General features: G+C 62.7%; 109 protein-coding genes and 3 pseudogenes (2 of these 112 running past the window's edge). 58 read left to right on the plus strand and 54 right to left on the minus strand.

Annotation, left to right across the window (positions count from 1 at the left end; translation table 11 throughout):
• The 22 genes from tsf to ispD all read left to right on the plus strand — a co-directional run.
• On the plus strand, positions 1 to 185 hold the final stretch of the coding sequence (tsf, locus tag VF716_RS14465) for a translation elongation factor Ts (protein ID WP_011912701.1). 679 nt of this gene lie to the left of the window's left edge; only the last 185 of its 864 coding nucleotides appear in the window; its start codon lies off the left edge, out of view; the stop codon is at positions 183 to 185.
• A 199-nt stretch (positions 186 to 384) separates the two neighbouring features.
• Positions 385 to 1,128 (plus strand): UMP kinase, encoded by a 744-nt coding sequence (pyrH, locus tag VF716_RS14470; RefSeq protein ID WP_011912702.1) that lies wholly within the window; start codon positions 385 to 387, stop codon positions 1,126 to 1,128.
• Complete coding sequence (gene frr / locus VF716_RS14475; protein ID WP_013982327.1) at positions 1,125 to 1,682, plus strand: ribosome recycling factor; 558 nt, start codon at positions 1,125 to 1,127, stop codon at positions 1,680 to 1,682. The genes pyrH and frr overlap by 4 nt, the downstream gene beginning before the upstream one ends.
• A gap of 123 nt (positions 1,683 to 1,805) precedes the next feature.
• Entirely contained in the window at positions 1,806 to 2,567 is a 762-nt protein-coding gene (gene uppS / locus VF716_RS14480; protein ID WP_017244593.1) for a polyprenyl diphosphate synthase, read from the plus strand.
• Positions 2,561 to 3,376, plus strand: a complete 816-nt coding sequence (locus VF716_RS14485; RefSeq protein ID WP_013982329.1) for a phosphatidate cytidylyltransferase — start codon at positions 2,561 to 2,563, stop codon at positions 3,374 to 3,376. Before uppS ends, VF716_RS14485 begins: the two co-directional genes overlap by 7 nt.
• A complete protein-coding gene (gene ispC, locus VF716_RS14490; RefSeq protein WP_167767857.1) occupies positions 3,373 to 4,563 on the plus strand; it encodes a 1-deoxy-D-xylulose-5-phosphate reductoisomerase in 1,191 nt (396 codons plus the stop codon). The genes VF716_RS14485 and ispC overlap by 4 nt, the downstream gene beginning before the upstream one ends.
• A gap of 60 nt (positions 4,564 to 4,623) precedes the next feature.
• Positions 4,624 to 5,976: an RIP metalloprotease RseP gene (gene rseP / locus VF716_RS14495; protein ID WP_440552760.1), complete on the plus strand. Its 1,353-nt coding sequence runs from the start codon at positions 4,624 to 4,626 to the stop codon at positions 5,974 to 5,976.
• Between the two features lie 69 nt (positions 5,977 to 6,045).
• Positions 6,046 to 8,397 (plus strand): outer membrane protein assembly factor BamA, encoded by a 2,352-nt coding sequence (gene bamA, locus VF716_RS14500; protein ID WP_049339718.1) that lies wholly within the window; start codon positions 6,046 to 6,048, stop codon positions 8,395 to 8,397.
• Positions 8,398 to 8,445: 48 nt separating this feature from the next.
• A complete protein-coding gene (locus tag VF716_RS14505; RefSeq protein ID WP_003295019.1) occupies positions 8,446 to 8,949 on the plus strand; it encodes an OmpH family outer membrane protein in 504 nt (167 codons plus the stop codon).
• Between the two features lies 1 nt (position 8,950).
• Positions 8,951 to 10,009, plus strand: coding sequence for a UDP-3-O-(3-hydroxymyristoyl)glucosamine N-acyltransferase (lpxD, locus tag VF716_RS14510; protein ID WP_013982333.1), 1,059 nt, complete (start codon positions 8,951 to 8,953; stop codon positions 10,007 to 10,009).
• 101 nt (positions 10,010 to 10,110) lie between these two features.
• Positions 10,111 to 10,551 (plus strand): 3-hydroxyacyl-ACP dehydratase FabZ, encoded by a 441-nt coding sequence (gene fabZ, locus VF716_RS14515; protein WP_013982334.1) that lies wholly within the window; start codon positions 10,111 to 10,113, stop codon positions 10,549 to 10,551.
• On the plus strand, positions 10,548 to 11,324 hold the full coding sequence (gene lpxA, locus VF716_RS14520) for an acyl-ACP--UDP-N-acetylglucosamine O-acyltransferase (protein WP_011912712.1): 777 nt from the start codon (positions 10,548 to 10,550) through the stop codon (positions 11,322 to 11,324). The genes fabZ and lpxA overlap by 4 nt, the downstream gene beginning before the upstream one ends.
• Position 11,325: 1 nt before the next feature.
• Complete coding sequence (gene lpxB / locus VF716_RS14525; protein ID WP_125865528.1) at positions 11,326 to 12,459, plus strand: lipid-A-disaccharide synthase; 1,134 nt, start codon at positions 11,326 to 11,328, stop codon at positions 12,457 to 12,459.
• Entirely contained in the window at positions 12,459 to 13,097 is a 639-nt protein-coding gene (rnhB, locus tag VF716_RS14530) for a ribonuclease HII (RefSeq protein ID WP_011912714.1), read from the plus strand. The genes lpxB and rnhB overlap by 1 nt, the downstream gene beginning before the upstream one ends.
• Before the next feature lie 156 nt (positions 13,098 to 13,253).
• Positions 13,254 to 16,775, plus strand: a complete 3,522-nt coding sequence (dnaE, locus tag VF716_RS14535; protein ID WP_013982337.1) for a DNA polymerase III subunit alpha — start codon at positions 13,254 to 13,256, stop codon at positions 16,773 to 16,775.
• Positions 16,776 to 16,959: 184 nt separating this feature from the next.
• On the plus strand, positions 16,960 to 17,910 hold the full coding sequence (locus VF716_RS14540; protein WP_014596298.1) for an acetyl-CoA carboxylase carboxyltransferase subunit alpha: 951 nt from the start codon (positions 16,960 to 16,962) through the stop codon (positions 17,908 to 17,910).
• A 125-nt stretch (positions 17,911 to 18,035) separates the two neighbouring features.
• Complete coding sequence (tilS, locus tag VF716_RS14545) at positions 18,036 to 19,325, plus strand: tRNA lysidine(34) synthetase TilS (RefSeq protein ID WP_168355695.1); 1,290 nt, start codon at positions 18,036 to 18,038, stop codon at positions 19,323 to 19,325.
• 167 nt (positions 19,326 to 19,492) lie between these two features.
• The gene (locus VF716_RS14550) at positions 19,493 to 21,124 is read left to right on the plus strand and encodes a CTP synthase (protein WP_011912718.1); all 1,632 of its coding nucleotides are present in this window, start codon (positions 19,493 to 19,495) and stop codon (positions 21,122 to 21,124) included.
• Positions 21,121 to 21,966, plus strand: coding sequence for a 3-deoxy-8-phosphooctulonate synthase (gene kdsA, locus VF716_RS14555; protein ID WP_013982341.1), 846 nt, complete (start codon positions 21,121 to 21,123; stop codon positions 21,964 to 21,966). Before VF716_RS14550 ends, kdsA begins: the two co-directional genes overlap by 4 nt.
• A gap of 34 nt (positions 21,967 to 22,000) precedes the next feature.
• Positions 22,001 to 23,290: a phosphopyruvate hydratase gene (eno, locus tag VF716_RS14560; RefSeq protein ID WP_014596300.1), complete on the plus strand. Its 1,290-nt coding sequence runs from the start codon at positions 22,001 to 22,003 to the stop codon at positions 23,288 to 23,290.
• A 140-nt stretch (positions 23,291 to 23,430) separates the two neighbouring features.
• Positions 23,431 to 23,709 (plus strand): cell division protein FtsB, encoded by a 279-nt coding sequence (gene ftsB, locus VF716_RS14565; RefSeq protein WP_013982343.1) that lies wholly within the window; start codon positions 23,431 to 23,433, stop codon positions 23,707 to 23,709.
• Positions 23,706 to 24,410 (plus strand): 2-C-methyl-D-erythritol 4-phosphate cytidylyltransferase, encoded by a 705-nt coding sequence (gene ispD / locus VF716_RS14570; protein WP_013982344.1) that lies wholly within the window; start codon positions 23,706 to 23,708, stop codon positions 24,408 to 24,410. Before ftsB ends, ispD begins: the two co-directional genes overlap by 4 nt.
• A 28-nt stretch (positions 24,411 to 24,438) precedes the next feature.
• On the opposite strand, the gene VF716_RS14575 is transcribed toward ispD, so the two are convergent.
• The 3 genes from VF716_RS14575 to VF716_RS14585 form a co-directional block, all read right to left on the minus strand.
• Positions 24,439 to 25,605: a baeRF3 domain-containing protein gene (locus VF716_RS14575; RefSeq protein WP_014596303.1), complete on the minus strand. Its 1,167-nt coding sequence runs from the start codon at positions 25,603 to 25,605 to the stop codon at positions 24,439 to 24,441.
• Positions 25,606 to 25,681: 76 nt separating this feature from the next.
• Positions 25,682 to 25,996: an HPF/RaiA family ribosome-associated protein gene (locus tag VF716_RS14580; protein WP_011912724.1), complete on the minus strand. Its 315-nt coding sequence runs from the start codon at positions 25,994 to 25,996 to the stop codon at positions 25,682 to 25,684.
• Between the two features lie 117 nt (positions 25,997 to 26,113).
• Complete coding sequence (locus tag VF716_RS14585; protein ID WP_014596304.1) at positions 26,114 to 27,013, minus strand: LysR substrate-binding domain-containing protein; 900 nt, start codon at positions 27,011 to 27,013, stop codon at positions 26,114 to 26,116.
• Between the two features lie 151 nt (positions 27,014 to 27,164).
• On the opposite strand from VF716_RS14585, the gene VF716_RS14590 reads away from it, so the two are divergent.
• On the plus strand, positions 27,165 to 28,280 hold the full coding sequence (locus VF716_RS14590; RefSeq protein ID WP_020308662.1) for an S-(hydroxymethyl)glutathione dehydrogenase/class III alcohol dehydrogenase: 1,116 nt from the start codon (positions 27,165 to 27,167) through the stop codon (positions 28,278 to 28,280).
• Between the two features lie 88 nt (positions 28,281 to 28,368).
• Positions 28,369 to 29,214 (plus strand): S-formylglutathione hydrolase, encoded by an 846-nt coding sequence (gene fghA, locus VF716_RS14595; protein ID WP_011912727.1) that lies wholly within the window; start codon positions 28,369 to 28,371, stop codon positions 29,212 to 29,214.
• Positions 29,215 to 29,308: 94 nt separating this feature from the next.
• Here the strand turns inward: fghA and VF716_RS14600 are convergent, their stop codons facing one another.
• From VF716_RS14600 to VF716_RS14610, 3 genes are all read right to left on the minus strand, one after another.
• Positions 29,309 to 30,358, minus strand: coding sequence for an alkene reductase (locus tag VF716_RS14600; protein WP_017245784.1), 1,050 nt, complete (start codon positions 30,356 to 30,358; stop codon positions 29,309 to 29,311).
• 37 nt (positions 30,359 to 30,395) lie between these two features.
• Positions 30,396 to 30,698 (minus strand): ArsR/SmtB family transcription factor, encoded by a 303-nt coding sequence (locus VF716_RS14605; RefSeq protein WP_014596308.1) that lies wholly within the window; start codon positions 30,696 to 30,698, stop codon positions 30,396 to 30,398.
• A 128-nt stretch (positions 30,699 to 30,826) separates the two neighbouring features.
• Positions 30,827 to 30,877: a hypothetical protein gene (locus tag VF716_RS14610; RefSeq protein WP_372587615.1), complete on the minus strand. Its 51-nt coding sequence runs from the start codon at positions 30,875 to 30,877 to the stop codon at positions 30,827 to 30,829.
• 2 nt (positions 30,878 to 30,879) lie between these two features.
• On the opposite strand from VF716_RS14610, the gene ispF reads away from it, so the two are divergent.
• The 8 genes from ispF (at position 30,880) to VF716_RS14650 (ending at position 37,436) form a co-directional block, all read left to right on the plus strand.
• A complete protein-coding gene (ispF, locus tag VF716_RS14615; RefSeq protein WP_011912729.1) occupies positions 30,880 to 31,353 on the plus strand; it encodes a 2-C-methyl-D-erythritol 2,4-cyclodiphosphate synthase in 474 nt (157 codons plus the stop codon).
• Complete coding sequence (truD, locus tag VF716_RS14620) at positions 31,350 to 32,390, plus strand: tRNA pseudouridine(13) synthase TruD (protein ID WP_049338995.1); 1,041 nt, start codon at positions 31,350 to 31,352, stop codon at positions 32,388 to 32,390. The genes ispF and truD overlap by 4 nt, the downstream gene beginning before the upstream one ends.
• On the plus strand, positions 32,390 to 33,139 hold the full coding sequence (gene surE / locus VF716_RS14625; protein ID WP_011912731.1) for a 5'/3'-nucleotidase SurE: 750 nt from the start codon (positions 32,390 to 32,392) through the stop codon (positions 33,137 to 33,139). The genes truD and surE overlap by 1 nt, the downstream gene beginning before the upstream one ends.
• Before the next feature lie 38 nt (positions 33,140 to 33,177).
• Complete coding sequence (locus VF716_RS14630; protein WP_014596311.1) at positions 33,178 to 33,813, plus strand: protein-L-isoaspartate(D-aspartate) O-methyltransferase; 636 nt, start codon at positions 33,178 to 33,180, stop codon at positions 33,811 to 33,813.
• 19 nt (positions 33,814 to 33,832) lie between these two features.
• Positions 33,833 to 34,768: a DUF368 domain-containing protein gene (locus VF716_RS14635; RefSeq protein ID WP_011912733.1), complete on the plus strand. Its 936-nt coding sequence runs from the start codon at positions 33,833 to 33,835 to the stop codon at positions 34,766 to 34,768.
• A gap of 67 nt (positions 34,769 to 34,835) precedes the next feature.
• A complete protein-coding gene (locus VF716_RS14640; RefSeq protein ID WP_013982356.1) occupies positions 34,836 to 35,651 on the plus strand; it encodes a peptidoglycan DD-metalloendopeptidase family protein in 816 nt (271 codons plus the stop codon).
• A gap of 98 nt (positions 35,652 to 35,749) precedes the next feature.
• A complete protein-coding gene (gene rpoS, locus VF716_RS14645; protein ID WP_013982357.1) occupies positions 35,750 to 36,748 on the plus strand; it encodes an RNA polymerase sigma factor RpoS in 999 nt (332 codons plus the stop codon).
• 550 nt (positions 36,749 to 37,298) lie between these two features.
• Positions 37,299 to 37,436: a hypothetical protein gene (locus VF716_RS14650; protein ID WP_013982358.1), complete on the plus strand. Its 138-nt coding sequence runs from the start codon at positions 37,299 to 37,301 to the stop codon at positions 37,434 to 37,436.
• 4 nt (positions 37,437 to 37,440) lie between these two features.
• Here the strand turns inward: VF716_RS14650 and VF716_RS14655 are convergent, their stop codons facing one another.
• Positions 37,441 to 38,301, minus strand: coding sequence for a GNAT family N-acetyltransferase (locus VF716_RS14655; RefSeq protein WP_011912737.1), 861 nt, complete (start codon positions 38,299 to 38,301; stop codon positions 37,441 to 37,443).
• A gap of 155 nt (positions 38,302 to 38,456) precedes the next feature.
• Between VF716_RS14655 and VF716_RS14660 the strand changes: the two genes are divergently transcribed.
• Together VF716_RS14660 and VF716_RS14665 are read left to right on the plus strand one after the other, a co-directional pair.
• Positions 38,457 to 40,394 carry a sodium:solute symporter family protein gene (locus VF716_RS14660; RefSeq protein WP_017245780.1) on the plus strand — a complete coding sequence of 646 codons (1,938 nt, stop codon included), beginning with the start codon at positions 38,457 to 38,459 and terminating at the stop codon, positions 40,392 to 40,394.
• 306 nt (positions 40,395 to 40,700) lie between these two features.
• Positions 40,701 to 41,177: a hypothetical protein gene (locus VF716_RS14665; protein WP_011912739.1), complete on the plus strand. Its 477-nt coding sequence runs from the start codon at positions 40,701 to 40,703 to the stop codon at positions 41,175 to 41,177.
• A 66-nt stretch (positions 41,178 to 41,243) separates the two neighbouring features.
• Here the strand turns inward: VF716_RS14665 and VF716_RS14670 are convergent, their stop codons facing one another.
• From VF716_RS14670 to VF716_RS14680, 3 genes are all read right to left on the minus strand, one after another.
• Entirely contained in the window at positions 41,244 to 42,035 is a 792-nt protein-coding gene (locus tag VF716_RS14670) for an SIR2 family protein (protein ID WP_011912740.1), read from the minus strand.
• 6 nt (positions 42,036 to 42,041) lie between these two features.
• The gene (locus tag VF716_RS14675; RefSeq protein WP_017245779.1) at positions 42,042 to 42,590 is read right to left on the minus strand and encodes a non-canonical purine NTP pyrophosphatase; all 549 of its coding nucleotides are present in this window, start codon (positions 42,588 to 42,590) and stop codon (positions 42,042 to 42,044) included.
• 243 nt (positions 42,591 to 42,833) lie between these two features.
• Entirely contained in the window at positions 42,834 to 43,274 is a 441-nt protein-coding gene (locus VF716_RS14680) for a group II truncated hemoglobin (protein ID WP_013982363.1), read from the minus strand.
• A 133-nt stretch (positions 43,275 to 43,407) separates the two neighbouring features.
• Between VF716_RS14680 and VF716_RS14685 the strand changes: the two genes are divergently transcribed.
• Complete coding sequence (locus VF716_RS14685) at positions 43,408 to 43,839, plus strand: universal stress protein (protein ID WP_014596319.1); 432 nt, start codon at positions 43,408 to 43,410, stop codon at positions 43,837 to 43,839.
• A gap of 23 nt (positions 43,840 to 43,862) precedes the next feature.
• On the opposite strand, the gene VF716_RS14690 is transcribed toward VF716_RS14685, so the two are convergent.
• Positions 43,863 to 44,207, minus strand: a complete 345-nt coding sequence (locus VF716_RS14690; protein ID WP_011912744.1) for a YajD family HNH nuclease — start codon at positions 44,205 to 44,207, stop codon at positions 43,863 to 43,865.
• Positions 44,208 to 44,304: 97 nt separating this feature from the next.
• The gene (locus tag VF716_RS14695; RefSeq protein WP_011912745.1) at positions 44,305 to 45,003 is read right to left on the minus strand and encodes a YebC/PmpR family DNA-binding transcriptional regulator; all 699 of its coding nucleotides are present in this window, start codon (positions 45,001 to 45,003) and stop codon (positions 44,305 to 44,307) included.
• A 201-nt stretch (positions 45,004 to 45,204) separates the two neighbouring features.
• Between VF716_RS14695 and VF716_RS14700 the strand changes: the two genes are divergently transcribed.
• Positions 45,205 to 46,089, plus strand: coding sequence for an O-acetylserine/cysteine exporter (locus VF716_RS14700; protein ID WP_017245777.1), 885 nt, complete (start codon positions 45,205 to 45,207; stop codon positions 46,087 to 46,089).
• Between the two features lie 38 nt (positions 46,090 to 46,127).
• Here VF716_RS14700 and VF716_RS14705 read toward each other — a convergent pair whose 3' ends face one another.
• From VF716_RS14705 to VF716_RS14715, 3 genes are all read right to left on the minus strand, one after another.
• On the minus strand, positions 46,128 to 46,262 hold the full coding sequence (locus tag VF716_RS14705; protein WP_013982366.1) for a hypothetical protein: 135 nt from the start codon (positions 46,260 to 46,262) through the stop codon (positions 46,128 to 46,130).
• A gap of 237 nt (positions 46,263 to 46,499) precedes the next feature.
• On the minus strand, positions 46,500 to 47,189 hold the full coding sequence (locus VF716_RS14710; protein ID WP_017245776.1) for an MOSC domain-containing protein: 690 nt from the start codon (positions 47,187 to 47,189) through the stop codon (positions 46,500 to 46,502).
• Between the two features lie 8 nt (positions 47,190 to 47,197).
• Positions 47,198 to 47,386: a hypothetical protein gene (locus tag VF716_RS14715; protein ID WP_017245775.1), complete on the minus strand. Its 189-nt coding sequence runs from the start codon at positions 47,384 to 47,386 to the stop codon at positions 47,198 to 47,200.
• A gap of 106 nt (positions 47,387 to 47,492) precedes the next feature.
• On the opposite strand from VF716_RS14715, the gene dgt reads away from it, so the two are divergent.
• A complete protein-coding gene (dgt, locus tag VF716_RS14720; RefSeq protein WP_440552761.1) occupies positions 47,493 to 48,989 on the plus strand; it encodes a dGTPase in 1,497 nt (498 codons plus the stop codon).
• Positions 48,990 to 49,314: 325 nt separating this feature from the next.
• On the plus strand, positions 49,315 to 50,523 hold the full coding sequence (locus VF716_RS14725) for an ammonium transporter (RefSeq protein ID WP_041755434.1): 1,209 nt from the start codon (positions 49,315 to 49,317) through the stop codon (positions 50,521 to 50,523).
• 26 nt (positions 50,524 to 50,549) lie between these two features.
• Here VF716_RS14725 and VF716_RS14730 read toward each other — a convergent pair whose 3' ends face one another.
• Positions 50,550 to 51,482 carry a 2-hydroxyacid dehydrogenase gene (locus VF716_RS14730; RefSeq protein ID WP_017245772.1) on the minus strand — a complete coding sequence of 311 codons (933 nt, stop codon included), beginning with the start codon at positions 51,480 to 51,482 and terminating at the stop codon, positions 50,550 to 50,552.
• Between the two features lie 116 nt (positions 51,483 to 51,598).
• Between VF716_RS14730 and VF716_RS14735 the strand changes: the two genes are divergently transcribed.
• Positions 51,599 to 51,835 (plus strand): DUF2789 domain-containing protein, encoded by a 237-nt coding sequence (locus tag VF716_RS14735; protein WP_011912753.1) that lies wholly within the window; start codon positions 51,599 to 51,601, stop codon positions 51,833 to 51,835.
• 47 nt (positions 51,836 to 51,882) lie between these two features.
• Here the strand turns inward: VF716_RS14735 and VF716_RS14740 are convergent, their stop codons facing one another.
• Positions 51,883 to 52,278: a DUF3597 domain-containing protein gene (locus tag VF716_RS14740; RefSeq protein WP_017245771.1), complete on the minus strand. Its 396-nt coding sequence runs from the start codon at positions 52,276 to 52,278 to the stop codon at positions 51,883 to 51,885.
• A gap of 182 nt (positions 52,279 to 52,460) precedes the next feature.
• On the opposite strand from VF716_RS14740, the gene VF716_RS14745 reads away from it, so the two are divergent.
• The 3 genes from VF716_RS14745 (at position 52,461) to VF716_RS14755 (ending at position 54,420) form a co-directional block, all read left to right on the plus strand.
• Entirely contained in the window at positions 52,461 to 53,264 is an 804-nt protein-coding gene (locus VF716_RS14745) for an inositol monophosphatase family protein (RefSeq protein WP_013982373.1), read from the plus strand.
• Positions 53,265 to 53,441: 177 nt separating this feature from the next.
• A complete protein-coding gene (locus VF716_RS14750; RefSeq protein ID WP_017245770.1) occupies positions 53,442 to 53,702 on the plus strand; it encodes a hypothetical protein in 261 nt (86 codons plus the stop codon).
• A gap of 304 nt (positions 53,703 to 54,006) precedes the next feature.
• The gene (locus VF716_RS14755; protein WP_011912757.1) at positions 54,007 to 54,420 is read left to right on the plus strand and encodes an HPF/RaiA family ribosome-associated protein; all 414 of its coding nucleotides are present in this window, start codon (positions 54,007 to 54,009) and stop codon (positions 54,418 to 54,420) included.
• A 42-nt stretch (positions 54,421 to 54,462) separates the two neighbouring features.
• On the opposite strand, the gene VF716_RS14760 is transcribed toward VF716_RS14755, so the two are convergent.
• A complete protein-coding gene (locus tag VF716_RS14760; protein WP_285533536.1) occupies positions 54,463 to 54,924 on the minus strand; it encodes a DUF3597 domain-containing protein in 462 nt (153 codons plus the stop codon).
• A gap of 80 nt (positions 54,925 to 55,004) precedes the next feature.
• Complete coding sequence (locus tag VF716_RS14765; protein ID WP_285533537.1) at positions 55,005 to 55,373, minus strand: STAS/SEC14 domain-containing protein; 369 nt, start codon at positions 55,371 to 55,373, stop codon at positions 55,005 to 55,007.
• Positions 55,374 to 55,670: 297 nt separating this feature from the next.
• On the opposite strand from VF716_RS14765, the gene VF716_RS14770 reads away from it, so the two are divergent.
• The gene (locus VF716_RS14770; RefSeq protein WP_440552762.1) at positions 55,671 to 57,266 is read left to right on the plus strand and encodes a methyl-accepting chemotaxis protein; all 1,596 of its coding nucleotides are present in this window, start codon (positions 55,671 to 55,673) and stop codon (positions 57,264 to 57,266) included.
• An 86-nt stretch (positions 57,267 to 57,352) separates the two neighbouring features.
• Here the strand turns inward: VF716_RS14770 and VF716_RS14775 are convergent, their stop codons facing one another.
• From VF716_RS14775 to VF716_RS14820, 10 genes and pseudogenes are all read right to left on the minus strand, one after another.
• A complete protein-coding gene (locus VF716_RS14775; RefSeq protein ID WP_011912760.1) occupies positions 57,353 to 57,634 on the minus strand; it encodes a peptidylprolyl isomerase in 282 nt (93 codons plus the stop codon).
• Positions 57,635 to 57,733: 99 nt separating this feature from the next.
• Positions 57,734 to 58,704: pseudogene (locus VF716_RS14780) on the minus strand (PstS family phosphate ABC transporter substrate-binding protein).
• A gap of 21 nt (positions 58,705 to 58,725) precedes the next feature.
• Complete coding sequence (locus VF716_RS14785) at positions 58,726 to 58,953, minus strand: hypothetical protein (RefSeq protein ID WP_014596333.1); 228 nt, start codon at positions 58,951 to 58,953, stop codon at positions 58,726 to 58,728.
• A gap of 21 nt (positions 58,954 to 58,974) precedes the next feature.
• Positions 58,975 to 60,135: a Na/Pi symporter gene (locus tag VF716_RS14790; protein WP_440552763.1), complete on the minus strand. Its 1,161-nt coding sequence runs from the start codon at positions 60,133 to 60,135 to the stop codon at positions 58,975 to 58,977.
• A 189-nt stretch (positions 60,136 to 60,324) separates the two neighbouring features.
• Entirely contained in the window at positions 60,325 to 61,860 is a 1,536-nt protein-coding gene (glpD, locus tag VF716_RS14795; protein WP_440552764.1) for a glycerol-3-phosphate dehydrogenase, read from the minus strand.
• Between the two features lie 429 nt (positions 61,861 to 62,289).
• Positions 62,290 to 63,048 (minus strand): DeoR family transcriptional regulator, encoded by a 759-nt coding sequence (locus tag VF716_RS14800; protein WP_011912764.1) that lies wholly within the window; start codon positions 63,046 to 63,048, stop codon positions 62,290 to 62,292.
• A gap of 132 nt (positions 63,049 to 63,180) precedes the next feature.
• Complete coding sequence (gene glpK / locus VF716_RS14805) at positions 63,181 to 64,689, minus strand: glycerol kinase GlpK (protein ID WP_440552765.1); 1,509 nt, start codon at positions 64,687 to 64,689, stop codon at positions 63,181 to 63,183.
• A 12-nt stretch (positions 64,690 to 64,701) separates the two neighbouring features.
• Positions 64,702 to 65,583 (minus strand): MIP/aquaporin family protein, encoded by an 882-nt coding sequence (locus tag VF716_RS14810; protein ID WP_011912766.1) that lies wholly within the window; start codon positions 65,581 to 65,583, stop codon positions 64,702 to 64,704.
• A 184-nt stretch (positions 65,584 to 65,767) separates the two neighbouring features.
• On the minus strand, positions 65,768 to 66,532 hold the full coding sequence (locus VF716_RS14815; protein WP_011912767.1) for a YoaK family protein: 765 nt from the start codon (positions 66,530 to 66,532) through the stop codon (positions 65,768 to 65,770).
• 73 nt (positions 66,533 to 66,605) lie between these two features.
• The gene (locus VF716_RS14820; protein WP_440552766.1) at positions 66,606 to 68,966 is read right to left on the minus strand and encodes an SUV3 family DEAD/DEAH box RNA helicase; all 2,361 of its coding nucleotides are present in this window, start codon (positions 68,964 to 68,966) and stop codon (positions 66,606 to 66,608) included.
• Positions 68,967 to 69,236: 270 nt separating this feature from the next.
• On the opposite strand from VF716_RS14820, the gene VF716_RS14825 reads away from it, so the two are divergent.
• Complete coding sequence (locus tag VF716_RS14825) at positions 69,237 to 69,674, plus strand: hypothetical protein (protein ID WP_049326190.1); 438 nt, start codon at positions 69,237 to 69,239, stop codon at positions 69,672 to 69,674.
• A gap of 44 nt (positions 69,675 to 69,718) precedes the next feature.
• Here VF716_RS14825 and VF716_RS14830 read toward each other — a convergent pair whose 3' ends face one another.
• Positions 69,719 to 70,507 carry an ion transporter gene (locus VF716_RS14830; protein ID WP_049326191.1) on the minus strand — a complete coding sequence of 263 codons (789 nt, stop codon included), beginning with the start codon at positions 70,505 to 70,507 and terminating at the stop codon, positions 69,719 to 69,721.
• Positions 70,508 to 70,595: 88 nt separating this feature from the next.
• On the opposite strand from VF716_RS14830, the gene VF716_RS14835 reads away from it, so the two are divergent.
• Complete coding sequence (locus VF716_RS14835; protein WP_049326192.1) at positions 70,596 to 71,345, plus strand: DUF72 domain-containing protein; 750 nt, start codon at positions 70,596 to 70,598, stop codon at positions 71,343 to 71,345.
• Here the strand turns inward: VF716_RS14835 and VF716_RS14840 are convergent.
• The 6 genes from VF716_RS14840 to VF716_RS14865 all read right to left on the minus strand — a co-directional run bounded on the left by VF716_RS14840 (position 71,342) and on the right by VF716_RS14865 (position 77,683).
• Entirely contained in the window at positions 71,342 to 71,935 is a 594-nt protein-coding gene (locus VF716_RS14840; protein ID WP_036998835.1) for a hypothetical protein, read from the minus strand. The two genes, VF716_RS14835 and VF716_RS14840, sit on opposite strands and share 4 nt — an antisense overlap.
• A gap of 173 nt (positions 71,936 to 72,108) precedes the next feature.
• On the minus strand, positions 72,109 to 72,972 hold the full coding sequence (locus tag VF716_RS14845) for an SDR family oxidoreductase (RefSeq protein WP_049326193.1): 864 nt from the start codon (positions 72,970 to 72,972) through the stop codon (positions 72,109 to 72,111).
• Between the two features lie 212 nt (positions 72,973 to 73,184).
• Positions 73,185 to 73,919: a hypothetical protein gene (locus VF716_RS14850; RefSeq protein ID WP_049326194.1), complete on the minus strand. Its 735-nt coding sequence runs from the start codon at positions 73,917 to 73,919 to the stop codon at positions 73,185 to 73,187.
• A 26-nt stretch (positions 73,920 to 73,945) separates the two neighbouring features.
• The gene (locus VF716_RS14855; protein ID WP_440552767.1) at positions 73,946 to 75,943 is read right to left on the minus strand and encodes a peptidase U32 family protein; all 1,998 of its coding nucleotides are present in this window, start codon (positions 75,941 to 75,943) and stop codon (positions 73,946 to 73,948) included.
• Positions 75,944 to 76,090: 147 nt separating this feature from the next.
• Complete coding sequence (locus VF716_RS14860; RefSeq protein WP_440552768.1) at positions 76,091 to 77,125, minus strand: MerR family transcriptional regulator; 1,035 nt, start codon at positions 77,123 to 77,125, stop codon at positions 76,091 to 76,093.
• 156 nt (positions 77,126 to 77,281) lie between these two features.
• Entirely contained in the window at positions 77,282 to 77,683 is a 402-nt protein-coding gene (locus VF716_RS14865; protein WP_011912778.1) for a hypothetical protein, read from the minus strand.
• Between the two features lie 151 nt (positions 77,684 to 77,834).
• Here VF716_RS14865 and VF716_RS14870 point away from each other — a divergent pair, with 151 nt between their 5' ends.
• Together VF716_RS14870 and VF716_RS14875 are read left to right on the plus strand one after the other, a co-directional pair.
• A complete protein-coding gene (locus tag VF716_RS14870; protein WP_011912779.1) occupies positions 77,835 to 78,671 on the plus strand; it encodes a CAP domain-containing protein in 837 nt (278 codons plus the stop codon).
• A gap of 124 nt (positions 78,672 to 78,795) precedes the next feature.
• The gene (locus VF716_RS14875; protein ID WP_049760976.1) at positions 78,796 to 80,706 is read left to right on the plus strand and encodes an isoleucyl-tRNA synthetase; all 1,911 of its coding nucleotides are present in this window, start codon (positions 78,796 to 78,798) and stop codon (positions 80,704 to 80,706) included.
• 17 nt (positions 80,707 to 80,723) lie between these two features.
• Here VF716_RS14875 and VF716_RS14880 read toward each other — a convergent pair whose 3' ends face one another.
• A complete protein-coding gene (locus tag VF716_RS14880; protein WP_011912781.1) occupies positions 80,724 to 81,371 on the minus strand; it encodes a cation transporter in 648 nt (215 codons plus the stop codon).
• A 63-nt stretch (positions 81,372 to 81,434) separates the two neighbouring features.
• On the opposite strand from VF716_RS14880, the gene VF716_RS14885 reads away from it, so the two are divergent.
• From VF716_RS14885 to VF716_RS14895, 3 genes are all read left to right on the plus strand, one after another.
• The gene (locus VF716_RS14885; RefSeq protein ID WP_019407087.1) at positions 81,435 to 81,872 is read left to right on the plus strand and encodes a MerR family transcriptional regulator; all 438 of its coding nucleotides are present in this window, start codon (positions 81,435 to 81,437) and stop codon (positions 81,870 to 81,872) included.
• 43 nt (positions 81,873 to 81,915) lie between these two features.
• Entirely contained in the window at positions 81,916 to 82,059 is a 144-nt protein-coding gene (locus VF716_RS14890) for a hypothetical protein (protein WP_013982396.1), read from the plus strand.
• Between the two features lie 121 nt (positions 82,060 to 82,180).
• Positions 82,181 to 82,309, plus strand: a complete 129-nt coding sequence (locus VF716_RS14895; protein ID WP_013982397.1) for a hypothetical protein — start codon at positions 82,181 to 82,183, stop codon at positions 82,307 to 82,309.
• A gap of 32 nt (positions 82,310 to 82,341) precedes the next feature.
• On the opposite strand, the gene VF716_RS14900 is transcribed toward VF716_RS14895, so the two are convergent.
• Positions 82,342 to 83,436: an SMP-30/gluconolactonase/LRE family protein gene (locus VF716_RS14900; RefSeq protein WP_037005066.1), complete on the minus strand. Its 1,095-nt coding sequence runs from the start codon at positions 83,434 to 83,436 to the stop codon at positions 82,342 to 82,344.
• 331 nt (positions 83,437 to 83,767) lie between these two features.
• Here VF716_RS14900 and VF716_RS14905 point away from each other — a divergent pair, with 331 nt between their 5' ends.
• Entirely contained in the window at positions 83,768 to 84,772 is a 1,005-nt protein-coding gene (locus tag VF716_RS14905) for a sterol desaturase family protein (RefSeq protein WP_014596351.1), read from the plus strand.
• 94 nt (positions 84,773 to 84,866) lie between these two features.
• Entirely contained in the window at positions 84,867 to 85,115 is a 249-nt protein-coding gene (locus tag VF716_RS14910; RefSeq protein WP_003299249.1) for a zinc ribbon domain-containing protein, read from the plus strand.
• A gap of 81 nt (positions 85,116 to 85,196) precedes the next feature.
• Here VF716_RS14910 and VF716_RS14915 read toward each other — a convergent pair whose 3' ends face one another.
• Complete coding sequence (locus VF716_RS14915; protein WP_440552769.1) at positions 85,197 to 85,619, minus strand: DUF2141 domain-containing protein; 423 nt, start codon at positions 85,617 to 85,619, stop codon at positions 85,197 to 85,199.
• A gap of 343 nt (positions 85,620 to 85,962) precedes the next feature.
• On the opposite strand from VF716_RS14915, the gene VF716_RS14920 reads away from it, so the two are divergent.
• Positions 85,963 to 86,706 carry a class I SAM-dependent DNA methyltransferase gene (locus VF716_RS14920; protein ID WP_440552787.1) on the plus strand — a complete coding sequence of 248 codons (744 nt, stop codon included), beginning with the start codon at positions 85,963 to 85,965 and terminating at the stop codon, positions 86,704 to 86,706.
• Between the two features lie 80 nt (positions 86,707 to 86,786).
• On the opposite strand, the gene VF716_RS14925 is transcribed toward VF716_RS14920, so the two are convergent.
• From VF716_RS14925 to VF716_RS14955, 7 genes are all read right to left on the minus strand, one after another.
• A complete protein-coding gene (locus VF716_RS14925; protein ID WP_440552770.1) occupies positions 86,787 to 87,230 on the minus strand; it encodes a DUF2846 domain-containing protein in 444 nt (147 codons plus the stop codon).
• Positions 87,231 to 87,432: 202 nt separating this feature from the next.
• On the minus strand, positions 87,433 to 88,125 hold the full coding sequence (locus tag VF716_RS14930) for a GNAT family N-acetyltransferase (RefSeq protein ID WP_440552771.1): 693 nt from the start codon (positions 88,123 to 88,125) through the stop codon (positions 87,433 to 87,435).
• Positions 88,126 to 88,390: 265 nt separating this feature from the next.
• Positions 88,391 to 88,780, minus strand: coding sequence for a hypothetical protein (locus VF716_RS14935; RefSeq protein ID WP_440552772.1), 390 nt, complete (start codon positions 88,778 to 88,780; stop codon positions 88,391 to 88,393).
• Positions 88,777 to 90,039, minus strand: coding sequence for a hypothetical protein (locus tag VF716_RS14940; protein ID WP_440552773.1), 1,263 nt, complete (start codon positions 90,037 to 90,039; stop codon positions 88,777 to 88,779). Before VF716_RS14940 ends, VF716_RS14935 begins: the two co-directional genes overlap by 4 nt.
• A 136-nt stretch (positions 90,040 to 90,175) precedes the next feature.
• Complete coding sequence (locus VF716_RS14945; RefSeq protein ID WP_440552774.1) at positions 90,176 to 90,595, minus strand: BRO family protein; 420 nt, start codon at positions 90,593 to 90,595, stop codon at positions 90,176 to 90,178.
• 400 nt (positions 90,596 to 90,995) lie between these two features.
• Positions 90,996 to 91,472, minus strand: coding sequence for a serine protease inhibitor ecotin (gene eco / locus VF716_RS14950; protein WP_440552775.1), 477 nt, complete (start codon positions 91,470 to 91,472; stop codon positions 90,996 to 90,998).
• Positions 91,473 to 91,642: 170 nt separating this feature from the next.
• Positions 91,643 to 92,362: an FMN-dependent NADH-azoreductase gene (locus VF716_RS14955; RefSeq protein WP_440552776.1), complete on the minus strand. Its 720-nt coding sequence runs from the start codon at positions 92,360 to 92,362 to the stop codon at positions 91,643 to 91,645.
• Between the two features lie 117 nt (positions 92,363 to 92,479).
• Here VF716_RS14955 and gcvA point away from each other — a divergent pair, with 117 nt between their 5' ends.
• Together gcvA and VF716_RS14965 are read left to right on the plus strand one after the other, a co-directional pair.
• Positions 92,480 to 93,385, plus strand: a complete 906-nt coding sequence (gene gcvA / locus VF716_RS14960; protein WP_440552777.1) for a transcriptional regulator GcvA — start codon at positions 92,480 to 92,482, stop codon at positions 93,383 to 93,385.
• 125 nt (positions 93,386 to 93,510) lie between these two features.
• Positions 93,511 to 94,679 (plus strand): IS3 family transposase gene (locus VF716_RS14965; RefSeq protein ID WP_440552778.1). Its coding sequence is split into 2 segments (ribosomal slippage): positions 93,511 to 93,772 and positions 93,772 to 94,679, totalling 1,170 coding nucleotides; the frame shifts between segments, so codons are not numbered across the junction.
• 57 nt (positions 94,680 to 94,736) lie between these two features.
• Here the strand turns inward: VF716_RS14965 and VF716_RS14970 are convergent.
• Positions 94,737 to 95,696 (minus strand): helix-turn-helix domain-containing protein, encoded by a 960-nt coding sequence (locus VF716_RS14970; RefSeq protein WP_440552779.1) that lies wholly within the window; start codon positions 95,694 to 95,696, stop codon positions 94,737 to 94,739.
• Between the two features lie 149 nt (positions 95,697 to 95,845).
• Here VF716_RS14970 and VF716_RS14975 point away from each other — a divergent pair.
• Positions 95,846 to 96,163: pseudogene (locus VF716_RS14975) on the plus strand (LysR substrate-binding domain-containing protein); the annotation flags it as partial.
• A 421-nt stretch (positions 96,164 to 96,584) separates the two neighbouring features.
• On the opposite strand, the gene VF716_RS14980 reads toward VF716_RS14975, so the two are convergent.
• The 4 genes from VF716_RS14980 to VF716_RS14995 form a co-directional block, all read right to left on the minus strand.
• On the minus strand, positions 96,585 to 97,115 hold the full coding sequence (locus VF716_RS14980; protein ID WP_440552780.1) for an REP-associated tyrosine transposase: 531 nt from the start codon (positions 97,113 to 97,115) through the stop codon (positions 96,585 to 96,587).
• A gap of 168 nt (positions 97,116 to 97,283) precedes the next feature.
• Positions 97,284 to 98,399, minus strand: a complete 1,116-nt coding sequence (locus VF716_RS14985; RefSeq protein WP_440552781.1) for a RelA/SpoT domain-containing protein — start codon at positions 98,397 to 98,399, stop codon at positions 97,284 to 97,286.
• Between the two features lie 46 nt (positions 98,400 to 98,445).
• A complete protein-coding gene (locus VF716_RS14990) occupies positions 98,446 to 99,693 on the minus strand; it encodes a ribonucleotide-diphosphate reductase subunit beta (protein ID WP_440552782.1) in 1,248 nt (415 codons plus the stop codon).
• Between the two features lie 494 nt (positions 99,694 to 100,187).
• Positions 100,188 to 103,070, minus strand: coding sequence for a ribonucleoside-diphosphate reductase subunit alpha (locus VF716_RS14995; RefSeq protein ID WP_019405833.1), 2,883 nt, complete (start codon positions 103,068 to 103,070; stop codon positions 100,188 to 100,190).
• Positions 103,071 to 103,770: 700 nt separating this feature from the next.
• On the opposite strand from VF716_RS14995, the gene VF716_RS15000 reads away from it, so the two are divergent.
• Together VF716_RS15000 and VF716_RS15005 are read left to right on the plus strand one after the other, a co-directional pair.
• On the plus strand, positions 103,771 to 104,487 hold the full coding sequence (locus VF716_RS15000) for a winged helix-turn-helix domain-containing protein (protein WP_011912800.1): 717 nt from the start codon (positions 103,771 to 103,773) through the stop codon (positions 104,485 to 104,487).
• Between the two features lie 11 nt (positions 104,488 to 104,498).
• Positions 104,499 to 106,100: an ATP-binding protein gene (locus tag VF716_RS15005; protein WP_048329497.1), complete on the plus strand. Its 1,602-nt coding sequence runs from the start codon at positions 104,499 to 104,501 to the stop codon at positions 106,098 to 106,100.
• Between the two features lie 124 nt (positions 106,101 to 106,224).
• On the opposite strand, the gene VF716_RS15010 is transcribed toward VF716_RS15005, so the two are convergent.
• From VF716_RS15010 to VF716_RS15020, 3 genes and pseudogenes are all read right to left on the minus strand, one after another.
• Positions 106,225 to 108,669 (minus strand): acyl-CoA dehydrogenase, encoded by a 2,445-nt coding sequence (locus tag VF716_RS15010; protein WP_053527945.1) that lies wholly within the window; start codon positions 108,667 to 108,669, stop codon positions 106,225 to 106,227.
• A 112-nt stretch (positions 108,670 to 108,781) separates the two neighbouring features.
• Positions 108,782 to 109,921, minus strand: coding sequence for a mechanosensitive ion channel family protein (locus VF716_RS15015; RefSeq protein ID WP_053527946.1), 1,140 nt, complete (start codon positions 109,919 to 109,921; stop codon positions 108,782 to 108,784).
• A gap of 147 nt (positions 109,922 to 110,068) precedes the next feature.
• Positions 110,069 to 110,197: pseudogene (locus VF716_RS15020) on the minus strand (rhodanese-like domain-containing protein); it runs 227 nt beyond the window's last position.

Consider the following 110,197-nt stretch of genomic DNA (forward strand, 5'->3'; position numbering starts at 1 on the left):
CCGAAGCCAGCCTGGTTGAGCAGCCTTTCGTCAAGGATCCGGAAGTCAAGGTCGGTGATCTGGCCAAGAAGGCTGGCGCTGAAATCGTATCCTTCGTTCGCTACGAAGTGGGCGAGGGCATCGAAAAGGCCGAAGTCGACTTCGCTGCCGAAGTGGCTGCTCAGGTCGCTGCGACCAAGAAATAAGACCGCTTCGGTGGTTCTGGCAAAGAGGCTGCCCGCTCACGCGCGCGGCCTCTTTGTCGAATTGGGCAGCGGATTTGTTTTTTTGTCACGGTATAGTCATCGCTTGGCACCAACCCCGAGTTGCGCTGTCAAAGCGCAGATATTTTTTGTCTGAGTCATTCAGACTTGGTCATAGCACGCCGCAGGAGATAACACGCCAATGGCTCAGCAGATGAGTGCACGCAATCCTCGCTATAAACGCATTCTGCTCAAATTAAGCGGCGAGGCCCTGATGGGGTCCGAGGACTTCGGCATCGATCCCAAGGTGCTCGACCGTATGGCCCTGGAAGTCGGCCAGCTGGTTGGCATCGGCGTCGAAGTCGGTCTGGTTATCGGTGGCGGCAACCTGTTTCGCGGCGCGGCGCTCTCGGCGGCCGGCATGGATCGTGTGACCGGCGACCATATGGGTATGCTGGCCACGGTTATGAATGCATTGGCCATGCGTGACGCCCTGGAGCGCTCGAATATTCCCGCGCTGGTGATGTCCGCCATTTCCATGGTCGGTGTCACCGACCACTACGATCGTCGCAAGGCCATGCGTCATCTCAAGAGTGGTGAAGTGGTGATCTTCTCTGCTGGAACCGGCAATCCATTCTTCACCACTGATTCGGCGGCCTGCCTGCGCGCGATCGAAATCCAGGCGGATGTCGTGCTCAAGGCCACCAAGGTCGACGGCGTCTATACGGCTGATCCCTTCAAGGATCCGAACGCCGAGAAGTTTGCCGAGCTCACGTACGATGAAGTGCTCGATCGCAAGCTCGGGGTGATGGATCTGACTGCCATCTGCCTGTGCCGCGATCACAGCATGCCGCTGCGAGTCTTCAACATGAACAAGCCCGGCGCCCTGCTCAACATCGTATTGGGCGGTGCCGAAGGAACCCTGATCGAGGAATCGAACGAATGATCAACGAGATCAAGCAAGACGCGCAGGAGCGCATGAAGAAAACCCTGGAAGCGCTGGACCATGCGTTCGCCAAGATCCGTACCGGTCGCGCCCACCCCAGCATCCTCGACAGCGTGATGGTCTCCTACTACGGCGCCGACACGCCGCTGCGCCAGGTTGCCAACGTGGTGGCAGAGGACTCCCGTACCCTGGCCCTGACCGTGTTCGACAAGAGCATGATCCAGGCCGTGGAGAAGGCCATCATGACTTCCGATCTGGGGCTCAATCCTGCTACTGCTGGCACCACCATCCGCGTACCAATGCCGGCGCTGACCGAGGAGACCCGCAAGGGCTATACCAAGCAAGCGCGCGCCGAAGCCGAGAATGCCCGCGTTGCGGTGCGCAACATCCGGCGTGACGCGATCGCTCAGCTCAAGGACCTGGTCAAGGAAAAGGAAATCAGCGAAGACGAGGAGCGTCGCGGTCAGGACGATGTCCAGAAGCTGACGGACAAGTACGTTGCCGAAATCGACAAGGCTCTCGAAGGAAAAGAAGCCGATCTGATGGCCGTATAAGGCCGGCATCGAGCTTTCGCGCCACACGGAAACTTTCCGATGTGGTCGCGAGATGCCATCGAGCTGTTGCTTGCAGCTTTTTCTTTTGGTTCGCAGCGTGTTTTAGCGCAAGTAGAGTTGTTCATGGAAAAGGTCAGGCGGATCCCTGGGCGGAACGTACCCCGCCACGTGGCGATCATCATGGATGGCAATAATCGTTGGGCGAAGCGACGTTTGCTGCCTGGCGTGGCTGGGCACAAGGCGGGAGTCGATGCGGTTCGCGCCGTGATCGAGGTCTGTGCCGATTCCGGTGTGGAGGTGCTGACACTCTTCGCCTTTTCCAGCGAGAACTGGCAGCGTCCGGCCGATGAGGTCGGTGCGCTGATGGAGCTGTTCCTTTCCGCGCTGCGGCGCGAGGCGCGCAAGCTCGACGAGAATGGCATCCGCCTGCGCATCATCGGCGATCGCTCGCGTTTCCATCCCGAGCTGCAGGCGGCGATGTCGGAAGTCGAAGAAATGACCGCGGCCAACCATCGCTTCGTGCTCCAGGTTGCCGCCAATTATGGTGGTCAGTGGGACATCCTTCAGGCGGCTCAGCATCTGGCCACTGAAGCTCAGGCCGGGCGGCTCAATCCAGCCGAGATCACGCCGGCATTGTTCCAAAGCTACCTTGCTACAGGCGACATGCCGCTGCCGGATCTGTGTATCCGTACCGGTGGCGAGCGACGCATCAGCAATTTTCTGCTCTGGCAGCTCGCTTATGCCGAGCTGTACTTCTCCGACCTGTACTGGCCGGATTTCAAGCACGTGGCCATGCGCAAGGCGCTTGCCGATTTCGCGACGCGGCAGCGGCGATTCGGCAAGACGGGTGAGCAGGTCGAAAGCGAGGTCAAGGCCGAATGCTGAAGCAGCGAATCATCACCGCAGCCATTCTGCTGCCCATTGCGATCATCGGTTTCTTCCTACTCGAGGGGCTTGCCTTCGCGGTCTTCATTGGCCTGGTTGTAGCGCTGGGAGCCTGGGAGTGGGCGCGGATGGCGGGTTTTACCAGCCAGCCGGTACGCGTCGGTTATGCCGCACTGGTGGTGATTCTGCTAGGCCTGCTCTACCAGCTGCCGGGATTGGCGCCGTGGCTGCTGGCGGTGGCCGTACTCTGGTGGATGGCGGCCACCTACCTGGTATTGACCTACCCGCAAAGCAGCCGCCTGTGGGGCGGGGCGGGCGGTAGTCTGCTGATCGGCCTGGCGATCCTGCTTCCGTCGTGGCAGGCGCTGATCCTGCTCAAGCAGTGGGAGCTGGGCAACTGGCTGATCCTGGCTGTGATGATCCTGGTATGGGCCGCCGACATCGGTGCCTATTTTTCCGGCAAGACCTTCGGCAAGCGAAAGCTCGCTCCGCAGGTCAGCCCTGGCAAGAGCTGGGAGGGGCTGATCGGCGGTCTGCTGACCAGTCTTGTGATCACCTTGGCTGTGGGTGTCTATCGTGGCTGGTCGGCGCGCGAGTTGATCCTCGCACTTCTCGGCGCCGCGCTGGTAGTGGCGATCTCGGTGATCGGTGACCTCACCGAAAGCATGTTCAAGCGCAGTTCAGGCATCAAGGACAGCAGCCAGCTGCTGCCCGGACATGGCGGTGTGATGGATCGCATCGATAGTCTCACCGCGGCCATTCCGGTCTTCGTTGTGTTGCTATGGCTTGCCGGTTGGGGCGCGTTGTGAGTCGACCTTTGCAGATCACCATACTGGGCGCGACCGGCTCGATCGGCCTGAGCACGCTCGATGTCGTCGCCCGCCATCCGGATCGCTACGATGTTTTCGCCCTGACCGGCTTCAGTCGGCTTGCCGAGCTGCGTGCGCTCTGCCTCAAGCACCGACCACGCTATGCGGTCGTTAGTGATCAGGCGCAGGCGCGGATACTGCAGGATCAGCTGCATGCCGATGGCGTCAGCACTCGCGTGCTGGATGGCGAAGGTGGGTTGAGCGAAGTGGCAGCGCACCCGGAGGTGGACGTGGTAATGGCCGCCATCGTCGGGGCGGCAGGGTTGAAGCCTACGCTCGCGGCGGTGCAGGCCGGCAAGCGGGTGCTGCTGGCCAACAAGGAGGCGCTGGTCATGTCCGGTGCCTTGTTCATGCAGGCGTTGCGTGACAGCGGTGCCGTTCTGCTGCCGATCGATAGCGAGCACAACGCGATTTTTCAGTGCCTGCCGACGGACTATTCGCAAGGCCTTGGGACCGTCGGTGTGCGCAGGATCCTGCTCACCGCTTCGGGCGGGCCGTTCCGAGAAATGGCGCCCGACCTTCTGAGCGATGTGACTCCCGAGCAGGCGTGCGCTCATCCCAACTGGTCCATGGGGCGAAAGATCTCGGTGGATTCAGCGAGCATGATGAACAAGGGGCTCGAATTGATCGAGGCCTGCTGGCTGTTCGATGCACGCCCGCATCAGGTCGAGGTAGTCATCCATCCGCAGAGCGTCATTCATTCCATGGTGGACTACGTGGATGGCTCCGTACTGGCGCAGCTGGGCAATCCGGACATGCGCACGCCGATCGCGCATGCGCTGGCCTGGCCGGAACGGATTGAATCGGGCGTATCGGCGCTTGATCTGCTGCGGGTCGGGCGTCTGGACTTCCAGGCTCCCGATGATCGGCGTTTCCCTTGTCTGCGACTCGCCCGGACTGCGGCGGAGGTCGGTGGGACCGCGCCGGCAATGCTCAATGCGGCGAACGAGGTGGCCGTCGACGCGTTTCTCAATCGTCGCATCCGTTTCACCGAGATCGCGAGTATCATCGACGACGTGTTGAATCATGAGGCGTCGGTTCCCACCGTTTGCCTCGAAGATGTGTTGGCGGCTGACAGGCGCGCCCGGGATGTCGCCGGGCAGTGGCTGTACCGCAACGGGCGATAGGGGTCTGCCGGCCGAGCGGCTTGCAGTCGAACGTCACCAGACCCACCCCGGAGGAAAGTTATGGGCGCGCTCTACATGATCATCGGCACCCTCGTTGCGCTCGGGGTGCTGGTTACCTTCCACGAATTCGGTCACTTCTGGGTCGCACGGCGTTGCGGCGTCAAGGTACTGCGCTTCTCGGTCGGCTTCGGCAGTCCGCTGGTGCGCTGGCATGATCGGCACGGCACCGAGTTCGTGATCGCCGCGATCCCGCTCGGCGGGTACGTCAAGATGCTCGACGAGCGCGAGGGTGACGTGCCACCAGCGCTGCTCGACAGTGCGTTCAATCGCAAGACGGTGCGGCAGCGCTTCGCCATCGTCTCTGCCGGTCCGCTGGCCAATTTCCTTCTCGCTCTGGTGTTCTTCTGGCTCCTGGCCATGCTCGGCAGTCAGCAGGTGCGTCCAGTGGTTGGGGCTGTGGAGTCCGGCAGCCTCGCCGCGCAGGCCGGGATGGCGGTCGATCAGGAGATCGTCGCGGTCAACGGCAAGCCCGTCAGTGGCTGGGGTGAGGTCAACCTGCAGTTGGTACGGCGCCTGGGCGAAAGCGGTCAGCTCGATGTGACGGTGCGTGAGGTCGGCAGCTCCGCCGAAAGGCAGCTGCAGATTCCGCTGCAGAACTGGCTTAAAGGTGTAGAGGAGCCGGACCCGATTACGGCGCTCGGCATTCGGCCATGGCGCCCACAGATCGCGCCGGTGATCGCCCAGCTCGATCCCGAAGGCCCTGCCCAGGCAGCCGGAATTCAACTCGGCGATCGGTTGATCAGCTTGAATCGGCAGCCGCTTGACGATTGGCAGCAGGTAATCGACGCGGTCAAGGTTCTGCCCTGCGCGACAGCGGTTCTCGAGGTTGAGCGTGACGGGCAACGTGTTGATGTGCCGTTGACACTTGCTGCTCGCGGAGAGGGTGAAGCGCGGCGCGGTTATCTTGGTGCGGGCGTCGAAGGCGGTGAATGGCCGGCCGAGATGTTGCGCGAGGTTCGTTTCGGCCCGCTCGATGCGGTGGTGGAAGGGGCGAAACGTACCTGGACCATGAGCCTGTTGACGCTCGATTCCCTGAAGAAAATGCTCTTCGGGGAGCTCTCGGTAAAAAACTTGAGCGGTCCGATAACGATTGCTAAAGTGGCGGGCGCTTCGGCCCAGTCCGGCCTTGGGGATTTCCTCAATTTCCTCGCCTATCTGAGCATAAGTCTGGGGGTTCTCAATTTATTGCCTATCCCGGTGCTCGATGGCGGCCATCTGCTCTTCTATCTCGTCGAGTGGGTCCGCGGGCGTCCGCTTTCGGAACGGGTGCAGGGATGGGGGGTACAGATCGGCATCAGCCTCGTGGTAGGGGTGATGCTGCTTGCATTGGTCAATGATCTTGGCCGTCTGTAACGCCGAATCCGTAGTGTCGCCGCGCCTAATTGCCGGTTCATTTATCAGGTTTGAATAAGAAAGGACTTCATGAAACGTCTGCTGCTACCTGCGGTTATTTCCGCATTGATGATTGCCGAAGTTCACGCTGAGTCCTTCACTATCTCCGATATCCGAGTCAACGGCTTGCAGCGGGTTTCCGCCGGCAGCGTTTTTGGTGCGCTTCCGTTGAATGTGGGCGAGGCGGCCGATGATGCGCGACTTGTCGATGCTACTCGCGCGCTCTTTCGAACCGGCTTTTTCCAGGACATCCAGCTTGGTCGTGAAGGCGATGTGCTGGTTATCAGCGTAGTCGAGCGTCCGTCGATTTCCGCCATCGAAATCGAGGGCAACAAGGCGATCAAGACCGAAGATCTCCTGTCAGGCTTGCAGCAGTCAGGGCTCGCCGAAGGCGAGATCTTCCAGCGTGCGACGCTCGAAGGCGTGCGCAACGAGCTGCAGCGTCAATATGTCGCCCAGGGTCGTTACTCGGCCGCCATCGAAACCGAAGTGGTTGCCCAGCCGCGCAATCGCGTCGCGCTGAAGATCAAGATCAACGAAGGCTCGGTCGCTGCCATCAAGCACATCAACGTCGTGGGCAACTCGGTGTTCCCGGACGAGGATCTGGTCGACCTGTTCGAGCTCAAGACCACCAACTGGCTTTCCTTCTTCCGCAACGACGACAAGTACGCCCGCGAGAAGCTGTCCGGCGACCTGGAACGCCTGCGTTCCTATTACCTGGACCGTGGCTACATCAACATGGATATCACCTCGACCCAGGTATCCATCACGCCGGACAAGAAGCACGTCTATGTGACGGTCAACATCGACGAAGGCGAGCGTTACACCGTTCGCGACGTCAAGCTCAGCGGTGATCTCAAGGTTCCGCAGGAAGAGATCGAGGCGCTGCTCCTGGCGAAGGAAGGCCAGGTGTTCTCCCGCAAGGTGATGACCTCGACGTCCGAGCTGATCACCCGTCGCCTTGGCAACGAGGGCTATACCTTCGCCAACGTCAATGGTGTCCCGGAGGCGCACGACGAGGACAACACCGTCTCGATCACCTTCGTCGTCGATCCGGGCAAGCGTGCCTATGTCAATCGCATCAACTTCCGTGGCAACACCAAGACCGAAGATGAGGTGCTGCGCCGCGAGATGCGCCAGATGGAGGGCGGCTGGGCATCGACCTACCTGATCGACCAGTCCAAGACTCGCCTCGAGCGCCTGGGCTTCTTCAAGGAAGTCAACGTCGAAACACCTCAGGTGCCTGGTACCGACGACCAGATCGACGTCAACTACAGCGTCGAGGAGCAACCGTCCGGCTCGATCATGGCCAGTATCGGCTTCGCGCAGAACGCCGGCCTGATCCTTGGCGGTTCCATCAGTCAGAACAACTTCCTTGGTACCGGTAACCGTGTCTCGCTGGGCTTGACCCGCAGCGAGTACCAGTCGCGCTACAACTTTGGCTTCGTCGACCCCTACTGGACCGAAGATGGCGTCAGCCTAGGCTACAACGCCTTCTATCGCACCACCGACTACGACGAGCTGGACTATGACGTCTCCAGCTACTCGGTGGATAGCCTGGGTGCCGGTATCAACATCGGCTACCCGATCAGCGAGACCTCGCGTCTGTCCTTCGGGTTGACCGTGCAGCAGGACGATCTGGATACCGGTCGCTATACCGTCGATGAGATTTTCGACTTCATGGAAGAAGAGGGCGATAGCTTCCTCAACTTCAAGGCGTCGGTCGGCTGGTCGGAGTCGACGCTGAACCGCGGCGTGCTGGCCACTCGCGGTCACTCCCAGAGCCTGGTCTTCGAGACCACCGTGCCGGGTAGCGACCTGTCGTTCTACAAGCTGGACTACAACGGCCAGCTGTTCGTGCCGATGACGAAGGATTACACCCTGCGCATGCATACGCGCCTGGGCTACGGTGATGCCTACGGTTCCACCTCCAGCCTGCCGTTCTACGAGCACTATTACGCGGGTGGCTTCAATTCCGTTCGTGGTTTCGAGGACAGCAGTCTTGGCCCGCGGAGTACGCCGAGCGATGGCTCGCGCCCCGGTACCATCGCCGATCCGGACCAGGATCCGTTGCCGTTCGGTGGTAACGTGCTGATCCAGGGTGGCCTGGAGGTGCTGTTCCCGATGCCGTTCGTCAAGGATCAGCGTTCACTGCGAACCTCGGTGTTCTGGGATGTTGGTAACGTGTTCAATACCAATTGCCCGTCCGGTGCCGCCAATTGCAGCGATATCGATTTCGGTGACATGGCCAGTTCGGTCGGTGTCGGCTTGACCTGGATTACCGCGATGGGACCATTGAGCTTCAGCCTGGCGATGCCGGTGGTGAAGCCGGACGATGCCGATACCCAGGTATTCCAGTTCTCGCTGGGACAAACGTTCTAGCATTGGGGCGCCATGCTTCAGTGCTTTCTTTCAGGAGTGGTGTGTACCGTGCGTAAGTTGACTCAACTGTTTCTCGTCGTTGCCGCGCTGGTGGCGACTCCCGCATTCGCCGAAATGAAGATCGCCGTCATGAACTATCAGATGGCATTGCTGGAGTCCGACGCGGCCAAGCGCTATGCAGTCGATGCCGAGAAGAAATTCGGTCCCCAGCTGAGCAAGCTCAAGACGCTGGAAAGCGATGCCAAGCGCATCCAGGACCGCTTGGTCAAGGACGGTGACAAGATGCAGCAGGCCGAGCGTGAGCGCCTTGAGCTGGAGTTCAAGCAGAAGGCCCGTGACTTCCAGTTTCAGTCCAAGGAGCTGAACGAGGCGAAGGCCGTCGCTGACCGTGACATGCTCAAGCAGCTCAAGCCCAAGCTGGATCAGGCAGTCGAAGAAGTCATCAAGAAGGGTAACTACGACCTGGTGTTCGAGCGTGGCGCCGTGGTGGATGTCAAGCCGCAGTTCGACATCACCCGCCAGGTCATCGAGCGCATGAACCAACTGCGCTGACATGGCCGGCGCAGTGTTTACGCTCGGTCAGCTGGCCGAGGAGCTGGGTGGCAGCCTGCGCGGCGATGCCGCCCGAGTCATCGACGGGCTTGCCACTTTGCAGGAGGCTGGCCCGTCTCAGCTGAGCTTTCTGGCCAATACCCAGTATCGCAAGTACCTGGCTTCTACTCGGGCGGGCGCGGTATTGCTTTCGTCCGATGATGTGCAGGGCTACCCGGGCGCGGCGATCATCGTCAGCGATCCGTATCTTGCCTACGCGCGGGCATCCCACCTGTTCGAAACTCGCCCGGCATTTTCTAGCGGTGTGCATCCGACTGCGGTCGTCGCGCCCGATGCCGAGGTTCATCCGTCGGCGAGCATCGGTGCCTACGTGGTGATCGAGGCGGGGGCGTGTATCGAGGCGGATGTGGAGATCGGCGCGCAGTCGTTCATCGGTGCGCGCAGTCGGGTCGGTGAAGGCGGTCGTTTGGCGCCGCGTGTGACGCTGTATCACGATGTGCAGATCGGCAAGCGAGTGGTCATCCAGTCGGGGGCGGTGATCGGCGGCGAGGGATTCGGTTTTGCCAAGGAAAAAGGTGCCTGGCAGAAGATCGCCCAGATCGGCGGCGTGCGCATTGGCGACGACGTCGAGATCGGCTCCAACACGACCATCGACCGTGGTGCGCTCTCCGACACGCTGATTGGCAACGGCGTCAAGCTCGACAACCAGATCATGATTGCGCACAACGTGCAGATCGGCGACAACACCGCGATGGCTGGCTGCGTGGGAATTTCCGGCAGCACCAAGATCGGGCGCAACTGCATGATTGCAGGTGGCGTCGGCATGGTCGGCCACATCGAGGTCTGCGACAACGTTTTCGTGACTGGAATGACGATGGTCACGCGTTCCATTACCGAGCCTGGAAGTTATTCTTCCGGTACGGCCATGCAGAATGCGGCCGATTGGAGAAAAAGCGCTGCGCGCATTCGGCAGCTGGACGACATGGCGCGTCGGTTGCAGCAGCTGGAGAAAAGCTTGGCCGCCGTGACTCAGGGTCAGAATCCGTCTTCTGATGCCTGAACTTACCGTCTGATCCGGTTTTTTCGGGGTAACTGCCTGTGAGTGCTGGCGCGAGCTTCGGCGCAGGCGGCCCTATACTTTTTTACAGGCTCTTTCCTGACATGATGGATATCAACGAGATTCGCGAATATTTGCCTCACCGCTACCCGTTCCTGCTGGTGGATCGGGTGACGGAACTGGATGTCGAGGCCAAGCGCGTTCGCGCCTACAAGAACGTGACCATCAACGAGCCGTTCTTCAATGGGCATTTCCCGCAGCACCCGATCATGCCGGGCGTGCTCATCATCGAAGCCATGGCGCAGGCCGCTGGGCTCCTGGGCTTCAAGATGATGGGTGTCAAGCCATCCGATGGCACGCTTTACTATTTCGTCGGTTCTGACAAGCTGCGGTTCCGCCAGCCGGTACGTCCCGGCGACCAGCTGGTTCTCGAGGCGGATTTCCTGAGCAACAAGCGCGGTATCTGGAAGTTCGATTGTCGCGCTACCGTCGATGGCAAGCCGGTCTGCTCGGCTGAAATCATCTGCGCGGAACAGGAAATATGAGTTTGATCGACCCTCGCGCCATCATCGATCCTGCCGCTCGGCTGGCGGATGACGTCCAGGTGGGGCCCTGGTCGATCATCGGTCCGGATGTCGAAATCGGCGAGGGTACGGTGATCGCGTCGCACGTGGTCATCAAAGGGCCGACCCGTATCGGTCGGCACAATCGCATCTACCAGTTCTCCTCGGTTGGGGAAGATACGCCTGACCTGAAGTACAAGGGCGAGCCGACTCGACTGGTGATCGGCGATCACAACGTGATTCGCGAGGGTGTCACCATTCATCGCGGCACCGTGCAGGATCGCTCCGAAACCACCATCGGTGATCACAATCTGATCATGGCGTACGCGCATATCGGCCACGACAGTGTCATTGCCAACCACTGCATCCTGGTCAACAACACCGCGCTGGCGGGGCACGTGCACGTGGGGGACTGGGCGATTCTGTCCGGCTACACCCTGGTCCACCAGTTCTGTCACATCGGGGCGCACAGCTTCTCCGGCATGGGGACGGCGATTGGCAAGGATGTGCCGGCATTCGTCACCGTATTCGGCAACCCGGCAGAAGCGCGCAGCATGAACTTCGAGGGCATGCGCCGTCGCGGCTTCAGCGCCGAAGCCGTGCACGCTCTGCGCAATGCCTACAAGATCGTCTATCGCAAAGGGTTGACGGTGGAGGCAGCGCTCAGCGAGCTGGCCGAGAGTGCGGCGGCCTTCCCGGAGGTGGCGATCTTCCGCGACTCCATCCAGGCTTCGACTCGTGGCATCACCCGCTGAGATGAGCAGGCCGCTCAGGGTTGCCCTGGTTGCCGGGGAATCCTCTGGTGACATTCTCGGCGCGGGCCTGATGCAGGCGCTGAAGGCGCAACACGCCGATGTCGAGTTCATTGGCGTAGGTGGTCCACGCATGCAGGCCGAAGGGCTGCAATCCTATTTCCCGCTGGAGCGACTGGCCGTGATGGGCCTGGTCGAAGTGCTCGGCCGTCTGCCGGAGCTGCTGGCGCGCCGCAAGCGCCTGGTGGATACGCTGATCCAGCAGCGGCCCGATGTGTTCATCGGCATTGATGCCCCTGACTTCAACCTGGGGCTCGAGCTCAAGCTGCGTCGAGCCGGGATCAGGACAGTGCATTACGTCAGCCCGTCGGTCTGGGCCTGGCGCCAGAAGCGGGTGCTGAAGATCCGGGAAGCCTGCGATCTGATGCTGACGCTGTTCCCCTTCGAAGCCAGGTTCTACGACGACCATCAGGTCCCGGTGCGCTTCGTCGGTCATCCGCTGGCCGATACCATTCCGCTATGTGCCGACCGAGCAGCCGCGCGGTTGGCGCTCGGTTTGCCGGAGCAGGGCATGATCGTCGCGCTGATGCCGGGCAGTCGGGGCGGCGAGGTGGCTCGCCTGGGCGAGCTGTTCCTCAGTGCCGCCGAGCGGTTGCGCGCCATGCGGCCCGGCATTCGTTTCGTCATGCCCTGCGCCAGCCCGGAGCGCCGGCTGGAGCTGGAGCAGATGCTGGCGACCCGCGACTTGCCGCTGACGCTGCTCGACGGCCGGTCCCACGAGGCGCTGGCCGCCTGCAACGCAGTGCTGATCGCGTCCGGTACCGCCACGCTCGAAGCGCTGCTGTTCAAGCGCCCGATGGTGGTGGCCTACAGCGTGGCACCGATGACCTATCGCATCCTGCGCCGGTTGGTTAAAAGCCCCTACGTTGCGTTGCCCAATCTGCTGGCGCAGCGCCTGCTGGTGCCGGAGCTGCTGCAGGACGCGGCGACACCGGAGGCGCTGGCCCAGGCGCTATCGCCGCTGCTGGACGATGGCGAAGTGCAGACGGAAGGCTTCGACAGCATCCATCGCACGCTGCGCTGCGATGCGTCGAGCCAGGCTGCGGACGCGGTTTTGCGGCTGGTAGGGGCGCGCTGATGCAGTTCGGGCTCGATTTCAATCTCGTGGAAGAGCTGGTCGCGGGTGTCGACGAAGTGGGTCGTGGGCCGCTGTGTGGGCCGGTCGTGACGGCGGCCGTGATTCTCGATCCGGCAAGGCCGATCGAAGGCTTGAACGACTCGAAGAAGCTGACCGAGGCTCGCCGAGAGGCCCTGTTCGACGAAATCCGGGAGAAGGCGGTCGCCTGGTGCATCGCCCGTGCCGAGGTGGAGGAGATCGACCAGCTCAATATCCTGCATGCCACCATGCTGGCCATGCAGCGCGCCGTCGAAGGGCTGAGTGTCACGCCGCGGCTGGCGCTGATCGACGGCAATCGTTGTCCCCAACTGGCTGTGCCCAGCGCGCCGGTGATCCAGGGTGATGCACAGGTTCCGGCAATCGCGGCGGCGTCCATTCTGGCCAAGGTCAGTCGTGACCGCGAAATGCAGGCGCTGGATCTGTGCTATCCGGGCTATGGTCTGGCCGGCCACAAGGGCTACCCGACGCCGAGCCACCTCGAGGCGCTTCGTCGCCTCGGGCCCACGCCCATTCATCGGCGCTCGTTTGCGCCCGTCCGCGCGATGCTCGAGCAGGTGAGCATCGAGGTAGAGGTTCCGGCCAGCGTCCTGCTGGTCTAGGGCTCGCCGGCTGCCACGGACAGAGGTTCCGCTCTGCCTTCATGCGCTTCTGCGATCACGGTTTGCGATGGCTCTGGCGGTCGGTAGGTTCGCCAGCGGACGATTGCTTTCCGGTACAATCCCGCGCTTGTCGTTCTGCCAGCTCAAGGTCTGTTCATGCCTGCTTCCTTCGTCCATCTCCGTCTGCATACCGAGTACTCGCTGGTCGATGGCCTGGTGCGCGTCAAGCCGCTGATCAAGGCGGTGGCGGCGGGCGGAATGCCCGCGGTGGCGGTGACCGACATGAGCAACATGTGCTCGCTGGTGAAGTTCTACAAGACGGCGCAGGGCGCCGGAATCAAACCGATCTGTGGCGCCGATATCTGGCTGGCTGGCTGCGACGAGGATGGTCCTCTCAGCCGCCTGACGCTGCTGGCGATGAACCCCAAGGGTTATCGCAATCTCACCGAGTTGATTTCTCGCGGCTGGACCGAAGGCCAGCGCAACGATCTGGTCATCATCGAGCGGGAGTGGGTCAAGGAAGCGGCCGAAGGGCTGATTGCGCTTTCCGGTGCCAAGGAAGGGGAGATCGGCCACGCTCTGCTCAATGGTGACGAAGCGCTGGCGGCGTCGCGTCTTGCCGAGTGGCGCGAGGTATTCGCCGATCGCTTCTACCTGGAAGTGCAGCGCACCAATCGGGTCAATGACGAAGAGCATCTGCATGCGGCCGTGGCGCTGGCCGAGCGCAGCGGCGCGCCGCTGGTGGCGACCAACGACGTGCGCTTTCTCAAACAGGAAGACTTCGAGGCGCATGAAACCCGCGTCTGCATCGGTGAAGGGCGCACTCTGGACGACCCGCGACGCCCGCGTACCTACTCCGATCAGCAGTACCTGAAGACGCCCGAGGAGATGGCCGAGCTGTTCGCCGACCTGCCCGAGGCGCTGGAAAACACCGTCGAGATCGCCAAACGCTGCAACATCGAAGTGCAGCTGGGCACCTACTTCCTGCCGAACTTCCCGGTTCCCGAAGGCATGACAATCGACGACTACCTGCGTCAGGTCTCGTTCGAGGGCCTGGAGGAGCGCCTGGAAGTCCTGCTGCCAAAGGACACGCCGGACTACGAGGCGAAGAAGCAGGTCTATATCGACCGCCTCGAGTTCGAACTGGGCACCATCATTCAGATGGGCTTTCCTGGTTACTTCCTGATCGTTATGGACTTCATCAAGTGGGCCAAGAACAACGGCGTACCGGTCGGTCCGGGCCGTGGTTCGGGTGCCGGCTCGCTGGTGGCCTACGTGCTGAAGATCACCGACCTCGATCCGCTGGCCTACGACCTGCTGTTCGAGCGCTTCCTCAACCCCGAGCGTATTTCCATGCCCGACTTCGACGTCGACTTCTGCATGGACGGCCGCGACCGGGTCATCGATTACGTGGCCGAAGCGTACGGGCGCAATGCGGTGAGCCAGATCATCACCTTCGGCACCATGGCGGCCAAGGCGGTGGTGCGTGACGTGGCGCGGGTCCAGGGCAAGTCCTATGGCCTGGCCGACCGTCTGTCGAAGATGATCCCTTTCGAGGTGGGCATGACCCTCGAGAAGGCCTACGAGATGGAAGAGCCGCTGCGCGACTTCCTCGCCGTCGACGAGGATGCCCGCGAAATTTGGGAGATGGCGCTCAAGCTCGAAGGCATCACCCGCGGTACCGGCAAACACGCCGGTGGTGTGGTGATCGCGCCGACCAAGCTCACCGACTTCGCGCCGATCGCCTGTGACGAGGAGGGCGGCGGACTGGTGACCCAGTTCGACAAGGACGACGTCGAGCAGGCCGGCCTGGTGAAGTTCGACTTCCTCGGCTTGCGCACCCTGACCATCATCAAATGGGCGCTGGAGACCATCAACCGCGAGCAGGCCAAGAAGGGCCTGGAGCCGGTCAACATCGACTTCATCCCGCTGGACGACAAGCCGACCTACCAGCTGCTGCAGAAGGCCGAGACCACGGCCGTGTTCCAGCTCGAATCGCGCGGCATGAAGGAGCTGATCAAGAAGCTCAAGCCCGACTGTCTGGAAGACCTCATCGCGCTCGTGGCCCTGTTCCGCCCCGGCCCGTTGCAGTCGGGCATGGTGGACGACTTCATCAACCGCAAGCATGGCCGTGCGGAAGTCTCCTATCCGCACCCGGACTATCAGTACGCCGGGCTGGAGCCGGTGCTCAAGCCCACCTACGGCATCATCCTGTACCAGGAACAGGTGATGCAGATCGCCCAGGTGATGGCCGGCTACACCCTCGGTGGCGCCGACATGCTGCGCCGCGCCATGGGTAAGAAAAAGCCGGAGGAGATGGCCAAGCAGCGTGGTGGCTTCATCGAGGGTTGCGCTAACAACGGGATCGATGCGGACCTGGCGGGCAACATCTTCGATCTGGTGGAAAAATTCGCCGGCTACGGCTTCAACAAGTCGCACTCGGCCGCCTACGGCCTGGTGTCCTACCAGACGGCCTGGCTCAAGGCGCACCACCCTTCGCCGTTCATGGCGGCCGTGCTCTCGGCGGATATGCACAACACCGACAAGGTGGTGATCCTCATCGAGGAATGCCGCAGCATGAAGCTGCGCATCGATCCGCCCGATGTGAACGTCTCCGAATTCAAGTTCACCGTCAACGACGATGGCCGTATCGTCTATGGCCTGGGTGCAGTGAAGGGCGTGGGTGAGGGGCCGGTTGAGGCTATCGCCGAATGCCGTGCCGAAGGCGGCCCGTTCAAGGATCTGTTCGATTTCTGCGCACGCATCGACCTCAAGCGCATCAACAAGCGCACCCTGGAAGCGCTGATCCGCTCCGGCGCGCTGGACCGCCTGGGGCCGTACTTCTTCGAGGAGGCCAAGGCCTATCAGGCCAACATCGACCGCAATCGCGCGGTACTACTGGCGGCGATGGAGGAGGCGGTGCAGGCCGCCGAACAGACGGCGCGCAGCGCCGAAAGCGGTCATATGGACCTGTTCGGCGGCCTGTTCGCCGAGCCGGAGGCCGACGTCTATGCCAATCACCGCAACGCCCGCGAGCTGTCGCTCAAGGAACGTCTGAAAGGCGAGAAGGACACCCTCGGCCTGTACCTCACCGGCCATCCGATCGACGAATACGAGGGCGAGATCCGTCGCTTCGCCCGCCAGCGCATCATCGATCTGCGCCCGGCGCGTGGCGAGCAGACCATCGCCGGGCTGATCGTCAATTTGCGAGTGATGAAGAACAAGAAGGGCGACAAGATGGGGTTCATCACCCTGGACGACCGCTCCGGGCGCATCGAGGCCTCGTTGTTCGCCGAAGCGTTCAACAGCGCCCAGGCCCTGCTGCAGACCGATGCGTTGGTAGTGGTGGAGGGCGAGGTGAGCAACGATGATTTCTCTGGCGGTCTGCGCCTGCGAGCCAAACGTGTCATGAGCCTGGAGGAAGCGCGTACCGGTCTGGCCGAGAGTCTGCGGGTCAAGGTCGCCGGCGAGGCGCTCAAGGGCGAACGCATGCGCTGGCTGGCCGAGGTCTGCGGTCGCCATCGCGGGGCCTGTCCGATCACGCTGGAGTACACCGGACATGATGCACGGGCGCTCCTGCAGTTCGGTGAGGATTGGCGGATCGATCCGGCGGACAACTTGATTCAGGCATTGCGTGACCAGTTCGGACGCGACAACGTCTTCCTGCAATACCGATAGAGGGCCATGGCCCGGGATGCCACCGAGGTGCGCGTTCCGAGCCAGGCCTGAACGGCCCGGCAGTGACCGGGTCATGGTTTCAGAACAATTTTTGTTCGACCTGAATGCGCCGCTCCCGTAAGGTAAGGCGCAAAAAACGGAACAGCCTCCCGGCCGCCTGGCCGTCGACGCATGACGGATGCCTATGAACCCGAACTTCCTGGATTTCGAACAGCCGATCGCCGACCTGCAAGCCAAGATCGAAGAATTGCGCCTGGTTGGTAACGACAACTCGCTGAACATCGGCGATGAGATTGCCCGCCTGCAGGACAAGAGCGAATCGCTCACCGAAAGCATCTTCGGCAATCTGACCAGCTGGCAGATCGCCCGTCTGGCCCGCCACCCGCAGCGGCCCTATACCCTTGATTACATCAATCACCTGTTCACCGAGTTCGAAGAACTGCACGGTGATCGCCACTTCTCCGATGACGCGGCCATCGTTGGCGGTACCGCGCGTCTGGACGGCCAGTCGGTGATGGTCATTGGCCATCAGAAGGGCCGTGAGGTACGTGAAAAGGTACGTCGCAATTTCGGCATGCCGCGTCCCGAGGGCTACCGCAAGGCCTGCCGCCTGATGGAGATGGCCGAGCGCTTCAAGATGCCGATCCTGACCTTCATCGATACGCCGGGCGCCTACCCGGGGATCGATGCCGAAGAGCGCAACCAGAGCGAGGCCATCGCCTGGAACCTGCGTGTGATGGCGCGACTGAAGACGCCGATCATCGCCACCGTGATTGGCGAGGGCGGTTCTGGCGGTGCGCTGGCGATCGGCGTCTGCGACCAGCTGAACATGCTGCAGTATTCCACCTACGCGGTGATCTCGCCGGAAGGTTGCGCCTCGATTCTCTGGCGTACCGCCGAGAAGGCGCCGGAAGCCGCCGAGGCCATGGGTGTTACCGCCGAGCGCCTGAAAGATCTGGGTATCGTCGACAAGGTGATCCCCGAGCCGCTGGGCGGCGCGCATCGCAATCCGGCCGTCATGGCTGCGGCCATGCGCGAGCAGCTCAACAGCCAGTTGCACATGCTCAAGTCGCTGGATACCGATGCGCTGCTGGCGCGTCGCTATGAGCGTCTGATGAGCTACGGTATCGCCTGAGTCATCCCTGTGCGTGCTTCGCCTCTCTGAGCGAGGCACGCCAGGATTCGCTGTCGGGCCTTCGCTCGCGGCTTTCGCTCCTGAGCCTTATGCTTGCCGGCATTCTCGATTTTCGAAGCGCCCGCATGTCCCTCGATTCCCTTCTCCTTTCCCGTCTTGCTCCGTGGCGCAGCTCATCGGCGTGGTGGGTGGCGTTCTCCGGCGGTCTCGACTCCACCGTTTTGCTGCATGCGTTGACGCGGCTGTCTGAGCGTCAGGCGCTGCCGGTGATTCGTGCGATCCATGTGCATCATGGCCTGCAAGCCGCTGGTGATCACTGGCCGGCACACTGTCAGCGAGTCTGCGACCAGCTCGGCGTCACGCTGGAAATCGTGCGTGTGCGGGTGGTTCCCGGTGCCAGTCTGGAGCGGGCTGCGCGCGATGCCCGCTACCAGGCGTTCAGCGCCTGTGTAGGGGAGGGTGAGCTGCTGCTGACCGGGCAGCACCGCGATGACCAGGCCGAGACGCTGCTGTTCCGCCTGTTGCGCGGCGCCGGTGTGCGCGGGCTGGCGGCGATGCCGGATGTGCGATCGATGGGGCGCGGCAGCCTGGTTCGGCCGTTGCTGGAGGTCTCCCGGGCCGAGTTGGAGGATTATGCGCGTGCCAACGGTCTCGCCTGGGTCGAGGATCCCAGCAATCAGCAGCTGGAGTATTCACGCAACTTTCTGCGTCGGCAGGTCTTGCCTTTGCTACAGCAGCGCTGGCCTCGGGCGGCGTCCAACCTGGCGCGTACCGCCGCGCTTATGGCCGAGGCGCAGCACTTGCTCGACGAGCTTGCGCAGCAGGATCTCGCCGCGGCGCAGGCTGGCAGCGATTGCCGATGGTTGAACCTGCCGAGCCTCGCGCTAGCGCCGCTGCGCGAGCTGACATCGGCGCGGCAGCGTAATGCGCTGCGCCATTGGCTGGCAGGGCTGACCTTGGCGCCGGATGAGAATCACTGGGCCGGCTGGGAGTGTCTGCGTGACGCCAAGCCAGATGCCACGCCTCGCTGGCGGCTGGAAGGTGGCGAGCTCCAGCGCAGTGGCGAGCGCGTCTGGTGGCTGCCGGACGGCTGGCTTGCCTCTGTTAGTGGGCCGGTTGACTGGCCCGACCCGTCCGTCGAGCTGCAGCTTCCCGGCAATGGCTCGCTTCGGCTAGAGGGGGCGCCGCCCATTGGCAGGCTGCAGATTCGCTATCGAAGCGGCGGTGAAGTCATGGCTGTGTCCGGTCGCGGCCGGCGCGATCTCAAGCGCCTGCTGAATGAAGCCGCGGTGCCTGCGTTCGCCCGAAAGCGCCTGCCGCTGCTGTATTGCAATGGCGAGTTGGTCGCCGTGGCCAATCTGCCGCAACTGAGCGCTGGCCGGTGCGCCCTGAATTGGTGCGCGCCGGGCTGCTAAGTGGTTTGAGCTGATAGGGCCTTTCCGGTAGACTACGCTCCCGTCTCAATACAGCTTCTGCGGTTTCTTCGAATCCGTGGCAGTTGCGCTATTGCCGATCCGCGCAATGGCACCTTCGCTTTCCCCCGGCGGCGCCGGCCGCTTAACGCAGACTTCTAGGGTTTTTCATGACGCGCTACATCTTCGTCACGGGTGGTGTTGTTTCTTCATTGGGGAAAGGCATCGCCTCGGCTTCATTGGCGGCCATCCTGGAGGCGCGGGGCCTGAAGGTCACGATGCTCAAACTGGACCCTTACATCAACGTCGATCCGGGCACCATGAGCCCGTTCCAGCACGGTGAGGTGTTCGTCACCCATGACGGCGCCGAGACCGACCTCGATCTGGGGCACTACGAGCGGTTCATCCGCACCCGCATGACCCAGAACAACAACTTCACCACCGGTCGCGTCTACGAAGACGTGCTGCGCCGTGAGCGCCGGGGCGACTACCTGGGCGCAACCATCCAGGTCATCCCGCACATCACCGACGAGATCAAGCGTCGCATCATCAAGGGTGCCGGCGACGCCGACGTGGCCCTGGTGGAGGTCGGCGGTACGGTGGGCGACATCGAGTCGCAACCCTTCCTCGAGGCCATCCGCCAGTTGCGCGTGGAAGTCGGCGCCAAGCGCGCCATGCTGATGCACCTGACGCTGGTGCCTTACATCGCCACCGCCGGCGAAACCAAGACCAAGCCAACCCAGCATTCGGTGAAGGAGCTGCGCTCCATCGGCCTGCAGCCGGACGTGCTGGTCTGCCGCTCCGATCGCGCCATCGACGTGTCTTCGCGGCGCAAGATTGCGCTGTTTACCAACGTCGAAGAGCGTGCGGTGATCAGCCTGCCGGACGCCGATACCATCTACAAGATTCCGGGCATCCTGCACGCCCAGGGCCTCGATGACTATGTCGTCGAACGTTTCGGTCTCGAATGCCGTGGCGCCGATCTCTCCGAATGGGATCGTGTCGTCGATGCCAAGCTGCATCCAGAGAAGGAAGTCAACATCGCCATGGTCGGCAAGTACATGGAACTTCTGGACGCCTACAAATCTCTGATCGAGGCGATGAGCCACGCTGGCATCCAGAGCCGGACCAAGGTGAACCTGCGTTACATCGACTCCGAGGATATCGAGAACCAGGGCACCGGTCTGCTCGAAGGTGTCGATGCCATCCTCGTGCCAGGCGGTTTCGGCCTGCGTGGCGTGGAGGGCAAAATCGCCACCGTGCGCTATGCCCGCGAGAACAAGATCCCCTACCTGGGTATCTGCCTGGGCATGCAGGTTGCGGTCATCGAGTTCGCTCGCGATGTGCTGGGCTGGTCGGATGCCAACTCCACCGAGTTCGACAAGGACAGCGGTCACCCGGTGGTTGGTCTGATCACCGAATGGGCCGACGCCTCCGGCAACACCGAAGTGCGCACCGAAGCCTCCGACCTGGGCGGCACCATGCGTCTGGGTGCTCAGGAATGCGGCCTTGAACCGGGCTCGAAGGTATTCGAATGCTACGGCAAGGAGCGCATCGTCGAGCGCCACCGTCATCGCTACGAAGTGAACAACAACCTGCTGCCGCAACTGCAGGCAGCCGGACTGAAGATTACCGGGCGCTCCGGAGACGGTGCGCTGGTGGAAGTGGTCGAGGCTCCGGATCATCCGTGGTTCGTCGCCTGCCAGTTCCACCCTGAATTCACGTCCACGCCACGCGATGGTCACCCGCTGTTCAGCGGTTTCGTCAACGCAGCGCTGGAATACAAGGCGAAGAAGGCATGAGTCAGAAGACCATCCGCGTAGGCAACATCGAGATCGCGAACGACAAGCCGTTCGTGCTGTTCGGTGGCATCAATGTCCTCGAGTCCCGTGACCTGGCCATGCAGGCCTGCGAAGAGTACGTGCGGGTGACCGAGAAGCTCGGCATTCCTTACGTTTTCAAGGCGAGCTTCGACAAGGCCAACCGCTCCTCGATCACTTCGTTCCGCGGCCCGGGTCTGGAAGAGGGGATGAAGATCTTCGAGGAAGTGAAGAAGACCTTCGGCGTGCCGGTCATCACCGACGTACATGAGCCGTGGCAGGCGCAGCCGGTGGCCGATGTCTGCGACATCATCCAGCTCCCGGCCTTCCTCTCGCGGCAGACCGACCTGGTGGTGGCGATGGCCAAGACCGGTGCGGTGATCAACATCAAGAAAGCACAGTTCCTCGCACCGCAGGAGATGAAGCACATCCTCAAGAAGTGCGAGGAGGCCGGCAACGACCAGCTGATTCTTTGCGAACGTGGCTCGTCCTTCGGTTACAACAACCTGGTCGTCGACATGCTCGGCTTCGGCATCATGAAGCAGTTCGAGTATCCGGTGTTCTTTGACGTCACCCATGCCCTGCAGATGCCCGGCGGTCGCGCCGACTCGGCCGGTGGTCGTCGTGCCCAGGTCACCGATCTGGCCAAGGCCGGCCTGTCCCAGGGGCTGGCCGGGCTGTTCCTGGAAGCGCACCCGGATCCTGACAATGCCAAGTGCGACGGCCCGTGCGCGCTGCGCCTGAACAAGCTCGAAGCTTTCCTCACCCAGCTCAAGCAGCTGGATGATCTGGTCAAGAATTTCCCGCCAATCGAAACTGCTTGAAAGCCTTGCAGCTATCTATGGAGTGTTAACAACAATGGCAAAGATCGTCGACATCAAGGGGCGTGAAGTTCTCGACTCCCGCGGCAACCCCACCGTGGAAGCCGATGTGATCCTCGATAACGGCATCATCGGCAGCGCCTGCGCGCCGTCCGGTGCATCCACCGGCTCCCGCGAGGCTCTGGAACTGCGCGATGGCGACAAGAGCCGTTACCTGGGCAAGGGTGTGCTGAAGGCCGTGGGCAACGTCAACGGGCCGATTCGCGATTTGCTGCTGGGCAAGGATCCGGCCGATCAGAAGGCTCTGGATCAGGCGATGATCGAGCTCGACGGCACCGAGAACAAGGCCAAGCTGGGCGCCAACGCCATCCTCGCCGTGTCCCTGGCTGCCGCCAAGGCCGCTGCCCAGGCCAAGGGCGTGCCGCTCTACGCGCACATTGCCGACCTCAACGGCACTCCCGGCCAGTACTCGATGCCGGTGCCGATGATGAACATCATCAATGGCGGCGAGCACGCAGACAACAACGTCGACATCCAGGAATTCATGGTTCAGCCGGTTGGCGCCAAGACGTTCGCCGACGCGCTGCGCATGGGCGCCGAGATCTTTCATCACCTGAAAGCCGTGCTGAAGGGCCGTGGCCTGAACACCGCCGTGGGCGACGAAGGTGGCTTCGCGCCGAACCTGGCTTCCAACGAGGATGCGCTGGGTGCCATCGCCGAGGCGGTCGAGAAGGCCGGCTACAAGCTGGGCACCGACGTTACCCTGGCGCTGGACTGCGCTTCCAGCGAGTTCTACAAGGACGGCAAGTACGACCTGGCCGGTGAGGGCAAGGTGTTCGACGCCGAGGGCTTCGCCGATTACCTGGCGGGCCTGACCCAGCGCTACCCGATCATCTCCATCGAAGACGGCATGGACGAATCCGATTGGGCTGGCTGGAAGGCGCTGACCGACAAGATCGGCGAAAAGGTCCAGCTGGTCGGTGACGATCTGTTCGTGACCAATACCAAGATCCTCAAGGAAGGCATCGAGAAGGGCATCGGCAATTCGATCCTGATCAAGTTCAACCAGATCGGCTCGCTGACCGAAACCCTGGAGGCCATCCAGATGGCCAAGGCGGCCGGCTATACCGCGGTGATCTCGCACCGTTCCGGTGAGACCGAAGACAGCACCATCGCTGACCTGGCCGTAGGCACTGCCGCTGGTCAGATCAAGACCGGTTCGCTGTGCCGCTCCGACCGCGTGTCGAAGTACAACCAGCTGCTGCGTATCGAAGAGCAGCTGGCAGGCAAGGCGCCATACAAGGGGCGCGCCGAATTCCGCGGCTGATCCTGCGGCATTAAAAAAGGGCGGCGCGAGTCGCCCTTTTTTGTTTCAATCGGCGTCGTGCCGGCGCAATCATTGTTGCACCGGCGACGCCGATGGCGTTCCGATACCCGAATCACAGCCGAAGTCGTTTCATGCCTGCTATGCGTCGCCCCTACTGGTTGTTCGTTGTTCTGCTGCTGCTTCTTGGCGGGCTGCAGTATCGTCTTTGGGTAGGCGAGGGCAGCTTGGCGCAGGTCAACAGCCTGAACAAGCAGATCGCCGATCAGCAGGGTGAAAACGAGCGGTTGCTGGAGCGCAATCGAATCCTGGAAGCCGAAGTGCTGGAGCTCAAGCAGGGCATGGAGACCGTCGAGGAGCGCGCCCGTCAGGAGCTCGGCATGGTCAAAGAGGGTGAAACCCTCTACCAGCTTATAGAATGAGCCAGCCTGCATTCTGGGTGGTGATTCCGGCAGCCGGCGTTGGCAGCCGGATGCGCGCCGATCGCCCCAAGCAGTACCTGCAGGTAGCCGGGCGCTGCATCATCGAACACACCCTCGATTGTTTCCTCGACCATCCGACACTCGCCGGATTGGTGGTCTGTGTCGCGGCCGACGATCCGTACTGGCCGGGGCTCCCCTGCGCCAGTGACCCACGCATCCAGCGCGCGCCTGGTGGTCGTGAGCGGTGCGATTCCGTGCTCAGCGGCCTGCAGCGTCTCGGCCTGATGGGCGCTGCTGACCAGGACTGGGTGCTGGTGCACGACGCCGCTCGGCCTAACCTCGCCCGGGAGGACTTGGACAAGCTCTTGCACGAGCTGGCGGCGGACCCGGTCGGTGGGCTGCTCGCAGTACCTGCGCGGGATACGCTCAAGCGTGCGGACGCGGACGGACGCGTCGCGGAAACCGTGGATCGCAGCGTTATCTGGCAAGCTTTCACACCGCAGATGTTCCGCCTCGGAATGCTGCGCGACGCGCTGGGCGCGGCGCTTGGCGATGGCGTGCCGGTTACCGATGAGGCGTCCGCCATCGAGTGGGCGGGGTATTCGCCGAAGCTGGTGGAGGGGAGAGCGGATAACCTCAAGGTAACCCGCCCCGAAGATCTGCGCTGGCTCGCGCAGTGCTGGAATACCGGTCGTCAGTGATGGCGGGCAAGTCTGCCCGCCATCCTCGTCAGAAACGATAGATCGCCGCGGCACCCGTGCCGGTTGGCATGCGCTCGGTCGGCACCACGACCACATCGCCACCTTGCTCCAGCGTCCAGATCGTCAGTTCGTCGAGCAGGTCCGGCGTGTTGACCTCATCCTCGTTGGCAGCTGTGGCCGTGCCATCGTTACGGTCGACGTGCCCCGGTATCTGCCGCTCGGCTTCCACCAGAAGCGTCGCGACGCGGCCCTGACGCGTGGCCTGGCCGATGTCCTCGAGCTGATCCGACGCCAGGCCTTGGCCATGGGACGCGCCGAACTGGTCGAGCAGACCTTCCAGGCGCTTGAGGTAACGCGGCTGCATCACCATCCAGCTCTTCTCGCGCAATTCCTGGAGGCTCAGCGTGCTCTGGCCGATCTCGATGCCTTCCGGCAGCAGGTTCTCGTTATGGCTGATGCGGCGGAAGTGGGGTTGCTGCTCCGGCAGCGCGGCGAGAATCAACGGCAGTCCCGAGGCTCTCGAGTGGTGCTCGATGATGGCCCGGTCCACCTCACGGAAATAGCGGTCGCGGTCGCGATCGATCTCCGCCTGCTTGCCGCTGCCGCCTGCTTCCACCTGCATCGGGTCGCCACGTTCACTGGCACGGCTGTAGCCCTGGGGAAAACCGCTCTGGCCCTTTTCGGTGAGATCGCCGCCCAAGGCGTCCGCGAGTGTCTTGGGCACCGCTTCGTGCAGGTGCACCTCATCGAGCGCGTCGCGGTTGCCCTCGAACAGGCGCACCGAGTCACGCGAGAGGCAGAGGATCTGGAAGCGATCAGCTGACTGGGCGATGCGAACCAGCGGCTTGAGGTGCATGCGCGCATTGGCCACCGCCATTTCCGGCACGCTACGTTGCAGGCGATAGACCTGGAAATAGTCCTTGGCAGCGAAGGCTGCGAGGCCATCGAGGTTGTGGTTCCAGAAGTCGTTGTTGTCGATCAGTGCATGGAACGGCTCGAGCAGGCTGCGTGCCTGTTCGGCATGGCCCTGCTGCTTGAGGGATTCTTCCAGTTGCTTGACCAGTTGCTTGAAGCGGATCGGGTCCTGCTGGCGTTCCGGAAAGCTGCGATGAGTCGGCTGGTACAGGGAGAGGCAGGGCCCGTTCCGGTGTTTCAGCAGTTGGGTAAGGGTTTCACGATCGAGCAGTCGGTTCATGCGTGGCCTCCAGTTGCTGTGGTTCGGTCCCTCGCAGAGATGTCGATGGCCACTCAATGGCCAACGATGGGCCAGGTCAGTGGCGGTTGAGCTTGTCCAGGGCGTGACTGAGCGCGTGGTTCAGTTTCTCCGCGGCGCCGTTGATGGCGAGGTCCAGGGTTTCGGCCTTGTGGGTGGCGGAAATCGGGTCGTGGCCCTTGACGCGCGCTTCCATCTGGCAGCGTTTGTCATGCGGTCCGCTCTTGTTGCTGTTCTCGTCGTTGAGATGGACTTCGACGCGGGTCAGATGATCGTCGAAGCGGTCCAGCTCGGTCTCCACCGTCGCCTTGATTCGCTCTTCGAGATCGGCGGTAACGCTGATGCTGTGGTTGCTGTTCACCAGAACCTGCATGGTTTCCTCCTGATTTGCGGCGCCGCACGACGAGCTGCGGCTACAGAAGGTACGACGTGGCGGATTAAGACGGGTTCCACCTCGGCGCGGACCTCAGACGCGCGGTTCAACCTTTGTTCAGCTTTGCCCGCCGCGGTACTCCGGGCGCGCGGCGAGACCGACCTTGAGCGCCTCGACGAGCAACCTGACCTTGGGCAGCGGGTAGCGCCGCTGCGGATACACCGCCCACACGGCGGTGTCCGGAGGCTGGTTGGCCTCGAGCAGCGAGACCAGCTCACCCCGGCGCAGCGGTTCGAGCACGTAGTAGTCCGGCAACTGGCACAGGCCGAAGCCACGCAATGCGGCATCCAGCACCGCCTGGCCGCTATTGCAGCGCCAGTTGCCGCTGGGCTTGAAGTGCTGCTCGCGCCCGTCGGACTGGAACGACCAGACGTCGCTGGTGCCGATCAGGCAGTTGTGCCGTGCCAGTTCTGAGAGCGTATGGGGCCGACCGTAGCGCTCCAGATAGCCCGGTGCGGCGCACAGGTACATGGCCCGCGGCGCGATCCGCGTGGCCACCAGGCGGGACTCGCCGAGTTTGCCGAGACGGATCGCCAGGTCATAGCCTTCCTGCACCAGATCGAGTGTGCGGTTGGACAGTTCGATGTCGACGCGCAGCTGTGGATGCCGCGCCATGAATTCATTCACCAGCGGCACGATGAAGCGCTCGCCGTAGGCCACCGCGGCGGTCATGCGCAGCAGTCCGGTGGGGGCACTGTGCAGGTCGCTGATGGCGAGAAAGGCATCGTCGCGCTCTTCGATCAAGCGCTGGCAGCGCGCGAAAAAGGTATGACCGGCTTCGGTCAGCGACACGCGGCGAGTGGTGCGGTAGAGCAGGCGGGCCTGCAGGCGCTCTTCCAGACGGGCGATCTGGCGGCTGACATGGGAGGACGACGCCCGCAGACGTTCGGCGGCGCGCATGAAACTGCCGCATTCCACAACCGCGACGAATTCGTCGAGCCCTTCCCAGCGGTTCATGCTCACCTCCTTGAGGCAGGTTTATCGACGCACAAGATTCAGTATTCGTCGGATTATCCCTGTACGGCAACAATGTTTTCCAGAATCATCCATCAATCCCTGAATGAGCGTGAATTACACTCTCTGCTTTCCACACAGTCGAGTGATGTTCATGACCATCAAGTCGCGCGCGGCCGTTGCCTTCGGCCCCAACCAGCCCCTGCAGATCGTCGAAGTGGATGTCGCTCCGCCCAAGGCCGGCGAGGTCCTGATCCGTATCGTGGCCACCGGTGTCTGTCATACCGACGCCTACACGCTTTCGGGGGAGGATTCTGAAGGTGTCTTTCCCTGCATTCTTGGTCACGAGGGCGGCGGGATCGTCGAGGCCGTAGGCGAGGGTGTCACCTCGGTGGCGGTCGGCGATCACGTGATCCCGCTCTATACCGCCGAATGCCGGGAGTGCAAGTTCTGCAAGTCCGGCAAGACCAACCTGTGCAGCTCCGTGCGTGCTACCCAGGGCAAGGGTCTGATGCCCGATGGCACCACGCGCTTCAGCTACAACGGCGAGCCGATTTACCACTACATGGGCTGCTCGACCTTCTCCGAGTACACCGTGCTGCCGGAAGTCTCGGTAGCCAAGATTCCCAAGGAGGCGCCGCTGGAAAAGGTCTGCCTGCTGGGCTGCGGCGTGACCACCGGGATCGGTGCCGTACTGAACACCGCCAAGGTGGAGGAAGGCGCTACCGTGGCGATCTTCGGCCTGGGTGGCATCGGCCTGGCGGCGATCATCGGTGCGAAGATGGCCAAGGCCAGCCGGATCATTGCCATCGACATCAACCCGGGCAAGTTCGCTATTGCCGAAGAGCTGGGCGCCACCGATTTCGTCAATCCGAAGGATCACGACAAGCCGATTCAAGAGGTAATCGTCGAGATGACCGATGGCGGTGTCGACTATTCCTTTGAATGCGTTGGCAATGTGCAGCTGATGCGCGCAGCGCTGGAGTGCTGTCACAAGGGTTGGGGCGAGTCGACCATCATCGGTGTCGCCGGCGCGGGCCAGGAAATCAGCACGCGTCCGTTTCAGCTGGTCACCGGGCGCGTCTGGCGCGGCTCGGCGTTTGGCGGTGTGAAGGGGCGTACCGAGCTGCCGAGCTATGTGGAGAAGGCGCAGAGCGGCGAGATTCCGCTGGACACCTTCATCACCCACAACATGCCGCTGGACAAGATCAACGAAGCGTTCGACCTGATGCATGAAGGCAAGAGCATCCGGACCGTCATTCACTTCTGATCCCCTGGGTGGATAACGCCGTCGTTCGGCGGCTTGTCCACCTCGACCGTGGAGGCCCGTGCGGTTTCCACCTTGCGCGAGGCCGCTCATGACCCCTGAAATCGTTTCCAGCAACAAGAGCTTCGGTGGCTGGCACAAGCGCTACCGCCACCGCTCCAACGCCCTGAACTGCGACATGGTATTTGCCGTGTTCCTGCCGCCGCAGGCCGAGCAGGGTGAAAAACTGCCGGTGCTGTACTGGCTGTCCGGCTTGACCTGCACCGACGAAAATTTCATGCAGAAGGCCGGAGCTCTACGCATGGCGGCCGAGCTCGGTCTGATCATCGTCGCGCCGGACACCAGCCCGCGTGGCCCAGGCGTGCCGGATGACGCCGACGGCGCCTGGGATTTCGGCCTGGGCGCGGGCTTTTATCTCAATGCGACGCAAGAGCCCTGGGCCCAGCACTACCGGATGTACGACTACGTCGTCGAGGAACTGCCGGCACTGGTCGAGGCCAACTTCCCGGTCTCCGACCGCCGCGGCATCAGCGGGCACTCCATGGGCGGACACGGGGCGCTCATCTGCGCGCTGAAAAATCCTGGCCGCTATCGCTCGGTATCGGCCTTTGCGCCCATCAGCAACCCGATCAACTGTCCCTGGGGAGAAAAAGCGTTCAGCCGCTATCTGGGCGCGGACCGTTCGCGCTGGCGGGAGTGGGATGCCTGCGCGCTGATCGCCGAAGCCAGCGAGCGGCTACCGCTGCTGGTGGACCAGGGCGACCGCGATGACTTCATGGACGGCCAGCTCAAGCCGCAAGCGCTGCGTGCCGCTGCGGACGCTGTCGGGCACCCGCTGACGCTGCGCATCCAGCCGGGCTACGACCACAGCTACTACTTCATTGCCAGCTTTATCGATGATCACCTGCGCCATCATGCCGAGGCGTTGACGGCGTAGGGTGGGCAACGGCGCTCGCGCCGACTGCCAGAAACGTCAGCCACAAAAAAGGCCCGAGCGGACATGCCGCTCGGGCCTTTCCATCGCCAGGAGCTTAGAGCGACGGATAATCGGTGTAGCCGTCCGGGCCCTGGGCATAGAACAGCTCGGGCTTGGGCTCGTTCAGCGGTGCATCCCGACGCAGGCGCTCGACCAGATCCGGATTGGCGATGTACGGAATGCCGAAGGCCACCGCATCGGCCTTGCCTTCCGCCAGCCAGGCGTTGCCTTGCTCCTTGGTAAAGCGTTCGTTGGCGATGTAGACGCCACCGAAGAGCTGCTTGAGCTGTGGGCCGAGGCTGTCTTCACCGGCCTTCTCGCGGGTGCAGATGAAGGCGATGCCGCGCTTGCCCAGTTCACGTGCAACGTAGCCGAAGGTCTCGGCACGGTTGGAATCGCCCATGTCATGGGAGTCGGCACGCGGCGCCAGATGCACTCCGACGCGCCCGGCGCCCCATACGGAGACGGCGGCATCGGTCACTTCCAGCAGCAGTCGTGCACGGTTTTCCAGTGAGCCACCGTAGGCGTCGGTGCGCTTGTTGGTGCTGTCCTGCAGGAACTGATCGAGCAGATAGCCGTTGGCGCCATGGATCTCGACCCCGTCGAAACCGGCTTCCTTGGCATTCTCCGCCCCCTTGCGGTAGGCCTCGATGATGCCGGGGATTTCGTCGATCTCCAGCGCGCGCGGGGTCTCGTAATCCTTCTTCGGACGGACCAGGCTGACATGGCCCGCGGGTTTGAGGGCACTGGGGGCGACCGGCAACTGGCCGTCGAGGTAGAGCGGATCGGAGATACGGCCGACATGCCAGAGCTGCAGGACGATCTTGCCACCTTTGGCATGCACGGCGTCGGTGACCTTCTTCCAGCCCTGGACCTGCTCGGCCGACCAGATGCCCGGAGTGTCCGGATAGCCCACACCCATCGGCGTGACCGAGGTGGCCTCGCTGATGATCAGGCCGGCGTCGGCGCGCTGGGCATAGTACTCGGCGATCAGATCGCCGGGCACGCGGCCAGGCTCGGCGCGGCAGCGGGTCAGCGGCGCCATGATGATGCGGTTGTTCAGTTCCAGGTCGCCGATCTTGATCGGGTCGAAAAGCGTGGGCATAGCGATACCGCTCCTGTGTGGTGGTGCGAGAAAAGGCTCAGAGTTCCTGGCCGATGCGCTCGATGAAGGTCTGGATGACTGCGTCGTTGCGCTTGAAGAAGTGCCACTGGCCGACTTTCTGGCAGGTGACCAGCCCGGCCTTCTGCAGGGTCGCCAGGTGAGCCGAAACGGTGGACTGCGACAGGCCGGCGCGCTGGTCGATCTGGCCGGCGCACACGCCGTTCTCCAGCGAATGGTGCTGCGCGGCGAAATAGCGCTGCGGCTCCTTGAGCCAACGCAGAATGTCGCGGCGCAGCGGATGGGCGAGGGCCTTGATGATGTCGTCGAAGTCGTCCGGCATGAGTTTCGGCTGCCTGTATCGGATTGAGACGAACTATATATCGCCAACTGGCGATACAAGATCGATTCGGCTGATGGTGCATATCGTCGAGGTCGATGATCGAGCGGACCGTGACGATCCGCCCGGGGTCATCCGGCTCCTGTAGAATCGCCGCCTCGAGTTATTCCAGGGTGTTTGATCTATGCGTATCGGCCACGGTTACGACGTGCACCGCTTCGGCGAAGGCGACCACATCACGCTTGGCGGCGTGCGGATTCCACACAGGTTCGGGCTGCTCGCCCATTCCGACGGTGACGTGCTGTTGCATGCCCTGAGCGACGCGCTGCTCGGTGCCGCGGCGCTGGGGGATATCGGCAAGCATTTCCCGGACACTGACCCGCAGTTCAAGGGCGCCGACAGCCGCGCACTGCTGCGCCATGTACTGGCGCAGGTGCAGGCCAAGGGGTATGTGGTCGGCAATGTCGATGCCACCATCGTCGCCCAGGCCCCGAAGATGGCGCCGCATATCGAGCGCATGCGCGCGTTGATCGCCGCAGATCTGCAGGTGGAGCTGGATCAGGTCAACGTCAAGGCCACCACCACGGAGAAGCTCGGCTTTACCGGGCGCGAGGAAGGGATCGCCGTGCACGCGGTCGCCCTGCTGGTTCGCCCATGACCGAGGATCAGCTGCTCGGCCCGCGTGCCCACGGCGAGCCTTGTGGCAGCGCTGTGCTCAAGGCGGTCGCCGAGGACTTCCAGGTCGACGAGGTGCTGGACATCCCGCTGTCGGGGGAGGGCGAGCACCTCTGGCTCTGGGTGGAAAAGCGCAACCTCAACACCGAGGAGGCCGCCAAGCGCATCGCCCGTGCTGCCGGCGTGCCACTGAAGCTGATCAGCTATGCGGGCCTGAAGGATCGTCAGGCGCTGACCCGGCAGTGGTTCAGCCTGCATTTGCCGGGCAAGGCCGACCCCGATCTGGCTGCCGCCGAAGATGACAGCCTGCGGCTGCTCCAGCGCGTTCGCCATCAGCGCAAGCTGCAGCGCGGCGCACATTCGGCCAATGGCTTTCGCCTGCGCCTGACCGATCTGCACGCCGATCACGCGCAGCTCGATGCGCGGCTGGAGCGGATCAGGGCGCAGGGCGTGCCGAACTACTTCGGTCTGCAACGTTTCGGCTATGAAGGTGGCAACCTCCTTGGTGCCCGTGATTTCGCCGCCAAGGCCGAGCTGCCGGTTCAGCGCAACCTGCGTTCGCGTCTGCTTTCGGCGGGGCGCAGCTACCTGTTCAATCGCGTGCTGGCCCAGCGTGTCGCCGATGGCAGCTGGGCCGAGGCGCGGGTAGGGGACCTGCTGGCGTTCACCGACAGCCGCAGTTTCTTTCCCGCCGCAGAGGCGGAGTGCAGCGATCCGCGTCTGGCGATCCTCGACCTGCATCCCACTGGCCCGCTTTGGGGTGAAGGGGGCTCGCCGGCGGGCGCCGAGATCCAGGCGCTCGAAGATGCAGTGGCTGCAAGTGAAGAACCGATCGCCAATTGGTTGGCGCAGGCGGGGATGAAGCACGAACGGCGCATTCTTCGCCTCCCCATCGGCGGTTTGTCGTGGCATTATCCCGGGCCTGACATTCTGCAACTGGAATTCGTCCTGCCGACCGGATGCTTTGCCACCGCCATGGTGCGTGAGCTGGTCAGCCTGGCAGGGCAGACGGACATCTGATGCGTATTCTGATCGCCAACGACGACGGGGTGTATGCGCCCGGGCTCGCCGCGCTTTATGACGCGCTGGCGGATTATGCCGAGTGCACGGTGGTAGCCCCGATCCAGGACATGAGCGGCGCCAGCAGCGCGCTGACCCTGGACCGCCCGCTTCACCCCGTAAGCATGCCCAACGGCTTTATCGGCCTGAACGGCTCGCCTACCGATTGCGTTCATCTCGGCCTCAATGGCCTGCTCGAACATACCCCCGACATGGTGGTGTCCGGCATCAACCTCGGTGCCAATCTCGGGGATGACGTGCTCTATTCTGGCACCGTCGCTGCGGCCATCGAGGGGCGTTTCACCGGGCGGCCGGCGTTTGCCTTCTCGTTGTTGTCGCGCCTGCCCGACAATCTTTCTACAGCGGCGTACATCGCGCGTGCGCTGGTGGAGAAGCACGATCGGCTCGAGCTGCCGCCGCGCACGGTGCTCAGCGTCAATGTGCCCAATCTGCCGCTGGATCATATCCGTGGCATCCAGCTGACCCGCCTGGGCCATCGCAGTCGGGCCAAGCCGCCGGTCAAGCAGGCCAATCCGCGCGGCAAGGAAGGCTACTGGATCTCCGTGGCGGGCGACGTCGAGGACGGCGGCCCCGGAACCGATTTCCATGCGGTGATGCAGGGCTACGTGTCGATCACCCCGTTGCAGCTGGATCGAACCTTTCGCGAGGCCTTCGACGGCCTCGAGAGCTGGCTGGAGAACGTGCTGTGAGACATCGCGGACAAGACAGCCTGCTCCACGGCTCGGGTATGACCTCGCAACGCACACGTGACCGCTTGATTCAGCGACTCTACGAAGAAGGGCTGTCCAACGCCCATGTGCTCGAAGTGATCCGCCGTACCCCTCGTCATCTGTTCGTCGACGAGGCACTGGCGCATCGCGCCTACGAGGACACGGCGCTGCCCATCGGCCACAACCAGACCATTTCGCAGCCGTTCATGGTTGCGCGCATGAGCGAGCTGCTGCTGGCCGACGGCCCGCTGGACAAGGTGCTGGAGATCGGGACCGGCTCGGGCTATCAGACCGCCGTGCTGGCGCAGCTGGTCGAGCGGGTGTTCTCCGTCGAGCGCATCCAGGCGCTGCAGGATCGTGCCAAGGAGCGCCTGGTCGAACTCAAGCTGCGCAATGTGGTCTTTCGCTGGGGCGATGGTTGGGAGGGCTGGCCTGCACTGGCGCCTTACAACGGCATCATCGTCACCGCGGCGGCAGCCGATGTGCCGCAGGCCTTGCTCGATCAGCTGGCGCCCGGTGGGCGCCTGGTGATTCCGGTGGGGGCCGGCGAGGTCCAGCAACTCATGCTGATCATTCGAGAGGAAAACGGCTTTTCCCGCCATCTTCTGGATACCGTACGTTTCGTGCCGCTGCTCAATGGACCCGTGATTTGATCATTCAGCGGAAGGAAGCATGAAAAACGCTTTTTTGTTGTACGCCAAAGGCATGGCGATGGGTGCTGCGGATGTGGTGCCCGGTGTCTCCGGCGGTACCGTGGCGTTCATCACCGGTATCTACGATGAGCTACTGCGCTCCATCAGCGCAGTGCCCTACGCGGTCGGCCCGTTGCTGCGGGGGCGCTTCGCCGAGGCCTGGAAAACCGCCAACGCAAGCTTCCTGCTGGTGCTGTTCGCGGGCATTCTGACCAGCATCCTAAGCCTCGCCAGGCTGATCACCTATCTTCTGGAAGCGCATCCGATTCCCGTCTGGTCCTTCTTCTTCGGGCTGATCCTGGTTTCGGTCCATCTGGTGGGCAAGGAAATCCAGCGCCGCAACCTGTCGCGCCTGGTGAGCTTCTGCCTGGGCATCGGTTTCGCCTACTGGATCACCGTGGCTGCGCCGGTGCAATGGGGCAGCAGCAGCCTGAGCCTGTTCTTCGCCGGCGCCATCGCCATCTGCGCGATGATCCTGCCGGGCATTTCCGGCAGTTTCATCCTGGTGCTGCTGGGCTTGTACCCGGTGGTTCTGGGGGCGGTGAAGAGTTTCGATCTTGGCGTGATGGCGATCTTCGCCGCCGGGTGTCTGGTAGGCTTGCTCAGCTTCGCCAAGTTCCTCAGCTGGCTGCTCAAGCGCTGGCGGGACCTGACCCTGGCGTTTCTCACCGGTTTGATGCTCGGCTCGCTGAACAAGGTCTGGCCGTGGAAGGAAACGCTGACCTGGCGCACCAATTCCAGTGGCGAGAACGTTCCGGTCCTGCAGCAGAACCTGCTGCCCGGCGCCTATGGCGATCTGACCGGCCAGGACCCGCAGCTGCTGCTGGCGGTGCTGCTGGCGGTGGCAGGTATCGTGCTGGTCCTGGGGCTTGAGTGGTTTGCCGGCCGGCGTCAGCCGATGACCGAAGGCGTCTGACGCACTTGTCTATGAAAGGGAGCGGGCATTGAGGCTCACAGCAGTACCGCGGTGGATGCGCGACCCCATGGTCCGTTCGATGCTCGGCGTTCTGGTGATAGCCGGAACGCTGGTCGGTTGTGCGTCATCGCCTCAGGGCGGCGGCGTACAGGTCGTCGACCGCAACCAGCGTGACAAGGTCACCAGCGGCCAGTACATCGTGCGGCGCGGCGATACACTCTGGTCCATCGCGTTCCGTTTCGGCTGGGACTGGCGCGAGCTGGCGCGGGTGAACGGCATTCAGCCGCCGCACGTCATCTACCCCGGACAGAAGATCCGCTTCGACGGCGGCGCTTCGCGTGTCGCCTCCGCCGCGCCGCGACCGGCGCCTCAGCCAGCCCCAGCACCTGCGCCAACCAGCCCGGTGGTAGTGGCCACGCCGGTGCCGCGTCAGCCTGCCATTACCACACCCGCCAGCCCGCCGCCTGCCGCTCCGCCGGCAAGCACTCCGGTTACGCCGGTTGCCCGCTCGGCAAGCGGTTGGGCATGGCCGGCGAACGGCACGATAATCGGTCGTTTTTCCTCAAACGGTAGTTTGAATAAAGGAATTGATATCGCTGGGGAATTAGGACAGCCTGTTCTGGCTGCTTCTGATGGGACTGTTGTGTACGCCGGCAGTGGATTACGGGGTTACGGCGAACTTGTGATCATCAAGCACAGCGATACCTATGTAAGCGCCTACGGACACAACCGCAGGCTGCTGGTGCGGGAGGGCCAACAAGTCAAGGCTGGGCAAAGTATTGCCGAGATGGGATCGACGGGAACCGACCGGGTGAAGCTGCATTTCGAAATTCGTCGCCAGGGTAAACCCGTAGACCCGCTGCAATATCTGCCAAGACGTTGACCTGTCGCCTGCCTGTTCCAGCACTAGGTTAGGCTTGAGCGTAGCCAGGGACCCGCGTCGCTTGGGCCTGTTGTCGAACTCGGAACAGGACAAGAATAATGGCACTTAAAGACCAAGCGCTGGAGTTTGACGTCGACGATGCGGTTCTGCTCATGGAAACGCCCATCCACTTCGACCAGAAAGACAAAGTGACCAAGGCTGCCTCTGCAGGCAGACCCAAGGCCGCATCCAGCACCAGACAGCACAAGTTCATCGACTACAACCGGGCCCTGGATGCAACCCAGTTGTACCTCAACGAAATCGGTTTCTCCCCCCTCCTGACCCCCGAAGAGGAAGTGCACTTCGCGCGCCTTGCGCAGAAAGGCGATCCGGCGGGGCGCAAGCGCATGATCGAAAGCAACCTGCGACTGGTGGTGAAAATCGCCAGGCGCTATGTCAACCGCGGCCTGTCCCTGCTGGATCTGGTCGAGGAGGGCAACCTGGGGCTGATCCGCGCAGTGGAGAAATTCGACCCGGAACGTGGTTTCCGCTTCTCTACCTATGCGACCTGGTGGATCCGGCAAACCATCGAGCGGGCCATCATGAACCAGACCCGCACGATTCGCCTGCCTATCCATGTGGTGAAGGAGCTGAATGTCTATCTGCGGGCGGCTCGCGAGCTGACCCAGAAGCTCGATCACGAACCCAGCCCTGAGGAAATCGCCAACCTGCTCGAGAAGCCGGTCGGCGAAGTCAAGCGCATGCTGGGCCTGAATGAGCGGGTCACCTCGGTGGATGTCTCGCTTGGCCCGGATACCGACAAAACCCTGCTCGACACGCTGACGGACGACCGGCCCACTGATCCATGCGAGCTGTTGCTGGATGATGATCTGTCCAACAGCATCGACCAGTGGCTGTCAGACCTTTCGGAAAAGCAGCGCGAGGTGGTTATCCGCCGCTTCGGCCTGCGGGGCCACGAAGCTTCGACACTCGAGGAGGTGGGCCAGGAAATCGGTCTGACCCGTGAGCGGGTGCGCCAGATCCAGGTCGAAGCGCTGCGGCGTCTGCGCGAAATACTGGAGCGAAACGGCTTGTCGAGCGACGCGCTGTTCCAGTGACACCAACGGTACGCCGGGGCCTGGTTTCCGGGCCCCGGCGTTACCCTGTGCCTCCTCTGATCCCGCCGCTCTTATCCGGCTCCGTCCTCGAATGGCATCACTCCATAGGGTTAATCCATTCTCGGGGCGATTTCCTGAATCTCTCATTCGTGTGTAAGCATTTGCTTACACGCTCTGTAAGCAAAGCCCAAGAGTGCGTGCTGACAAACGACGATTCCGTTGTTGATAGTTTTTTAACTCATTGATTTGGATGAGTTTGTTTTCGTTGGTCGTGTATCGTCCGCGGCCCTGCGCGAGTGTGTCGCAGCTTGCTGCGCAAAAGGCTTCCATTAATATCGCTCCCGCGCTCAGGGATTAGCGCGGCCCTCAGGACGAGGGTCAGGACCATCGCAGGACGCGATGTCATCCAGGACGATGAGAAGGGATACAGGGAACAGGGAAGGAGGCGGGCGGGGTCAACCCCGCCCCTTTTTTTGCCCGCCGGAAACTCCAGCTGAACCCAGTGGCAGTGGCACGGCCTAAGGTGAACAGCCCATCAGCGGAGGAACCTATGAACGGCGAACAGCACAACGATCAGCCAACCAAAGAGCGGGACGACGTGGTTCGTCGGCCGGATGAAGCGGACGAGGATCAGCTCGATGAGGCGATCGAGGAAACCTTTCCCGCCAGCGATCCGATCTCGCCCTGATTTCCTACCTGGCCCGCGTCGCGGATTGGCTCTCGGCTTGCGCCGCGCGGGCCAGCAGCGCGGGCATGATGTGCCTGCGTAGCAGCGGCGCGATGTCCTCGCGCTCGCATGGCGCAAGCGCCAACCATCCCAGTTCTTCCAGTTCGGCCTGCACGGTGACGGCACGAGGCAGCCGCGCCATGAACACGTCTGCCTCGACCTGATGGCCCGGCTCGTTGGCGGCCGGCGCCTGGAAGTGCCCGAGCGGCTGGAAATCGGCTTCTGCGAGTTGTAGGTCGAGCTCTTCGTGCAGCTCGCGTCTCAACGTGTCCAGCGGACGCTCGCCTCTTTCCGCCTTGCCACCGGGCAGCATGAAAAAGCGGGTCCCTCGTTTGCGTACCACCAGCACCCGGCCTTGTTCATCGAACAGGCAGGCAATGGCGATTGTCAGGGTCGCGACGGGCATAGGCTCTATCCTTCGGTCATTGAGTAGCGCAATCAGCGTCTTGGTGCGTCGATAGCGCGCGAGACGCTCGGCCAGCGTATCCGGTAGCTGGTCCGCGACACCAAAGCCCAGACGCGTATAGAAAGGCAACAGTTCGGGCTTGCAGAACAGCCAGACCGGCCCCGCGCTGGCGGCCAGTGCCTCGCGCACCAGTCGTGCACCGATTCCGCGATTGCGTTCCGGCGGGGTTACCAGCAGCCCGGTCAGGAAATGCCCGTGGGCGACGGGCGTCAGGCATAGACCCGCCAGGATGCCGCCCCGCCTGGCGACCCAGCAGACCGCTTCGGCGCGCACCCGGTTACGGCTGTTATGCGCTCGATAGAATCTCACCAGCAGCGGTTGCAGGGCTTGTGGAAGCGGCGAAAAGTCGAGAGCGGGCATGGCCAACCGGGCTGTTTGCGGAGCCCGCTAGTCTAGCGTCTGGGCCGCCGGCGCCAAACTTTCTTCGCCGATGTGTGCCGTTTGTCCGTTCGCTGCATCTTTTCCGTCGCCGAGGTGTTCTCACCCTTAGCACCTCCAACGACAGGAATAACAACATGTTGGACCTACTGATTGTGCTCGCCTTCGTCTTCTACGGGCTGTCTGCGGGGATGCGAGCGCGCAGCAAAGCCTCTCAGAGTCTGCACGAATACTTCCTTGCCGGACGAACCATCAAGGGTTGGCGGGCCGGCGTATCCATGTCCGCCACCCAGTTTGCGGCCGACACGCCACTGCTGGTCAGTGGACTCGTCGCCACCGCCGGGGTTTTTGCGTTATGGCGGTTGTGGATCTACGGCCTGGCCTTTCTCCTGCTCGCGTGGGTATTCGCGTCTGGCTGGCGGCGCGCCGGCGTGCTTACCGATGCCGAACTCACCCGGGTGCGTTACAGCGGCCCTTCCGTCGTGCCGCTACGGCTGTTCAAGGCGATCTATTACGGCACGGTGATCAACTGTGTCGTCCTGGCGATGGTGCTGGTCGCGGCGATCCGGATCGCCGAGGTGTTCCTGCCCTGGCACGACTGGTTGCCGGGCGGGCTGTACGAAATGATCAAGGGCGTGGTCGAAGCCAGCGGGATACGCCTGGGCGACAGCATCACCGGGCTCGATCAACTGACGACCAGCACCAACAACCTCATTTCGATCGTGCTGATTCTGGTCTTCACCGCCATGTACTCCATCACCGGCGGCTTGCGCGCGGTCGTTCAGACCGACGTCATGCAGTTCAGTGTGGCCATGCTGGGCACGCTGGCTTATGCCTGGTTCGTGGTCGATGCGGCCGGTGGACTCGGGGGGCTGACCGACCGGATCGTCGAGATCTATGGCAGCGAGCAGGCGGCCAAGATGCTTTCATTCTCGCCGCCCAGCAACGCGGGTGAGGCGCTGATGCCATTCCTGGTGATCGTCGGGCTGCAGTGGCTGTTTCAGATGAACTCGGACGGCACCGGCTACCTGGCGCAGCGCAGCATGGCCTGTCCGACCGATCGCGAAGCACGTATCGCCGGTTTGGTGTTCACCTGGCTGCAGATCTTCCTGCGCAGCCTGTTCTGGCTGGCGATCGCCATTGGCCTGCTGGTGCTCTATCCGTTCAGCCCCGAGGAGATGAATGGTGACGGCTTTACGGCCGCCCGCGAGGCGCTGTTCGTCACCGGCATCGACGAGCTGCTGCCGCCGGGCTTCCGCGGCCTGATGCTGGTAGGGCTGCTGGCAGCCCTGGCCTCGACGGTGGATACGCATCTGAACTGGGGCGCCTCGTACTGGAGCAACGACGTCTACGGTGGTGTGGTGGCGCCGAAGCTGCTCAAGCGCAAGCCGAAGGACAAGGAGCTGGTACTGGTGGCGCGACTGTCCAACGTGCTGATTCTGCTGATCGCCATGGTCATCATGGCCAATCTGGGCTCGATCCAGACCGCCTGGTTCATCTCGCTGCTGTTCGGGGCCGGCATGGGGTCGGTGCTGGTGCTGCGCTGGTTGTGGGAGCGGATCAACCTGTATTCTGAACTGACGGCCATGGTGGTGTCGCTGATCACGGCGCCGCTGCTGCTGTATTTCCTTGGGACTGACCCTGAGCGCGAGTGGATACGCCTGGGCATCATGTCATTGGTGACCTGCAGCGCGGCAATTCTGGTGAGCTTCGTCACCCCTGCGACCGATACGCAGACGCTGGATCGCTTCTACCGCAAGGTGCGCCCGTTCGGGTTCTGGGGGCGGACCGCGTCGCGTTGTGGCGTTACCCGCCGTGAATCGCTCAAGGCGCTGGGTGCTCGGTTGTTCGCCGTGGCGGTAACGGCTCTGTCGGTGTACACGCTGTTGATCGGTGTAGGTCGCCTGCTCTTCCCGCAGCCCGACGGCAGCCCGATGTTGGCCTGGATATGTGTGGTGATCGGCCTGGTCTTGATGCCGGTCTGGATGTATCTCGCTTTCAGCCGTTATTTCGATGATCAGCATGAAGAAGAGGCACCCGAACTTCAGGCCGAGCGGCCTGACATGGCAGGTTAAATAGCGGGGCGTTTCGTTACATATATAACGCCCCGTTTTTGAGTTGTGTCATTTTAATAGCACTTGGCGGTAGCGGGTACTGGCGAAACAATATCGTATGTATACATAAAATGATAAGAATCATCGTATTAACGCATTTTTCTCTAGTTTTTGATGAAAAGTAGGTCATTCGTCGATTCTTTGGGCAACCATTGGAATTAGCTGCTTGTCTCACCACTACGCAGTGCTTATTGCGTATTTCAAACAAGCATAAACAGAGGTGCCGTCATGAATCGACTTTTCAAAACTTCCTAAATGGTTGCCGCAATGCTCCCGGCTATTGCCGGTGCGGCGCCGATGGCCGGTGACAAGGAAATCACACTCGGTGGCGCAGGAAGCAGCGACAAGGACTTTGACGATACTGTGTTTTCCGTACAGGGAAGTTGGGGGCAGTATTTGAGCGAATCGTCCTTGTGGGGCGTCCGGCAGACTGTCAATGCGCGGGATACCGAGGGTGAGAGCGTCAAGTTCGATGGCTCGACTCGCGTGTTCTACGACTACCACTTCGGTAACGGCAAGGCGCGGCCTTTCATCGGTGCCAGCATCGGCGGTGTCTACGGTGATCGCGTCGATGAAACCTTCATGGCCGGCCCGGAGATCGGTTTCAAATACTGGGTTCAGGACAAGACGTTCATTACTGCAATGGCGGAATATCAATTCCTGTTCAAGAGCGGCAGTGATGCGCAGGACCGATATGATGACGGCGTATTCCTCTACAGCATCGGTATTGGCTTCAATTACTGATCGAAGCATGCGCGGCGCCTCGTTGGCGTCGCGCAACTTTTTTACTTCCTGTCGCGTATTTTTCTATCAGGCTTCCACCAGTTGCTGCAGGAAATTCCTGAGTGCAATGCCGGGCTCATCGTCCTCGGATGCAATCATGCGAATCCCCCATTGGCGCAACACCTCCTCTTGAACCGGATTCGGCTTGTGCGAGAACACATATGAAATAGGGCGCACGCCCAGTGTTTCGTGTTCATTCCATATCTTCGACAGCTTGTGGAAAAGCAATCGGATATTGGTGTCCGACAGGCTGTAGCCGATAAACAGGACGGCCTTGCTCAACGTGTCGGCGCGTAATTTGATATCCAATGGCGTCTCGAATTGCAGCCGTTGGTAATAGCTGGTCTCGTCGAGCACGATCGAGGCGTCGTCATCGAAATCGCCATGAAACTTGACGATCTGCCGGACGCCATCACGCGCCTTGGTGAGGTCGCTGGCATTGGCGATCTTGATGTAGTCCACCGCGTAGGCATCATGGGCATATTCCAGCCAGCGGTCGTAGTTGGTGGTGTAGATCGCCGGAAAACGGCCATGAACGATGAGCCGGTGTATCTCGGAGTCGCGGATTTCGATGTTGCGGTGCCACTCGCGGTCCATCCAGCTGCGTAGTGGACCGATGCTGCCTTTCTTGATCCGGTAGTACTCAGCCAGGGCGAGGAAATTGCCGTAGGTGTTGAAGACCTCCGGGTCATAGTCCAGCTGCACGGCGATCTCGTCGATCAGCTCTTTCCAAGGCGGCAGGCCGATGTTGGCCGACACCCCGGAGCCAACGAAGAGGATCAGTCGATTGTTGCGGTAGGCGTCGCGCAGCTGGTCCATGATGCGTCAGGACTCCCGCAGAAAGGTGACGAAGGCATCCAGCGCGCGACGGCGCATGGACAGGCCGTTCTTCTGCGTGCCCAGCTGCGCGAACGTCTGGTTCTGGCCTTCGGGAATGAACACGTCGTCCCACTCGAAGCCGCCATGGCCGGCCGGCGACGGCGAGATGCGACCCGGCACCACGCCTTCGAAGAAATGTCGCTTGCGCCCATCGCAGTAGCCGATCAGGGTTCGCGCTTCGGCTGCGGGGTCGCCGAGCCTTCCGATCAGCTCGGAAAAGCGCTCGGCCTGCAGGCGGTCCCAGAATATCTGGGTCAGACCGCCGGGAAAGCCGTTGAGGCTGTTGATGAACAGCCCGGTATGCTCGACGAACACCGGCTTGCCGATCATCTTGAACGCCACCAGCAGCTTGTCGCTGACCAGCTGGTAAAGGTCCTCGGTACGCAGTTCTTCGATGCGGATCGGAAAGGGCTTCACCTCGATTCCACTGGGCTCGAGGATCTCGCGAACCTCGCGGATCTTCTGCTGATTGATGGACGCGAAGCGGATTTTCATCGAACGAGCCAGCTCCGGTTGCGCAGCGAATGGATGTCGCGTCGGTATAGCCATGCTTGTATGACGCAAGGGGAAGGGCTCGGTTCTCCTGCGTGGCGGATTTCGCCGCGCAGGCGCGACGCGATCATCGATGCGAACGGCGGTTGAAACGCAAGCCAGGATGATCAGGCGAGGCGCTGGCCGTCCTGTGCAAGGGCATGCCTTCGGTTGTTTGCGTCGGGCCGACCGCCTCGGCCACTGCGTTCAGTTCTGACCTGGGCGGGCAGGGCAGGCGGCCTGCACTTGACGGATACGCTCGGCCGGCACGCGCAGCTGGCGTAGCAGGTACTCGGAAAAGTCCGGGCTGTAGGGTTGCCTGGCGATCGCCTGCTCCATACAGAACAGCCAGGCATCGCGTTCGGCTTCGCCGACCGGCCAGCGGGTGTGAAATTGCGGGATGCTGATGGCGCCATATTTCTCGGCGTAGCGTTTCGGCCCACCCAACCAGCCGCACAGAAAGCTGGCCAGTCGATCGGCGGCTTCGCTGACGTCCGCTGGGTACATCGCGCGGACGTTCGCGGCCTCGGGCGCTTCGTCCATCACCCGATAGAAATCGGCCACCAGCCGCTGCAGGCCGGCTTCGCCACCGGCTGCCTGGAACGAGGCGTCACCGACGCCGAAAACGGGACGTTGATCGGGATTCATAGTGCGCCTCTGGCTTGGAAACGGGGCGCGGGATGATGCGCGCTTGTGCCAGATCAAGACAAGTGCAAGCAGTGGCCACAACGCCGCGGCAGCTGGTCTAAGCTGAAGACCTACCCAACAGCGGAGACAGGAAATGCGCAGGCTTCTGGTTGCATACGATGGTTCGGACAACTCCAAGCGCGCCCTGCAGTATGTCGTCGATCTGGCCCGGGACACCGGGATGGCGCTGCAGGTCCACGTGGTCAATGTTCAACACGAGCCGATCATCTATGGCGAGTACGTCACCTCGGCCATGATCGACGAGCTCAACAACAGCCTGATGGCCAAATCCCGCAGTGTGCTCGACGAGGCGGCGGCGATGCTCCAGGCCGGTGGGCTGACCTGCGAGACCCACACCCAGCTGGGCAACGTGGCCGAACAGATCAACGATGCGGTCAAGCGGCTGGGCTGTGACACGGTCGTGATGGGCACTCGCGGCCTGGGCAGCTTCACCGGGCTGGTGCTGGGCTCGGTGGCGAGCCGGGTGATCCACGAGGTGTCGGTTCCGGTTCTGCTGGTCAAATAGAAGGAGGCATCCGGCCTGGCCGATCAGCCCTGCTTGCCCTTGAGCAGGTCGGCCAGGTTGGCGAAGGCCTTGAAGGTTTCCTTCGGGCCCAGGTCACTACCGGGCCGGGCTTCGGCCTGGTACTGGTTGTCGGTATAGCGGGAATGCTCGTTGTCGTGACAATAGAGGCACAGCAGCTCCCAGTTGGAGCCGTCTTCGGGATTGTTGTCGTGATTGTGGTCCTTGTGATGGACCGTCAGCTCGCTCAGGCGCTTGCCGGAAAACTCCCGCGCGCACCGCCCGCAGACCCAGGGATACATCTTCAGTGCCTTTTCCCGATAGCCCTGCTCGCGCTGGCTGTAGGGCGTGGTGGGTTTGTTGCTGCTCATGATGAGTACTCGCCGGCTGCTTGGGTTGTCGGTGACATCCGGTCACGGCGTGGCCGCGAACCGAACGCCAACAGGGCCTAGTAAAGACGATGGGCCATCAGCCCGCCAAGCCGACATAGACGTTCTGCACGTCGTCATGGGCGTCGATGGCCTCGAGGAAGGCTTCGACCTCTTCCAGCTCGGCACCGGACAGACTGACCGGATTCTTGGGTCGATAGCCCAGCTGCGCCGATTGCACGGTGAAGCCGAATTCCGGCAAGGCCTTGCACACGGCATCGAGGTCGGTCGGCTCGGTAATGAACAGCGTGGCGCCATCGTCGGCAGCCTCGAAATCCTGAGCACCAGCCTCGATGGCGGCCATTTCCGGGTCGGCGTCGCCTGCGGGTGCGGCTTCGATCATGCCGACATGGTCGAAATCCCAGCTCACCGACCCGGAAGAGCCCAGCTGGCCCTTGCGAAACAGCACGCGGATCTCGGCAACGGTACGGTTCACGTTGTCGGTCAGGCATTCGACGATCAGCGGCACCTGATGCGGAGCGAAGCCTTCGTAGAGGGTGCGCTCGTAGTTCACCACCTCGCCGGTCAGGCCGGCGCCTTTCTTGATGGCGCGCTCCAGGGTGTCCTTGGGCATAGAAGCCTTCTTGGCCTGCTCGACCACCAGACGCAGGCGTGGGTTCATGTCCGGGTCGGCACCGCTGCGGGCCGCGATCATGATTTCCTTCGACAGCTTGCCGAAGATCCTGCCCTTGGCGTTCGCCGCCGCTTCCTTATGCTTCGCTTTCCACTGTGCGCCCATGCTCGTACTCGTCTGATGTGAGGGAACCAGGCGCGAATTCTATAGCGTCACCGCGGGTTTCGTCGCCGGTGCTGCGCGAGGATAAGCTTGGGCCGATCGACGGCCAAGCCGGACTGTGCCGGCCAATTCGCTGCTCACTGTATGGAGCGGTACAGCCATCGCGCCGCTCTAATGGATGTTTTCGTAACAGGGTGCGTCGTCATGTCGCCTCGGGACCTGCTGCTCGCACTGATAGTCATCGTCGTCTGGGGAATGAACTTCGTGGTCATCATGGTCGGCCTGCACGACGTCCCGCCCATGTTGCTCGGTGCCCTGCGATTCATGCTGGCGGCGGTACCGGCGGTGTTCTTCATCAGACGGCCGCAGGTGCCGCTGCGCTGGATGCTTGCCTACGGGCTGACCATCTCGCTGGGCCAGTTCGCCTTTCTCTTCACCGCCATGAAGCACGGCATGCCCGCAGGCCTGGCGTCGCTGGTGCTGCAGTCCCAGGCGTTCTTCACGCTGTTCTTCGCTGCGCTGTTTCTCGGCGAGCGCTTGCGCGCGGCCAACCTGCTGGGCCTGTTGATCGCGGCCTGCGGCCTCGCACTGATCGGCGCGCAGAGTGGGCTGGGCATGACCCTTGGCGGATTTCTCCTGACGATCTGTGCCGCCTCGATGTGGGCGCTGGGCAATATCGTCACGCGCAAGGTCGGCAAGGTGAATCTGGTCGGGCTGGTGGTGTGGGGCAGCCTGGTGCCGCCGTTGCCGTTTCTCGGGCTGTCGTTATGGCTGGAAGGCCCGGGCGTGATCGAAGCGGCGCTGCGTGGTATCGGCTGGCAGACCATTCTGGTCCTGGCGTACCTGGCCTTCGGCGCGACCATTCTCGGTTATGGCCTGTGGAGTCGGCTGCTGTCGCGCTATCCGGCCAGCCAGGTGGCGCCGTTTTCGCTCTTGGTGCCGGTGGTGGGGCTGACCTCGGCCAGTATCTTGCTGGGCGAGCGGTTGGCCCTGTTGCAGTTGGCCGGTGCGCTGCTGGTGATGATCGGGCTGGCAGTCAATGTCTGGGGAGGCTGGCTGTTCGGCCGGTTGCGCCTGGCGCGCGTCTGAAAACGCCCGGCATCAGCCGGGCGTTGTGGCGATCAGGCTCAATGGGTGGCGGCGTGGGTGCCGAGCAGTGTGGTGGAACCGCTCTTCTTGTCGCGCTTGGCCATACGTTTTTCCTGTGCCGTTTTCATCGGCTTCTTCTTGCTGTTCTTCTTTGCGTCCATTCCCTTGCTCATGGTGTTCACCTCTGATTGCTGGCTGGACATGTCCTGATGGGCGAAGGCCTGACTGTCGCTGCAGGAGCGATGCCTGTTTCCGGCCTGCCGTCTTCCGTGACTGCTGCAGTATGGCATTGCTGGGCCGCAATGCACGCGTTGCGTTGCTTAGGACTGGTCCCGTTTCGTTGCAAGGCGCGTCGCTGCGCCAAACGGCTCCGGCGCGGCCGCATACGAAACGGGAACAGACCCTAGGTATCAGTCGAACAGGCTGTGCTGGTCCCGCTGGCCGCGGAGCACGTCGTAACGCTGGCGAAAGATCGCCCGATAGTGCATGGCCAGAGGCTGCAGCTCGGCAAGTTGCAGCAGGCTGTCTCGCGCCTGGTTCGGATCAAGAAAGCAGCGCCACAGGTAGGCGACGCTGATGTTCGGGTGCGGGCGCTCCAGCAGTTGCAGCGTGTCGCCAGGGCGCACGTGGCCTGGCTCCAGGGTCCGATAAAGCCAGCCGGTGCGGCCACTCGCTGACAGCTCTCGCGCCAGACCGCGCATGCCGTGTCGGGTGTCCAGGCGCACGCAGGGCGAGCGCGGCTGACTCACCTCGATCAGCGCATCGCCCCAGCGCAGGCGATCACCGATGCACAGCTGCGCTTCGTTCAGCCCTTCGCCACCCAGATTCTCGCCGAAGGCGCCGAGCCCCAGCTGCGTGCGCAGCGGCGCAAAGCGCTGCGCCCAATAGAGGTAATGTTGCGTCGGGTAATGGCACAGGGCACGGTCCGGTCCGCCATGAAAACGCCGCTCGGCGACCCGGTCGCCCTGCAGGCCATCCCGGCCCAGCCAGAGCGGGCCGTCTGCCGGTTGCTTGTCCATCGCGGTCGCCTTGCGGCTGCCCGGCAGTGGGGTGAACGCATGGCACAGCAGTGGACCGCTAACGGTCCAGGACGCAGCCATTTTATCGCTCAAGGTTGGGCCAGACGTTCGAGTTCACGACGAACCATCGAGGCGTATTCCGGCGGGCTCAGGCGATACAGCTCGCCGGCGACCCAATCCAGCCAGCGAGCGCCCAGAATGGCGCGCTGTTCGATCAGACGTTGGGCTTCGGCACTGGCTCGTGCGGCGTTGTGGTGGTGGAAGTCGGCACGACTCACGGCTGGTCTCCGTCGCGATGTTCTGGCTGGCAGGTGGGCGGCGATGGTAAACCCGGAACGCTCGCGTTAGGCTCCGGGGCTGTTTGTCGCGCCATGAGAACGATGCATGTCCGAGCCCGTGAACTTCAAGCACAAGATTTCCCGTCAACGTCCTTACGGCAAGGCCGAGCCCGGCCTGCGCGCCAGCGAGGGCAATCTGGGCGCGGTCATCGACCAGTTGGAAAGCGACCGCGGGCGCATCATCAATTCCGCAGCGGTGCGCCGCCTGCAGCAGAAGACGCAGGTCTTCCCGCTGGAGCGCAATGCCGCAGTGCGCAGCCGCCTGACCCACTCGCTGGAGGTGCAGCAGACCGGCCGCTTCATCGTCCGTACGCTCTACAAGCAGCTTGGCAGCCGTGCCGCGGCGTTCGGCCTGGATGGGCTGGAGACGGCACTGGAGAGCCTGGTGGAGATGACCTGCCTGATGCATGACATCGGCAATCCGCCATTCGGCCATTTCGGTGAATACGCCATCGGCGAATGGTTCGAGCGTCACCTGGATGAACTGTTCGCCGCTGCCGTGCCGCCAGGGCAGGGCGACACCGGGCTACGCCAGCGCATGCTCGAGGACCTCAACCACTTCGAGGGCAACGCCCAGGCGATTCGTCTGGTGGTCTCGCTGCAGCGCCTGAACCTGACCTACACCCAGACCGCCGGCCTGCTCAAGTACGTCCGCCCGGCCTACATGCCGCGACCGGACAAAGGCACGCCGGGCGCCTATCTGCAGAAGAAGCCTGGCTTCTACCTTTCCGAAGAACCCTTCGTGCGTGCCTTGCAGGCGGCCCTCGAGATGCAGCCCTGCACGCGCCACCCACTGGCCTACGTGATGGAGGCGGCGGACGACATTGCCTACTGCCTGGCTGACATCGAGGATTCGGTGGAGAAGGGCATCTTCAGCATCGAGCAGCTGGCACAGCTGCTGCTGGACAAGTTCGCCCTGCATGGCGACGTCGATGCGCCCGTGCCCGGTCCGGAGCGCAGTTTCCGCAGCATGGTCAGCTACGCCCTGGAGCGGGCGCAGAAGGAGCCGATCAACAAGGCCGGCGAGTTCTTCATCTGGCTGCGGGTGAACATGATCCACCCGCTGGTGCAGCACGCTGCCCGTCAGTTCATCGACAACATCGAAGCGGTGTACCACGGCACGCTGGACCGCGCCCTGCTCGAGGACGACAGCCTGCCCAACGCCATCGTGCAGACCTTCAAGGATGTGGCGATGGACAAGGTGTTCTGCCACCGCGAGGTGGAAACGCTGCAGCTGCAGGGCTATCGCATCCTCCAGGGACTGCTGGACTTCTATGCACCGTTGCTGCGTGTGCCGGCGCCGGTGTTCGACGCGCTTACCCTGGGCGGCTGTCGCAGCGAGCCGCATCTGCAGATGCTGGCGCGGCGGCTGCCCAATCAGCTGGTCAAGGCCTATCACGAGGCGCTCAAGCCCCATGCCGAGACGTCGGCCGATCGTCCGCTGTGGGAGTTCTACTACCGCAACCGCATGCTGCAGGACTTCATCAGCGGCATGACCGACCAGCTTGCCCAGGACGAGTACCGCGCGCTGTCGGCGCTCTGAACCGGCGCTGACTGGTGGGCTTAAGCCCACTCAGAACACACCGAAATCCAATTCCGACCTCGCCCGACGCTGCGCTTGGTACAGGCATTGCTACGGCATGGTGCAGCAGTCGTCGTGCAAGCCCCGCAATGGCGCATGATGAAAACCCGGCAGTTTCCATAACCCGTTGAAAACAAAGGTTTCATGGTGCTTCGGCAATTCTTCCGAGGCAGGCTCCGGCTGCAGGTGACGGTAGTCGCTCACGGTGAAGTGATGCATCTCGGTGCATGCGCACCCCGACGATTACCGTTTTGGTGCGTATTACCCGCTGAGGCTGAAGTAACCCATGGAAAACCTCAACAGCGCCGTGGAAACCCTGGTCCATGGCTCCAATACGCTGTTTCTCCTGATGGGCGCGGTGATGGTGCTGGCCATGCATGCCGGCTTCGCCTTTCTCGAAGTCGGGACCGTGCGCCTGAAGAACCAGGTCAATGCCCTGTCGAAGATCATCACCGACTTCGCCGTATCGACCCTGGCGTACTTCTTCATCGGCTACTGGATCGCCTATGGCGTGACGTTCATGCAACCGGCCGATCAGCTGGTGGCCGACCACGGCTATGCCCTGGTGAAGTTCTTCTTCCTGCTGACCTTCGCCGCGGCGATTCCGGCGATCATCTCCGGCGGCATCGCCGAGCGTGCGCGCTTCGGCCCGCAGCTGTGCGCGACGCTGTTGATCGTGGCGTTCGTCTATCCATTCTTCGAAGGGCTGATCTGGAACCGCAATTTCGGTTTCCAGGCCTGGCTGGAGCACCAGTTCGGTGCGCCTTTTCATGACTTCGCCGGCTCCGTGGTGGTGCATGCCATGGGCGGATGGCTGGCGTTTGGTGCGGTCATCCTGCTCGGGCGTCGCAACGGCCGCTACCGCGACGGCCGGCTGGTGGCCTTCGCGCCATCGAACATCCCGTTTCTAGCGCTGGGCTCGTGGATTCTCATCGTCGGCTGGTTCGGCTTCAACGTCATGAGTGCGCAGTCCATCGAGGGCATCAGTGGCTTGGTGGCAGTGAACTCGCTGATGGCGATGGTGGGCGGCACCGCCGCGGCCTGGCTGGCCGGCCGCAACGACCCGGGCTTCCTACACAACGGCCCGCTGGCCGGGCTGGTGGCGGTTTGCGCCGGCTCCGATCTGATGCATCCGGTCGGCGCGCTGGCCACCGGCGCGATTGCCGGGGCGCTATTCGTCTGGGCGTTCACCGCCACGCAGAACCGCTGGAAAATCGACGACGTGCTGGGTGTTTGGCCGCTGCACGGTCTGTGCGGGATCTGGGGCGGCATCGCCTGCGGCATCTTCGGCCAGGCGGCGTTGGGCGGGCTCGGCGGCGTCAGCCTGATCAGCCAGGTGATCGGCAGCGGTCTGGGCATGCTGGTGGCACTGGTCGGTGGCTTCGGCGTCTACGGCCTGCTCAAGCACTCCATGGGCATCCGCCTCAGCCAGGAGGAAGAATTCAACGGGGCGGACCTCTCGATCCACCGCATCGGCGCGCTCAGCCACGACTGAGGCGCTGCGCTGGCGCAAGCCGCGGCTCAATAACCGCGCTTGCGCTGCACCAGATGGCTGATCGGCCGGCCGTCGCGCAGGGCCTGCAGGTTCTGCGCGACGATCGACGCGGCGCTGCGCATGTCCGTCGCGGCGGCGCTATGCGGCAGGACCGTCACGCGCGGATGGCACCAGAACGGATGGTCCGTCACCAGCGGCTCCTGGCGAAACACATCCAGCACCGCACGATCGAGCTTTCCGCTGTCCAGCGCCTGCAGCAGGTCGGCTTCCACCAGATGCCCGCCACGGGCGAGGTTGACCAGGGCAGCGCCGCGGCGCATGGCGGCGAAGAACCGTCGGTCCAGCAGATCGGCGGTCTGTGCGGTGAGGGGCAGCAGGTTGATCACGATGTCACTGCGTGCCAGCAGCGGCCACAGCGCTTCCAGGCCGTGTTCCAGCGCGATGCCGGCGATGGCGCCACCGTGCAGATTCCAGCCGGTCACCCGGTAACCCGTTTCCAGCAGCCGCCGCGCGCAGGCCCGGCCCATCTGGCCCATGCCCAGCACGGCTACCTCGATCTCGTCGGCGCGCCGCTGCGGCAGAGGGTACCAGTGGCGATCGCGCTGCTGCTGCGCATAGTCGAAGAAGCGGCGATGCAGCGAAAGCGTCGCCCACAAGGCGGTTTCCGCCATGGCCGCGCTCATGGCCGGGTCGACCATGCGCGCCAGGGGTACGTCCGGCAGGCTGGGATCGTCCAGCAGGCGATCGACGCCGGCCCAGAGCGACTGGATCAGGCGCAGCCCGGGCAGGCCTTGCAGGGAGCCTGGCGGCGGGTTGGCAACCACGGCGGCGACGATGCGCCCGGCGTTCTGCGTCGGGACGTGCAGGTGCCAGCGGGCATCGGGCATGGCGCGCTGCAGCTCGACGAGCCAGGCGTCGCGTTCTTCGCTGTCGAAGCTGCCGCAAAGCAGTAGGTCCATGGAATGGCTCCAGGTGGGCGAAGCGGAACTGTAGTCAGCCGCGGAGTCTCTGAATAGGCAAGTCACGGACCGCGCTAGCGCCGTCCGGCCCATTGACCAAGCCCAAGGAGAATCTCATGGAACTGCCCAACAAAGACCTCGGCACCCTGTTCGAACAGCTCGGCCTGGAATCCGATCCTGCCAGCATCGATGCCTTTATCGCCAAGCACGGCCGGTTGCCGGAGGATGTCCGTCTGGCCGATGCCCCGTTCTGGAACGAGTCGCAGCGCGCATTCCTGCGTGACGAATGGGTCGAGGACGCCGAATGGGCGCCCATCGTCGACGAGCTGAACGTGCGCCTGCACGAGCATTGATCGCCACGCAGGCTGCGGCAGCGACCGCAGCTTGCGCGGGCTGTGGCTCAATCCAGCAGATCGGCCGGCACATTGCCGCCGTTCTCGGCCAGCCGCCTCAGCACGGCCTTGTGCAGCCACAGATTCATCTGCGCCGAATCGCCCATTTTGTCCGCTGGGCAGCCGAGTTCGGTGGCAAGCTCCTTGCGCGCCGGCAGGCTGCTGTCCAGGCCCAGCAGCTTGAGCAGGTCGACGATGGAGGTGCGCCAGTTGAGCTTTTCCGGATGATTGTTGGTCATACCGTCCAGCTTCGCGGCTACGTCTACCTGATCCACGGCAGGCGTCGTGGGTGCGCCGGCACCACCGGTGGACGCTTCCGGCGGGGTAGTGGGGGCGGTGCTGTCCGGCTCGGCGTGCGCCCGGCCGATGCCGATCTTTTCCAGAATCGAACTGAACAAGCCCATGAGGATTCTCCTGTCTGCGTGGATACGTGAGCCTTGGCTCGCAGTTAGGACCGCCGGCGCTTCGATTAGTCGCGCCTCCTCGCTCGTGGCCGGCTACCAGCCGAAGCCGTCGGGCTGCACACCACTCCTCGTGCTGGGCCTCACGTCCGCCTAGAATGCCGCTTTTGCCTGGGAAATCCGCCATGAGCAACCTCGACATCGACGCCCGCTATGCCTGCGCCAAGAGCCTTGCGCTGGAAGCTGCGCAGCTCGGCATGACCTATTACCGTCAGCGCGAGACACTGGATGTGGAGCACAAGGGCAGCGATCGCCAGGACGTGGTCAGCATCGCCGACAAGCGCATCGAGGACTTCATTCGCGGGCGGCTCGCCGAACGTTTTCCCGAAGACGGCTTTCTCGGCGAGGAGAGCGGCTCGGCCGGTCTCAAGGCACGCTGCGTCTGGGTCATCGACCCCATCGACGGCACCGCCTGCTTCGTCAACGGCCTGCACAACTGGTGCGTCTCCATCGGCCTGCTAGTGGACGGCGAACCGCACGTCGGCGCGATCGCCGATCCGAATCACGACGAACTCTTCCATGGCTGCCTTGGCCGGGGCGCCTACGTCAACGAGACGCCGCTCAGAGCCAGCACCGCGACCCACGTGTGCGAGGGCCTGACCGGCGCCGGTACCTTCCATCCACGCGGCAAGGAACATTTCATTCCGTTTCTGGAGAAACTGCTGGCCGAAGGCGGCATGTTCATCCGCAACGGCTCCGGCGCGCTGATGACCGCCTACGTCGCTGCGGGTCGCCTGATCGGTTACTACGAGACCGAGCTCAAGAGCTGGGACTGCCTGGCCGGGCTGGTGCTGGTGGCCGAAGCGGGTGGCCTGCGCAACGACTTCTTCCGTAACGACGGTCTGCTGCGAGGCAATCCGTATCTGGTAGCGGCGCCCGGGGTATACAGCCAGCTGGCCAAACTGATCGGCCCTTCGCTGGATGCCTGAGCCGCGCGTTCGTCGATCGGCGCAGGCGCGGTCGGCAGCCTGTGCTATACCGTTGTGACGCACCGAGGGCCGGCCTATCCGCCTGGCCCGCTCTGAACAGGGGGGAATTCCGGCAGCCATCGGGCCCGAGCCAACCTGCGTGATCGATGGCTGCCCGCACATAGCGAGGTAACGATCATGAGCATGATGCAATGCACCTACCGCGACCACATCATCACCGCCGAGGTGATGGAATATCCTGGCACCTCCACTCCCTGGGCGGGCGGCTGCCGGATTACCGCCCCCGACGGACACGTCACCCGCCGCCTGCCGCTGCCACTCGAGCATGCGTTCATGGACGAACTGGACAAGGCCCAGCGGCTGTCCATCGCCCACGGCAAGTGGCTGGTGGACCAGCACCTCGACCACGGGCGCGAGCTGTTTCAGAAGGCCGCCTGACCGCTCTTGCTACTGCGCGCCGGACGCCTGCGTCCGGCGCGTTTCTGTTGTCCTGGATCAGGCCGATAGCACTTAGATAGGGCTCAGCGGCCCCTCCGCGCACGAGGCTGCGTGCCGGCATTTTCAGACCCATGCTGGCATTGGCTGCAATTGCGCAGTCTTCCTGAGTGCAACGCCATCACGTCGCATTGCCCAGGAAAGGTTCGGCGACATTTGGCGCATTGCTTAATGATCCAAACGGTGGCATAGCTATCACCAAGCCACCGGCAACGGTGGTGTTCATAAGCGGAAGTAAGGACGACTTATGCAAATCCAGGTTCATAGCGATAACCACATCGAAGGCAGTGCCCGTCTGGCTGATTGGGTCAGTGCCAGTGTCGCAGGCAAGCTGGACCGGTATGACGACGAGCTGACACGTGTCGTCGTGCACCTCAACGACGAAAATGGCGACAAGGCCGGCGCGCATGACAAGCGCTGCCAGATCGAGGCGCGGCCCAAGGGCCTGCAACCCATCTCCGTCACCCACAAGGCCGAATCGCTTGAGCTGGCCATCGATGGCGCGGTCGACAAGCTGAGCAATGCGCTCGCTCACCAGTTCGGCAAGCTGCGCAGCAAGCGCGCCGGCGCCCAGCCGCAGATGATCGATGGTGCCGTAGCCGGTCGTGACGCGCTACTGGAGGAAGATTTCCTCGCGGACGAACTGGTCCGCAATTCATAAGCCCCCGATGAAGGGCCTTCCCTGCGGAAGGCCCTTCGTGCATCAGTGCAGCAGTTCCGGCGGAATGCTTCCGCCATTCTCGGCCAGCTTCTTCATCACCGCGCGGTGCAGCCACATGTTCATCTGCGCCGTATCGGCCATCTGATCGGGCGGGCAGCCCAGCTCGGTAGCAAGCTCCCGGCGCGACTCCAGGCTGCTGTCGAGGCCCAGCAACTTCATCAGGTCGACGATCGAGGTGCGCCAGTTCAGCGCTTCGGGGTGTGCCGCCGCCTTCGCTTCCAGCTGCGCCACCACGTCCACGCCACGGGCGGCGGCAGTCGGCTGGTTCAGATCCCTGTCCGGCCCGAGTTTCGCGTTGGTCGTGGTCGACGGCCGCTCGCTCAGTGTTATGCCTTCGGCGCTGGAGTGGCTGGCGTCAGCCGGCGGCGTGTCGGCCTTGCGCTCCGCTTCGTTGGAGACATCGCCCAGGCCGAGCTTCGCCTTGATCGAATCGAAAAGTCCCATGTCCGTTCTCCGTGCTGTTGGTGTCTGTGTTCGACAACAACCCACGGCGTGCCATTCGTTCCACAGGTCGGTTCGCTCGGTCAGCTGTGTTCGAGCCAGGCGAGGGCTTCGGCTTCCTGGTGCAGATCGAAGGCCTTGATGGTCAGTCCGGGAATCAATGCGCCCTCGACTTCGCTGGCCTTGCGCAACCACTCCTTGCCGGCGATCACCGCACAGCGGTCGAAGCGGCGGATGAAGCGCAGCAGCTGGGGCAGGCGTGACAGCTCCACGCCGACGGCACCCAGGGTCGGCAGATCGAAGTCGCCGATGCGGTAGAACATGCGGCCGTGGCTGATGCCTTCGGACTTGAATAGCAGGTCGTCCAGCGCGGCGCGCATGGCCTGGCTGTCCAGCTTGCCGGAGAAGTCGATATCGATGCGGTTTTCGCCTCTGCGCGATACCTGAAACATGACGAGTCCCTCTCGGTTCTGTGGGTGGCCGCGATGTCCTCAGACCATAGTCGCTGCGAGGGGATCGAGCCAAAAAAACAGGCGAAACGCGGGCGATTCCATTGATCTGGATCAGCATGCGAGGCGTTGATCCGTGCGTTAGCAAAAGTGCCTGCAGGCCGCGTGGCGCCTGGCTTTCAAGGCGGCGGACCAACGGTATCAAGTTGCTCGCTGGCCGGCCGAGAAACGGAATAACTGCGACGCCAGCGAGTGGCGGCGGCGCGTTCTTTCCTGCTTTTCTGCAGTTGGAATTCCTTCATGACCAGCACCTTGGCGAACGTCATCCAGTCCGTACTGCGCGGGCTGGGCCTACGTACCATCAACCTGCAATTTTTCTTTTCCTACAGCCTGATCTTCCTTTGCGCGGCGCTGACCGCCGGGGTGCTGTTCATGTCCAGCAAGGACGCCAGCCAGATCGACATGGCCGGCGCGCAGCGCATGCTCAGCCAGAAGATGATGAAAGAGGCGCTGCTCGCTGCGCAGGGCATCGGTAGCCCGGCGGATGTCGACAATACCATCCAGCGCTTCGAGCAATCCCATCGGCTGCTGCTCAACGGCGACAGCGCCCAGGGTATCGTCCGCGTCGAGCTGGCCAGCGCACAGCCGTACCTGCAGCGCGTCGATCAGATCTGGCAGCGCTACCGTCCCGCCGTACAGGCGCTGGCCGCAGGGCAGAGCGCCGATCTGAAGACCCTGGCCGGCGACTCCAACGATATTCTCGCGGCCTCCAACGAAGTGGTGTCGCTGATCTCGGCGCAGGCCAATCGCAGTGCCTCCCAGCAGCTGTGGGTCGCGCTGGGTTCCACCCTGTGCATCCTGCTGTTGGTGGTGCTCGGACGGATCGCCGGCATGAACTGGCTGATGCTGCAGATCGACGAGCTACGCGGGCGCCTGGAGAAGGTCAGCCAGGGCGATTTTTCCGCGCCGCTGCAGGTGCGTCATGCCGATGACGAGATGGGCAGGATCACCCTGGCCTACAACAGCCTGCTGGGTCAGGTTGGCGAAATGATCCGCGGCGTGCGCCAGGCGGCCGATGACGCTGACGGGCAATGCAAGCACATGGCGAACCTGGCCGGGGACAGCGCGCGCAATGTGGAAGGCCAGCAGGCGGAGATCGATCAGGTCGCTACTGCCATGAATGAAATGCTCGCCACCTCCCAGGAAGTTGCACGCAGCACTGTCGAGGCCGCCAATGCCGCTGACGTCGCCGAGCAGGAAACCAACGCCGGCAGCGCCGTGATGAACGAATCGGTCGGCGCCATCCGCACGCTCAGTGGCCATGTCGATGGCCTGGCGGACGTGATGCAGCAGCTGGTGCTCGACAGCCACGAGATCGGCAAGGTGCTCAACGTGATCAGCGGCATCGCCGAGCAGACCAACCTGCTGGCGCTCAACGCAGCCATCGAGGCAGCACGGGCCGGTGAGCAGGGCCGCGGTTTCGCGGTAGTTGCCGACGAGGTGCGCAGCCTCGCCAGTCGCACCCAGAGTTCGGCCAAGGAGGTCGGCGTGCTGGTCGAGCGCCTGCAGAGCCAGGCCTCGCGCGCCGGGCAGGCCATGGATGCCTCGCGTCAGAGCAGCACCATCACCCTGACGCAGATCGAGGCGGCGCAACATGCGCTGGGCCAGATCGTCGGTGCGGTGCAGACCATTCGTGGCATGACCAATCAGATCGCCACGGCTGCCGAGGAGCAGTCGCAGGTCGCCGAGGACATGAACAAGTCGCTGACGCGCATCGCCCAGGTGGCTGATCAGGCGGCGAGCGTCACGCACGATACCGCGGCATCGGGCAATACCATCATGCAGAGCATGAACGGGCTCAAGGCGCTGACGGGGCGTTTCCGCCTACAGGCGTGACAGGAAGGTGAGGCAGGGTGTGCGGCGGATAGTGCACCGCTCGGTGCGAGTGCCCCCGCGCATGGACGCGCGGGGACAGGGATGGATCAGTCCTGGCGGCTGGTCACTTCCAGCAGGTGATAGCCGAACTGCGTCTTCACCGGGCCCTGCACGACATTCAGCGGCGCGCTGAACACCACGGTGTCGAATTCCTTGACCATCTGACCCGGACCGAACGAACCCAGATCGCCGCCCTGGCGGCTGGACGGGCACGTGGAGTTTTCCTTGGCGACCTGGGCGAAGTCGGCGCCGCCTTCGATGGCAGCTTTCAGCTCGTTGCACTTTGCTTCAGTGGAAACCAGGATGTGGCGGGCAGTGGCTCGGGCCATGGTGTGTACTCCTGTGGAAAAGCTGCGAGCCTACCGCAATTGCCCTGCGAGTCAAACGTCGCGGGTGATCGTGCCCGCAGTGCACCGGCTCAGCCGTTCTCACCGAGTGCCCGCTGGATCCGCCGCCGGCGCTGCGTTGAACGACTCGAGACTTTGCAGGCTCTGCGCGTAGCGCTCGGCGCGCAGCGGCATGAAACCGGTGAAGTGGATCCAGGTCGGCAGGCCTTGCAGGTAATGCTTCACGAATGCTCGGGTGGTCGGCTTTTCCTGCAGGCTCCGCTCGCTCAGATAGATGAAAAGCGGGCGGGTCAATGGCTGGTAGTGCGCCTCGCTGACGGTTTTGAGCGTCGGGTAGACCGGGCCCTTGCCACTGTCGATGGCAAGCAGCTTCAGCTCGTCCCAGTGCCGGTGATAGGCGCCGATTCCGAAGAATCCGAGCGCATCCGGCTCGGCAGCGATGCCGGCGGCCAACTCCTCTTCGTTCTCGCTGGCGGTATAGTCCTGGCGGCTGCGATGCGCCTCGCCGACGATCTGCCTGGTGAAGACGTCGTAGGTGCCGGAGTCCTGACCTCGGCCGAACAGTTTCACCGGCCGGTCGGGCCAGCCGGCACGGATGTGACTCCAGTGCCTGACCTTGCCTTCGGCTGCGGGCGTCCAGAGTTTCTTCAGCTCTTCGACGGTGATGTCGCTCGCCCAATCATTGCTCGGGTGTACGACGACCGTGATCGCGTCCATGGCCAGGGCACTTCGCGATAGCCGATGCCGTTCTGCGCGCAGAGTGCCTGCTCGCTGCTGTTCATCCTGCGCGAGGCATCGTTGATGTCCGTCTTCCCCGCACAGAAGCGGCGAAAACCAGCGCTGGTCCCGGAAAACGCCACCTCGATCGGATGCCCAGGCTGCGCACGCTGGAAGCGGCGTATCGCTTCGCGGGTCAGTGGGTAAACGGTGCTGGAGCCATCGATGAGCAGCCCTTCGGCGGCGGATTCGGCATCGCTCATGGCTGGCGTGGATGCCAGCTGCAGGCCAAGCGAAAGACTGATCAGCAGTAGCGGGCCGGTTTTGACGTGCATGCTGTCGCTCCTAGGCCTGGCTCAGGGCTTGGCCTTCAGCCAATCGTGCTTCAGTGAGTTCCAGAACACCTGCAGGCTGTGGAAGCGGGTGTCTACCGCATTGATGTAGTCATCCAGCCGATCGATTTCCCGATGCTGGGCCTGTTGTTCCTGGGCATCGATCTGCTTGAGCTGCGCTTCGAGCTCATTGAGCGATTCGCGCAGTTCGCGGATGCGATTCTCGGTCTGGCTACGACGTTCGCTTTGCATAGGTGCGGGCTCCCGACCAGGTCAGAGTTGGCTGCCGCCGATCAACAGCAGAGGCAGGCCGAAGAACACACCGCCGATGTAGGCCCCGACGTACAGCTTGCTGCGTTGCGCCAGATCGGTGAGATGCGTGGCGATGGCAGGCGGAACGCCGCGCAGGAACGGTAGTACGTAGATCAGGAAGATTCCGAACAGGTTGAACAGCAGATGTACCAGTGCGATCTGCATCGCCAGTTCGGCGGTGGGCCCGGAGATGGCGGTGGCCGCCAGCAGCGCGGTCACGCAGGTTCCGATGTTGGTGCCGAGGGTGAACGGATAGACCTGTTTGAGCGAAAAGACACCGGTTCCTGCCAGTGGCACGATCAGCGCGGTGGTGGTCGATGAGGATTGCACCAGGATCGTGATGATCGTTCCCGAGGCGATCCCCGAAACCGGGCCACGCCCGACGCTGGTGTGCATGATCTCTTTGGCGCGGCCGACCATGACCCTGCGCAGCACCTTGCCGATGGCCTGGACCACGAACAGGATCAGGCCGATCCCGATGACGATCAGCGCGACACCAGACCAGACCTGGCTTGGCAGCCAGGCCACGCTGGCGTTCAGCAGGTCGCTGGCAGGGGTGAGGAGAGTCTTCATGAAGTTCACGCTCTTCATGTCGACGCTTGTGCTGTCGCTGACCAGAAGGCCGGCCAGAACTTCGGACATCTGCGCCAGCGGATGGAACAGCAGTTCGAGCGGCAGGAGGATCGCCACCGCCGTGATATTGAATGCGTCATGCACGGTTGCGGCCGCGAAGGCCCGGTGAAATTCGACGCCGTTGCGCACATGGCCGAGGCTGACGATGGTGCTGGTGAGGGACGTGCCGATGTTGGCGCCCATGATCAACGGGATCGCGATCGGAATGGGCAGCCCGCCGGCAACCATCCCGACAATGATGGACGTTACGGTGCTGGAGCTCTGGATCAGTGCGGTCGCTGCAACGCCGATCATCAGGCCGACAAAGGGGTTGGTGGCGAACGCGAACAGTTCCTTGGCGTTGTCGCCGACCGCCGCTTTGAAGCCATCTCCGATAGCACCGACGGCTGCCAGCAGCAGATAGATCAGTGTGATGACCAACAGCCACGACAGCCATTGGCGCGTAGCGGGTGTGGAGTGGTCGGCTAGGGCGCCGGTATTCGTCGTCATCTGGCAACTCCCGCGAGCAGGTCGGTCGCTCGACGGTGTGCCATGGGTGTGAACGCTTGATGACCGAAGCGGCCTGTACGGATGAACGGTGCCCTTGGGATTGAACCGTTTCCTGCTCGATCGAGCGTATGCGACCGGTCAGTACCGGATCAGCACGAGCCTGCGTAAGGCAGGCCCGTGTTCTTGCGCTCAGGCCGCGTCGCTGCTGTGGGTGGACTCAGCAGCTGGTCGCTCCGCCAGATAGCGTGCCAGGCGGGATTTTTCCGGCTCGCTGAAGGCCAGGCCGAGTTTGGTGCGTCGCCAGAGAATGTCGTCCGGCTGCATTGCCCATTCATCCCGGCAAAGGTACTCGACCTCCTGCGCATAGAGCTGTTGGCCAAGGTCTTCACCCAGGGCATCGAGGGAACGGGCGTCGCCGAGCATCCGCCAGACGCGACTGCCGTACAGCGTGGCCCATCGTTTGGCCAGGGGCAGTTCCAGCCCTTGCACATGGGCGACCAGTGCCTCGGCCAGTGCTTCGGGCGTGCTCATGTCTTCGCCGCCGGGCAGCGCGGCATCGGCCGTCCAGCTGTCGCCCATGCCGGGGAAAAATGGCTTGAGCTGAGCCATCGCCGATTCGGCGAGCTTGCGGTAGGTGGTCAGTTTGCCGCCGAACACCGAGAGCAGCGGCGCCTGCTTTTCCTCAGCAACCAGCGATAGGGTGTAGTCACGGGTGACGGCAGACGGGTTGTCAGATTCGTCATCGCACAAGGGGCGAACGCCTGCGAAGGTATGCACGATGTCCCTGGGTTCCAGCTGCCTGCGAAAGTGCGTATTGGCCACACCCAGCACGTAGGCGATCTCTTGCTCGGTGATGCTTACCTGCGCCGGATCGCCGTGATACTCGCGGTCGGTGGTGCCGATCATGGTGTAGCGGTCCAGATAGGGGATCGCGAAGACGATGCGGCGATCCTCGTTCTGCATGATGTACGCCTGCTCGCCCTCGTACAGCCGCGGCACGATGATATGGCTGCCCTGAATCAGGCGGATGCCGTACGGCGAGCGCTGCTGCAGATTCTCGCCGATGAACTGTGCGACCCAGGGACCCGCGGCATTCACCAGGGCCTTGGCCTTTAGCGAGAAGCGACTGCCGTCCTCGCGCTGCAGCTCGACGTGCCAGATGCCCCCAGCACGTTTGGCGCTCAGGCACAGCGTGCGGGTATGGATATGCGCCCCTTTTTCCCGCGCCGCCATGGCGTTGAGCACCACCAGGCGTGCGTCGTCGACCCAGCAGTCGGAGTACTCGAAACCGCGGGTGATGGCCGGCTTGAGCGGGCTCTCGCTGCCGAAGCGTAACCCCTGCGACGCCGGCAGTTTCTTGCGCATGCCCAGATGGTCATAGAGGAACAGACCGGCGCGGATCATCCACGCCGGGCGCAGGTGAGGGCGGTGCGGCAGCACGAAGCGCATCGGTTTGACGATATGCGGCGCCTTGGCCAGCAACACCTCGCGCTCGGCCAGTGCCTCGCGGACCAGTCGGAATTCGTAGTGCTCCAGATAACGCAGCCCGCCATGAATGAGCTTGCTGCTCGCCGATGACGTATGACTGGCCAGGTCGTCGCGTTCGCAAAGGAACACCGACAGCCCACGGCCGGCGGCATCGGCCGCGATGCCGACACCATTGATACCGCCGCCGATCACGGCGATGTCATAAAGCTCGGAGACGGGCTGGGCAATATGGGGCACGGGTTCCTCCTCGAATACGAATGTGATGTTCGTTTTTGAACATGCTATTCGTGAATGAACATTATTGAAAGTGAAAAATGTTCGAAATCGATAAAAGGAAGGGCGGGTTCTTGCTTCGCGGGCATGGTTGTTCCGTGTGGCTCGTGGTCGCGGTCGCTTCCAGTGGCTTGGCATCGCTCGGGGGAACGACTTGTCCGCGAACGGGTGCGGCAGAGAAGGGGGTGACGCAGAGGGCTTCCACGCTTAGGGCGTGGGCGCCGGCTGCTGACATTGGCAGGTCGCGCGCGCCCAGGCGGAGCATGCGGACAATAGGCGGGGCGGGTGAATCGTTGCCGGCCGCCGTTAGCGGCCTGGACGATGGCGACCGCGGCTCCTGGATTCTCCGTTCGTGGGAGCGGACCGGGCCGCGAAGAAGGGCTGACGCCGAACCTAGTCGGCGATCTCCAGATGCACCTTGTACCGTGCCAGCAGTTCGGCGAACACGTCGTCCGGCTGGGTATCGGTGAACAGGCAGTCGATCTGCTCCAGGGAGCCGAGCCGGGTCATGGCGCTGCGGCCGAACTTGCTGGAGTCCGCGGCGAGGAAGACCTTGCGTGCGTTATGGATGATCGCCTGGGAGACGCGGACTTCCTGGTAGTCGAAGTCGAGCAGGGTGCCGTCCTCGTCGATGCCGCTGATGCCGATCAAGGCGAAATCGACCTTGAACTGGCTGATGAAGTCTGCGGTCGCCTGGCCCACCACGCCGCCGTCGCTGCGCACGTTGCCGCCTGCGATCAGCACATCGAAGTCTTCCTTGGTGCTGAGGATGCTCGCCACATGCAGGTCATTGGTGATGATCTTCAGATCGCGATGGTTGAGCAGGGCGCGTGCAATGGCTTCGGTGGTGGTGCCGATATTGATGAACAGCGAAGCCTGGTCGGGGATGCGTGCGGCCATGGCGGCGGCGATGCGCTGTTTTTCGTCACGCATCTGATGCGCGCGCTGGCTGTATGCAGTGTTCTGCACGCTGGAGTCGTAGGCCGCGCCGCCGTGGTAGCGCCGCAGCAGGCCGGCGTCGCCCAGCTGATTGATGTCGCGGCGGATGGTCTGCGGGGTGACGGCGAAGTGCCGGGCCAGTTCGTCGATGCTCACATAGCCGCGTTCGCGCACGAGTTCGAGAATGTTCTGCTGTCGGGGCGCCAGGCTCATGGGGCTTCCTTGTTCGCGGTGGTGGCGGAAGCATGCCCCAGTCTGGCGTTCGATTAAAGCGCGCTTTGTTCGAATTCGCGCAATACCGCGCCTGCCTGCGACCCGGTCGCGGGCAGGCGCGGGGTGGGCTTCTCAGTCCTCGGCCCAGTTGCGGGTGCGCTCGACCGCCTTCTGCCAGCCGCGATAGAGCGCTTCGCGCTGTTCGCTTCCGCACGCCGGTTCGAACACGCGCTCGATGCTGCTCTTGCTGCGCAATTCGTCGAGGTCACTCCAGAAACCGGTCGCCAGCCCGGCCAGGTAGGCCGCACCGAGGGCGGTGGTTTCCTTCATCTGCGGGCGTTCGACCTGGGTGCCGAGCAGGTCGGCCTGGAACTGCATGAGGAAGTTGTTGGCCACGGCGCCGCCATCCACGCGCAGGGCGCGCAGGCGCTCGCCGGCATCCTGCTGCATGGCGTCGAGCACGTCACGGGTCTGGTAGGCGATGGATTCCAGCGCAGCACGGATCAGATGATCGACCTTGACCCCGCGGGTCAGGCCGAACAGAGCGCCGCGGGCACGCGGGTCCCAATAGGGCGCGCCAAGGCCGGTGAACGCCGGCACCAGGTAGATGCCGTTGCTGTCCGGCACCTTGGTGGCGAAGTACTCCGAATCCAGTGACTCGTTGAGTACTTTCAGCTCGTCGCGCAGCCACTGCACGGTGGAGCCGCCGTTGAAGATGGCGCCTTCCAGCGCGTAATTCACTTCGCCCTGCGGCCCGCAGGCGATGGTCGTCAGCAGACCATGTTCGGACTGCACTGCCTTGGTCCCGGTATTCATCAGCAGGAAGCAGCCGGTGCCGTAGGTGTTCTTGGCCTGGCCCGGTTCGACGCACATCTGGCCGAACAGCGCGGCCTGCTGATCGCCGGCAATGCCCGCGATGGGAATACCGGTGCTCTGGCCGGAACCGATATAGGCGTGGCCGTAAACTTCCGAGGATGAGCGCACCTCCGGCAGCATCTCGCGGGGAATGTCCAGCGCTTCGAGCATCACCGGGTCCCAGTCCAGCTTGTGGATATCGAACAGCAGCGTGCGCGACGCGTTGGTGTAGTCGGTGACGTGGGCCTTGCCCTGGGTCATCTTCCAGATCAGCCAGCAGTCGACGGTGCCGAACAGCAGCTCGCCACGGCGAGCGCGTTCGCGGCTGCCTTCGACGTGATCGAGAATCCACTTGATCTTGGTGCCGGAGAAGTAGGGGTCGATCACCAGGCCGGTGGTCTTGCGGATGTGCTCTTCCATGCCGTCGCGCTTGAGCTGGTCGCAGATCGGCGTGCTCTGGCGGCTCTGCCAGACGATGGCGTTGTAGATCGGACGGCCGGTTATCTTGTCCCAGACGATGGCGGTCTCGCGCTGGTTGGTGATGCCGATGGCGGCCACCTGCTCGTTGGTGATGCCGGCCTGGGCCAGGGCTTCGACGAACACGCCGCTCTGGGTCGCCCAGATTTCCATGGGGTCATGCTCGACCCAGCTCGGTTGCGGGTAGATCTGCGCGAACTCGCGCTGGGCGATGGTCACCACGTTGGCGTTGCGGTCCAGCACGATGGCGCGGGAACTGGTGGTGCCCTGGTCGAGGGCGACGATGAATTGCTTGTTCTGGTTGCTCATGGCGACGTTTCCTTAGCGAACTTTGCTGACATCGGGCTGCGCGGAGCCCATTTCGGCAGTGGCCTTTTCCTTGGGTTTGGGTGCATCACAGGCGGCCGAGCCAACCCCTGGCAGGTGCCGGCAGATGAGTGCCTTGTAACCTGCAGCGCCGAGGCAGGCACCGAGAATCGGGGCGAAGATCGGAACCAGGAAATACGGGATGTCTCGCCCACCGGTGAAGGCCACGTCACCCCAACCGGCCAGGAAGGTCATCAGCTTAGGCCCGAAATCCCGCGCCGGATTCATCGCAAAGCCGGTCAGCGGTCCCATCGCACCACCGATCACGGCGATCAGCAGGCCGATCAGCAAAGGGGCGAGCGGGCCGCTGGGCAGGCCATTGCCGTCGTCGGTGATGGCCATGATCATCGCCAGCAGAATGGCCGTAATCACCACTTCGACAAGGAACGCCTGACCGAACGACAACGAGGCGTGCGGATAGGTGGAGAAGATCGACGCGAGCTCGAGGCTCTCGACGCTTCCGCGAACCATCTGCTGGGCCTGTTCGAAATCGAAAAACAGGCTGCTGTACAACCCGTAGACCAATGCCGCGGAACAGAAGGCGCCGGCCACCTGCGCCAGGATGTAGGCCGGCACCCGGTGCCGCTCGAAGGTGCCGAACAGCCATAGTGCGATGGTGACGGCCGGGTTCAGGTGAGCACCGGAGACGCCGGCGGCAAGGTACACCGCCATCGAAACGCCGATACCCCAGATGATGCTGATTTCCCACAGCCCCAGGTCGGCGCCGCCGAGCTTTAGCGCTGCGACGCAGCCGGTACCGAAGAAGATGAGAAGGGCAGTGCCGAGAAATTCGGCGATGCATTGTCCCTTGAGCGTCGGGACGATGGGCGTACTCATGCGCGGAGCCTCGTTCGTTTGTTTTTGTTTTATTCCGAGCACTGCGTTGGTTCGGAATTGTTCGGAAACGAAAACTTAGAGGCAAAGAAAGCCGCTGTCAAAGTAAAAAATCGAACATTTTTCAGGCTGGCCACGGAACAAACGGGTGCTGCTGCGGTCGGCGCCGATTCGCTGGGGCGGTGATTCAGCGCCGCCGACGCCAGAGGCGCCAGCCTAGCCGCAAGTCATCGGCCATCGGCACCAGCGCCAGAGTCAGCAGCAGAGCGGCCAGCGGTACGGTGGAGAGAAAGCCGAAGTGCTTGAAGCCCAGTGCGCCGCTGAGACCGCCGATAAAGAAGCAGCTGACCAGCAACGCATTGATGCGCAGACGTTCGCGATTGGCCCGCACCGGCGGTAGTTCACCATCGCGATTGCGGTTGAAATAGATCAACCGCCCCAGTTCGATGCCTATGTCGGTCACCATTCCGGTGATGTGCGTGGTGCGCACCTCGGCGTTGGAAAGCTTGGTGATGATCGCGTTCTGCAGGCCCATGATGAAGCACAGCAGCACCACCGTCAGCGGCACGAAGAAGCCCGGAACCGACATCAGCTGCGCGCCGAGGATACCGAACAGCAGCAACAGCCCGGCTTCCAGCGCCAGCGGCAGGGCGTACTGGCTGTGCAGTCGGCGCCGTCGCGAAAAGTTGATCATCAGCGTCGAGCACATGGCGCCGAGGACGAACGAGAGCAGTGCGCCGAAGCCAGCCAGCGCCAGATCGGTGGCGCCGAGGGCGAGGTTGTCGGCCATCGCCGAGACGATGCCGGTCATGTGCGAGGTGTATTGCTGCACGGCCAGAAAGCCCCCGGCGTTCGCCGCGCCGGCGACGAAGGCCAGGCAGAGTCCGAGCTGGCGGTTGCTGCGGGTGGAGCGTCGGCGATCGGTCAGGCGACGGGCGTAGTTGATCGGCATGCGGGGCTCGCGCTTGGCGGCAAAGCGGCGATTATAGCGACGCGCGCGCGCCTACCTCGCGTGTCGGCGAAACTCAGCGCCGCCGGCCTGCCTTGCGCCCGCCACCGCGCTTCGCCGCCCGTGGTTTGCGCTGGCGCGACAGTTCGCGGGTGATGGCATCGTTCAGCAGCTTGCGGGCCTCCTCGCCATCGTCGTGTTCGGGAAAATGCTCGGGGAGGCTGCGGGCCAGATGCAGGTAGGTTTCCACCACATGCAGCGTGCTTTCCAGACTGGCCAGGTCCGCGCCGAGCAGCAGGCGCGGCATGGGGATGGCGTGGCCTTCGGCGACGCGCTTGATCCAGCGCTGTGCATGCTGGCTGGCCGGACTGTCGAAACCGCCGCGGATCGGCGTGCAGGCGAACGTCCAGCGCAACCAGAGTGGGATTTTCGGATCGTCGATCAGCTCGATCCACTCGGCCAGTTCGTCCGGCAGCACCGAGACGAACGCTTCGCCGTAATTGATGTTGCGGTTGAAGGTCAGCCAGGACCGCAGCAGGCTCGGCTCGCCCATCAGCTCGGAGATGGCGGACAGGTGATCGATGGATGGGCGCACCTGGAACTGGCTGAGGTCCACCGGCGCGTCCGGACTGTTGAACAGGCGGCGGATGGACTTGAGCGTCTGCGGGTCCAGCGCGGTGATTTCGCCGCTGTCGTGGTGGCCGAAACGGCCCGCGCGGCCACCGATCTGCTTGACCTCCTGCACCTTGAGCTGGCGATTCTGGATGCCGTCGAATTTCTCGTCGGTGTAGAAGCACAGTGTGTGCGCCGGCAGGTTGAGGCCCATGCCCACCGCGTCGGTGGCGACCATGATGTCCGCCTCGCCTTCGCGGAAGCGGCGGGCCTGCTCGCGGCGCACCTCCGGCGAAAGCGCGCCGTAGACCACCGATACGCTCTTGCCGGCGCTTTCGAGCATGCCCTTGAGTTCCAGCACCAGCTTGCGGCTGAACGCCACCAGCAGCGAGCCGGGCTCCAGGCGCTCCAGCGTGGTGGCGTGCTTGGCCACCTCCACTGGCGACAGGCGCTTGGTGCGCTGCACTTGCAGCTGGTCCTCGCAGAGTTCGCAGAGCGTGCGCAGCGACGGCTCGATCAGCGCCGGGCCGGTCATCATCAGCTTCGGCGTATGCGCGCTGACCAGCGCATCGACCCAGGCCCAGCCGCGTTGCGGGTCGGCCATCATCTGCACCTCGTCGACCACCACCACGTCCCAGTGCTGGTGCCGGAAGCGGGCAAACTCCTCCACGGTGCAGCAGAAGTGCGTGGCGCCTGCGCGAATGATTTCCTCCTCGCCGGTGACCAGCGAACAGGGCACGCCCATCGATTCGATGCGCTCCTGATTCTCCAGTGCCATCAGACGTAGCGGCGAGAGGTAGATGGCGTGCTCGGCGGCGGCCATCGCCTCGATGGAGCGGTGCGTCTTGCCGCTGTTGGTCGGGCCGAGCAGGGCGATCCAGCGTCGCGTCAGCCGGCGCGCCGGATAGAGCTTGTGGTAATGGACGAAGCGCGGGTTGTTTTCCAGCAGCACGGCGAAGGCCATGCGCTCCTCATGCTCGCGGCGCGCGGCGCGAATTGCCTTGCGCATGCGGCCGGGTTCCAGGGCGATGAGTTCGGTAAGACGCTTGTGCCCGAGCAGTTGCAGGTCGAAATCGCCAGCGAGCTCGAGCATGCGCTCGAAGGTGGCCTGCAGCTCGTCGCGATCCTGGCGCTTCCACGTCTCGACTTCCGCCACGCTGAGCAGATGATCCTGGCCGGAAGGAACGCGCCGCTGCAATTCGAGGGTGAGATTGCCGCGCTGCAACGCCACCACGTAGCGCAGCTCATGGCGAATCTCGTTGAGGATGGCGACGGCATGCGGCAGAAATTCATCGAGCCGTGACAGTTCGGGGCGGATGCGCGCCAGGCAACGCTGCCGCTCGTCCTCGTCCATTTCGGCGAAGGGGCGTTCGAGCAACTGCAGCCGATTGCGCACATAGCGCTGCACGGCCTGTTTCAGGTTGCCGGTGAAATCGCCGCGCCGCGGGCTGTCGTCCAGCCGCATGGCCCAGTCCGGCTCCAGCAGATGGACCGGCGAGCCCAGGCTGAAGGTCTTCTCGCTGCCGAACACATCCACGCTGCAGTGGATCTCGCCAAGGTCACGGCTGACGATCCGCTCGAGCAGTTCATCCGCCGTGGGTTCGGCCATCAGCTGGTCGACCGCCGGGCCGTGCAGTCCCAGCCAGAAGGCTTTCGCCGCCCGACCGAGCCCCGGCATCGGGTAGCCGATATAGGGCGCGAACCACTTTTCCTGGTGATGCTTCTTCGCGGTGAAGTCCGGATATCGCGCGGTCGCCCAGTCGATGAAGCGCGCCAGACGTTCGAGCCTGATGGATTTGAACTGCTTGCCCCCGGCCTTGGCCATGATCGACACCTTTGCTGATCAGTCTTCTTTTACGACTCGCGTTGCGCTCGTTTGCTCGCCAGCGCGCATGACCGGCCGGTGATTATAGAGTCCGGCGTCGGTTTTTCTTGTCGGCCTGACGGCAATCAAGAAAACAAACCACCTGTAAGGGTGGCGGTTGGCCATTATTTGTCGATGCCCTATAGTGCGCGCCGCAATGGATGGCAAACCGCCCGGTCGAGCCGGCTGGATGAGAGCTATCGATTTCTGATGGACAACAGGGAATTACAGATGAACGCCAAACACATTCTTGCCGTAGCCGTTACTGCCACACTGCTTTCGGCCTGCACCGCCACCACTTCGCTGCGCGCCACTGATCCGGACCTGGCAATCAAGATCAACCAGGATGCGCCGCTGGTGCTGAAGAACCCCGTCAGCAAGACCTACAAGGCCACCAGCTTCGGCCAGTACCGCTTCCGTGCCGAGAAGCCCGGCATGGAGCCGATGTATGGCCTGATTCCATTGAAATTCAACAGCGGCTACCTGGTTGCCGACATCCTTTTCTTCGCACCCGCGGCGTTCTACAACTTGCGCGAGGTCTACCCGTTCTACGAGTTCGACGTAGAGAAGAACGAGGTCCGCTACAAGAAGAACGTGGGTGATCAGTGGACCGTGTACAAGCCGACTCCCGCGGAAGTAGCCCGGGCCCAGGCATACTTCGCCAACTAATCGCACCGGTAGCCCTTGCATCTGATGACGCAAGGGCTCCGAACTCAAACCCCTCGCTCTACCGCATCGCCATCGTCACGGCGATCGTCCACCAGTTGCAGTTTCAGGCTGCGCACCTCTTCAGTCAGGCATTCCACCTGTACCAGCAGCCGCTGCAGGGTTTCGCGGTCGGCCAGCTGGTCGCGGTTGTCTTCCTCGTTGCGGTCGGCGACGAACAGCGAACCGATGTAGGCCGCGAAGCTGCCGAACAGACCGACCCCGGACACCATCAGCAGCACCGCGACGATGCGGCCCAGGGTGGTGACCGGATAGAAGTCGCCGTAGCCCACCGTGGTCACGGTGACGAACGCCCACCACAGCGCCTCTTCCGGCGTATTGATCGAGCTCTCGGGATTCGGCGCTTCCACCAGCAGCATGGTCAATGCGCCGAACGCCACCAGCAGCATGGTCGCCGTGGCGGCGGAGGCGACGATGCCTTCGGCGCGGTTGCGGAACAGGATGCGCCAGATCAGCCGCAGCGACTTGATCGCCCGCAGCACCCGCAGAATCTGAAAGGCACGGAACAGCTTGGCGGCCTGCAACCCGCCCGCCGGCACGCTGGCCAGCAGATCGATCCAGCCCCAGCGCATGAAGCGCAGCTTGTCTTCGGCCTGTTGCAGGCGCATCCAGAAATCGATGAAGAAAAAGAAGCACACGATGTTGTCCAGATACCCGAGCAGTGCCGATACGTCGTCGGGCAGGTCGAACACCAGATCGGCCACCAGCGCACCGATCACGTAGACCGACAGCAACAGGATGAAGATCTGAAAGGGTGTGATGGCGCGCTGCTTCATGAGTCAACCGGGTTTCGTGGGGCAGGTGGGGCGCAAGTTTAAAGCACTCCGGGGTAACCGGGCCGGAGCGATGGCGGGAGTGTTGGGTATGGTAGCGCAAGAGATGTTTCGCATCGGCTGTGCCGGCTGGAGCCTGCCGCGCGAGGCGTGGCCGGCATTCGCTGAGCAAGGCACGCACCTGCAGCGCTACAGCGGCGGGCTATCGGCGGTAGAGATCAACAGCTCGTTCTATCGACCGCACCGCCCGGCCACCTATCGCAAATGGGCGGCGAGCGTGCCGGAGGGCTTTCGCTTCTGCGTAAAGATGCCCAGGCAGATCAGTCATGAACTGCGCTTGCGCGAGTGCGACGAGGCACTAGGGCGCTTCCTCGGTGACGTGACCGGGCTGGCTGAAAAGCTCGGTTGCCTGTTGTTGCAATTACCGCCATCGCTGGCCTTCGATCGGTCAGTGGCGGGGGACTTCTTCACCGCCATGCGCGCGCGCTACGAAGGTGCACTGGTACTCGAACCGCGGCATGCCAGCTGGCTGGACGCCGGTGAGCTGCTAGAGCGTTGGTATATCGCACGGGTGGCGGCAGATCCTTCGCCGATTGCAGGAGCAGAGCAGCCGGGCGGCTGGTCGGGAATGCGCTACCACCGACTGCACGGTTCGCCACGCATCTATCATTCTGCCTACTCGCCCGAGTGGCTGGCGCGCCTGGCAGATGAACTGCGGACTTGTGCTCGGTCCGGCGTGCCGTGCTGGTGCATCTTCGACAATACCGCCAGCGGCGCTGCGGTGAGCGATGCGCTGGCACTGCAGGCGCTGCTGGCAGACGACACCGCCTGGACGTCCTAGCGCGGGATGATGCGTACGCGACCCGCGGTATTGTCGCGCCGGGCAGCCTTTTCATTTTCCGCGCGGCCGGGAATCGAGCCGAAATCCGCACCGCGATCCGGTGTCGCGCTGCCGTCCAGTTCGCGCTCATCGACGCTGATGGAGGTGGCGTCTGGGTAGCCGGTGGTTAGCGTCTCGGTGCTGGCGGTGACCGGCGTGGCGCCGTCGCCCCAGGTTGCGCTGCGCTCGTCGATATCGATGGCGCCGTTGCGCACCATGACATGCTCGACCGCCGATACCCGGCTGTCGTCTTCCAGCGTTACGGTGACGATGGTCGATCCGCGGCGGGCCGCTTCGGGGTAGCGACCGGCATGCTGGCTCGATTCGTCGCCGAAAACCTTGTGAAAGAAGCTGCCGATCTTGTCGGCCACCGTTGCGTCTTTATCCGGCTCTTCGCCGATCACTTCCACGCGGCTGCTGTCGACGGCATCGCTGTTGATGGATGCCGATATCTGGATGTCGTCGCTGGACACCCCCTCGCTCACGAGTTCGGCTTTGACTCGCTCTGCTTCGGCATAGCGGTCGAAAGCGGCAATAAGAATCTGGGTCATGACTTCACCTTTCATATGCAGCGTGACTGCGCTGGCGTGCATCTGGACCGATAGTGGTCGACGCATGGGTACTGATCGTTGGGCGCGGCGAGCCGCACGATGGTTCCGTGCCGACTCATTACCCGATGCGTCGTCTGGAGTCGCGCCGGCCTGGCGCGGCATTCTGCCGCCAGCTAGCCATTCACCACCTTGCCGCCATTGATATGGATGGTCTGGCCACTGACATAGGACGAGTCCTCACAGGCCAGATAGACATAAGCCGGACCCAGCTCGGACGGCTGTCCGCAGCGGCCCATGGGCATCTGGCTGCCGAAGTCTTCGAGCATCTGCGGGTCGTGCTTGCCGAGCGACGGCGGTTGTAGCGGTGTCCAGATCGGGCCTGGCGCGACCTGGTTGACGCGGATCTCGCGCTCGATCAGCTGCTGCGAAAGCGCCCGGGTAAAACCATCGATCGCGCCTTTGGTCGAGGTGTAGTCGACCAGCAGCGGGTGGCCGATAAAGGAATTGATCGAGGTGGTGTTGATGATCGAGGCGCCGGCCTGCAGATGGGGCAGGGCGGCGCGGGTGAGATAGAAGTAGCCGTGAATGTTGGTGGCGAAGGTCTTCTCCCACTGTTCGTCGGTGATGTCCTCGAGGCGGGTCTGGACCTCCTGGCGGCCGGCATTGTTGACCAGCACGTCCAGCCGGCCGAAGGCCTTCACGGTTCGCTCGACGGCATCGTTGCAGTGGCTGCTGTCGCGGATATCGCCAGCGATCAACAAGCAGTGCTGGCCTTCGGCTTCCACCATGCGTTTGGCGTTTTCGGCGTCCTCGTGTTCGTCGAGATACATGATGGCAACGTCCGCGCCTTCACGGGCGAAATGCACCGCTGCCGCGCGACCGATGCCGCTGTCGCCGCCACTGATCAGCGCCACCTTGCCGGCCAGCTTGCCACTGCCCTTGTAGCTGTCGCGGATAAACTCGGCCTGCGGGTGCATTTCGGTTTCGCGACCGGGCAGGCGGTCCTGCTGCTGAGCGGGAATCTTCGGGTAAGCCATACGTACTCCAGACCTGAAATGGGCTCTGTAGGTACGGCTGGCGCTCGCCTGGAAAGTTTCGCCGGGATGCCGAACGGAAGTCAGGCAGTGGCAGAGGGCAGTGACGGGCCATCGGTAGCACCGTCTGCCGTCGCGGCGCACGACCTTCCTGCCATCGGCGTGATCGCCTTGCTGGTCTGTTCGGCTCGCTGCTGTTCGGTACAGCGGCGCTATCAGATGGGCTTCCTGATTGCGGTGATCTCGCTCATGGCGATCTGTCTGCTGCCGTTGCTGCCGGTCTCGCGCGCGACATCCAATGCCGCGCGCTCCAGGCAGCGGCCGATTACCCGGTCACGATGCTGATTGCTGCGGATGCCATCCAACAGCGCTAGAACCATGTATGTGAGCATGGCTAACGCCAGCACGAATACGCTGCCTTTTCCGGCGATCCAGGTATCGGTCAGCTTGATGACGTCCGTCGACAGGCTGACGATCGCCGAAACCAGCATGACGATGACCAGATTCTGGGAGACCCAGCGTTCCTGAGGGGGAGGGCCGGCGATCTCGGCGATGCGTGCCAACTCCTGAATGTCCGCTGCGTCGAGCCCGCGCTTTAGCAGGGCATTGCGGAACAGTGCATAGCGCAGCAGTTCTTCGCGGCGTGGAAAACCGTAGCGATTCAGCGTTTCACGGGCATAGATATCCCGGTAGTACCACGCGCAATAGCGCTCTCGAGCCAGCAGCATGCCAAACAGAGCGAGCAGTGCGCCGGCCATGGCAGCCAGTCCCTGCAAAGGTGACTGGCTATTGAACCAGGTCCCAACCAGCAATATGCCGACAGCGATCGTCAGCACCCAGGAGGGCCAGACCATGCGCAGCCCGCCGTGCGTGAAGCTCGCCTTGAACACACCGGGTTGGCATTGTCGATAGAGCGAGCGGATCTCCGCCCATGTCGCAAGCACAGTCACGGCAGTGCCTCTTCCGGATGTGGATGTCAGGCGTGCGGCTTGCGGATGGTCTTCATCAGATCGTCAGGCGTGATGTGCCCGACCACGCTGCTGGCGCTACCCGGCTGCGGCAGGTCGAGGATATGGCCCTTCATCTTGCCGATCACGTGCATCTCGCAGGGTTTGCAGTCGAACTTCAGCGTCAGCACCTCGTCACCGTGCACCAGCTGCATCGGCGCGACCTTCGTGCGCACGCCGGTGACGCCCTTGGCCTGCTTCGGGCACAGATTGAAGGAGAAGCGCAGGCAGTGCTTGGTGATCATCACCGGCACTTCACCGGTCTCCTCGTGGGCCTCGTACGCCGCGTCGATCAGCTGCACGCCGTAACGGTGATAGAAGGTCCGGGCCTTCTCGTTGTAGACGTTGTAGAGAAACGACAGGTGCGATTCTGGATAGACCGGCGGCGGCACGCTGACCGGCTTGCGCCCGCCGCGCGGGCGGATGGCTTCGCGCGCTTCGGTCAGTGCCTCGATGGCTTCGCGGCGCAGCGCCTTGAGTTGCGAGTTGGGGATGAAGAACGCCTGCGGCGCATCCACCTCGACCTCTTCGGCGTGGTAGAGGGTGGTGCCCAGCTGGCTCAGCAGGTCGGCGATCTGGCCGGGCACCTGCTCGGGCTTCTTCGCTTCGCCGAAGGGGCCGGGCAGCGTGGCCGTGGCATAGGCGCCTTCCTCGCTGGTGACATGCAGCTCCAGCTCATCGGCGCGCAATTTTGCCAGCCACCGCACACCGATGCGGCGCTCGGCGGAGGTCTTGAGCAGTGCGTTCTGCCAGTTGTGGTCCAGGTTGCGGTTGAGCGGGTGGTTCGGACGCACCTGGCGCATCGCGGCGGGCATTTCGTTGGGTTCGACGCGGTACTGCCAGAACGGCTGACCGTCCTCCTCGAACTGCTTCAGCGGCTCGACCACGCTGGCACGGAAACCCACCACCTCGCGCTTGATCAGCACGTTGAGGCCGTCGCCGTTGGACAGCGGCTCGCGAGTCTGTACGGTCAGGTCATGCTTGCCGACCTTGAGCACTTCACCCACGGCGAGGCCGGTGAAGGTCGGCGAGTCGAAGGCGCCGATGTCGATCTTGCGGTCGGTGACGAAGTAGTCGGTGCTACCGCGGTGGAACGTCTTGTCCGGGTCCGGGACGAAAAAGTGATCGGTGCGGCCGCTGGAGGCGCGGGCAAGGTCAGGGCGCTCGGCAAGAATGCCGTCCAGGCGCTGGCGGTAGTAAGCGGTGATGTTCTTCACGTAGCTCACATCCTTGTAGCGCCCCTCGATCTTGAATGAGCGCACGCCGGCATCCACCAGCGCGCTCAGGTTGGCGCTCTGGTTGTTGTCCTTCATCGACAGCAGGTGCTTTTCGAAGGCCACCACGCGGCCCTGATCGTCCTTCAGCGTGTAGGGCAGGCGGCAGGCCTGCGAGCAGTCGCCGCGGTTGGCGCTACGCCCGGTCTGCGCGTGGCTGATGTTGCACTGCCCGGAAAACGCCACGCACAGCGCGCCGTGGATGAAGAACTCCAGGGTCGAATCCACTTCGTCGTAGATCGCGCGGATTTCCTGCAGGTTCAGCTCGCGGGCGAGGACCAGCTGCGAGAAACCGGCCCTGTCGAGGAACTTGGCCCGTTCCAGCGTGCGGATATCGGTCTGGGTACTGGCGTGGATCTCGATGGGCGGAATATCCAGCTCCATGATGCCCATGTCCTGCACGATCAATGCATCGACGCCGATGTCGTACAGCTGCTGGATCAGGGTGCGCGCGGCTTCCAGTTCGTCGTCGTGCAGGATGGTGTTCAGCGTGACGAACACCCGCGCGTGGAACAGATGGGCAAATTTCACCAGCTCGGCGATGTCGGCCACGCTGTTCTCGGCGTTGTGCCGGGCACCAAAGCTGGGGCCGCCGATGTACACCGCATCGGCGCCATGCAGGATGGCCTCGCGGGCGATGCTGGCGTCACGGGCAGGGGCGAGCAGTTCGAGATGGTGCTTGGGAAGGGACATGGGCACGGACCGGCTGTGTTTCGAGGTCGTGCATTGTAAAGACTTGCTGCGCAGCGTCCATGCGCAACGCCTCCGTTGGCGACGATCTGTTGCCGCCGAGCCGGGAGCCTACGTGGCCAGCACGCAGGCTCGTCGCCGGCGGTCTGCCTAGCCGCGGCCCTGCTGCATCAGGGCCGTCATGGCCTGCCGCAGGTAATCGATCACCTCGGGCGCTACCCAGGTGCCGGCCTGCAACTCCGGTTCCTGTTGCTCGGCCTGCTGGATTCGGCGCTGGGTGTCGGCGTTCGGGCCGGCGTAGGCGCTGAACAACTCACCCCAGCGGCGTGCCAGTGCGATCACCCGCTCGTGCTCCGGCGGGAGACGCTCGCTACGGCAGCGCTGAAGCTGCGCGAGCAGTTCCGGCCATTGGCGCAGGCTTGCGGCGTAATGCGTGCGCATGCGGGCGAACTCGTCGTCCGTCAGGTGGCGCCGGTAGATCGCCAGGCGGTATTCGGCGAACGCCGCCAGCACATAGTCGCGCATGGCCTGGCTGACGCCGGTTCGCTGCTGCAGCCCGGGCTCGGCTGCGTGCATGGTGTCGAGCCGGGTCAGCAGGGCTGGGTCCTGCGCGGTGTCGCGCTCGAGCTGGATCATCCAGTCCCGCGCCAGCCGCTGTGCTTGCTCAGCCTGCGTCGCTACGCCGGCCTCCATCAGTACCTTGACCTGCTCAGCCAGGGCGGGCCAGGCACTGGTGCCTTGGTCGAGGCGTTCGGTGAAGGCCAGCCTGGCCAGTTCGTCGGCGGAAAAGTGCTTTTCGTACATGATCATCGATCCCAGGGTATCCAGTAGGTCGGTCAGCGCGGGTTCCTCGCCCAGGACGTAGCGCTCGCGCAACCTGTGCAATCGGCTGCGCAGGCGCTGGAGGCTCTGCAACTGGCGATCGAGCTGCAGCAGTTGCTGGTCGATCAGTCCGGGCAGGGAAACCGCGCGCTGGTTCAACAGGGCTCCGATGTCGGTCAGCGACAGGCCAAGGCCACGCAGTGCCTGGATGTGATGCAGGCGCTCGACGTCCTTGCGGTCGTAGAGCCGATAACCGGCATCGGAGCGTGCGGACGGTTTGAGCAGATCAAGGTTGTCGTAGTGATGCAGCGTCCGGACGGTCACGCCGGAGCGCCTGGCCAGTTCGCCTACCTTGAGCAACATTGATGTCTCCTTTTCGTTTCGCACGGCAGGGATCGTCGGGGCTGACGCTGCGTGAGGGTCAAGCGGCAGGAACGGATTTTTTCGAAGGGGGCGGGCTCGGCTATGAAACCGCGCATGGCAGTGAACGCAGGTCGATCGCGACGGGGCGCAGGTTGCTCATAACCCGCCCAGCAAATCGTGCACATCGAGCAGACGCCAGGCGATTTCCGGGCGCTGCGCCAGACCGCGGCGAACGGCGGCGGCAATGGCGGGGCGGGTCTTGCGGCAGAGGCCGGGCTGCTCGGCGAACTCGACGGCGATGCCGCGCATGCTGCGCACTTCGTTGTGGCCGGGGGCGATCGTCATGCGAATGCCCAGCTGTTCGAACATGCGCTGCTGCAGCCGCTCCAGCTCCTCCAGGCTCTGCACGTTGGCCAGACGCTCGAGCAGGCGGTTTTCCTCGTGGCGGGTGAGCAGCAGGATGCGCACGTCGGCGCCCGGCGCTTCCAGCAGCTCGTCCCGCCGACAGGTGCAGGTGCCGGGCGGGCAGGATTGGCGAATCGGCGGTTGGCTGTTCATGGCGCCTGATCATAGCCAAGGCCGCCAGCGGCGCCCAGCCGGTGGCCTTGTGCCGCTGCGGTGATGACAAGCGCGGCGGTGTCGCGCACCATGGCGCCAGTTTCCGCGCCGGGTGCGCGTCGTTCCGTCAGGGAATTGCTGGAGAACTGTCATGCGTGTTCTGTCATCCGTCCTGCTGCTGGCGACCCTTTGCGTTGCCGGCGCCGCTGCGGCCGAGGAGGCCCGGCTGGTCGAGTCGATCAATGCCTACCGTGGCGAGGTGCAGCGCTGCGGCAGCAAGGCCAGCGAGGAGCTGCCGCCACTCACGGCCGATTCGCGGCTGAACTTGCCGGTCGGCGCCGCCGGTGACCTGCAGGATGCCTTGTCCCGCGCAGGCTACCCGATGGTCACGGTGCAGGCGATCACGCTGTCCGGTCCGCGGGATGCCCAGGCGGCGATGCAGGCGCTGCGCGAAAGCTTCTGCCGGGTGATCCTCGATCCTCAGTTCACCGATATCGGCGTCAGCCGCGAAGGTCGCGACTGGCGCATCGTGGTGGCGCGGCCGCTGCTCGATGGTCGCCTCGGCGACTGGCAGGCCGAAGGGCAGAAGCTGCTGGAACAGATCAATCGTGCCCGGGCCTCGGCGCGCCGTTGCGGTAGCCAGGATTTCGCCGCCGCGCGGCCGCTGGCCTGGAACGCGACGTTGGGCAGCACCGCCGAGGCTCACAGTCGGGCGATGGCCAATCGCAACTTCTTCAGTCACTTGAGCGAGGACGGCCGTACGCCGGGCGATCGCGCCGAACTCGCCGGCTACGCCGGTAGCCTGGTCGGTGAGAACATCGCCGCGGCGCTGCCGACCGCGCGCAAGGTGCTGGAAGGCTGGTTGGCCAGCCCGGGGCACTGCGCCAATCTGATGAACCCGGCGTACACCGAGCTGGGCGCGGCCTATGCGGTCGATCCGCAGAGCGACGCGGCCATCTACTGGACGGCCATGTTCGGCGCCCCTTGAACGGCAAGTCGAGCCCCTCGCTGCTTCCAATGAGCGATCGGGGCCGGTGTGCTGTCAGAGAAGCCTGTTGCCAAAGACAGGGTTGCCCTTGACCGATATTCCCACCCACCAGGATCTGCCGCCCGTGCTGGCCGGCCCGTTGCTGCGTCGAGCCGAGCCTGACGGTCTGACCTTCTGGCTGATCGCGTCACGCGTGCTCGAGCTGTCGCTGATCCTTGAAAGCCCCCAGGCCGGCCAGCAGCGGCGCATTCGACTCGAAGGCGAGGCCTGCCAGCGGCTGCGGCTTGGCCATTATGCGGTGCTGCACCTCATCCGTTTCACGCCCGATGCAGCGCTGCCCGGCGATTGCCTGATCGAGTACGACCTTTTGCTCCACGAGGGCGAGCAGCAGCGGGGCATCGCCGACTGGGCGCCACACCTGCTGCACGACGGCGCCACGCGGCCGAGCTTCGTCATCAAGTCGCGGCTCGACCGCGTGCTGCACGGCTCCTGTCGCAAACCGCACCATGCGGCCGCGGATGGGCTGCTGTGCGTGGACGAGCTGGTGCGCCGCGGCTTGACCGATCCGGACGCGCGCCCGGCAGTGCTGCTGATGACCGGCGACCAAGTCTACGCCGATGATGTCGCTGGGCCGATGCTGGTTGCCATCCACGCGCTGATGCGCCGGCTGGGCCTGTACGGCGAGCATCTCCAGGGCGCGGTGGTGGATGACAGCGATGAACTGCTGGCCCACCCGGCCACCTACTACCGGCGCGAGCAATTGCTGCCCGCGTTCAAGTCCAACGAGGCGTTGCGCGAACGCTTCTTCGGCGGTGTGGAAAAGCCGGTTTTCACCACCGCCAACGGACAGAACCACCTGATCACCCTCGCCGAGGTCATGGCCATGTACCTGCTGGTGTGGTCGCCCACGCCGTGGTCGCTGATCGAACCGGTGATTCCCGCGCTCGAAACGAAACACGCCGAGCGCTATCGCCGCGAAGAGCACTGTCTGCGGGGGTTCCGGCGCACTTTGCCGCAGGCTGCGCGGGCGCTGGCCCATGTGCCGTCGCTGATGATCTTCGACGACCACGACATCACCGACGACTGGAACCTGTCGGCTCGCTGGGAGGAGACCGCCTACGGTCACCCGCTGTCGCGGCGGATCATCGGCAATGCGCTCATCGCCTATCTGCTCTGCCAGGCCTGGGGCAATCAGCCCGAGCGTTTCGGCGCGCTGCTGGCGCAGGTACAGCAGCTGCTGGAGGCTGCTCGGGATGGCTGGCTCGATTGCGCCGAACAGGACCGTTTCATCGAGACGCTGCTGCGTCTGGACGGCTGGGGCTACGAATTGCCAAGCGAACCGCCGCTGGTGGTGCTCGACACCCGCACCCGGCGCTGGCGCAGCGAGCGCAATCTGAGTCGCCCTTCCGGCCTGATGGATTGGGAGGCGCTGAGCGAACTGCAGCAGAACATCCTCGACAAGCCCTCGGTGCTGATCGTCTCGCCGGCGCCGATGTTCGGCGTCAAGCTGATCGAGGCGGTGCAGCGGGTGTTCAGCTGGGCCGGCCAGCCCTTGCTGGTGGATGCGGAAAACTGGATGGCCCACCGTGGTGCCGCGCACGTGATGATGAACATCTTCCGTCATTCGCGCACGCCGGGTAACTACGTGATCCTCTCCGGTGACGTGCATTACTCCTTCGTCTACGAAGTGCACATCCGCGCCCGCGACAGCGGGCCGAGGGTCTGGCAGATCACCAGCAGCGGGGTGAAGAACGAGTTTCCACGACGCCTGCTGGACTGGTTCGATCGCCTCAACCGCTGGCTGTATGCGCCCTGGTCGCCGCTGAACTGGCTGACCAAGCGGCGGCGCCTGGAAGTCGTGCCGCGTGTGCCGGACCGCAGCCAGGCGGGCGAGCGTCTGTGGAACGGCTCGGGCATCGGCCTGCTGGTGCTGGATGAGCAGGGCAGGCCGCGGGAAATCCTCCAGCTGAACGCCGATGGCTCGGCTCCGGTGGCCTTCCTCCACGAGCGCAGCCGCTCGGGCTGCGATCGGTAGAGAACGCGAAGCCTGCGTCAGGCGCCTCGCTCCATTTGCCTGACGGCCATTCGCTCGGTGCGCAGTTCGTCGAGGGCGTGGCGGGTGATCTGCACGGCTGCGCTGATCGACAGCAGCGCCATGATGCTGGCCACGATCAGGTCCGGCCAGCCCGCCCCAGTGCCGAACACACCCAGTGCCGCCAGCATCACGGCGATATTGCCCAGCGCATCGTTGCGGCTGCACAGCCAGACACTGCGCATGTTGCTGTCGCCTTCACGGTAGGCATAGAGCATGAGCGCCACGGCGACGTTGGCCAGCAGTGCGATGGTGCCGACGATGCCCATCGTCGTGGCCTGGGGCACGCTGGCATCGATGAAGTTGTCGATCGCGACTACCAGGATGAACAGGCCGAACAGACCCATGGTCAGTGCCTTGGCCAGCGACGCCCGGGCCCGCATGACCACGCCCATGCCCAGCACGAACAGGCTGACACCGTAGTTGGCCGCATCGCCGAAGAAGTCCAGCGAGTCGGCCAGCAGCGAGACCGAACCGGCCCGCACGCCGGCGCCGATCTCCACCGCGAACATCGCCAGGTTGATCAGCAGCGCGATCCAGAGAATCCGCCGATAGCGCCCGCGCACCGCTGCGCTGGCGCAACCACTGTTGCAGCAATTTCCTGCCATGTACGTCGCCTCGGAATGTCGATGGCATTACGCTAAACCCTGTAGCAACTACAGGGTCAAGCCATGTCTATCACCATCGGCAAACTCAGCCAGGCCACGGCTGTGAACGTGGAGACCATCCGCTACTACGAGCGCATCGGCCTGCTCGCGGCGCCGTTGCGGACGTCGTCCGGCTATCGCAGCTACACGGCTCAGGACGTGGCGCGGTTGCGGTTCATCAAGCGGGGGCGGGAGCTGGGCTTCTCCCTTGATGAAATTCGCACGCTGGTCGAACTGGCCGATCAGCCGGGGCACGCCTGTAGCGATGTCGATCGCCTGGTTCAGACCCACCTGGTCGAGGTGCGCCAGCGCATCGCCGACCTGCAGCGGCTCGAGGCGGAGTTGCAGCGCCTGGCCGGTTGCAATCAGTCGTCGGTGAAAGACTGCCGCATCATCGAAGCGCTTTCGGCAGCGGTACAGCAGGCCGGGCCCACTGTCGACGATCGCAGAACGACCAGCTAGTACGGCACTCCAACGCACTGAACCCACTGCCGAGGACGCTGCCATGATCGATCCAGACGACCCGCTCAAGGATGGACTGACCCCGCCCGATTACGACGAATACGGCGACGTGCCGGATTCCGGCGAGAACGCTGACGACAGCCAGCCGAGTGACGAGCCGAACGCGGGAGAAAGCCCGCTGGGATAACGCCTGCTGCCTGCATGCTCGGCCGACATGACTGGACAATTCTCCCCGCCCGGCCTAAAAAGCGCGCTGCGCCGGCCGCCCTGAGGCCGGTGCGGCATCCTTGGCTGAAGGCAGACCTACCGTGAAAAAGAAAAAGCCCGTCGACCCCATCCGGCAAGCCGAAAAGAACCGCGCCCACCGAATCGGCTGGCTGATCGCCCTGGCGGGCATCGCTGCCGGTTTCGCGCTGGTGATGATCAAGCCGCTGTAAACGCGAGGTCTTGGCGCCGCATCGGCGACTGCTTAGGTGAAGGTGGCGCCTCTCGCGTTCACGTACAGCGAATAGAGGGCGTGGCTGCTGGCCATGAACAGGCGGTTGCCCTGCACACCGCCGAAGCACAGGTTGGCGCAGCGTTCCGGCAAGTGAATATGGCCGATCGCCTCGCCCTGTGGATTGAAAACCCGTACGCCGTCCAGGCCTTCCGGGTTGGCTTCCGGCGAGCCGGAGCTGCCCCAGCCGCACCAGAGGTTGCCGGCCTCGTCGCACTTGATGCCGTCCAGTGCACCATGGCCGGTCGCCTCGATATGCTGGCTGCGCTCACCCAGCGTACCGTCGCCGTTCACCGCATAGGCCCACACCAGGCGGTTGGGCTTGGCGCGGCCCTCGACCACATAGAGCGTGCTCTCGTCGGGCGAGAAGCACAGACCGTTGGGGCCGGCGATGCCCTCGATAACCCGGGTCACCTCCAGCGTGCTGCCATCGATGCGGTAGACCGCGTCCGGCAGCTCGGTTTGAATCTTGTGCCCCTCGTAATAATTGCCAGCCTGGAAGGGCGGATCGCTGAACCAGATGGACCCATCGCGCTTGACCACCACGTCGTTCGGCGAGTTGAAGCGCTTGCCCTGATAGTTGTCGGCCAGCACGGTGATCGCACCGTTGTGCTCGGTACGGGTCACGCGCCGACCCAGTTCATGCGTCGTGGAGCCTTCGCAGACCACCAGCCGGCCCTCGCGATCGCGGGTCAGGCCATTGGAGAAGTTCGCCTGCTCGCGAAATACGCCCAGCGACTGGCTGATCTCGTCCCAACGCATGATGCGGTTGTTGGGAATGTCGCTGAGCAGCAGGTAGCGCCCGTCGCCAACCCATACCGGACCTTCGGCCCAGCGCAGACCGTCGGCGATCTTCTCGACGCTGGCGTTGAACAGGCGCAATTGCAGAAAGCTTTCATCCAGTACTTCCAGGGATGGATCGGGGTAACGCCTGCTGAGTGGCTCAGCTGATTGAGCGAGCCGCGGCAGCGCCATGCCGGTGGCCAGCAACGCGGTGGAGCAGGCAACGGATTGCTTTAGAAAGCGGCGGCGGGAACCGGGTGATGAGTGTTGTTCTTGTTCGTCCATTTTGAGGGACCCTTGTTCGAATCGGAGGGGGACCGCGAACGAATCATAGTAGAGGTATGACGACTTGCAATATGTCAAAAAACATAGGCGAAGCCGTAAGTGTTTTTTGTAGGTAAATTAGGGTGTTATGAGGGCGTGGCGTTGTATAGTTGTACTACAACATGATCTTCAGCAGTCCGGCGCGGGCCGTACGCCGCTCCTGCGGCCTGCGTGCGTGCCTGTTCGTAGCGGAGCAGGGAAGGCCTGCAACTATCGTATGATAAGCATTCGCATATACGAAGCGTTTCGCCTGCCTCTATAATCCGCCACCTTTTTTCCGAGGCGGCCAGGCATGGGCGTTTCCGACTCCTTCCAGCGGTACCTGATCGATCCTTTCGTACAGCAGTTCACCAGCCTGTTCGACCTCAACGGTCGCCTGGGCCTGCTGTTTCTCGGCGTGTCTTATGCCGTCGCCTATCTGCTATTTCGCTACCGACGACAGCATGGGCTGACGCAGGCGATGTCGTTCTGGGCCTTTCTCGGAGGCTGGCGCGTGCACTGGCATCCTTCGGCGCGTCTGGACTACCGCTACTACTTCGTGCGGGGCGTGCTGAAGGTCGCGCTGGTGGTGCCGATCGTGGCGCTCGTCGATCCATACATCTTGCGTTCGGGCGACTACATCGCCTTTTTCGAGAACCTCTGGGGTGCGCGGCCGCAAGTCGGGCAGAACCTTTCGCTGGCGCTGCTCTACGGGTTCGGCGTGTTCATCATCAGTGACTTCGCCGGCTACTGGGTGCACCGGGCGTTCCACTGCGGCTGGCTGTGGGAATTTCACAAGGTGCACCATTCGGCACCGGTGATGGTTCCGCTGACGGCCAGCCGCGTGCACTTTCTGGAGAAGATCGTCGGCCGGCTGGTGGACCTGGTGCTGCTTGGCGCCTACGCCGGCATCTTCTGGTACGCCTGCGGCGGTGAGATCAGCCGCTACACGCTGTTCGGGGTGACCTATCTGGTCTTCATCTTCAACGCGCTGGCTTCAAACCTGCGACATAGCCACGTCTGGCTGTCGTTCGGGCCACGTCTGGAGCACATTCTCAATAGCCCGGCGCAGCACCAGATCCACCACAGCGATGCGCCACGGCATTTCCACAAGAACTTCGGGACCAATCTGTCCATCTGGGACTGGATGTTCGGCACCCTCTACGTCACCAGCGCCAGCCCCGAGACGCTGCGCTTCGGTACCGCGGAGCAAGACTCGCACCGCTACCTGACGCTCTACAGCCTGATCCTGATGCCATTCGTGGATACGGCCCGCAAGCTCATGCCCGCCAGTCCGCCGCGCCGGGTCGACTCCTGATGTGGAGTCGGGGCTGAACGAACGGCTCTTTCGCTCGTACAATCGCGCTTTCTTCCATCCAACGGCCAGGCCCGTCTACTCAAGAGGAATCGCCATGCCGACCTACGACTATCGCTGTGAAGCCAATGGCCAGGTTTATGAAGTTCGCCATGCCATGGCGCTACGGCCCAAGACCTGGGGCGAACTGCGCGCGGCCGGCGCGCTGGCCGAAGATGCGGCGATCCCGGACGACGCGCCGGTGACCAAACTGATGACGGCTGCGGGAGTGGTCAGCAGCCGCGTATTGAAGAATCCGGAAGCGCCGGCATGTGCCCGCGGCGGCTGCGCCGGCAATTGCCGCTGAGTTCAGCCGCGGACATGGATGCGGCGTCGCTAGGGTGGAAAACGGCAAAGCCTTTTCCACGCGGTTTCCCGGGTTGTTTCGTTAGTAACGCATCTCCAGGGTGACCCGGGTCGGTTCGCCGGCGGGCACCTCGAATGCGCTGTCCTCGAAGGACGGCGGGCCCATCACCTTGGGATTGTTCGACAGGCCGTAGCCTTCCGTTGGGATCATGCCGAAGCGGCGATCCATCTCGCCGTTGTCGTTCTCGTCATGGTAGGCCAGCACCGCGTAGCGGCCGGGCGGCACGTTCTCGAACACCAGGGTCACGGCCCCCTGCTCGGCCTTGGCCTTCTGCGCGGCGAACGCCTGGTTCTCCTTGCGGAAGCTCTTCGCGCTGGAATATACCGCCACGGCCACCTGGCCTTTATCGTGTTGCAGGCCGTCGAGGGTGACCTGCAGTTCCTCGGCATAGGCCGAGGGGAGCAAGAGTGCGAGGGCAACGCCCAGAATCGGAAGTGCTTTCATGCTGTGCTCTTGAAGTCGAGGATGCGGAAATCGCCGGACTCGGACGTGGCCGGCGACGCTTGGAGTTGATCGCTGCCATCTTCAGCGAACAAGCGAAGCGTTGTCCACGTGCGGCGTGTAGCGCATCCATCGTTCGATCAGAACTGCGGCCCGGAGCGGACGTCTTCGACCAGCACCACCGCAATCGGCCCGCAGCGGAATGTCCTGATGGACCTTCCTGGTATCGGTGACGAAATCCCTGGCGCGGTGTCCGGACATGCCGGCTCACGCGCAATTGCCGGGCGAATCGCAGCCGACCGGGATAATATGCGCGCCCCATCGACCTCTCACTCTTCAGGTCATCATGCCCGGCGATGCTCTCTATACCGACTTGTCGGGTTACTACGACCTCATGTGCGCCGATATCGATTACCGCGCACAAAGCCACTGTGTTCATCGGTTGCAGCAGCTGTTCGGCAACGGCGGGACGAGGCATCTGGACCTGGCCTGCGGCACTGGTCCGCACGTCCGCCATTTCATCGATGCCGGCTATACCAGCGGCGGGCTCGACATCAACCAGCCGATGCTGGACAGAGCCGCCGTACGTTGCCCGGAAGCACAGTTTTCCCTGCAGGACATGTGTGGCTTTGCGGTCGAGCAGCCGGCCGATCTGATCACCTGCTTTCTTTACTCCATCCACTACAGTGCCGGGCTGACCAGGCTCGAAGCCTGCATCGCCAGCGCGCATGCCGCGTTGGCCCCGGGCGGGCTGTTCTGCTTCAACGCCGTGGACAAGCGCCGGATCGACAACGCGTCATTCGTGTCGCACACGGCCCGGCATGCGGACGGCCTGTTCACCTTCAGTTCCGGTTGGCACTACCCGGGGGAAGGGGAGCAGCAACTGCTGAGGCTGCGCATCGGCAGAACCGCGGCGGACCACAGCCAGGTCTGGCATGACGAACACAGGATGGTGGCGGTGAGCTTTGCCGAGCTGAGCGAGCTGCTGGAGCGGTACTTCGAGGTGCATGTGCTCGAGCACGACTACGAAAAGATCGTGCCCTGGGACCAGGTCTCGGGAAACGCGATATTCGTCTGTGTGAAGGTTTGAGCGGATCGCGGATAGAGCAGGAGCAGAAAAAAGCCCCGCAAGTGCGGGGCTATTGTTTGGCGACGATTCTTTGCGCAGCGTTAGCGTGCTAGCTCGGTTTTCGCTACAGCTTGCTGGCCTTCGCTTTCCGATACTTCGGTCAGCTTCGCACCACCCACGAACACGCCTATCTTGATCGACTGACGCACGTAATGGTTCTTGCCAGCTATGGCGTCCAGTTCGATGAGGTTGTCGCTGAACTCGGACTCGGTAGCCAGCGTGTGCTTTCCGGGCGTGATGAGACGGTAGAAGTAGGTGTTGGCCGCCGTTTCGCCGATGATCTCATCGTCGATCTTCACCGTTTTCTTTAGAGCGCCTCCAAGCATGGAGTCGCGGAAGATGTACAGGCCGGCTTGATCCTGTGGCGGTGCCGGGAAGGTCTTGTACGCCTGATCCTTTTCGGGTGACTCCATTGGGACCGATGCGCAGCCGGTCAGAATGGCAAAGCTCAGCGCCGCGGCGCTCATCATGAAATGCTTGAACATGAATACTCGTTCCTGAGTGTTAGGCGAATTGCCGGTAGATATTAAATTGCTATCACCTGGCCGTTAACCCTCTGCAGCGTCGAGCAAGTCTTGGTGAGCGGTTTTAGTGATGGGGGTCACGCTAATGACCGCGTGCGGCGGTGTACTGCCAGAACGATTGTCTGGCCTAGGTCTATCTCGCCTGTTCTGAACCTGGCAACGGCTAGTGCAGGCGTCGCACCGTCGACTGCTGCACCACGTCCTGTGCCTGACGCGCCAGCTGATCGAGCAGGCGGTCGCGCTGTTTCTCCGCCTCGCTCATGGCCTTGCGGCCATTCTGCTGCACCAGGTAGCTGTAGATCTGCCGGACTTCCTTGGACTGGAAGATCGGCTCCAGATCCTGCACCGCCACCGCACCGTTCGAAGCCTCGTTTCGCGTATTCATCACCACCTGCGGGCCGCGCGCCGCCAGTGGCTGAAAGCCCAGCGCGCTGAAATACGGCACCTTGCCTGCAACGCACGCCACTTCGGCATGGGGATAGCGCGCCACCATCGCTTCAACCATGGCCCGACCGATGCCCCGCCGGCGCTGACCGGTATCCACCGCCAGATAAACCAGCGCACAGGCTTCGGGATCATCCACGAAGGGCAGGTACAGCGCGAAGCCGAGCAGGACCGCCGGGTCGTCGGCATCCAGCGCCAGGATCAGCTCCGGCTTGCCGGCCTGCGCGCCGTCCATGCTGTCGAGATAGCGATGCACCTCGAAACCCACCACGTACTGGTACAGCTGATACAGCGGGTTGCTGGGCTGCAGCGAGACCGGGCTGATGTCGCCGAGGTAATCCACCACCATCTGCAGCACCTGGCTTTTCAGCGATTCCGGCGGCGGGGTGTCGAGGTGGGTGAGGGTGAACATGGCGGCGCTCCGGTTGGTACGGAAAATGGCGGCATTGTACCGGGCGGTGTCGGGCTAGGCGCACGTCACGCTTATGGGGCTCAACGGGGCCTTGGGCTAGCGAGCCGAGGTCTTCTATAGCAACCGAAGTCCCGCAGACTACAGCCAAGTAGCAAATACATTACGCAGTCGAGGCAGCGCCGCTGCCAAAAAACGCCTACGGACCACTACCGGTTTTATCGATGGAAATGCTCAGATCGGGAGGCCCAGCACAACATCTGAACCTTCAATTTCCAGTGAGTTTTAGCAGGCCAACCGCCAGACACAGCCACGCCATGCCGACACATGCCAGCTTGGTTGATAGGGTCATAAGGCGGCGCAGCGAGCAGGGAAAGTTGCTGACATCGTTGGCATCGAGTACTCCTTTACGGACGTTGAATTCCGAAAGAAGTAAGGCCCCGCTTAGCGTGGCGACCAGGTAGCAACGGGAAGTAAAGCTCGTTGTTCCCACAATGTGCTGCTGCTTAGCCCACGCACTGTTTGGAAGCGCTGAGAGCATGGTGTCGAAATGGCGACTACAGGCGATGAAAACACCAATCGCTACGCCAGATAGCCCGACAACAAAGGGTGCCAGCATAAAAGCGAATGCCCACCAGGAATTCCAGAATTCAGTCATGGCTTAATCTGCTCGTATAAGAATTCACCCATCCACTCCCCACCACCTCCACCGATTGCTCCTCCCGTAGCCGAAGCCCCACCGACTACAACCAAGCCACAAATTACCCCGCCGATGCCTGCAGAGCCGATGCCGATGGCGGCGCAGATGGCCGTAGCGGCGCCGCTCCCTATCCAGACGCCGACGGATCCACCACCCAGCGCCCCAGCAAAACTCCCCGTCTCAGTAAATCGAATCTTCTGACACGATTGAGTTTCGCCTGCCTTGCACACTTCTTGAACCTTCAAGGCGGAGGCTGTACCGCCAAGGGCAATGCCGATATAGCTTCCATTTCTCAGGTATTTAGCTGCCTCGGCAATCTGATCCATATGGGTGGCGTAGCCGGGGATCTGGCCTGGCGCGCCGCCTTTGCTCCAGTGGTGCACCAGGCTGCGGGTGGAAATGCCGAGGTCCTGGCGCAACGTAGGGTAGCTGCCCAGACCCAGCTGCTTGCCGAGGAAGGTCGCTTTCAACTGGCTGTCGAGCTGGCGGTACAGCCGCTGGCGCGAAGCGAAGAATTGCGGATCTTGCAGGTGGCCATGCGTGCTGAACTCGCGCTGGTGCAGGAATTCGATATCGCGCAGTGTGCCGTCGATCTGCTTCAAACCCTTGCCTAGCACGTCGGTACCAAGCCCCAGCGACTGGCTGGCGCCACCGACCATCAGGGCTATCTCGGCCTGATGCTTTGCCATGAAATCAGCCTCGCTCTCGCTCAGCGGCTCCAAAGCGGTACGCACCTTGGCGGCGGCCCCCATCAGGTCGGCTTCTTCGCGCAGGCAAGCGGTCGGATTGATCAGGTTGCCCAAGACGACCATTTCCCCGGCCTTGAAGCCCTTCGCGAAGGTGGGATTCAGCGCCTTGATGCGGCTGACCAGATGTTGGTGGGGCACATCGGCAAACAACCTAGCGAGCACCTGCTCGCCGGACATGCTGCGCGGCACGATGTAGAAGCCTGGCGGCTGGGATTCGGGGAGCCTGAGCATGTCGGGCGGCGGCCAATCCGAAAGCTCCAGAGAGGCTTCAGCTTTCTGCTCCCAGCCAGCAAAGGAGGCGCCGCCGCTACCTGGCTTGGTCTTCGGCAAATCGGCCTGACGGCCCCAGCCACGATCAGGCCCCCAACCGGAGTCGCGGTTGCCGGTGCTGTCCGCCTTCCAGTCGGTGTCCAACTCCCAGTCCTGATCGAATGGGTAAGCCGCGTCTTTGAGGTTATCCGTCCCCATGAAAATCTCCCTGTTCTTGAGTCGGGCGGCAGTCTATCCCTTCAATGCGCAGGTCGATTAGCGCCTGTTCACGAACTTGCTCTGTCTCATTCGATCAGGCAGCCAGTCCACCAAGGTCATCATTGGAGTGAGGTCGCTACCTCGCCGCCCACCCCATGTCGAAGGCCTCGGCTATATCTCGCATACGTATCCACCAGTCGTCCTGCCAGTCCAGGATTTGCAGCTGACGGCCGAAGATATGCACGCAGCTCGATTTCGGATTGCACAGCTGGGGCAGAAGATAATGCGTAAGCCAGGCGGTGAAGCGGGGCGCATAGGCGGAACGGCTGGCGAAGGCCAAGCGGTAGACGTTTTCCAGATCCAGCCGAGGCTCGGGATGGTCGCCTTCGCCGAAGCTCAGGCCCTCCACTCGGCAATACTGGTGGATCGCAAGAGCGCTATCGGGATAGTCGAGCAGGCGGGCAACTTCGTGGCCGTCGAACCAGAGCCGACCGTCATTTGCATGGTGAACAGAAAGACGCATTCCCTCGAAGCGAGGGTGAAGGGGAGTTGGCATATCCTTTTACCTCTGTGTGAAACAGCTTCTTAGGGCTGTGGTGCCGGGAGCTAAGAAACCCCACACAGAGGGCCGGACATATTCCCCTTTCGGGTCTTGTATTAGCCCACTCCCGACGTCGCAGAGGTGTTTTCTTGCGCGCACGGGCGGGCCACAGGCGCAAAAAAGCCGCAATGTCGGAAGCGGGCATGCCGCTGTGTGAGGCGTTTCTTAGGCGCCGAACGCGGAGGGTAGGAGGTTACGGGTAAGGGGTCAAGGCGCGGGGGCAGGCGGTTGGTTAGCCGTGAAGTCGGAAGGAAGCGGCAAAGCCTATTTCACGTATCGTTTCCCTGATTCCCTCGCTGCCGATCCGAAAAAGCTGCCCGGCGGGTACCCGGGCGGCCATTGCGATGTCAGTTGTTCACTGACGCGGGGCGGGAGTGGCGCCTTGCGTCGCCGACCAGATGCGGTAGCGCACCTCCACGTCGGCGGGGGCGTAGATCACTAGTGGTAGCTTGCTGTTGTACCGCACCAGCTGGGGCTCGCCGCCCAGTTGCACGAAAGCCTGCTTGCGGCTGTTATCCGGGCAGGCCATCAGGGTGCTGACGGCCGGGTCGACCCTGCCCAGTTCGTAGTAGGTGTAGCCCCAGCCCTGCACGGTCTTTTCCTCCCACTGACCACCGAGGCGCTGGCGGTTGCAGTCCACTTCCAGCGTCTTGCCGGCAATGATTTCTACCTTGTGTTCGGCTTCGTCGGCCTGGGCCGGCAAATCGATCACATGGCGCTGGTAGCCCTCGGCGGCGGTCGGGTACGGCTTGAGCGCTTCGGGCGTGGCGGCGCAGGCTGCCAGCGGCAGGGTGCAGAGAAGAGCGATCAGGGGCAGTTTGGGCGAAGTCATAAGAAGTCCATGGCGTAGGTTTTGTGGGCCGTCCGTTGATGGATGTAGCCGGATTGGCCAAGCAGCCAATGACTGTCGTGGCCAAGTGAAGTTCCTGAGTTTGGCAAGGCTGCGCCCGTCGGCGAGCAGGACGCATGGGCTACTCGCGGGTGTTCAGCTTCTCTGCCTCGCTAGATAAGCTCGGTCTGTCTTTGGTAGGCAGAGGCCAGCGAGGCATCAAGCGCTGTCTGAAGCTCTGCCACCAATACATCCACCTGGCGTTGCGCCTCGGCCACCGAGTCGGCCAATACCTCGCCACCGGTTTCCTGACCTTCAATGGCGATCTGGTGAATGCGGGTGATCCCGATGAAATTCAGCGCCGTCACCAGGTTCGGCTCCAGATGGTTCATATGCGCCATCTCGCCGCCGGGACCGAAGCCGATGCCACCCCGGGCGCTGAGGATGACCACATGCCGTGGTCGGTCCGCCAGCAGCGGTACGTACGGATCGGGCAGCTTGCTTTCGTCGACCTCGACCGTCCGGCCGGGGCGCACGATCTGGTCGATCCAGGCCTTCAGCGCTGCAGGCATGCCGAAGTTGTAGAGCGGCGTACCGATGACCAGTACATCGGCGGCGATCAGCTCATCGACCAGCTGGTCGCTTTCCGCCAGCGTGTCCCGCATCCATGGCTCACGGCGTTCTTCCGGCGTGAAGCTGGAGGCGATCCAGTCATGGCTGATAAAGGAGGGTGGGTTCTGGCCAATATCCCGGTAAACGATACTGTCCTGCGCGCGGCGGGCCGCCCACTGGCTGACGAAGCGGTGGCTGAGGTTGCGGCTGTGGGAACCGTGTTCGTCCTTGCCGGCAAGGCCGGGGCGGGCGCTGGCATCGAGGTGCAGAAGGTGCGTCATGGCGATTCTCCTCTGTGATTGAATTCATCTGTGGTTCGCGGTAAATCCAGCCTAGGACTAGGCTGTACGAGCGACAAACGACCATTTCTTCCAACTACAGATGAGAGAAACTCAGCCATGGCGCACCGCCGGTTACCTTCGCTTTCTGCGCTACGGGCCTTCGAAGCCGCCGCCCGGCACGAGAGTGCCAAGCAGGCCGCCGAGGAGCTGTCCGTTACGGCGACGGCGATCAGCCACCAGATTCGTTCGCTGGAGGATTCGCTCGGCGTGGCGCTGTTTCTGCGCAAACCGCGAAAGCTGGAACTGACCGACCCGGGACGGGAGCTGCAACAGACGCTGGAAGCCGCGTTCGACAACATCAGCGGGGCGGTCGAACGCCTCAGCGCGGAGCCCTGCCGCCAGGCGATCACCCTCAGCACCACACCGGCCATCGCGGTGCGCTGGCTGGTGCCCTGGGTCTGCCTGCTGCGCGATTCCCATCCGGATATCGACCTGCGTTTCCACACCTCCCATGAGCCGGTGGCGCTGGATGGCGTCACGGCGGATATCGCCATCCGCTACGGCGACGGCCGCTGGCCGGGACTGGTGGCGGAGAAGCTGTTCGACAACACCTTCGTCCCGGTCTGCAGCCCGCACCTCGGCTTGCGGGATGTCGCCGAGCTGCCCAAACACCCACTGATCCACTTCCGCGCCCAAGCCGCTTTGTCCGCCCCGATTCATTGGGCGTCGTGGCAGAAGGTCGCCAATGTGCCGGGGCTGGACGTCAGCGCCGGGCTGGTCTTCTCCGACGAGACCCACGCCATCTCCGCCGCCATCGGCGCGCAGGGCGTGGCGCTGATGAGTCGGCAGCTCATCGAAGATGAACTGAGGGAAGGGCGGCTGGTGCAACCGTTCGGGCCGGAGATGGAGGGCAAGCCGTTTCATCTCGTATACCCGGAGAACCGTCGGGATGACCCGACGGTTCGGGTGGTGAGGGAGTGGGTGATGAAGGTGCCGGGTGGGTTGTGTGAGGTGAGGGGGTGATGTCGGCAACGCCGAGCCGCGCTATCTGCGGTTCGGCCGTAGGGTGACGGCGAAGCCTTTTTGTAGTGGTCTACTGATTCCGGACACCGATTTAGGCGAAAATGCTCGCCATACAGAGGTGTTCGATGAGCAAACAGCGACGTACTTTCACTCCCGAGTTCAAGCGTGAGGCGGCCAGCCTAGTGCTTGATCAGGGTTACAGTTGCCCCGAGGCAGCCAAATCCCTTGATGTAGGCGAAACAGCACTGCGGCGCTGGGTCAACCAGTTGCAGCAGGAGCGTAGCGGTATCACGCCTACCTCCAAGGCGCTCACACCCGAGCAGCAAACGATCCAGGAGCTTCAGGCTCGTATCAACCGGCTAGAGCTTGAGAAGAAAATACTAAAGGAGGCCACTGCGCTCTTGATGGCCGAGGAGCACGGGCGCAGACGTTGAAGTCGATTCGGCAGTTGGCAGCAAGATATCCCGTTCAACTGCTGTGCTCAGTGTTTGAACTGCCCCGATCCTGTTTTTACGATCATATGGCTCGACGGCGTCGCATTGATGTTCGACGGGTGAGTTTGCGCAGCCGTATCAACGAACTGTTTAGCCAAAGCCGTAACTCGGCTGGTAGCCGAAGTATCGTTGCCATGCTCAAGGACGAGGGCGTCAAGGTTGGACGTTTCAAGGTCAGAGGCTTGATGAAGGAACAGGGTTTGATCAGCAAGCAGCCTGGCTCTCATGCATACAAGAAAGCCACTATTGAGCGGCCCGATATTCCCAACATCCTCGAGCGCCAGTTCACCGTCGCAGCGCCGAATATGGTTTGGTGCGGAGATATCACATACATCTGGGCACAGGGCCGGTGGCATTACCTTGCTGCCGTACTGGACTTGTACAGTCGCCGAGTGGTGGGCTGGGCAATGTCAGAAAAGCCAGACGCTGACCTGGTCATCAAGGCCCTCGATAAGGCTTATGAGGTGCGAGGTCGGCCGAGCGGAATCCTGTTTCATAGCGATCAGGGCAGCCAATACGGCAGTCGAAATTTTCGCCAGCGTCTTTGGCGATACCGCATGACTCAAAGTATGAGTCGTCGAGGAAATTGCCATGACAACGCGCCGATGGAGCGGTTGTTTCGTAGCCTGAAAAGCGAGTGGGTACCATTAGTGGGCTATATGACGAAGGCGATGGCCGAGCAGGATATCGGGCGCTACCTGATGCAGCGGTACAACTGGGTCAGACCGCATCAGCACAACGGTTTCGTGCCGCCTGCTGTGGAGGAAGAAAAACTCAATTCTGTGTCCGGGAATTGTTGACCACTACATTTCACGTGTTTGCAGGCCACCTCGCTACCAAGCCGCCCTCTCTCAGCGTCACCATTCTGAAAGCTTTGCTCTGTCTAACTGAAATTCCTCACCTATCCCTAGTTTGTCCATGATCGCTGGAAGTACTTGGTGAAGTATGCGAACTCCAGTGAGAAGCTCGTTCATATATATGTCGGGATGAAGTCGGTTGTCATTAAAGCCAAGGCTTTCAGCTTCAGCCTCATGCCCTAGTTCTTCGTGAGAGGCGTAAATTATTCTTGTTATTTCTGCTTTTAAAGGGATTCGCGCTCGGAGAGCAGAGTTTTTAGCTATACTTATCCAGTGCTCATAATATTTTATAGTTTTCCTTTTGAATTCGTTGAAATTTGGAGCGATTTCTTTGTTAATATTTATTTTGGTGGCGGCAAGAGAAATTAAGCATGGCTCGATATTTTCTGCCTCGGTTTCAATCAGGTTAAGTTCTTCATCCTCTAATATATTGCTTATGTATGCTGCATAAAATCCATATACGTCGTTTAAAGATTTAAATATACGATATATGGTTGAGGAGTGAGGGTTGTTTTCTATTGTCCTCCAAATGGTTTCCTGCTCTTCATCATCATCGCTTTCGTAGTTCAAGGATAGCTCTTCTGGAAAGGTGGTAGGGATCGTTATCCCCATGTCCGCTAAGGTGTCAAAAACTGAAACGGAAAGAATGCCTAGCTCGTCTAGCAAAGGATATGTGTTGTACCCTGTTTCTGCTCCTTCATAAGCTATCTCTGCAAGATAGTTAATTAATCGATCCCATTTTTTGGCATTTGCAATTGAACCAGATTTTAGAATGAATGATGGGTCTTTTTCACCAATACTTAGTAGTGAGCGAATTTTTTTATTCATGTCGTAAGACATATGTTCGCCATTCTTCCACTTGCTAATTTGTGTTTGCGATACCCCTAGGCGATTTGCTAATTCTTTTTGATTGCAGTTCAGGATTTTCAATGCGAGATTAACTAGCTCTTTCTCATTCATGATTTTCACTTAGTTACTGTATTTTGATATATGATTTACTAAATCTTACGTTTTTCCCCCAGCTTGAGCAACCCCGCAAATACGTGTTTGTAGTCTGCTTCGATGCGGAAGGCTGGCGAAGCCCTCGTTGTTCACTCCCTCGCCCAAGGGCGTCATCCGTCCCGATGCATTGGGCTTCGTGGCAGAAGCTCGCTAATGTCCCGGGGATGGACGTCACTACCGGGTTGGTCTTCTCCGACGAGACCCACGCCATCTCCGCCGCTATCGGTGCGCAGGGCGTGGTCCTGATGAGTCGGCAGTTGATTGAGGACGAACTGAGGGAAGGGCGGCTGGTGCAGCCGTTCGGGCCGGAGATGGAGGGCAAGCCGTTTCACCTCGTTTATCCAGAGAGCCGTCGAGATGATCCGACGGTTCGGGCGGTAAGGGAGTGGGTGATGAAGGTGCCGGGTGGGTTGTGTGAGTTGTAGCTTCGTGGATGCTTTTTGCGTCCGTGCCGCTGCTGTTTTACAGGCTGCTTGATGCATATTGGTTCCGCCCTGCTGGGCGGGTCACTTTTGTCAGTCGCGACAAAAGTAACCAAAAACGCTTGCCCCTACATCCGGCCCTGCGCTTCGCTCCGGGTTCGTTCGCTCCATCGCCATTCCAGGGGCACGCCGCGATGGGCCATCCCTGGCCCATCGCGGCTCTCGCGGCATCCATGCCGCTCAACCCCTTCCACGGCGATTCCGCTCACCCTCCTGAAGGGGCGGTTGGTGTCGCCTGCCGGTCCGTACAGAAGCAAATAAAACCAATGAGCTCGGGCGAATCGAAGTCCGTTCCCGTCAGGTGGCCGAGTGGAGGAGTTGCGTGGCAGCGTAGGGTGGAAAACGGCGAAGCCTTTTCCACGCGTCAGTCCGCATCACCTGCGAATTCCTCTGCCTCTTCACTGCACCAATCAACCGGGTAGATCCCAGCTCCGACGGCTCGATGAAAACTCGAATAGGGCCAGTCGACGACACGCTCCACCAATCCGTGCTTTAAGGGATTCCGATGCACATAGTCGACGTGATGCCGGTAATCCCGTTCATCCTGGATCAGATGCTCCCAATAGCGCCGTTGCCAGATCCCGCGTTCGCCGCGGGAGCGCTGGGTTGCCGTCAGCACCTCGGTCTTCGGCAGGCGTCGGGCGAAAGCGAATTTGATGACTTTCCAACGCAGGGCGAAGTCAGCATCGCCATTCGGTAGCGTCCAGACGCAATGCATGTGGTCGGGCAGAACGACCCAGGCGTCGATGTGAAAGGGATGGCGTAAGCGTGTGGCTCGTACCGTCTCGCGGAGCAGGTCGATATGGCGGACCAGCAGGTCGCTGTGGCGGTTGAGCAGATTGACCGTAAAGAAATATGTGGCGCCCGACACTTGGGCGCGGCGGTAGCGGGACATGGCGGCTCATCCTTGAGCGTAGTGTTGGCGGGAGGTCCGTATTTGGTGGATAAGCAAAGCGTTATCCACCCTACGCCATCTCAACCGCCCACACCGCCGACGCATCGACGTTGCGTAGGGTGGAAAACGGCGAAGCCTTTTCCACGCGTTTCTTCCAGGCCACCTCGCTCAATTGTGGGGTAAGCCATAAAACTCAGCTGTTAACCGCTCTTTTTCCGATTTTCCGAATCCTGCCATTGAGAGCAAACGGGCGAAATAGTTTCGAGGGTAAAAGATTTCGCCATAAGCTTCGATGGTCGAGATCAGATATATGAAATACTTAGAGTCTGCAAAGTAGTTTGGATATGCTTCTTTCAAGTTGTGAAGAGAGTTCAGTGACACTAGTGCTGAAATTGAGTCGCTGTTCTTTCTTTGTTTTTTTTCTATTTGAAGGTATTCTTCGGCAGCTTTAATGAATTCGTTAGATTTAAATGTTTTTATCTCAATCTTCTGATTTTTCTTTGTTAGAGTTATTAGGTTGTATTCGCCTGCAAAAAAAGAGTCTGGGCTGTTTATTTTGTCAACAAGTTCAGAGAATTTTAAGAAATTTTCTTTAACCTTCATGTTTCTTGTTAATGACATGAATGTTTTAAGATTCTCGTTATCGCTAGGGGGTACGCCTTTTTCGAGCTTTTCAATTTCAGAGCTAGCAGAAATGAAAAATTCTTTCCATTCGCCCCTTCCTTTGTTGCTCTTTAAGTCTTGATTAGTGAACAAGTCTACTATTTCAACAGCAGTAGACCATGCATGTTGGGCTTTTGTTCTTAGCTGTATTTCGATCTTGAAAGTATTGGTTGAGGTTTCGACTGGGTAAACTATATGAATTCCGCGGTACCCATCATCCTTTGGGCTTTCGATGTAATTTTTGTTATTTAGCCTTCCGCCCTTGTTTATTTCTCGGTAAATCTTTTGGAGGGTCTTTGTGTTTCTTATAACGGCTCGGCAGCCGCCTATGTCTTGCATGTTTCTTAGCTTCATATCATTGAACCGTCGAAGCTTTTCAATGATAGATGGAGCTCGTTTTAATCTGCTGGCTATAAGCGCGTCAGGGTCATGCTTGTGACAAGCTAAGGTTAGTGCTTTGACGGTGCTTTCTAAAGCGGGCGCATGGGCGGATCGCCAATACGAAAGGACTTCCATGCTTTCGTTGTATTTGTCGGATTCATCGGAGATAAGGATTTCGCCCGCCCGTTGTATTTGTTTTTTTGAAAACTTGAGTGATGCGTCTTTTGTTGTTTTGTTCATTGGTTGTAAGGGCTTCGTCCGTCTGAAGCCCTTCTCCTTATGCAAGTCAATCCCAGCTCAACGCCCCACCCGTCTGATACTCAATAACCCGCGTCTCGAAGAAGTTCTTCTCCTTCTTGAGGTCCATGATCTCGCTCATCCACGGGAACGGGTTAGTAGTACCCGGATACTCTTCCTTCAGACCAATCTGCGTCAGGCGACGGTTGGCGATGAACTTGAGGTAGTCCTCCATCATCGCGGCGTTCATGCCGAGTACGCCACGGGGCATGGTGTCGCGGGCGTATTCGATTTCGAGCTGGGTGCCCTGGAGGATCATCTGGGTCGCTTCGTCCTTCATCTCGGCGTCCCACAGGTGCGGGTTTTCGATCTTGATCTGGTTGATCATGTCGATGCCGAAGTTCAGGTGCATGGACTCGTCACGCAGGATGTACTGAAACTGCTCGGCGGTGCCGGTCATCTTGTTGCGGCGGCCCATGGAGAGGATCTGGGTGAAGCCGCAGTAGAAGAAGATGCCTTCAAGTACGCAGTAGTAGGCGATGAGGTTGCGCAGGAACTGCTTGTCGGTCTCCGGGGTGCCGGTCTGGAAGGTCGGGTCGGAGATGGAGCGGGTGTACTTGAGGCCCCAGCTGGCCTTTTTCGCGACGCTCGGGATCTCGTGGTACATGTTGAAGATCTCGCCTTCATCCATGCCCAGCGACTCGATGCAGTACTGGTAGGCGTGGGTGTGGATCGCCTCTTCGAAGGCCTGGCGCAGGATGTACTGGCGGCATTCGGGGTTGGTGATCAGGCGGTAGGTGGCCAGCACCAGGTTGTTGGCGACCAGGCTGTCGGCGGTGGAGAAGAAGCCGAGGTTGCGCTTGACGATGCGGCGCTCGTCTTCGCTGAGGCCGTCCTTGCTCTTCCACAGGGCAATGTCGGCGTTCATGTTCACTTCCTGCGGCATCCAGTGGTTGGCGCAACCATCCAGATACTTCTGCCAGGCCCAGTCGTACTTGAAGGGTACGAGCTGGTTGAGGTCGGCGCGGGCGTTGATCATGCGCTTCTCGTCGACGCGCACGCGGGCCGATTCGCCTTCCAGTTCGTTGAGGCCTTCCTGGATGTCCAGGTCGTCCAGCGCGCGCTTGGCGCGGGCGATGGCGTCGGAGTCGTCAGCGGCAACGGCGCGGGCTTCTTCCACGGAGCCGGCGGCTTCGTTGTCCAGTTTGGCGGTGGTCTGGCTTGCCGGCTGTGCGGCAGCGGTGGCCGGCGCGGCGGTGGTGGTGTCTTCTTCGTCGAATTCGTCCCAGCTCAGCATGTGCGATTGCTCCTGATTGGGGACCGGGGCTTGGCCGGTCGGATGTGTTTGGGGGCTTTTGGTTTGCACGCAAAAGCGGGTGTTTGGTTTGGGCCGAGATGGGTCCGGCCTTTTGTATCGTCTGGTGGGGTTGCCCCTCACCCTAACCCTCTCCCCGGAGGGGCGAGGGGATGGTCGGGTGTTTGGTCCGGCCTTTTGTGTCGTCTAGAGGGGTTGGCCCTCACCCTAGCCCTCTCCCCGGAGGGGCGAGGGGACTGGTTTGGTGTTGGCGTCGGGCTTGTTCTATCGGTAGCCACCGCGTTGGCTTAGGCTCCTGGCGAGCAGGAGCGGGGCCGTTCTGTTTCCTTGTCGCAACAGTGGTGCGAGCGTGGAGCTGTGCGAGTGGTTGCTAGGCGGCTGCCGAGCCGGAACCCCTGAGCGTACAGCTGTACGTGATGGGGTCCGGTTTGGCGGCCAATGCCGCAGACGCCGCTCAGCTACGCGCGCCTCCTTTATTACTGGCAGGCTTCGCAGTCGGGGTTATCGATACTGCAAGCCAGCGGCACCGGAGCCGGCTTCGGCTCTGCAGCCGGCGCGGCGCTGGCGGAGTTCGCCGCCTCGCTGCCACCACTGGACACGGCATTCAGCTTGCCGGTGTTGATGGTGGACTTCTCGGTGCTGGTCGCGGCCAGGGCACGGAGGTAGTAGGTGGTTTTCAGACCACGGTACCAGGCCATGCGGTAGGTCACGTCGAGCTTCTTGCCCGAGGCGCCGGCGATGTACAGGTTCAGCGACTGCGCCTGGTCGATCCACTTCTGGCGGCGGCTGGCGGCGTCGACGATCCACTTGGTTTCCACTTCGAAGGCGGTGGCGTACAGGTCCTTCAGATCCTGCGGGATGCGCTCGATCTGCTGTACGGAGCCGTCGTAGTACTTGAGGTCGTTGACCATCACCGGGTCCCACAGGCCGCGGGCCTTGAGGTCGTGGACCAGGTACGGGTTGATCACGGTGAACTCGCCGGACAGGTTCGATTTGACGTACAGGTTCTGGTACGTCGGCTCGATGGACTGCGACACGCCAACGATGTTGGAGATGGTCGCGGTCGGGGCGATGGCCATGATGTTGGAGTTGCGGATGCCTTTCTTGACGCGCTCGCGGATCGGCGCCCAGTCCAGCGATTCGGACAGGTCGACGTCGATGTACTTCTGGCCACGGGCCTCGATGAGGATCTGCTGGGAATCCAGCGGCAGGATGCCCTTGGACCACAGCGAGCCTTCGAAGCTGGAGTAGGCGCCACGCTCGTCGGCCAGGTCACAGGAGGCCTGGATGGCGAAGTAGCTGATGGCTTCCATGGACTTGTCGGCGAAGTCGATGGCGGCATCGGAGCCGTAGGCGATGTGCTGCAGGTACAGGGCGTCCTGGAAACCCATGATGCCCAGGCCCACCGGACGGTGCTTGAAGTTGGCGTTCTGCGCCTGCGGCACGCTGTAGTAGTTGATGTCGATGACGTTATCGAGCATGCGCACGGCGGTGCGCACGGTGCGCTCCAGCTTGGCCGCGTCCAGCTTGCCGTCGACGATGTGGTTGACCAGGTTGATCGAGCCCAGGTTGCAGACGGCGATCTCGTCCTTGTTGGTGTTCAGGGTGATCTCGGTGCACAGGTTGGAGCTGTGCACTACGCCCACGTGCTGCTGCGGGCTGCGCAGGTTGCACGGGTCCTTGAAGGTCAGCCACGGGTGGCCGGTCTCGAACAGCATCGAGAGCATCTTGCGCCACAGGTCCTTGGCCGGCAGGGTCTTGAACAGCTTGATCTTGCCGTACTTGGTCAGTTCCTCGTAGTACTCGTAACGCTCCTCGAAGGCGCGGCCGGTGAGGTCGTGCAGGTCGGGTACGTCGGACGGGGAGAACAGGGTCCAGGGGCCGTCATCGAACACGCGCTTCATGAACAGGTCCGGAATCCAGTTCGCGGTGTTCATGTCGTGGGTACGGCGACGGTCGTCACCGGTGTTCTTGCGCAGCTCGAGGAATTCCTCGATGTCCAGGTGCCAGGTTTCCAGGTAGGCGCAGACTGCGCCCTTGCGCTTGCCGCCCTGGTTGACCGCCACGGCGGTGTCGTTGACCACTTTCAGGAACGGCACGACGCCCTGGCTCTTGCCGTTGGTGCCCTTGATGTAGGCGCCCAGCGCGCGTACCGGGGTCCAGTCGTTGCCCAGGCCGCCGGCGAATTTGGACAGCAGGGCGTTGTCGCGGATGGAGTCGTAGATGCCGCCCAGGTCGTCCGGCACGGTGGTCAGGTAGCACGAGGACAGCTGCGGACGCAGGGTGCCGGCGTTGAACAGGGTCGGCGTCGAGGCCATGTAGTCGAAGGACGACAACAGGTTGTAGAACTCGATGGCGCGCGCTTCTTTCTGCTCTTCCTCGATGGCCAGGCCCATGGCGACGCGCATGAAGAAGATCTGCGGCAGCTCGAAGCGGACGTTGTCCTTGTGGATGAAGTAGCGGTCGTACAGGGTCTGCAGGCCGAGGTAAGTGAACTGCTGGTCACGCTCATGGTTGAGCGCGGCGCCCAGCTTGGCCAGGTCGTAGCTCTTGAGCTTGGAATCGAGCAGTTCGAACTCGACGCCTTTCTCGATGTAGGCCGGCAGGGCCTTGGCGTAGAGATCGGCCATCTCGTGGTGAGTGGCGGACTCGGCTACGCCGAGGAAGCCCAGGGCTTCGGCACGCAGGGTGTCCATCAGCAGACGCGCGGTGACCTGGCTGTAGTTCGGCTCGCGCTCGACCAGGGTGCGGGCAGTCATCACCAGCGCGGTGTTGACGTCCTTCTCGGCCACGCCGTCGTAGAGGTTCTTCAGGGTTTCACGCTCGATCAGCGCGCCATCGACTTCGGCCAGGCCTTCGCAGGCCTCGGTGATGATGGTCTGCAGGCGGCCCATGTCCAGCGGCTGCTGGCTGCCATCGGCGCGGGTGACGCGGATGCTCGGGTGCGGCTGGGCGATGTCGCTGCTGCCGCTGGCACTCTTGCGCTTGACGGCCTGGGCTTCGCGGTAGATCACGTAGTCACGGGCGACCTTCTGCTCGCCGGCACGCATCAGGGCCAGTTCGACTTGGTCCTGGATCTCCTCGATATGGATGGTGCCACCGGAGGGCATGCGACGGCGGAAGGTGGCGGTGACCTGCTCGGTCAGACGCGCGACGGTGTCGTGGATGCGCGAGGAAGCGGCAGCGTTACCGCCTTCCACTGCGAGAAAGGCCTTGGTGATGGCGACGGTGATCTTGTCGTCGGTGTAGGGGACGACGGTACCGTTGCGCTTGATCACGCGCAGCTGGCCCGGGGCGGTAGCCGCCAGATCCGGTGCATCGGCTGATAGCGGGTTCTCGCGAGTGGATTGGTTTTGCATGGGGGCTCCGGATTCTCTTCTGGTCGCGGTTCTATCTGTCTGCGGGCTCGATTGAGCACGGCGTTGTCTGTTGCATAAGCCATGCCCCGCATGGCGGGCGCATGTGTGTCGCAAGGAAAACGTGACCCTGGCCATTCGCTGGCGGAGTCGTGTCCGGAAGGATAGTCAGGCTGGAGGAACTGTCAACACAATATGTTGTGTTTTGTCGTGGCTCCGAGCACAGCTGCTAGATCCGGGCTTGAAGTCGTCATGGCGGCCTTGCGGTCTTGCTGTTGCGCTTGACCTGAGGCGCCGAACAATGTTGCAGAACTGATCAGGAGGAGGGCTGCGCGCCCGGCTCGATATTTCTTCACTTGTGTCGTTTCGCGTGCCAGAACCCAACATCTAGGGGCTGAGACGCGCAGAGGCGACAAGATAATGCTGGCTCGGGGCCAATGCAAGACCGCCTCCGGGGATAAGCTGTGGATAAGGTGTGAGCCCTTTGTGGGTTAAAGCACAGCGCCCGGCCACAGCCCGCATGGCTTCGGCGCCTGCGCGAAAGCCGACGAAATACGCACCGCCGGGCGCATTTTCACGGATTGGGCCGACACTAGATGTTGTATTTGCCCCTGCACGTTTTTTGTGCATCGTGCGCGGGCAGGCGTTGGGTACAATGCGCGCTGTTCGGTTTGTGGCCTGACGCGTAGACAGGGGGGCGGGGATGGAACAAGAGACGTGGCGTATTCTCATCGTCGAGGACGATCGGCGACTGGCCGAGCTGACGCAGGAGTATCTGCACGGCAATGGCGGCTTCGAGGTGTCGATCGAGTCGGACGGCGCCTGTGCGGTCGAGCGCATCATCGAGGAGCGTCCGGACCTGGTGGTGCTCGACCTGATGCTGCCCGGCGAAGACGGCCTGTCGATCTGCCGACGGGTGCGCGACCGCTACGATGGGCCGATCCTCATGCTCACCGCGCGGGCCGATGATCTCGATCAGGTGCTGGGGCTGGAAACCGGCGCCGACGATTACGTCTGCAAGCCGGTGCGGCCGCGGCTGCTGCTGGCGCGCATCCGCGCCCTGTTGCGGCGCCGAGAGGCGGAAGTGCCGGCCAGCGCCAAGCGCCTGCAGTTCGGCCCGCTGGTGATCGACAGCGCCCTACGCGAGGCCTGGTTGCGCGAACACCAGATCGAGCTGACCGGCGCCGAGTTCGATCTGCTCTGGCTGCTCACGTCCAACCCCGGGCGCATCCTCTCCCGTGAAGAAATCTTCGCCCAGTTGCGCGGCATCGAATACGACGGCCAGGACCGCTCCATCGATGTGCGCATTTCGCGTATCCGCCCGAAGATCGGCGATGACCCGGATCACCCCAGGCTGATCAAGACGGTGCGCGGCAAGGGCTATCTGTTCGTTTCCGAAGCGGCTGCGGCGCTGGTGTAGCGCCGTTCTCCATGAATTCGATCTTCCTGCGCATCTACGGCGGCATGCTCGGCGTGCTGGTGCTGGTCGCGCTGCTCGGGGCCGGCGGGCTGCATCTGCTCAACCAGTTTCGCGCCGACGATCACCGCGAGCGCCTGGCCAGCGGCACCTTCCGCCTGATGGCGCACAACATGAGCAGCATGACGCCCGTCGAGCGGCGCCAGGCCGCCAACCTCTGGGGGCGGCTGCTGGGCATTCCGCTGCGGGTGCGGACGCTGGACGATGTCAGCCTGGATAGCCGGCTGGAGGCGCGCCTTCTACGCGGGCAGGTGCTGGTCGAGCAGATCCGGCCGCGCAGCACCACGGTATTCAGCCTGGTCAGCGCCCGCGATCGGCTGGTGCTCACCGGCGAGGTGGAGCAGCTGAGCGAGCAGCTGGCGCGCGCCACCATCTATCTGCTGATCGACGAGCTGATCCGCTATCCCGAAGCGGAGCAGCCCAGGCGGCTCGCCGAGCTGAAGCAGGCGCGCGGCTTCGGCTTCGATCTGGAGCTGCTGACCCGCGACAATGCCAACCTCGACGACGATCAGCGCAGACGCCTGGACGAAGGCGACACCGTCATGGCCCTGGCCCGCGGCGGTGATGCCGTGCGCGTGTTCGCCGCCATCGCCGGTACGCGCTGGATCATGCAGCTCGGCCCGCTGCATCAGATGAATCCCTATCCGCCGCAGCTGCTGGTACTGATCGGTGTGCTCGGGCTGTCGCTGATTGGCCTGACGGTCTATCTGCTGGTGCGCCAGCTCGAGCAGCGCCTGAGCGTGCTGGAAAGCGCAGCCACGCGCATCGCGGCGGGCAATCTGGAAACCCGCGTGCCGGACGTCGGCACCGACTCGGTGGGCCGACTGGCGGCGGCCTTCAATGGCATGGCCAAGCATCTGCAGCGCTTGCTGGCAGTACAGCGGGAGATGGTCAGCGCCGTCGCCCACGAGCTGCGCACTCCCGTCGCGCGCCTGCGCTTCGGCCTGGAGATGACCGCCGAGGCCCAGACCGACGAGGCGCGGCAGAAGTACCTGGCCGGCATGGATGGCGACATCGATGACCTCGATGCGCTAGTGGACGAGATGCTGGTGTATTCACGGCTGGAGCGCGGTTCGCCGAACCTGAGTTTCCAGCAGGTGGAGCTGGGAGCGCTGGTCGATCAGGTGATCGGCGAGCTGGCGCCCTTGCGCCCTGATGTCAGCGTCGACCGCGGCGAGTGCGTGGTCGCCGAAGACGGCAGCGGTTGGGCCGATGCCGAGCCCCAATACCTGCGCCGCGCGCTGAGCAACCTGATCACCAATGCCATGCGCCATGCCGAGCGGCAGGTACGGGTCAGCTTCGCCATCAACGGGCAAACGGCGCGGCTGGATGTGGACGACGACGGCCCCGGTGTGCCGGAAGCGGACTGGGAAAAGGTCTTCACGCCATTCCTGCGTCTGGACGACAGCCGCACCCGTGCGTCGGGCGGGCATGGGCTGGGCCTGTCCATCGTGCGACGCATCATCTACTGGCATGGCGGCCGTTCCCAAGTCGGGCACAGTGAGCTCGGTGGCGCACGTTTCAGTCTGGTCTGGCCGCGGCAGCACGTGGATTGAGCTGACGTTCCCACAGCTGCGGCAGGGCGGGCTTCAGCCCGCTGGAAGCTGTGGCGAGGGCGAGGACTGGTGGGCTGAAGCCCACCCTACGCGAGTGCTACGTAGTGCCCGCGCCCCATCTCCATCAACGAATCCGGCCTTCATCCAGCGTCAGCTCTTCCTTGGCGAAGTCATCCACGTCGATCACCTTGCGGCGCGCCAGCTCGGCCATGCGCAGCTGTTCGGCTTCGGCCGGATCGAGCGCGCCGGCGGTCAGCGCTGCATCGATCGGATGTTCGCCCGGCAACGGCCGCAGCGTGCCGCCTTTCATCGCCCTGGCCAGCTTCTTCGCCGCACCCTGGCTGGCGGCCAGGGCGTCGAAGGCATGCTTCAGCGCGCCCAGAGGCTGCTCGGGGTCCTGCGGGCGATACATGCCGTCGAGGATGCGCTCCAGCGCCGGATCGCCCTCGGGGCGGCCGAGCAGAGCGGCGACTTCGGCATCCAGCGCGTCGGACGGCCCCTTGTGCCGTGCACCGAAGGGGAACACCAGGGCATGCAGCAGGTGCCCGAGAATGCGGTTGGGGAAGTTGGCCAGCACTTCCTGCAGCGCGCTTTCGGCTTTCTCCAGGCAGTCCTCCAGCGCCCAGCGCAGCAGCGGCTCCTGTTCGGCCGGGTGGCCGAGGTCGTGGAACTGCTTGAGCGCAGCCGAGGCGAGGTAGAGATGACTGAGCACGTCGCCCAGGCGCGCGGACAGCCGTTCGCGGCGCTTGAGCTCGCCGCCCAGCAGCATCATCGATAGATCGGCCAGCATGGCGAAGGCTGCGGCGATGCGGTTGAGCGCGCGAAAGTAGGGCTGCGTCACGGCGGTGCCGGGCACTCGCCCCATCAGGCCGAAGCTCAGGCCCAGCAGCAGGGTGCTGGCCGTGTTGCTGACGGCGAAGCCGATGTGCTGCATCAGCAGGTTGTCGAACTTGCTCACCGCGGCGTCGCGGTCCGGCTCATGGACCAGCTCCATTTCCCGCAGCACGAACGGATGGCAGCGGATCGCGCCCTGGCCGAAGATCATCAGGTTGCGCGAGAGGATATTGGCACCTTCAACGGTGATGGAGATCGGCGCCGACAGCCACATCCGGCCGAGGTAGTTGTTCGGGCCGAGGATGATGCCCTTGCCGCCGTGGATATCCATGGCGTCGGTGATGCAGGCGCGGCCGCGTTCGGTGAGGTGGTACTTGAGAATGGCCGACAGCACCGAGGGCTTTTCGCCCAGGTCGACGGCGTTGGCGGTGAGGATACGTGCCGCGTCCATCAGCCAGGCGTTGCCGCCGATGCGCGCCAGCGGTTCCTGGATGCCTTCGAAGGCGGCGAGCGGCACGTTGAACTGCTCGCGGACCTGCGCATAGCGACCGCTCACGTAGCTGCAGACCTTGGCGGCGCTGGTGCCGGTCGCCGGCAGGGAGATCGAGCGGCCGACCGACAGGCAGTTCATCAGCATCATCCAGCCTTTGCCGATCATGTCGCGGCCGCCGATGATGGCTTCCAGTGGCACGAAGACGTCCTTGCCCCAGTTCGGCCCATTCATGAAGGCTGCGCCCAGTGGCAGATGGCGACGGCCGATCTCAACGCCGGGCGTGTCGGTGGGGATCAGTGCCAGGCTGATGCCGAGCTCTTCTTCATCGCCCAGCAGGTGGTCCGGGTCGTAGGTCTTGAAGGCCACGCCGAGCAGCGTCGCCACTGGGCCGAGGGTGATGTAGCGCTTCTCCCAGTTCAGGCGCAGGCCGAGCACTTCCTCGCCTTGCCATTGGCCGCGGCAGATCACGCCGCTGTCGTTCATGGCGCCGGCATCGCTCCCGGCGTAGGGGCCGGTGAGGGCGAAGCAGGGGATGTCGGTGCCGTTGGCCAGGCGTGGCAGGTAGTGGTTGCGTTGCTCCTCGGTGCCGTAGTGCATCAGCAACTCGGCCGGGCCGAGGGAGTTGGGCACCATCACGGTGCTGGCAAGGTCGCCGCTGCGGGTGGCGAGCTTCATCACGATCTGCGAATGGGCATAGGCGGAGAAGCCCTTGCCGCCATATTCCTTGGGGATGATCAGGGCAAAGAAGCCTTCGGCCTTGATGTAGTCCCAGGCGGCGGGCGGCAGGTCCATCCGTTGGGCGATGTCCCATTCGCTGGCCAGCGCACAGAGGGTTTCGGTTGGGCCGTCGAGAAAGGCCTGTTCTTCATTCGTAAGACGGGCCTTCGGATAGCCGAGCAGGGTGTCCCAATCCGGGCGGCCGCTGAACAGCTCGCCATCCCACCAGACGGTGCCGGCGTCGATGGCGTCGCGCTCGGTGGCGGAAATCGGCGGTAGGACTTTCTTGAACCAGTCGAACATAGGGCCGCTGAAATAGCGCAGGCGCACATCGGCGACGAGCAGTGGCACGGCCACGGCGATCAGCACCAGCCAGAGCAGGAGCACCACCACCCCGGAGGGTTCCGCCGCGGTCATGAAGATCAGGTAGGTGGCGACGATCGCCAGTGCCAGCCGGGGCGCTACGCGCAGGTGGGCGAGCACGGCGATGCCGAGCAGGAGTACCAACAGCCAGAGCAGCGTCATGAGTCTTGTCCTTTATGGGTGAAATGCTTCCGTCTTCAGCATAGGCGCTCGCGGCCGAGCGGGCGTGGGACGCGGTGTCGCCGCAGGCCGTCGGCCTGCGGCGGGTGATTCATCAGGTGCTGGGCTGGATCCCGCGCGGTTGGCTTTCGGCATCGCCGGCGGGCTGGTTGGCCGCTTTCTCCTGCGGCACACCGGCCACGCTGACCTCGGGCAGTCGCCCGCCAATGAACTCGACGCTGCGGGTCGGGAAGGCGAACTGCACGTCCATTTCGCGCAGGCCTTCGAGCAGAGCCAGGTTGATCGCCTGCTGGGTGTCCATGTACCGGTTGTAGTCCGATACCTGCATGATGTAGACGACTTCGAAGGTCAACTGGCTGTCGTCGAACCCCAGGAAATGCGCGCGATCGAACTTGGCCACCTCGATGCCTTCGATGATGCGTTTCACCAGGGCGGCAACTTCCTTCACCTTCTCGGTCGGCGTGTTGTAGGTGATGCCGAACTTGAAGACGATCCGTCGCGTGTTCATGCGCTTGTAGTTGTGCACGATCTGCCGCAACAGGTCGGCGTTGGAAATGACGACCTGTTCACCGCTGAGGGCGCGGATGCGCGTGGTTTTCAGGCCAATGTGCTCGATATTGCCGGCCACTTCGCCAAATACCACGAAGTCGCCGATCTCGAAGGGTTTGTCCACGCCAATGGACAGCGAGGCGAAGATGTCGCTGAGCAGCGTCTGCACGGCCAGGGCGATGGCGATACCACCGACACCGAGGCTGGCGACCATGGCGGTGATGTCGACACCCAGGTTGGCCAGGATCGACAGCAGCATCATGGTCCAGACCACGATGCGGATCATGATGCCGATGATGGTGGTGGTCACCGGATTGCGCGCCTTGCCGTCGCGGGTCAGGCTCTCCATCCACAGGCGCACGCCGGTATCCATCCACAGCGCGATCTGGAACGCCAGGGCGATGAACCAGCCATGGGACATGGTCGATTCCCAGCGTGGCGACAATTCGACCGTCTTCAGGGCGATGAGCAGCGAGAAGGCCAGGATCAGTGGATTGCTGGTGCCTGAAAGCAGTTCGGCGGCGATCCCGAGAAACTTGGTCTTGGACCCGGTGGCGAGCTTGTTGAGGCGCCGCGTGACGATCCCGAGGATGGCGCGTAGGACCAGATAGCTGACGATGGTGATGCCCAGCACGATGGCCAGGTTGATCCAGAAAGTCTCGTTTAGCAGGGCGTCCCAGTTCATCCAATCCTCCGGTAAGGGTGCGCATGAATGCGGCGAAGACCACTTTTTTTCAGTGGTCCTCGCCTTTTTCAGTGGTCCTCGCCGCGCAGAAGTTCCCTTGTCGGTGGCCTGCCGAAGGTGGGCGCCTAGTGCGGCGTGAGAGCAGGATCAGTCGGGACTGAACGCCGGGGCGAGCGTTTCGTAGGCGCCGGCGTTGACGATGCGGCTGTAGCCGAGCCCCTCGAGAACGTCCTGGGCGGCCGAAGAGCGTCGGCCGCTACGGCAATAGACGACGAT

It is taken from the genome of Stutzerimonas sp. Brlt_14 (assembly GCF_051948915.1).
GTDB lineage: Bacteria > Pseudomonadota > Gammaproteobacteria > Pseudomonadales > Pseudomonadaceae > Stutzerimonas > Stutzerimonas stutzeri.

What these genes read in the sequence shown, in the direction of transcription:
- VF716_RS14685 (WP_014596319.1), top strand. Translation starts at nt 43,408, where the DNA reads ATGCGCAGGCTTCTGGTTGCATACGATGGTTCGGACAACTCCAAGCGC.
- VF716_RS14940 (WP_440552773.1), bottom strand. Translation starts at nt 90,039, where the DNA reads ATGGGGACGGATAACCTCAAAGACGCGGCTTACCCATTCGATCAGGAC.
- VF716_RS14990 (WP_440552782.1), bottom strand. Translation starts at nt 99,693, where the DNA reads ATGCTGAGCTGGGACGAATTCGACGAAGAAGACACCACCACCGCCGCG.
- VF716_RS14885 (WP_019407087.1), top strand. Translation starts at nt 81,435, where the DNA reads ATGTCTATCACCATCGGCAAACTCAGCCAGGCCACGGCTGTGAACGTG.
- VF716_RS15010 (WP_053527945.1), bottom strand. Translation starts at nt 108,669, where the DNA reads ATGACGCTGCTCTGGCTGTTGGTACTCCTGCTCGGCATCGCCGTGCTC.
- dgt (WP_440552761.1), top strand. Translation starts at nt 47,493, where the DNA reads ATGTCCGAGCCCGTGAACTTCAAGCACAAGATTTCCCGTCAACGTCCT.
- VF716_RS14605 (WP_014596308.1), bottom strand. Translation starts at nt 30,698, where the DNA reads ATGCCGGACGACTTCGACGACATCATCAAGGCCCTCGCCCATCCGCTG.
- eco (WP_440552775.1), bottom strand. Translation starts at nt 91,472, where the DNA reads ATGACTTCGCCCAAACTGCCCCTGATCGCTCTTCTCTGCACCCTGCCG.
- VF716_RS14925 (WP_440552770.1), bottom strand. Translation starts at nt 87,230, where the DNA reads ATGTTCAAGCATTTCATGATGAGCGCCGCGGCGCTGAGCTTTGCCATT.
- VF716_RS14745 (WP_013982373.1), top strand. Translation starts at nt 52,461, where the DNA reads ATGAGCAACCTCGACATCGACGCCCGCTATGCCTGCGCCAAGAGCCTT.
- VF716_RS14590 (WP_020308662.1), top strand. Translation starts at nt 27,165, where the DNA reads ATGACCATCAAGTCGCGCGCGGCCGTTGCCTTCGGCCCCAACCAGCCC.
- VF716_RS14845 (WP_049326193.1), bottom strand. Translation starts at nt 72,972, where the DNA reads ATGGCTTACCCGAAGATTCCCGCTCAGCAGCAGGACCGCCTGCCCGGT.
- VF716_RS14725 (WP_041755434.1), top strand. Translation starts at nt 49,315, where the DNA reads ATGGAAAACCTCAACAGCGCCGTGGAAACCCTGGTCCATGGCTCCAAT.
- VF716_RS14710 (WP_017245776.1), bottom strand. Translation starts at nt 47,189, where the DNA reads ATGGCTGCGTCCTGGACCGTTAGCGGTCCACTGCTGTGCCATGCGTTC.
- VF716_RS14800 (WP_011912764.1), bottom strand. Translation starts at nt 63,048, where the DNA reads ATGAGCCTGGCGCCCCGACAGCAGAACATTCTCGAACTCGTGCGCGAA.
- VF716_RS14855 (WP_440552767.1), bottom strand. Translation starts at nt 75,943, where the DNA reads ATGTCCCTTCCCAAGCACCATCTCGAACTGCTCGCCCCTGCCCGTGAC.
- VF716_RS14485 (WP_013982329.1), top strand. Translation starts at nt 2,561, where the DNA reads ATGCTGAAGCAGCGAATCATCACCGCAGCCATTCTGCTGCCCATTGCG.
- VF716_RS14680 (WP_013982363.1), bottom strand. Translation starts at nt 43,274, where the DNA reads ATGAATCCCGATCAACGTCCCGTTTTCGGCGTCGGTGACGCCTCGTTC.
- VF716_RS14985 (WP_440552781.1), bottom strand. Translation starts at nt 98,399, where the DNA reads ATGAACAAAACAACAAAAGACGCATCACTCAAGTTTTCAAAAAAACAA.
- kdsA (WP_013982341.1), top strand. Translation starts at nt 21,121, where the DNA reads ATGAGTCAGAAGACCATCCGCGTAGGCAACATCGAGATCGCGAACGAC.
- VF716_RS14765 (WP_285533537.1), bottom strand. Translation starts at nt 55,373, where the DNA reads ATGTTTCAGGTATCGCGCAGAGGCGAAAACCGCATCGATATCGACTTC.
- VF716_RS14580 (WP_011912724.1), bottom strand. Translation starts at nt 25,996, where the DNA reads ATGCAGGTTCTGGTGAACAGCAACCACAGCATCAGCGTTACCGCCGAT.
- surE (WP_011912731.1), top strand. Translation starts at nt 32,390, where the DNA reads ATGCGTATTCTGATCGCCAACGACGACGGGGTGTATGCGCCCGGGCTC.
- VF716_RS14635 (WP_011912733.1), top strand. Translation starts at nt 33,833, where the DNA reads ATGAAAAACGCTTTTTTGTTGTACGCCAAAGGCATGGCGATGGGTGCT.
- VF716_RS14650 (WP_013982358.1), top strand. Translation starts at nt 37,299, where the DNA reads ATGAACGGCGAACAGCACAACGATCAGCCAACCAAAGAGCGGGACGAC.
- VF716_RS14830 (WP_049326191.1), bottom strand. Translation starts at nt 70,507, where the DNA reads ATGAAGCAGCGCGCCATCACACCCTTTCAGATCTTCATCCTGTTGCTG.
- ispD (WP_013982344.1), top strand. Translation starts at nt 23,706, where the DNA reads ATGAGCCAGCCTGCATTCTGGGTGGTGATTCCGGCAGCCGGCGTTGGC.
- VF716_RS14695 (WP_011912745.1), bottom strand. Translation starts at nt 45,003, where the DNA reads ATGGGCGCACAGTGGAAAGCGAAGCATAAGGAAGCGGCGGCGAACGCC.
- VF716_RS14915 (WP_440552769.1), bottom strand. Translation starts at nt 85,619, where the DNA reads ATGAAAGCACTTCCGATTCTGGGCGTTGCCCTCGCACTCTTGCTCCCC.
- ftsB (WP_013982343.1), top strand. Translation starts at nt 23,431, where the DNA reads ATGCGTCGCCCCTACTGGTTGTTCGTTGTTCTGCTGCTGCTTCTTGGC.
- lpxD (WP_013982333.1), top strand. Translation starts at nt 8,951, where the DNA reads ATGGCCGGCGCAGTGTTTACGCTCGGTCAGCTGGCCGAGGAGCTGGGT.
- eno (WP_014596300.1), top strand. Translation starts at nt 22,001, where the DNA reads ATGGCAAAGATCGTCGACATCAAGGGGCGTGAAGTTCTCGACTCCCGC.
- dnaE (WP_013982337.1), top strand. Translation starts at nt 13,254, where the DNA reads ATGCCTGCTTCCTTCGTCCATCTCCGTCTGCATACCGAGTACTCGCTG.
- VF716_RS14825 (WP_049326190.1), top strand. Translation starts at nt 69,237, where the DNA reads ATGAACGCCAAACACATTCTTGCCGTAGCCGTTACTGCCACACTGCTT.
- VF716_RS14585 (WP_014596304.1), bottom strand. Translation starts at nt 27,013, where the DNA reads ATGAACCGCTGGGAAGGGCTCGACGAATTCGTCGCGGTTGTGGAATGC.
- VF716_RS14730 (WP_017245772.1), bottom strand. Translation starts at nt 51,482, where the DNA reads ATGGACCTACTGCTTTGCGGCAGCTTCGACAGCGAAGAACGCGACGCC.
- VF716_RS14815 (WP_011912767.1), bottom strand. Translation starts at nt 66,532, where the DNA reads ATGCCGATCAACTACGCCCGTCGCCTGACCGATCGCCGACGCTCCACC.
- ispF (WP_011912729.1), top strand. Translation starts at nt 30,880, where the DNA reads ATGCGTATCGGCCACGGTTACGACGTGCACCGCTTCGGCGAAGGCGAC.
- glpK (WP_440552765.1), bottom strand. Translation starts at nt 64,689, where the DNA reads ATGAGCAACCAGAACAAGCAATTCATCGTCGCCCTCGACCAGGGCACC.
- VF716_RS14540 (WP_014596298.1), top strand. Translation starts at nt 16,960, where the DNA reads ATGAACCCGAACTTCCTGGATTTCGAACAGCCGATCGCCGACCTGCAA.
- VF716_RS14790 (WP_440552763.1), bottom strand. Translation starts at nt 60,135, where the DNA reads ATGACGACGAATACCGGCGCCCTAGCCGACCACTCCACACCCGCTACG.
- fghA (WP_011912727.1), top strand. Translation starts at nt 28,369, where the DNA reads ATGACCCCTGAAATCGTTTCCAGCAACAAGAGCTTCGGTGGCTGGCAC.
- VF716_RS14860 (WP_440552768.1), bottom strand. Translation starts at nt 77,125, where the DNA reads ATGTTGCTCAAGGTAGGCGAACTGGCCAGGCGCTCCGGCGTGACCGTC.
- VF716_RS14670 (WP_011912740.1), bottom strand. Translation starts at nt 42,035, where the DNA reads ATGGACCAGCTGCGCGACGCCTACCGCAACAATCGACTGATCCTCTTC.
- uppS (WP_017244593.1), top strand. Translation starts at nt 1,806, where the DNA reads ATGGAAAAGGTCAGGCGGATCCCTGGGCGGAACGTACCCCGCCACGTG.
- VF716_RS14920 (WP_440552787.1), top strand. Translation starts at nt 85,963, where the DNA reads ATGCCCGGCGATGCTCTCTATACCGACTTGTCGGGTTACTACGACCTC.
- VF716_RS15005 (WP_048329497.1), top strand. Translation starts at nt 104,499, where the DNA reads ATGAATTCGATCTTCCTGCGCATCTACGGCGGCATGCTCGGCGTGCTG.
- VF716_RS14755 (WP_011912757.1), top strand. Translation starts at nt 54,007, where the DNA reads ATGCAAATCCAGGTTCATAGCGATAACCACATCGAAGGCAGTGCCCGT.
- VF716_RS14870 (WP_011912779.1), top strand. Translation starts at nt 77,835, where the DNA reads ATGCGTGTTCTGTCATCCGTCCTGCTGCTGGCGACCCTTTGCGTTGCC.
- VF716_RS14735 (WP_011912753.1), top strand. Translation starts at nt 51,599, where the DNA reads ATGGAACTGCCCAACAAAGACCTCGGCACCCTGTTCGAACAGCTCGGC.
- VF716_RS14955 (WP_440552776.1), bottom strand. Translation starts at nt 92,362, where the DNA reads ATGACGCACCTTCTGCACCTCGATGCCAGCGCCCGCCCCGGCCTTGCC.
- VF716_RS15015 (WP_053527946.1), bottom strand. Translation starts at nt 109,921, where the DNA reads ATGAACTGGGACGCCCTGCTAAACGAGACTTTCTGGATCAACCTGGCC.
- VF716_RS14775 (WP_011912760.1), bottom strand. Translation starts at nt 57,634, where the DNA reads ATGGCCCGAGCCACTGCCCGCCACATCCTGGTTTCCACTGAAGCAAAG.
- VF716_RS14770 (WP_440552762.1), top strand. Translation starts at nt 55,671, where the DNA reads ATGACCAGCACCTTGGCGAACGTCATCCAGTCCGTACTGCGCGGGCTG.
- VF716_RS14820 (WP_440552766.1), bottom strand. Translation starts at nt 68,966, where the DNA reads ATGGCCAAGGCCGGGGGCAAGCAGTTCAAATCCATCAGGCTCGAACGT.
- bamA (WP_049339718.1), top strand. Translation starts at nt 6,046, where the DNA reads ATGAAACGTCTGCTGCTACCTGCGGTTATTTCCGCATTGATGATTGCC.
- VF716_RS14655 (WP_011912737.1), bottom strand. Translation starts at nt 38,301, where the DNA reads ATGCCCGCTCTCGACTTTTCGCCGCTTCCACAAGCCCTGCAACCGCTG.
- VF716_RS14550 (WP_011912718.1), top strand. Translation starts at nt 19,493, where the DNA reads ATGACGCGCTACATCTTCGTCACGGGTGGTGTTGTTTCTTCATTGGGG.
- VF716_RS14665 (WP_011912739.1), top strand. Translation starts at nt 40,701, where the DNA reads ATGCTCCCGGCTATTGCCGGTGCGGCGCCGATGGCCGGTGACAAGGAA.
- VF716_RS14750 (WP_017245770.1), top strand. Translation starts at nt 53,442, where the DNA reads ATGAGCATGATGCAATGCACCTACCGCGACCACATCATCACCGCCGAG.
- fabZ (WP_013982334.1), top strand. Translation starts at nt 10,111, where the DNA reads ATGATGGATATCAACGAGATTCGCGAATATTTGCCTCACCGCTACCCG.
- VF716_RS14945 (WP_440552774.1), bottom strand. Translation starts at nt 90,595, where the DNA reads ATGCCAACTCCCCTTCACCCTCGCTTCGAGGGAATGCGTCTTTCTGTT.
- VF716_RS14935 (WP_440552772.1), bottom strand. Translation starts at nt 88,780, where the DNA reads ATGACTGAATTCTGGAATTCCTGGTGGGCATTCGCTTTTATGCTGGCA.
- VF716_RS14690 (WP_011912744.1), bottom strand. Translation starts at nt 44,207, where the DNA reads ATGAGCAGCAACAAACCCACCACGCCCTACAGCCAGCGCGAGCAGGGC.
- VF716_RS14930 (WP_440552771.1), bottom strand. Translation starts at nt 88,125, where the DNA reads ATGTTCACCCTCACCCACCTCGACACCCCGCCGCCGGAATCGCTGAAA.
- VF716_RS14905 (WP_014596351.1), top strand. Translation starts at nt 83,768, where the DNA reads ATGGGCGTTTCCGACTCCTTCCAGCGGTACCTGATCGATCCTTTCGTA.
- pyrH (WP_011912702.1), top strand. Translation starts at nt 385, where the DNA reads ATGGCTCAGCAGATGAGTGCACGCAATCCTCGCTATAAACGCATTCTG.
- VF716_RS14760 (WP_285533536.1), bottom strand. Translation starts at nt 54,924, where the DNA reads ATGGGACTTTTCGATTCGATCAAGGCGAAGCTCGGCCTGGGCGATGTC.
- VF716_RS14995 (WP_019405833.1), bottom strand. Translation starts at nt 103,070, where the DNA reads ATGCAAAACCAATCCACTCGCGAGAACCCGCTATCAGCCGATGCACCG.
- VF716_RS14675 (WP_017245779.1), bottom strand. Translation starts at nt 42,590, where the DNA reads ATGAAAATCCGCTTCGCGTCCATCAATCAGCAGAAGATCCGCGAGGTT.
- rseP (WP_440552760.1), top strand. Translation starts at nt 4,624, where the DNA reads ATGGGCGCGCTCTACATGATCATCGGCACCCTCGTTGCGCTCGGGGTG.
- VF716_RS14600 (WP_017245784.1), bottom strand. Translation starts at nt 30,358, where the DNA reads ATGCCCACGCTTTTCGACCCGATCAAGATCGGCGACCTGGAACTGAAC.
- VF716_RS14840 (WP_036998835.1), bottom strand. Translation starts at nt 71,935, where the DNA reads ATGACCCAGATTCTTATTGCCGCTTTCGACCGCTATGCCGAAGCAGAG.
- VF716_RS14910 (WP_003299249.1), top strand. Translation starts at nt 84,867, where the DNA reads ATGCCGACCTACGACTATCGCTGTGAAGCCAATGGCCAGGTTTATGAA.
- VF716_RS15000 (WP_011912800.1), top strand. Translation starts at nt 103,771, where the DNA reads ATGGAACAAGAGACGTGGCGTATTCTCATCGTCGAGGACGATCGGCGA.
- truD (WP_049338995.1), top strand. Translation starts at nt 31,350, where the DNA reads ATGACCGAGGATCAGCTGCTCGGCCCGCGTGCCCACGGCGAGCCTTGT.
- VF716_RS14810 (WP_011912766.1), bottom strand. Translation starts at nt 65,583, where the DNA reads ATGAGTACGCCCATCGTCCCGACGCTCAAGGGACAATGCATCGCCGAA.
- VF716_RS14970 (WP_440552779.1), bottom strand. Translation starts at nt 95,696, where the DNA reads ATGAATGAGAAAGAGCTAGTTAATCTCGCATTGAAAATCCTGAACTGC.
- gcvA (WP_440552777.1), top strand. Translation starts at nt 92,480, where the DNA reads ATGGCGCACCGCCGGTTACCTTCGCTTTCTGCGCTACGGGCCTTCGAA.
- VF716_RS14640 (WP_013982356.1), top strand. Translation starts at nt 34,836, where the DNA reads ATGGTCCGTTCGATGCTCGGCGTTCTGGTGATAGCCGGAACGCTGGTC.
- frr (WP_013982327.1), top strand. Translation starts at nt 1,125, where the DNA reads ATGATCAACGAGATCAAGCAAGACGCGCAGGAGCGCATGAAGAAAACC.
- rnhB (WP_011912714.1), top strand. Translation starts at nt 12,459, where the DNA reads ATGCAGTTCGGGCTCGATTTCAATCTCGTGGAAGAGCTGGTCGCGGGT.
- VF716_RS14865 (WP_011912778.1), bottom strand. Translation starts at nt 77,683, where the DNA reads ATGAACAGCCAACCGCCGATTCGCCAATCCTGCCCGCCCGGCACCTGC.
- VF716_RS14705 (WP_013982366.1), bottom strand. Translation starts at nt 46,262, where the DNA reads ATGAGCAAGGGAATGGACGCAAAGAAGAACAGCAAGAAGAAGCCGATG.
- VF716_RS14890 (WP_013982396.1), top strand. Translation starts at nt 81,916, where the DNA reads ATGATCGATCCAGACGACCCGCTCAAGGATGGACTGACCCCGCCCGAT.
- VF716_RS14740 (WP_017245771.1), bottom strand. Translation starts at nt 52,278, where the DNA reads ATGGGCTTGTTCAGTTCGATTCTGGAAAAGATCGGCATCGGCCGGGCG.
- VF716_RS14630 (WP_014596311.1), top strand. Translation starts at nt 33,178, where the DNA reads ATGACCTCGCAACGCACACGTGACCGCTTGATTCAGCGACTCTACGAA.
- tilS (WP_168355695.1), top strand. Translation starts at nt 18,036, where the DNA reads ATGTCCCTCGATTCCCTTCTCCTTTCCCGTCTTGCTCCGTGGCGCAGC.
- VF716_RS14700 (WP_017245777.1), top strand. Translation starts at nt 45,205, where the DNA reads ATGTCGCCTCGGGACCTGCTGCTCGCACTGATAGTCATCGTCGTCTGG.
- VF716_RS14785 (WP_014596333.1), bottom strand. Translation starts at nt 58,953, where the DNA reads ATGCAAAGCGAACGTCGTAGCCAGACCGAGAATCGCATCCGCGAACTG.
- VF716_RS14980 (WP_440552780.1), bottom strand. Translation starts at nt 97,115, where the DNA reads ATGTCCCGCTACCGCCGCGCCCAAGTGTCGGGCGCCACATATTTCTTT.
- lpxB (WP_125865528.1), top strand. Translation starts at nt 11,326, where the DNA reads ATGAGCAGGCCGCTCAGGGTTGCCCTGGTTGCCGGGGAATCCTCTGGT.
- lpxA (WP_011912712.1), top strand. Translation starts at nt 10,548, where the DNA reads ATGAGTTTGATCGACCCTCGCGCCATCATCGATCCTGCCGCTCGGCTG.
- VF716_RS14660 (WP_017245780.1), top strand. Translation starts at nt 38,457, where the DNA reads ATGTTGGACCTACTGATTGTGCTCGCCTTCGTCTTCTACGGGCTGTCT.
- VF716_RS14575 (WP_014596303.1), bottom strand. Translation starts at nt 25,605, where the DNA reads ATGAACCGACTGCTCGATCGTGAAACCCTTACCCAACTGCTGAAACAC.
- VF716_RS14900 (WP_037005066.1), bottom strand. Translation starts at nt 83,436, where the DNA reads ATGGACGAACAAGAACAACACTCATCACCCGGTTCCCGCCGCCGCTTT.
- VF716_RS14835 (WP_049326192.1), top strand. Translation starts at nt 70,596, where the DNA reads ATGGTAGCGCAAGAGATGTTTCGCATCGGCTGTGCCGGCTGGAGCCTG.
- VF716_RS14880 (WP_011912781.1), bottom strand. Translation starts at nt 81,371, where the DNA reads ATGGCAGGAAATTGCTGCAACAGTGGTTGCGCCAGCGCAGCGGTGCGC.
- rpoS (WP_013982357.1), top strand. Translation starts at nt 35,750, where the DNA reads ATGGCACTTAAAGACCAAGCGCTGGAGTTTGACGTCGACGATGCGGTT.